Origin of the sequence: Burkholderia metallica (genome assembly GCF_001718555.1) — a bacterium.
Lineage (GTDB): Bacteria > Pseudomonadota > Gammaproteobacteria > Burkholderiales > Burkholderiaceae > Burkholderia > Burkholderia metallica.
In genome coordinates this window covers 284,921-397,367 of the sequence record NZ_CP013401.1, presented here as the reverse complement: position 1 = coordinate 397,367, position 112,447 = coordinate 284,921, and the positions used below count along the sequence as shown (strand labels likewise).

Here is a 112,447-nt window from a genome sequence, read left to right as displayed (position 1 = left end):
ACGGCGGTCGCGCTGCCCGGGTCCGACCGAACAAGCCCGGCCGCACCACGCACCGTCCAGCGCGCCAACGTCAGCTGGCGGCTTCGCCGTTCTCGGCGTCGCCTTCCTCGGCCGGCTTCTTGGGTACGAAGAACCGCGCGGCCAACAGCCCGATCTCGAACAGCACGACCAGCGGCAGCGCGAGCATCAGTTGCGAGAACACGTCCGGCGGCGTGACGACCGCCGCGACGACGAACGCGCCGACGATCACGTACGGCCGCATCTCCTTCAGCTTCTTCAGCGACAGCACCCCCATCCGGACGAGCAGCACGACGACGATCGGCACCTCGAACGTGACCCCGAACGCGATGAACATCCCGAGCACGAAGCTCAGGTAGTTGTCGATGTCGGTCGTCATCTCGGCCCCGAGCGGCGCGTTGTAGTGCGCCATCACGCGGAAGATCGTCGGAAACACGAGGAAGTACGCGAACGCCATCCCGCACAGGAACAGGAAGTAGCTGCTGCCGACGAGCGGCGCGACGAGCTTCTTCTCGTGCTGGTACAGCCCCGGCGCGACGAATGCCCAGATCTGGTACAGCACGATCGGCAGCGCGATCACGAGCGCGACGAGCATCGTGACCTTCATCGGCACGAAGAACGAGCCGGTGACGTCGGTGACGATCATCTTGCCGTCCTTCGGCAGATTCTCCATCAGCGGCCGCGCGAGCAGCCGGAAGATGTCGGGCGCCCAGTAGACGAGCCCGAGGAACACGACGATCACGGCCGCCCCCGCGCGAATGATGCGATCGCGAAGCTCGACGAGATGGGAAATGAAGGTTTCTTCCGGGGCGTCGCCCGGGGTCTGCTGGGGGTCGCTCACACCGGCCCTCGGTAGGATTGACGAGCGAGCATGCGCTCGACTCAGAAGAAGCGCGTCGGCCGGCGCAGGCTGGCCGGCTGGTGGCGCGCGACACGCGCGGCGCCCGACTGCACGTGCGTCCGGCGGGTGGTCGCACGCTTGTACCAGACAGGCGCAGCCGCCTGCTTGACGCGCCAGTTGCGACGCTTCGGCGCGAGCGCGGCCGGACTGCCGCGCCACGACGGCGCCGCGGACTCGCCGGAACCGTACGAACCGGCGTCGCCCGCCGCTTCGTTGAGACCGCCGACCGCGGAATGCCACGTGTCGTTCAGTTCCTTCTCGTGCTCGCGCAGGTTGTCGTGAATCGTCGTTTCGACGTTGCGCGCAGCCGTCTCGAAATCGGTCTTCATCGTCCGCAGCGCGTCGAGTTCGATTTCGCGCGAGACCTCGGCCTTCACGTCGTTGATGTACCGCTGCGCGCGGCCGAACAGCGCGCCTGCCGTACGCGCAACGCGCGGCAGGCGCTCCGGGCCGAGCACCACGAGCGCGACGACGCCGATCAGCGCCATCTTCGAAAGACCGAGATCCAGCATCGCGAATGCCTGTCAGCGTGCCGGCGTTACGCCTTGTTCGAGTCGGAACGCGTCGTTTCCTTCGCGTTGACGTCGACCGTGCCCGTGCGCGGCAGCTGCTGCGCGTCGGCCGGCGTTTCGCCTTCCTTCATGCCGTCCTTGAAACCCTTCACGGCGCTACCGAGATCGTTGCCGATGTTGCGCAGCTTCTTCGTACCGAAAACCAGCGCGACGATCAGCAGCACGATCAGCCAGTGCCAAATGCTCAATCCACCCATGATGAAACCTCTCCTCAACCACGCCGCTGCGCGGCGCAAATCGCCGGCAACGCGCCGGCTTCGACTATCGATGCGGGGAAACGCCCCGCGCCGTCAACCCATCCGCTGCCAGGGGCGCGGACCGGCCAGGATATGCGCGTGCAGGTGGTAGACCTCCTGCCCGCCGCCCGGGCCCGTATTGATCACCGTACGGAAACCGGTTTCGCCGCCGGTATACGCGACCCCGAGCTGCTCGGCGAGACGCGACACGAGCAGCATCAGCCGGCCGAGCATCGGCGCATCGCCCTCGCTCGCCGCCGACAGCGTCGGCAGATGCTGACGCGGAATCACGAGCACGTGCGTCTCGGCCGCCGGGCGGATGTCGCGGAACGCGACGAATTCGTCGTCCTCGTGCACCTTCGTGCTCGGGATCTCGCCTGCCGCGATCTTGCAGAACAGGCAATTCGGATCGTGACTCATGTTGCTCCTGCAGACGCCCGAACGCGACCGGTCAAAACCAGGCCTGCGGATCGAGCGGCTTGTTGTCGTTCAGGTACAGCCAACCCTTGATGATACGGTACAGCGTCCAGATCCATGTGACAAACATCACTGCAAATCCGACCACCACGAACATCAGCGCGAACCCGATCACGTACGCGATCAGCGCGCGCCAGAACGTGCGGATCTGCCACTCGAAGTGGGCGGCATACGGCGTGCCCGCCACATCGTCGCGCTTCACGTAGTTGATGATGATCGCGATGATGCCCGTGACGCCGCCCGTGAGCCAATGAAACGCGTAGAGGCCGTAGAGCACGTGCGTCAGCGTGCGCAGGCCGGCCAGACGTTCGGCATCCGCACCGCCCGGCACCAACGGCGGCGGAAACTCGCTTCGCGTATCGGTCATGATGCTACCCCCGTTAGATGACAATTCTTACAGCTTACCGCACTGTGGCCATCTCGCGACGAGGGCCTGTCACCCGCCGTTTTCCTCGCGCTCGCGACGCTTGCGCAGCGCCTTCTCCTCGATACCCGACAATCCTTCGCGGCGCTCGAGCTCGGCGATCACGTCGGCCGGGCTCAGGTCGAAGTGCGACAGCATCACGAGGCAGTGGAACCACAGGTCGGCCACCTCGCCGACGAGCGCGGCAGGCGCGCCGCCCTGACGCACGTCCTTCGCGGCCAGCACGACTTCCGTCGCCTCTTCGCCGATCTTCTTCAGCACCGCGTCGTCGCCCTTGTGGAACAGGCGCGATACGTACGATTGGTCGGGATCGCCGCCCTTGCGGCTATCGATCACGGCCGCGAGGCGCAGCAGCGTGTCTTCGGTCGATTGCGTCATTTGTAGATGTGTTCGGGGTCTTTCAGCACCGGTTCGACCGTGACCCAGTCGCCGCTCTCCACGGTGCCTTCGAATTTCTGGAAGAAGCACGAATGCCGGCCGGTGTGGCATGCGATGCCCGACACCTGCTCGACCTTCAACAGCACGACATCCTCGTCGCAATCGAGCCGCACCTCGTGCACGTGCTGCACGTGGCCCGACTCCTCGCCCTTGAACCACAGGCGCTTGCGCGAGCGCGAATAGTAGACCGCGCGCTGCGTCTCGATCGTCTTCGCCAGCGCCTCGCGGTTCATCCACGCGAACATCAGCACGTCGTTCGTCGACGCTTCCTGCGCGATCACCGGCACTAGGCCGTTGTCGTCCCAGCGGACCTTGTCGAGCCACGCGGGCAATGCATTCGTTTCCGTATTCATCACAGCCTCACCGGGATGCCCTGGTCGGCCATGAAGCGCTTCGCCTCGCCGACCGTGTGCTCGCCGTAGTGGAAGATACTCGCGGCCAGCACCGCATCGGCGCGACCGTCCTTGATGCCGTCGGCCAGGTGCTGCAGCGAGCCGACACCGCCCGACGCGATCACCGGCACCGGCACCGCGTCCGACACGCCGCGCGTGAGCGCGAGGTCGAAGCCCGACTTGGTGCCGTCGCGGTCCATGCTCGTGAGCAGGATCTCGCCCGCGCCGAGCTCGGCCATCTTGCGCGCCCATTCGATCGCGTCGAGGCCCGTGTTCTTGCGGCCGCCGTGCGTGAAGACTTCCCAGCGCGGCGCTTCGCCGTCGGCCGACACGCGCTTCGCGTCGATCGCGACGACGATGCATTGCGAACCGTACTTGTCGGCCGCATCGCGCACGAGCTGCGGATTCGCGACCGCCGACGAATTCATGCTGACCTTGTCCGCGCCCGCGTTCAGCAGGCGCCGCACGTCGGCGACGGCACGCACGCCGCCGCCGACGGTCAGCGGAATGAACACCTGCGACGCGACGGCTTCGATGATCGGCAGGATCAGGTCGCGCTGGTCGGAGGTCGCGGTGATGTCGAGGAACGTCAGTTCGTCAGCGCCCTGGTCGTCGTAGCGGCGGGCGATCTCGACGGGGTCGCCGGCGTCGCGCAGCTCGACGAAGTTGACGCCCTTGACGACACGCCCGGCAGTCACGTCCAGGCAGGGGATGATGCGTTTAGCTAGAGCCATGATGTTGCGCCAAATGCCGCGCTGGGACGGCCGGTTGCGGAAACCTCGCGCGAGGCTTCCGGTCGGGGCCGCCTGCGGGCAGCCCCGGCGAGCGGGACAACCGCGCTTACGCGTTGTCGAGTTCGCCGTTCAGTTCGTCCGCGCGCTTTTGCGCGGCCGCGAAATCGAGATCGCCGGAGTAGATCGCACGGCCGCAGATCACGCCTTCGACACCGTGCTCTTCCACTTCGCACAGCTGCTCGATGTCCGTGAGGTTCGACAGGCCGCCGCTGGCGATCACCGGGATGCCGACCGCCTGCGCGAGCTTCACGGTCGCCTCGATGTTGATGCCCTGCAGCATCCCGTCGCGGCCGATGTCCGTGTAGACGATCGACTCGACGCCGTAGTCTTCGAACTTTTTCGCGAGATCGACCACTTCGTGGCCGGTCAGCTTGCTCCAGCCGTCGGTCGCGACCTTGCCGTCCTTCGCGTCCAGCCCGACGATGATGCTGCCGGAGAACGCGGTGCACGCATCCTGCAGGAAGCCCGGATTCTTCACGGCCGCGGTGCCGATGATCACGTAGGACAGACCGGCGTCGAGATACTTCTCGATCGTCTCGAGGCTGCGGATGCCGCCGCCGAGCTGGACGGGAATTTCGTCGCCGACTTCATCGAGGATCGCTTCGATCGCCTCGAGATTCTTCGGCTTGCCGGCGAATGCGCCGTTCAGGTCGACGAGATGGAGCCGCCGGGCGCCGAGATCGACCCACTTGCGGGCCATCGCCGCCGGGTCCTCGGAGAAAATCGTGGCCTGGTCCATATCGCCCTGTTTGAGGCGCACACACTGACCGTCTTTGAGGTCGATGGCCGGAATCAGCAACATAGCAATCGGGTGTCGTCGTGGAAGAAGAAAAGAATCCGGCGCGTACCGGCCAATCCGGTACCGCGCCGTCTCGCTAGTTTAGTACAACTCTTTCGGCGCTTAGGCGTGCAAGCCCCGTGCGACGGGCCTTTCCGGCTCGCCGACTGTGGCACGCACGCGACGTTCACGGTTTCCAGTGTACGAAGTTGCGATACAGACGCAACCCGACCTCCGCACTTTTCTCGGGGTGGAATTGGGTCGCGAAGAGGTTGTCCCGCGCGACCGCGGACGTAAACGGCGCGCCGTACGCCGTTTCGCCGACCGTATGCGCCGGGTTGTCCGGGCTCACGTAATAGCTGTGCACGAAGTAGAAATACGCGTCGTCGGGCACGCCGTCCCACAGCGGGTGCGGCTGCGACTGGCGCACGCGGTTCCAGCCCATCTGCGGCACCTTGAAGCGCGAGCCGTCGTCCTGCAGGCGGCCGTCGAGTTCGAAGCGCACGACCTTGCCGGGCAACAGGCCGAGGCCCTTCGTGTCGCCTTCCGCGCTCCAGTCGAACAGCATCTGCTCGCCGACGCACACGCCGAGCAGCGGCTTCGTGCGCGACGCCTCGATCACGGCCTCCTGCAAACCCGATTCGCCGAGCGAGCGCATGCAGTCGGGCATCGCGCCCTGGCCGGGCAGCACGACACGGTCGGCCGCGCGGATCGCGGCCGGCGTGTCGACGATCGCCACGTCGGCGGCCGGTTCGGCCTTCTTGAGCGCCTGCGCGACCGAGCGCAGGTTGCCCATCCCATAATCCACAATCGCAATCGAAGTTTTCATCTCAGTGCAGGCAGTAGCGCCCTCAATCCGTTGACGATGAATTCCACCGCCAGCGCCGACAGCATCAGACCCATCAGCCGCGTGGCGATGTTGATGCCCGTGCGGCCGATCCAGTTCGCGATCGGCTCGGCGAGCCGCATCGCGACGAAACACAGAAAAGCCAGGGCCGCGCCGATCGCGACCAGCCCGGCTCGCTCATACCAGTGACGCGAGTTCGCCGCATAGATGATCACCGTGCTGATCGAGCCGGGGCCCGTGAGCAGCGGAATCGCCAGCGGCACGACCGCGATGTTGTCCTTCAGCTCGGCTTCGTGGCGCTCCTCCGGCGTCGATCGCGTGTTGCCGATCTGCGCATTCAGCATGTTGATCGCCATCAGCAGCATGATGATCCCGCCGCCCACTTCGAGCGACCCGACCGAAATGCCGAAGAAATCGATGATCTGCTGCCCGAGCAGCGTCGTCACCGTGATCACGCAGAACACCGACACCGACGCGATCCGGACCGTGCGCCGCCGCTCGGCCTCCGTCTGCTGCGCCGTCAGGCTCAGGAAGAACGGCACCGCGCCGACCGGGTTGATCAGCGCCAGCAGCGAAATGAACGATTTGAGCAGATCCATCGCAAGCCGGCGCCGCGCGCCGAAGCCGTGAGGTTGTCCTTGACGCTTCGTCCGGTCAGTTCAGGTTCAGAGGCTGCCCTTCGTCGACGGGATCTGCCCCGCCGCACGCTCGTCCAGCTCCACCGCCGCGCGCAGCGCGCGGCCGAAGGCCTTGAAGACGGTCTCGAGCTGATGGTGCGCGTTGATCCCGCGCAGGTTGTCGATGTGCAGCGTGACGCCCGCGTGGTTCACGAAACCGCGGAAGAATTCGATCGACAGGTCGACATCGAACGTGCCGATCCGCGCACGCGTGAACGGCACGTGGAATTCGAGGCCCGGCCGGCCCGAGAAATCGATCACGACGCGCGACAGCGCTTCGTCGAGCGGCACGTACGAATGGCCGTAGCGGCGGATGCCCTTGCGATCGCCGATCGCCTTCGCGACGGCCTGACCGAGCGTGATGCCGACATCCTCGACCGTGTGGTGATCGTCGATGTGCGTATCGCCATGCGCTTCAACCTCGAGATCGACCAGACCGTGTCGCGCGATCTGGTCGAGCATATGGTCGAGGAACGGCACGCCGGTGGCCAGCTTCTGCTGGCCCGTGCCGTCGAGATTGAGCTTCACACGGATCTGCGTTTCGCTGGTATTGCGAACGACTTCCGCCACACGCATGGCAATTCCTTGACTGAGTCGATGTAAATGGGGATTGATCGTTTCGCGCTGCGGCGCCCAGAGGCTCAACCGGGCAGCGCGAGTTTCAAAGCGGCCAGCAGGCGCGCGTTTTCGTCGGGAGAACCGACGGTCAGCCGCACGCATTCAGCCAGCAACGGATGCATTTTACTCACGTTTTTGACCAAAACCCGTTCGGTGAGCAGCGCGTCGAACACGGCGGCCGCGTCCGGCACGCGCACCAGCAGGAAATTGCCGGCGCTCGGGAACACCGTCGCGCCCGGCAGCGCGGCCACTTCCTGCGCGAGATACGCACGCTGCGCACGCAGGTCGGCCGCCTGCGCGTCGAGCACGTCGAGGTGGTCGAGCAGGAAATCGGTGGTCGCCTGGGTCAGCACGTTGATGTTGTACGGCGGGCGCACCTTGTCGAATTCGGTCAGCCACACGGGCGAACCGACGAGGTAGCCGAGGCGGATGCCCGCGAGGCCGAGCTTCGACACCGTGCGCATCACGACGACGTTGTCGAACTCGGCGGCACGCGGCACCCACGAGCGCACGGCGAACGGCTGGTACGCCTCGTCGATCACGACGAGGCTTTGCCGCGCGGCCGCGACGATGCGTTCGATGTCGGCATCGTCGTACAGCGTGCCGGTCGGGTTGTTCGGGTACGCGAGATAGACGATCGCCGGCTGGTGCTCGGCGATCGCCGCGAGCATCGCGTCGACGTCGAGCGTCAGGTCGGCCTTCAGCGGCACGCCGACGAATTCGAGCTGCGCGAGCTTCGCGGACAGCTCGTACATCACGAAGCCCGGCACCGGCGCGAGCACCTTCGCGCCCGGCTTCGCGCAGGCCACCGACATCATGCTGATGATTTCGTCCGAGCCGTTGCCGAGCAGCACGTCGCAGGCAGCCGGCACGCCCATCGCGTGGCGCAGCTTGTCGAGCAGCGCGGCCGGGCGCGGCGCCGGGTAGCGGTTCAGCGCGACCTGCGCGAGCCGCTCGCCGAGCGCCGCGGCGAGCGGCTCGGGCAGCGAGTACGGGTTCTCCATCGCGTCGAGCTTCACGAACCCGCTCGCGTCCGGCACCGGATAGCTCGTCATCGCGAGCACGTCGCGGCGGATGATGTCTTGTGGCGTCGTCATGGTCTCAAGCCGGCGTGCGTCGCGCCGGCGTCAAATGATCGGCAACGCGGCGGCGGCCGCCCTGCCCAGGTGTCTCCAGCCCCGGCCTTCGGGGTACGGGCCGGGCCGGCGCGTCAGCGCCCGCTCCGGCCCCCGCGCAGCGCGCGGTCAGCTCTTCATCCGGAACTCGGCGCTCTTCGCGTGCGCCTGCAGCCCTTCGCCGTACGCGAGCTCGGACGCGATCTCGCCGAGCGTCTGCGCGCCTTCGGCGCTGACTTCGATCAGGCTCGAGCGCTTGATGAAGTCGTACACGCCGAGCGGCGACGAGAAGCGCGCGGTGCGCGACGTCGGCAGCACGTGGTTCGGGCCCGCGCAATAGTCGCCGAGGCTCTCGCTCGTGTAGCGGCCGAGGAAGATCGCGCCCGCATGGCGGATCTGCTGGCCCCATTGCTGCGGCTCCAGCGCCGAGATTTCGAGGTGCTCCGGCGCGATATCGTTCGCGATCCGGCACGCTTCGGCCATGTCGCGCACCTTGATTAGCGCGCCGCGGCCTTCGAGCGACGCGCGAATCACGTCCCGACGCGGCATCGACGGCAGCAGCTCGTCGATCGCCTTCTCGACGCGGTCGAGGAACGCCCCGTCCGGGCACAGCAGGATCGACTGCGCGAGCTCGTCGTGCTCGGCCTGCGAGAACAGGTCCATCGCGACCCAGTTCGGATCGGTCGTGCCGTCGCACAGCACGAGGATTTCCGACGGCCCGGCGATCATGTCGATGCCGACCGTGCCGAACACGCGGCGCTTCGCCGACGCGACGTACGCGTTGCCCGGGCCGCAGATCTTGTCGACGGCCGGCACCGTCGCCGTGCCGTACGCGAGCGCGCCGACCGCCTGCGCGCCGCCGATCGTGAACACGCGATCGACGCCGCCGAGCAGCGCCGCGGCGAGCACGAGGTCGTTCTTCACGCCGTCCGGCGTCGGCACGACCATCACGATCTCGCCGACGCCCGCGACGCGCGCGGGAATCGCGTTCATCAGCACCGACGACGGATACGCGGCCTTGCCGCCCGGCACGTACAGGCCGACGCGGTCGAGCGGCGTGACCTTCTGGCCGAGCACCGTGCCGTCGCTTTCCGTGTACTGCCAGCTGTGCGTGCCGCACTCGATCTTCTGCTTCTCGTGGTACGCGCGCACCCGCGCCGCGGCCGCTTCCAGCGCGGCGCGCGCCTTCGGTGCGAGACCGTCGAGCGCCGTCTGCAGCGCGTCCTGCGGCAGCTCCAGCGCGGCGACGCTGGTCGCGTTCAGCCGGTCGAAGCGGTTCGTGTACTCGAGCACCGCGGCATCGCCGCGCGACTTCACGTCGGCGAGGATCTGCGCGACCGACTGCTCGATCGCCGCGTCTTCGCTCGCCTCGAATGCGAGCAGCGCGCGCAGCTCGGCGCCGAAGCCTTCGCTCGTCGAATCGAGTTTGCGGATGGTGATGGACATGGGAGTTCCGTTACGGTGATGCGCTCAACCGCCATTCTGCGACGCGCGTTCGAACGCGTCGAGAATCGGCTTGAGCGCCGTGCGCTTCAACTTCAGCGCAGCCTGGTTCACGACGAGGCGCGACGAGATCGCCATGATCTCCTCGACCTCGACCAGATTGTTCGCCTTCAGCGTGCCGCCCGAGCTGACGAGGTCGACGATCGCGTCGGCCAGCCCGACCAGCGGCGCGAGCTCCATCGAGCCGTACAGCTTGATCAGGTCGACGTGCACGCCCTTCGCGGCAAAGTGTTCGCGCGCCGTTTCGACGTACTTGGTCGCGACGCGCAGCCGCGCGCCCTGGCGCACGGCGTTCGCATAGTCGAAACCGGCCGACACGGCCACCGACATCCGGCAGCGCGCAATGTTCAGATCGATCGGCTGGTACAGGCCCGAGCCGCCGTGCTCGACCAGCACGTCCTTGCCGGCCACGCCGAAATCGGCCGCGCCGTATTCGACGTAGGTCGGCACGTCGCTCGCGCGCACGATGATCACGCGCAGGTCGGGGTTCGTCGTCGGCAGGATCAGCTTGCGCGACGTTTCCGGATCCTCGGTAACCTGCACGCCGGCCGCGGCCAGCAGCGGCAGGGTTTCCTCGAAAATCCGGCCCTTCGACAGGGCGAGGGTCAGCGGCGCGGTCATGCTTGGCTCCCGGAAAGGCGGCGCACGTTCGCGCCGACGGCGGTCAGTTTGGTTTCCATGCGGTCGTAGCCGCGGTCCAGATGATAGATGCGGTCGACGAGCGTTTCGCCGTCGGCGCGCAGCCCCGCGATCACGAGGCTCGCCGACGCACGCAGGTCGGTCGCCATCACGGTCGCGCCGGACAGCTTCTCGACGCCCGTCACGAGCGCGGTGTTGCCGTCGATCGTGATGTTCGCGCCGAGCCGGTTCAGCTCCTGCACGTGCATGAAGCGGTTCTCGAAAATGGTTTCGACGACCTGCGCGGTGCCGGTCGCGACCGTATTGAGGGCCATGAATTGCGCCTGCATGTCGGTCGGGAACGCCGGGTATTCCGACGTGCGGATCGTCACGGCCGACGGGCGGCGGTCCATCTTTACGCGCAGCCAGCTGTCGCCTTCCTCGATCGACACGCCGGCTTCGCGCAGCTTGTCGATCACCGCGTCGAGGATGTGCGGGCGCACGCCCGTCAGCCTCACGTCGCCGCCGGCCGCCGCGACCGCGCACAGGAACGTGCCGGCCTCGATGCGGTCGGGGATCACCGAATGGCGCGCGCCGTGCAGCCGCTCGACGCCCTGGATCACGAGGCGATCGGTGCCGATGCCGTCGATTTTCGCGCCCATCGCGACCAGCAAGTGTGCGAGATCGCTCACTTCCGGCTCGCGCGCGGCGTTTTCGATCACCGTCTCGCCATCGGCGAGCGTCGCGGCCATCAGCAGGTTTTCCGTCCCCGTCACCGTGATCATGTCGGTCACGATGCGCGCGCCCTTCAGGCGCTTCGCGCGGGCTTCGATGAAGCCGTGCTCGATGCTGATCTCGGCGCCCATCGCCTGCAGGCCCTTGATGTGCTGGTCGACCGGGCGCGCGCCGATCGCGCAGCCTCCCGGCAGCGACACCTTCGCCTCGCCGAAGCGCGCAAGCAGCGGCCCGAGCACGAGGATCGATGCGCGCATCGTCTTCACGAGCTCGTAAGGCGCGACGAGGTTGTCGACGCGCGACGCGTCGAGCTGCACGCGGGCGCCGTCGGTCTCGCTCTTCACACCCATCTGGTTCAGCACCTTCAGCGTGGTACGCACGTCCTTCAGGTTCGGCACGTTGTCGAGATCGACCGGATCGGCGGTGAGCAGCCCTGCGCACAGGATCGGCAGTGCGGCGTTCTTCGCGCCCGACACGACGATCTCGCCCGACAGACGGCGGCCGCCTTCGATCACGAGCTTGTCCATTCCCTGCCCCTGCGCTTCCCCGTTGACGGCCGGGTGTGCCGTGGCGACGCTCTGGACGGCGTCGCGCTCGTTGACGGTGACTTGCACTCAGTGATTTCCGGTTATGCGTTCTGCCATTCGGCGGGCGTCAGCGTCTTCATGCTGAGCGCGTGAATTTCCTGTTTCATGCGATCGCCGAGCGCCGCGTAGACGAGCTGGTGCCGCTGGATCGGGCGCTTGCCTTCGAAGGCCGCCGACACGATCGTCGCGAAGAAATGCTGGCCGTCGCCTTCGACTTCCAGATGGGTGCAGACGAGACCGCCGGCGATGTATTGCTTGACCTGTTCGGGAGTCGGCAACATGGTGTAAGGCTCCTGTCGGCGCGCGCCGCCCGGATGGCGGCCGCTGCCGTCGATATCAATGACGCAGTTTGTAGCCGGTTGCGAGCAGCCGCATCGCAATCAGTGCGAGCAGCACGAAGAAACCGGTGACGATCGCGAGGCTCGCGAACGGGTTGATGTCGGACGCGCCGAAGAACCCGAAACGGAAGCCGTCGATCATGTAGAAAAACGGATTGAGACGCGAGATCTCGCGCCACACGGGCGGCAGCGAGTGCGTCGAGTAGAACACGCCGGACAGGAACGTCAGCGGCATGATCAGGAAGTTCTGGAACGCGGCGAGCTGGTCGAACTTCTCGGCCCAGATGCCGGCGATCAGGCCGAGCGTGCCGAGAATCGCCGAGCCGAGCAGCGCGAACGCAATGATGAACAGCGGCGCCGCGAAATGCATCGGGATAAACCAGATCGTCACGACGAACACGCCCGCGCCGACCACGAGGCCGCGCACCACGGACGCGAGCACGTACGCGCCGAAGATGTCGCGGTACGACAGCGGCGGCAGCAGCACGAACACGAGGTTGCCGGTGATCTTCGACTGGATCAGCGACGACGAGCTGTTCGCGAACGCATTCTGCAGCACGCTCATCATCACGAGGCCCGGCACGAGAAAGCTCACGTACTCGACGCCCGGATAGACCTCGACGCGGCCCGACAGCGCGTGGCCGAAGATCGTCAAGTACAGCAGCGCCGTCACGATCGGCGCGCACACCGTCTGGAACGACACTTTCCAGAAACGCAGCAGTTCCTTGTAGAACAGTGTTTGAAACCCGCTCATGCCAGACCCTCGATCACCTCGGCCCCGTTCATCACCTGGACGAACACGTCTTCGAGATCCGCCTTGCGGACCTCGATCTCGTCGAATGCGCAGCCCGCCGCGCGGCATTGCGCGAGGATGCGCTCGACATCGTCGTAGCTCGTGAGACGCAGCAGGTGCTCGCCCGGCGCGCGGGCGGCCGGATCGGACTCCAGCCCGCGCAGCTCGGCCGGCAGCGCGCCGGCCGCGAAGCGCAGGTACAGCTGCAGCCCCGCGAAGCGGCGCAGCAGCGCGTCGGTGCGATCGAGCGCGACCACTTCGCCGCGACGCAGCATCGCGATACGGTCGCACAGCGACTCGGCTTCCTCGAGGTAGTGGGTGGTCAGCACGATCGTGTGGCCTTCGCGGTTCAGGCGCGAAATGAATTTCCACAGCGTCTGGCGCAGTTCGACGTCGACGCCGGCGGTCGGTTCGTCGAGCACGATCACGGGCGGGCGGTGCACGAGCGCCTGCGCGACCAGCACGCGGCGCTTCATCCCGCCCGACAGCGCACGCATGTTCGCGTCGGCCTTCTCGGTGAGGTCGAGGTTGGCCATCACTTCGTCGATCCAGTCGTCGTTGCGGCGCAGGCCGAAGTAGCCGGACTGGAGCCGCAGCGTCTCGCGGACGGTGAAGAACGGGTCGAACACGAGTTCCTGCGGCACGACGCCGAGTGCGCGGCGCGCGCCGCGGAAGTCCTTGACGACGTCGTGACCGCGCACCGAGATACTGCCTTCGTCGGCCCGGGCGAGCCCGGCGAGGATACTGATGAGTGTGGTCTTGCCTGCGCCGTTGGGGCCGAGCAGACCGAAAAACTCGCCTTCCTCGACCGACAGGCTGACGCCTTTGAGCGCCTGAAGCGACTTGTAGCGCTTCTTGACGTGACGGATTTCTATGGCTGACATGACTGTGCGCGACGCCAGGGCCGCGACGCCTATTCTGTGCTTGCTGCGAAAGAAAATGGGGGCCGGACGCCGATTGGCTGCCCCGCAAAACGCTTGATTATAGGGCAAACCGGCTGGTGGAGCCGGCGCCGGAGGCGCGCGGCCTGAAGCTTGCGCGCGCCGGGCGGCGCGGCAGGCTTCGGTCGGACAGGGTCAATGTCGCCCGGTGCCTTCGATGAGCGCGTCGACGCCGTAGGCGCGCGCGAGGCTGGCGAGCTTCGGGGGGAGATTGAGAATGTCGAGGGTCGCGCCGCGGGCTTTGGCGGCACGTTGCCATGCGAGCAGTACGGCGAGCGCGGACGAGTCGAATTGCGTCAACGCCGCGCAGTCGACGGAGGTCGCCCCCGCGTCGATGCGCGCAAGACCGCCCGCGAGCGCGGACTTCGCGCTCGCGACGGTCAGCGACGAGCCGGCTTCGAAGCCGCTCACGACGCTTGCTTGCCGGCGGCAAGTTGCTGGTTGCGCTGCGTGAGGAACTGGATCAGGCCGTCCACGCCGCTTTGCTGGATCTTCTCGTTGAACTGCTGCTGGTACGTCTGGATCAGCCACGCGCCGAGCACGTTCAGGTCATACACCTTCCAGCCGTTCGCCGTCTTGTACAGGCGATAGTCGATCTGCACCGGCTGGCCGTTGTTCATCGCGACCGTCTTGACCACGACATCGGTATCGGCCGGATCGGCGCGGAACGGCGGGTACTGGATCTGCTGGTCCGGCTTCAGCTGCGCGAGCGCGCCCGAATACGTGCGGATCAGCAGCAGCTTGAACTGCTCCTGAACCTGCTGCTGCTGCTCGGCCGTCGCGGTGCGCCAGTTGCGGCCCATCGCGAGCTGCGTGGTGCGGCGGAAATCCGTGTACGGCAGGATGTCCTTGTTGACGATCGTGATGATGCGGTTGGTGTCGCCCTGCTTGATCGTCTGCTGCTTGACCTCGTCGAGCACCTGCTGCGTCGCGGTCTTGATCAGTGCCTGCGGATTCGACTGGTCGACTTGCGCGTAAGCGGCGCCGCCGAACGAGAACAGCGCGGCGAAAACGGGGATCAGGAACAGTTTTTTCATCATAGTGACCTGCATGAATGAGTCGATGCGAAGGTTGGAGCAGGTAGCTTACGCGCAAGTTCGCGCACGCTACCGACTGAATCGTTTCCGGCTGTAACGAATGTAAGCTCGTCAGTGCAGCCGGATGCTCGGGAAGCGGAACCCGCCCGGCGACGGCGGCGCCACCTGCATCGCCGGCACGTTCGTCTCGCTGGCCGGGTTCGGCGATTCGGCCGTGCCCGACGCCGGCGCAGCCACTGCCGCGCCCGACGCGCCTGCCGGCGCCGTCGCGCCGCCCACCGCGGCACCGGCCGCACCGGCTGCCGCCGGTGCCGCGCCGTCTTCCGGCAGGTCGTACTTCGGCAGTGCGTCGTTGCTCGACGTCGCGACCGCCTCGCCGCGCGCGTTGCTGATCAGCATCTGGCGACGCTGCAGGTACGCGTTGCGCACGAACGAATACTTGTCGAGCGCCGCGGCATCCAGCACGTCGCCCGCGCCGAGCAGGTTCGCACGCGTGTTGACGAGGTTCACGCCGAACAGGCCCCAGCTCAGGCCGTCCGGCTTCACGTAGGTGAGCGGGTTGCCGACGTAGTCGACGCCCAGGCCGGCCGTGTCACGCAGCGTGCTCGGGCCGAGCAGCGGCAGCACGAGATACGGGCCCGACGGCACGCCGTAGCGGCCCATCGTGATCCCGAAGTCAGCCGTGTGCTTCGGCAGCTTCGCGACCGTCGCGACGTCGAACAGGCCGCCGACGCCGAACACCGTGTTGATCACGACCCGCATGATGTCGCCGACGCCGTCCGCGATCCGCAGTTGCACGATGTTGTTCGCCGCGATGTAGACGTCGCCGATGTTCGAGAAGAAGTTCGTCACGCTGTCGCGCACCGGCTGCGGCACCACGTACTGGTAGCCCTTCGCGACCGGCTTCAGCGCGTACGTGTCGACCGTGTCGTTGAACTTGTACATCGTCCGGTTGAAGCCTTCGAGCGGATCGCCCTTGGTCGGCGTCTGCACGGTCGCGCAGCCGCTCAACGCGGCGACTGCCGCTACCGCCAGCGCGGCGTGCCTGATGCGGATCGTGTGCATGGTCATTACCCTCTTGTTTTCTCTCGTGTGGTTATTGGGCCGCCGAACCGGACACCGCGGACGCCGGCACCGCGACCGGTGCGGGCGCGGCAGGTGCTGCCGATGCCCCGGCTGCCGGCTTCGCACCACCCGCATCGGCGGCCTTGCTGTACAGGAACTGGCCGATCAGGTTCTCGAGCACGATCGCCGACTGCGTCATCGTGATCGTATCGCCCGCCTTCAGCATTTCGGTGTCGCCGCCCGGATCGAGGCCGATATATTGCTCGCCGAGCAGGCCGGACGTGAGGATCTTCGCCGACGAATCCTTCGGGAACTGATACTGGCCGTCCACGTCGATCGTCACCAGCGCCTGGTACGTATTCGTGTCGAAGCCGATCGACTTCACGCGGCCGACCACGACGCCCGCGCTCTTCACGGCCGCGCGCGGCTTCAGCCCGCCGATATTGTCGAATTTCATCTTCACCGAATAGGTCGGCTGAAACGACAGCGAGCTCATGTTGCCGACCTTCAGCGCCAGGAACAGCACCGCAAGGAAGCCCACCACCACGAACAGGCCGACCCAGAAGTCGAGAGCAGTCTTTTTCATCGTCATTCCAAAATATGGCTTAGCTGAACATCAGCGCGGTCAGCAGGAAATCGAGGCCGAGTACGGCGAGCGACGCGAACACGACCGTCTTGGTGGTCGCGCGCGACACGCCTTCGGGCGTGGGCTTCGCTTCATACCCCTGATACAGCGCAATGAAGGTCACGGCGAACCCGAACACGATGCTCTTCAGCACGCCGTTGCCGACGTCGGCCCAGACCTGCACGCCGCCCTGCATCTGCGACCAGAACGCACCCGGATCGACGCCGATCAGCACGACGCCGACGAAGTAGCCGCCGAGCACGCCGACCGCATTGAAGATCGCGGCGAGCAGCGGCATCGCGATGATGCCCGCCCACATGCGCGGGGCGATCACGTTCTTGATCGGGTCCACCGCCATCATTTCGAGCGCGGTGAGTTGCTCGCCGGCTTTCATCAGGCCGATCTCGGCCGTGAGCGACGTGCCCGCGCGGCCCGCGAACAGCAGCGCGGTGACGACCGGCCCGAGTTCGCGCACGAGCGACAGCGCGACCAGCAGCCCGAGCGCCTGCTCGGAACCATAGCGGTTCAGCGTGTAATACCCCTGCAGGCCGAGCACGAAGCCGACGAACAGCCCCGACACGGCAATGATCACGAACGAATAGTTGCCGAGGAAGTGGATCTGCTTCGTGACGAGCCGCGGCCGGCGCAGCAGCGGGAAGAATTCCAGCACGAGGCGCACGAACAGCCGCGTGCCGTAGCCCGCGCGCTCGAGGCCGCCGATGACGTAACGTCCGATCGCGCTGATCATGCGCGCCCTCCGCCGAGCCCGAAATCCGCTGCGAGCGGCGGACTCGTGTAATGAAATTTGAACGGGCCGTCCGGCGCGCCGTCGATGAACTGCCGCACGCTCGGATCGGTCGATGCGCGCAGCTCGTCGGGCGTGCCCTGGGCGAGCACGCCGCCGTTGGCCAGAAAGTACACGTAGTCGGCGATCGCGAACGATTCCGGCACGTCGTGCGTGACGAGGATCGACGTTGCGCCGAGCGCCTGGTTCAGCGTGCGGATCAGGTTCGCGGTGATGCCGAGCGAGATCGGATCGAGGCCCGCGAACGGCTCGTCGTACATGATGAGCTGCGGATCGAGCGCGATCGCGCGCGCGAGCGCGATGCGGCGCGCCATCCCGCCCGACACCTCGGACGGCATCAGGTCGCGCGCGCCGCGCAGCCCGACCGCGTTGAGCTTCATCAGCACGAGGTCGCGGATCAGGTCTTCGGGCAGGTCGGTATGCTCGCGCAGCGCGAACGCGACGTTCTCGAACACCGACATGTCGGTGAACAGCGCGCCGAACTGGAACAGCATGCCCATCTTGCGGCGCAGCGCGTACAGGCCGTCGCGCGTTTGCGCGCCGACATCGGCGCCGTCGAACAGCACCTGGCCGCGGCGCGCGCGCACGAGCCCGCCGATCAGGCGCAGCACGGTCGTCTTGCCGCAACCCGACCCGCCCATGACCGCGACCACCTGCCCGCGCCCGAAGCGCAGGTTCAGGTTGGACAGGACGAGGCGGTCGCCGTAGCCAAAGTCGACGTCGCGAAGTTCCAGCAGTGTCTCGGTAGGAGTGGGGCTCACGGAGCTGACAGTCCTTTTACGCAGAACGCCGAATTATAGGGCCTGCATTGGAATGATGTCGTGACGCCGTTCCGGCCCCTGCAGTCAATGATTGTCAAATTGTCCGGAAAAGCATTGCTGCATCGCAGCAATCGCCGCCCGATAATCGCTCGCGCCCGTGACCGCACTGACCACCGCGACACTGCCGACGCCCGTCGCCAGCACGGCCGGCAGCGCGTCGAGCCCCACCCCGCCGATCGCGACGAGCGGCGCCCGGGTGCCCGCGAGGCGCGCATAGCGCGCGATCCGCGCGAGACCCTGCGGCGGCGCGGCGACGGCCTTGGTCGCGGTCGCGTACACGGGGCCGAGCGCGAGATAGCTGGGGCGCTCGTGCAGCGCCCGCAATATTTCGTAATAACCATGGCTCGAAAGTCCGAGACGCAGGCCTGCGCGCGCGATCACGGCCAGATCGGCCGTTTCGAGATCTTCCTGGCCCAGATGTACGCCGTACGCCCCCTCTTCCACGGCGATCTGCCAGTGATCGTTGATGAACACGCGCGCATCCGGAAAACGGCGCCCGGCCGCGACCGCGCGCGCAATTTCCCGCCGCAACGCGTCCGGCGTCGCGCCTTTCACCCGCAACTGCACGGTCCGCACGCCGCAATCGAGCACACGTTCGACCCAGTCGGCGTCCGGCACGACCGGATACAGGCCGAGTTGCGCGGGGCACGGCGCGAACGCGGGTTCGGGCGCGGCCGGCAGCCCGGCCACGCGCGGGAACCGGGCGGCGTCGACCGGCCACGCATCGGCGGCGCGCGTTTCGTCGCCGTCGCGCCAGGCCAGCGCCAGCACCAGCGCGTCGACTGGCGCGAAGCCGCAATCGAGGAACGCGGCGAGCGCGGCGATCCAGTCGTCCGCGAGCGGATGCGCGGCGTCGAGCGCATAGCGCGCGCCCGCCGCGTGCAGCACCGCACCCTGCTCGTCGAATTCGATCGCGACCGCGTCCGGCGCCGCCGGCCGCGATGCGGCCGACGCGCGCGCCTGCGCGGTGCGGTCGCCGGTTGAGACGATCAGCACGTCGCCGTCGGCTGGCGCGTCGGGCACCGCGACGCAGAGCCGCCACGGCGCCGCGTCGCCCGGCCAGTCGCCGAGCCGCGCGCGAATCCGCTCGGCCGCCTCGGCCAGTTCGTCGGCCGGCGGCCAGAATGCATCGGCGAAACGCGCGCTCATGCGCCGCCCCCGTCCTGGTGCCAGAACGGCATCCCGACGACCGGCGTGCTGGCGTGCGCGGTTTCGCGCGCGTCCATCGGCCCGGCCAGATACGCGGCGCGGCCGGCCTCGACGCCCTGCGCGAACGCGCGCGCCATGATCTCGGGGTGCGTCGCCTGCGACACGGCGGTGTTCAGCAGCACGCCGTCGAAGCCCCATTCCATCACCTGGCACGCGTGCGACGGCACGCCGAGCCCCGCGTCGACGATCAGCGGCACGTCGGGCAACCGTTCGCGCAGCACGCGCAGGCCGTACGGGTTCACGACACCCTTGCCCGTGCCGATCGGCGCGCCCCACGGCATCAGCGCCTCGCAGCCGACGTCGAGCAGGCGCCGGCCGATCACCAGATCCTCGGTGCAGTACGGCAGCACCTTGAAGCCGTCCCTGACCAGTTGCGCGGCGGCTTCGATCAGGCCGACCGGGTCGGGCTGCAGCGTGTAGTCGTCGCCGATCAGTTCGAGCTTGATCCAGTCGGTGCCGAACACCTCGCGCGCCATGTGCGCGGTCGTCACGGCTTCGGCGACGGTCTGGCAGCCGGCCGTGTTCGGCAGCAGCGGCACCGCGTGGCGCTTGAGCAGATCGAAGAAGCCGGCTTCGGCCGTGCCGCCGCCCGTCATCTGGCGGCGCAGCGCGACCGTCACCATCCCGGGACGCGACGCGTCGATCGAATCGGACAGCGACTGCAGCGACGGATAGCGCGACGTGCCGAGCAGCACGCGGCTTGCGAAGGTTTCGCCGTACAGCGTCAGCGCGTCGGCGGAAGTGAGGGACGTCATGTCGTTTTCCTGAAAGAGCGGGGACGAACCGGCGGCGCGCTCAGCCGCCCGCGACCGGGTGCACGACGTCGAGCTTGTCGCCCGTCGCAAGTGCGCGCGCCGCGTGCTGCGTGCGCGCGACGAAGTTGCCGTTCAGCGCGACCGCGTACGGGGGACGCGCGCCGTACGCGGCGAGCGCGTCGGCCACCGTTGCGCCGTCGGGCAACGTCAGGGTCTGTTGGTTGATCTGGATATCCATGAGGCTTCGTCGAATTCGTCGGCGGCGCGCGTCAGGCCGGCTGGCGCGCGTCGTTGCGGTGATGAAGGAGCGTCGGCCAGCGCGCGTCGTCGCGCCACGCGGCGAACGCGTCGGCATCGCCGAACCCGCCGCCGAGCGCGGCTTCGGCGGCCGCGACCGCCGCCTGCGCGACTTCCGGCGCGATCATGAAGCCGTGCCGGTACAGGCCGTTGACGGCGAGCGTCGACGCGCCGTCCCAGATCACCGCCGGACGGTGATCGGGCAGCGTCGGCCGGCACTGCGCATTGAGTTCGAGGATGCGCGCCTCGCCGAACGCCGGATGCACGGAGAACGCCGCGCTCAGCAGTTCGAGCGCGGAGCGCACGCTGACGGGCGACAGGTCCTCGCCCTCTACCTCGGTCGCGCCGATCACATAGAGATCGTCCTGCTTCGGTGCGATGTACAGCGGATAGCGCGGATGCAGCAGCCGCACGGGCCGGGTGAGCCCGATGCCGGGCGCATGCACGCGCGCGACTTCGCCGCGGATGCCGCGCAACGCGGGCAGCGCGGATTTCGCGCCGAGCCCGCGGCAATCGATCGTGAAATGCGCGTCGGGCAGGTTCGCGTCGTCGATCGCGACGTGCCAGTGCAGCGCGACGCCGCGCTCGACGAGGCCCGCCGCGAGCGCGCGCAGCGCCTGGCGATTGTCGAGCTGGCCTTCGTTCGGCAGCAGCAGCCCGCGTGCGAAGCGGCCCGCGAGCACCGGCTCGGCCGCATCGACCTGCGCACCGGCGAGCGTGACGAAGCCGCCGTCGAGCAGGTCGGCCGGCGCGTTCGCGCGCACGCGCCGCTCGAACAGCGGCGCCTCCGCGCGATCCGCGTGATGCCAGACGACGAGCGTGCCGTGACGCTGGAAGAAGACGGGTTCGGGCAGTTCCGCGAGCCACTGCGGCCAGCGCGCGAGCGACGCGGCGCCGAGCTCGGTGATCAGCAGCTCCGCGCTGGCCGCTTCCGCGAGCGGCGCGAGCATCGCGGCCGCGATCCACGCGGCCGACTGCTCGCCGTCCGGGCCGCCGCGTTCGTACAGCGCGACACGGTGCCCGTCGCCGGCGAGCCGCCACGCGATCAGGCGGCCGACGAGGCCGCCGCCGAGCACCGCGAAATCGGGTCGGGAATTCCGCGCGTTCATCGCGCGACCTCCGCGCCGGCGCGCGCGACGAACGCCGACGCGCACGCAAGCGCGCCGCCCCGTGCGAACGCACGCGACATCGGGCCGGGAATCATGCAAAAGACTGAAGATTGTGCGGTCATCATTCCTTCCGTAACGCGCAATGCGCGTACCCAAAAGGACGAAACCGGCAGCAAAGGCCGGCCGGGCGGGCAAGGCGCTGACCATGTGGGATGGCAGCCAGCGCGGCCCGGCGGGATCAGAAACTTCCCTCGCCGGTATTACCCGGATCGGGTGCGAAGGGTCTTTCTCAGCCTCATCGCGCTGCCCGGAACATCCGCCGGCCGCGCCACGAAGCACCCCTGTTTCGTCGTCGGCCATTAGACCATAAAAGCGGAAAGCGCCGCAAACTGTCCCCCTTGCGGCAAATTCGCGTCGCGTCGCGCCGCTCTGGCACAATGCCCGCAGGCCGGCCGCCCCGAGCGGCCGGTTGCCGCGTCACCGCCGGCCTTAAGTGCCGTTTAAGACGCGCGGGCGACCATCGTGCGCCCGCCGTCAGTCGGCGCCGCGTCCCGGCATGCCTTATCGCGGCGCGCGCCCGGCTTCTCCCGGCCCGCGCGCCGGCTACTCATCAGGAAGCACATGACCCAATCGATCGATCCCGTCCGCTCCGTCTCCGACGCGCCGCAGGACGAGCGCCCGGTATCCGCATGGAGCCTCATCAAGCCCTACTGGGTATCGTCCGAATGGAAAATCGCGTGGGGCCTGCTGGTCACGATCATCGCGATCAACCTCTGCGTGGTCTGGATCAACGTCCGGCTGAACAAGTGGAACGCGCAGTTCTACAACGCGCTGCAGTCGAAGGACGTCCACGACTTCCCGAACCTGCTGATGCAGTTCTCCGCGCTCGCATTCGCGTTCATCATCCTCGCCGTGTACGGCCGCTACCTGCGGCAGATGCTCGGCTTCCGCTGGCGCCAGTGGCTCACCGACCGCTTTCTCGGCCAGTGGCTCGGCGATCGCGCGTTCTACCGGATCGAACGCGACCGTCTCGCGGACAACCCCGACCAGCGGATCACCGACGACCTCCAGTCGTTCGCGACCACGACGCTCGCGCTGTCGCTCGACCTGCTGTCGACGGTCGTCACGCTCGTGTCGTTCATCACGATCCTGTGGTCGCTCGCCGGCGCGCTGACATTCACGCTCGGCGCGACGCCGATCTCGATTCCCGGCTACATGGTGTGGGCGGCCGCGCTGTACGCGGTGGTCGGCTCGCTGATCATCCAGAAGGTCGGCCATCCGCTCGTGTCGATCAACTATCAGCAGCAGCGCGTCGAGGCCGACTTCCGCTTCGGGCTGATCCGCGTGCGTGAAAACGCCGAGCAGATCGCGTTCTACGACGGCGAGAAGACCGAGACCGACAACGCGCAGAGCCTCTTCATGCGCATCCGCGACAACTGGTGGCGCGTGATGAAGTACACGAAGCGGCTCACGTTCGTGCTGAGCTTCTACGGGCAGATCGCGATCATCTTCCCGCTCGTCGTCGCCGCGCCGCGCTATTTCGCGGGCGCGTTCTCGTTCGGCGTGCTGATGCAGATCTCGTCCGCGTTCGGCACGGTCAGCGATTCGTTCTCGTGGTTCATCAACAGTTACTCGACCCTCGTCGAGTGGCGCGCCACCGTCAACCGTCTGCGCGAATTCAAGCGCGTGATGGGCACGTCGCACCTGAAGGAAAGCCTGTCGCCCGCCACCGAGCACGGCGGCATCAACCTGCACTACGTCGACGCGGCAAAGCTGTCGACGTCGGCGCTGAAGCTCGCGCTGCCGAACGGCAACGCGCTCGCGAACATCGGCAATGTGACGATCGAGCCCGGCTCGCGCTGGCTCGTGATCGGCAAGTCGGGTTCCGGCAAGAGCACGTTCATGCGCGCGCTCGCGGGCCTGTGGCCGTTCGGCGACGGCGCGATCGACGCTCCGGTCGGCGCGAGGATGATGTTCGTGCCGCAATCCAGCTATCTGCCGATCGGCACGCTGAAGGCCGCGCTCACCTACCCCGCGAAGGCCGACGCGTTCAGCGACGAAGCCTGTCGCGACGCGCTGCGCGCGTGCCGCCTGGAAGATTACGTCGAACGCCTCGACGAGACCGCGCACTGGACGCGCGTGCTGTCGCCGGGCGAACAGCAACGCCTCGCCGGTGCGCGCGTGCTGCTGCACAAGCCGGACTTCCTGTTCCTCGACGAAGCGACCAGCGCGCTCGACGCCGACAACGAAGCACGCCTCTATCACCTGTTCGCCGAACGGCTGCCGAAGGCCGCGATCGTCAGCATCGCGCACCGCGAGTCGCTGGCCGCGTTCCACGTCGGCACGATCAACGTCGAGCGCGTGAACGACAGCGACAAGGTCGCGGCGTGAGCGTACGCGCCGCGCCCCTCGCACGGATCGCGCTGATCACCGGCGCCGGTTCGGGGATCGGCGCGGCGCTCGCGCGGCGGCTCGCGGCGCCCGGCATCGCGCTGGCACTGCACGCACGCGGCGCAAACGACGCGGCGCGCGCCCGGCTCGCCGACGTCGCCCGTGCCTGCACGGCGGCCGGCGCCGAGTGCATCACGCTCACCGGCGATCTCGGCGAGCCGGGCGTCGCCGCGTCGCTCGTCGATGCGGCGGCCGCGCACTTCGGCGGGCTCGACCAGCTCGTCGCCAATGCGGGCTTCGCCGCGCGCCAATCCTTTTCCGATCTTTCCGCCGATGCGCTCGCGTGCGCGTTCGCGGCGATGCCCGGCGCATTCTCCGCGCTCGCGGGGCGCGCGCGGCCGCTGCTCGAAGCGTCGGCCGCGCCGCGGATCGTCGCGGTCAGCTCGTTCGTCGCGCACCGCTACCGCGCCGACACGCCGTTCGCGGCCACCGCCGCCGCGAAGGCCGCGCTCGAGTCGCTCGTGCGCACCGCCGCCGCCGAATTCGCCGCGCGCGGGATCACCGTCAACGCGGTCGCGCCGGGCTTCACGCGCAAGGACCACGGGCCGAGCGCCGGCAATGCCGACGCGTGGGCGCAGGCCGAACAGGCGACGCCGCTCGGCCGGATCGCCGAACCCGACGACGTCGCCGCATTGATCGCGTTCCTGCTGTCGGATGCGGCTCGGCAGATCACCGGGCAGGTCATTCATGTCGACGGCGGCCTGACGCTCTGACGCCCTGACGTGAAGGCGCGCCCGCCGGGCAAGCGTAAAGATCGTCGCCGGCACCTGCCCGGCACGCGAGCGATCGACCATCGCGCCTTCCCCGAACGAACGTCCACCGCCCTCCCGATCCGTCTCGCCGCCGCACGCCCACCTGCACATGCCTTTTTGGCGCTCCGCATCCCGCCCGTAAAATAACCGCCAGACGGCAGCGCGAAACGAGAGACGAGACAACAGGGGGCGGCAAGCATGCAGGCATTCCAGTGGTTCAACGAACTGTCGACGCGCGAGCGCAGGACGCTGTACGCCGGATTCGGCGGCTACGCGGTCGATGCGTTCGACTTCATGATCTACTCGTTCCTGATTCCGACGCTGATCGCCACGTGGGGCATGACGAAGAGCGAGGCCGGAATGATCGCGACGAGTTCGCTGATCTCGTCGGCGCTCGGCGGCTGGGTCGCCGGCATCCTCGCCGATCGCTACGGCCGCGTCCGCGTGCTGCAGTGGACCATCGCGACGTTCGCGCTGTTCACGTGCCTGTCCGGTTTCACGCATTCGTTCTGGCAGCTGCTCGCGACGCGCACGCTGCAGGGCTTCGGCTTCGGCGGCGAATGGTCGGTCGTGACGATCATGATGGCCGAGACGATCCGCTCGCCCGAGCATCGCGCGAAAGCGGTCGGCACCGTGCAGAGCAGCTGGTCGTTCGGCTGGGGCGCGGCCGCGATCCTCTACTGGGCGTTCTTCGCGCTGCTGCCCGAGCAGCTCGCATGGCGCGCGTGCTTCTGGATCGGCATCGTGCCCGCGCTGTGGATCCTGTACATCCGCCGCAACGTCAGCGATCCGGACATCTACACGGCCACCCGCCGCGCGCGCGACGAAGGCCGCGTGTCGGGCCACTTCCTCGAGATCTTCTCGCCGCCGCACCTGCGCGCAACGCTGTTCGGCAGCGCGCTGTGCACCGGCATGCTCGGCGGCTACTACGCGATCACGACGTGGCTGCCCACCTACCTGAAGACCGTGCGCCATCTGTCGGTGTTCAACACGAGCGGCTATCTCGTCGTGCTGATCGTCGGCTCGTTCGTCGGCTACGTGGTCGGCGCGATCCTGTCCGACCGGCTCGGGCGCCGCGCGTCGTTCATCCTGTTCGCGATCGGCTCGTTCTCGCTCGGCATGGCGTACACGATGCTGCCGATCACCGACACCGCGATGCTGCTGCTCGGCTTCCCGCTCGGCATCGTCGTGCAGGGCATCTTCGCGGGCGTCGGCGCGTATCTGTCCGAGCTGTATCCGGGCGCGATCCGCGGCTCGGGCCAGGGCTTCTGCTACAACCTCGGGCGCGGGCTCGGCTCGTTCTTCCCGATCCTCGTCGGCTCGCTGTCGCAGTCGATGTCGCTCGTGAAGGCGATCGGCCTCGTCGCGGGCGGCGGCTACCTGCTCGTGATCGTCGCCGCGCTCGTGCTGCCGGAAACGCGCGGCAAGTCGCTCGCCGACGATCCGGCCGTCGCATCCTGAGCCACCGCTTCGTTCCGGAAACCGCATGCACGTGATCGTTCTCGGCGCCGGCGTGATCGGCGTCACCACCGCCTGGCACCTGCGCGAAGCAGGCTGCAACGTCACCGTGATCGAGCGCGAGGCCGACGTCGCGCAGGCGACGAGCCTCGGCAACGCGGGCGTGATCGCGCCCGGCTACGTGACGCCGTGGGCCGCGCCCGGGATGCCCGGCAAGATCCTCAAGTACCTGTTCGAGCCCGCGTCACCGTTGATCTTCCGGCCGACGCTAGACCCCGCGCAGTGGCGCTGGATCGCGCACTGGCTGCGCGAATGCGAATTCGGGCGGTTCCGCGTGAACAAGCAGCGGATGCAGCGTATCGCGTATTACAGCCGCGCGTGCCTGCACGCGTTTCGCGACCGCCACCCGTTCGATTACGGCGCGAGCCGCGGCTACCTGCAACTGCTGCGCGGCGCGTTCGACGTCGAGATGGTGCAGCCGGCGCTGAAGGTGCTGCGCGATGCCGGTATCGCGTTTCGCGAACTCGATGCGGCCGGCTGCACGGCGATCGAGCCGGGTCTGCGCTGGGCGCGGCAGGCGCCGGTCGGCGGCATCTACCTGCCCGACGACGAAGCCGGCGACTGCGCCCGCTTCACGCGCGAACTGCGGGCGCTGTGCGAAGCGAACGGCGTGACGTTCCGCTTTCGCACCGACGTGCAGGCGCTCGACGTCGAAACCGGCCGAGTGCGCGGCGTGCGGATCGTCGGCAACGGTGACGGCGACGAGGCCGGCGATCCGCGCGACCGGGCCGGCACGCATCCGCGCGCGTCGCGCACCGGCGGCAATCGTCGCGACTCGCAGCTCGCGGCCGACGCGATCGTCGTCGCGCTCGGCGTCGACAGCGCCGGCCTGCTGCGGCCGTACGGCATCGACGTGCCGCTGTATCCGGTGAAAGGCTACTCGGCGACGCTCGCGGTCGTTGACGATGAAAAGGCGCCGCGCGCCGCGCTGATGGACGAATCGCTGAAGACGGCGATCACGCGCTTCGGCCCGACGCTGCGCGTCGCGGGCACCGCGGAGCTCGGCAACCGGCACGCGGCATTGCGGCAGCAGGCGCTCGATACGCTGATGAAGGTGCTCGACGACTGGTTCCCGCACGCGGCCGATCGCGCGTCGGCACGCTTCTGGGTCGGCCGCCGGCCGATGACGCCCGACGGGCCGCCGCTGCTCGGCGCAAGCGGGATCGACGGGCTCTGGCTCAACGTCGGCCACGGCTCGACGGGTTGGGCGATGTCGATGGGTTCGGGAAAGGTGGTTGCGGATCTCGTTACCGGACGCGAGCCGGAGATCGACCTGTCGGGCCTCACGCTCGCGCGCTACGGCCGGTAGGCCGGACGCCGGGCGACACCGTCTGCGCGATGTGCTGTCGTGCTACGTGCAGCGCCCGGCCATTGCATCGCGAGCGCCGCTCACCGCACCGCTCAGCCGTCCGCCCATGCGATCGGCGCCGATACGATCGGCCGATGCGACGCGCCCTCGCGCGACAGCCGGCTTTCGAACAGCGTCAGCGCTTCGATGCGCAGCACGACCGGCCGCCCGGGCGCGCCACCGTGCGCGGGCTGTCCGACCGCGTCGCGCGGCAGCCGCGCGAGCGTCACGTGCGGCCGGAACGGCCGCCGGTCGACCGGCACGCCGAGCTCGCCCAGCAGCGCCGCCAGCCCCGAATTCAACGCGACGCAGGCGGGATCGGCCTCGAGTTCCGCGACGATCAGCCTCGCGCGCGGCAGGCTCGGCCACCACGCGATCCGCTCGACCGGCAGCAGCGGCAGCGCATGCGCGGCTGCGAGCGCGGGCAGGCGCGCGGCCAGCGCGTCGCACCGTTCCCGTTCGATCGCGCCGATGAACGCGAGCGTCATGTGCAGGTGCGCGGGCAGCGTGCGCCGCGCACCGCGGGTGACCGGCAACGCGTGCAGTGCGTCGCGCGACGCCGCATCGGGCACCAGCGCGACGAACGCACGGAGCCGGTCGCCGTTCATGACCCGCTCACCGCGGCGCGCGGCGCGCTCGCCGCGTCGGCCGAAGCGGGACGCTGCGGCAGCGGGCCGTGCTCGCCCCACACGTCGGCCGGCAGCACGCGCGCAAGCTCCGGGATCGTGTTGCGCGTGAACACCGGATCGGCGATGCCTGCCGCGCGCTGGCGGCGATAGTCGGCCCACGCGGCGTGCGCATACTTGCCGAGCGCGAGGATCGCGATCAGGTTGATGATCGCCATCAGCCCCATGCTCGTATCGGCCATCGCCCACACGAGCGGCAGTTGCCCGACGCTGCCGAACATCACCATCCCGAGCACCGCGACGCGGAACAGCGGCAGCACGCCGCGCCGCTTCGTGATGAATTCGACGTTGCCTTCCGCATACGCGTAGTTGCCGATCACCGACGAGAACGCGAGGAAGAAGATCGCGACGGCCATGTAGATGCCGCCCCAGTCGCCGACGTGGCTCGAGATCGCGCGCTGCGTGAGCGCGGCACCCTCCATGCCGGTGCCGAGTTCGTACTGGCCCGACAGCAGGATGACGAATGCGGTCGCGCTGCAGATCACGATCGTGTCGACGAACACGCCGAGCATCTGGATCAGCCCCTGCGTGACGGGATGCCGCGTGCTCGCGGTTGCGGCCGCGTTCGGCGCACTGCCCATCCCTGCTTCGTTCGAGAACAGCCCGCGCTTCACGCCGATCGCGATCGCCTGGCTGACCGCATAGCCCGTCAGGCCGCCCGCCGCCTGCTCGAGGCCGAACGCGCTCTTCACGATCAGTGCGATCACGCCCGGCACCAGTGCGATGTGCGTGGCGACCGCGTAGACCGCGAGCGCGAGGTAGCCGATCGCCATCAGCGGCACGATCACCTGCGCGACCGTCGCGATGCGGCGAATGCCGCCGAAGATGATCGGCGCGCTCAGCAGCACGAGACCGAGGCCGACCGTCTCGCGGCTCCAGCCGAACGACGTATGGAACGCGTCGGCGATCGCGTTGGCCTGCACCGCGTTGAACACGAAGCCGAACGCGAGGATCAGCGACAGTGAGAACAGCACGCCGAAGCCGCGCGAACGCAGGCCGGTCTGGATGTAGTACGCGGGGCCGCCGCGATAGCTGCCGTCCGGGTGCGACACCTTGAAGATCTGCGCGAGCGTCGCCTCGACGAATGCGGACGACATCCCGACGAGCGCCGTCATCCACATCCAGAAGATCGCGCCCGGCCCGCCGACCGTCAGCGCGACCGCGACACCGGCGATGTTGCCAGTGCCGACGCGGCTCGCGAGCCCGGTCGCGAACGCCTGGAACGACGAGATGCTGCCCGGTTCGCCCTTGCTGCCGACCAGTTTCATGCTGAGGAACAGCGCCTTCAACTGGATCATCCGGAACCGCAACGTGAACCACGCACCGGCGCCGAGCAGCAGCGCGATCAGCACGTAGTTCCACAACACGCCATTGATGGCGTCGATCAGCCCATGCACGAATGCTTCCATCCAGAGTCCTTGTAAATAGGGTCGGTCATATGCGGCAGCCGCGGACGCGGCCTGAGAGGCGACATGATATGACAGTTCTCAAGAATTATTACAAAATGAAAGGATTCGGCATCATGACAAATCAAGGGACCGATCTCTCCTGATCAGATGCGTCAACACGCCCCCGTCACCTTGGACACTCTCCCGTGACTGTTTGACACATTGCTCAGTCAACAGGACACGCAGAGGAAAGTGTTTCCGCATTTCGACTTTTCTCGGCCCTTACCCGGACGATACACAGCGGTAGCCGATCGGTCGACCAACCACGCGTCCTCAGCATCCCCACATCCCTAGCCGGCGCCCGGCTAATTCCGAGACAAGGAAGCGCGGTCGCATGCTCTCGGGAATCTCTTTTGATTTCGCTTCGTAGAAGTGTTCCGGACGACTCCTCCACGAATACGTGCCGGACAAACTCCTTGCAGGCAGCAAAAAAAAATATAACCGTCTCATTCTCAGGCATGCGAATCAACCATCGAAATCAACACTGCACGGGATATGAAATGACGAAGCATAACTCTTTGAAACAGACAAGCCACGCCTCTGAAGAAAAGCAACAGCCTTTGACGCGACGACGTCTTCTGGTCGCGTCAACCGTGCTCCCGTTTGGCACGCTGCTGAAGCACGCGACGGCCATGGCTCAGAACAACGTCCTCCCGCCCATCGAGATCACAGCACCGAGGCCGCCCGACTTTAATTTTGGCGATTTCGGTATCAAGGTAAACGAAATTCCCGGCGCCAACCCCGGCGCCGGAATGCCGGCACCTTCAATTTGCTTCAATCAGTACTGCACATCGAATTTCATGTTGCTTTTTGCGAACACGGGCAACATGATCCGCGCCACCGAGATGTTTCTCAAACATCTCCAAGTCTTCGGGGGCAACGACACAAAATTCTGGCGCAATCAATTAATGCTGGTGGGCGGCTTCACTCCTTGGCTGGCCATCGGTGGCTACAAATATTTGCCTGGCGCCAATCAATACGGATTCAATTTTGAACCTGGAACATATGCCAACATCACTGCGCTATTTGGCATCTATATCGGACAATCAAGCGGCATCCCGCCAACGAGCACATTCGCGTCGTACGGCAATCCGCTGATGTTCGTCGAAGCACTCAATCATTGGATACACGGAGACGGAACTCAACGAACCGTTCATATTGAATCACTCAACTTGAAGATGAGCATCCTCGATTTCTCGGAAATATCGAGAGCCATCGAAAATCCCGGGTATGGCCCCGGCATCTACTCGTTCGACACCGGTTTCAGCACCAACATCTTCAATCACGGGACAAAGGATCTCTGGAGTGCCGCAGTCTTTGGGCGAGTATCCGGCAGGGTACGTGGCACGCTTGAAATGCTGGAGGACGATACATATCGATTCGTCGGTTACTACTCACTCAATCCCGACAAGTTCGATGCAGATCCTTCAAACCGACCATTTCTGCAGGAGGCTGCGACGACGTTCCTATCCAAGCTCGGAGCCACCCTGGGACATAAGGACTATCAAATCAACTTTTTCGGTGAAAAAAGTCTCACGTTCTCTGGCCAACGACCTGTCAAGAATGCAGGCACACGCCCCCCGCAGGCAGTCCATAGGCCGTCGTTCGGTGGACTGATGCGACCGACTCGCTAGCAGGCCCCCGGGCGGCTCCGAAAATTCGACTGCCCGGGTCAACCGTCATTTTTTTCATGCCCACGTTGAGCACCTCATGATTTCCAGAGTCATACGCGGAATCCTACGGCTAGTTCTCTGGTTGGTTATCGCAGCGATCGGCACCTATGCGCTACTGTTCGTCGTCGTCGCGACTTCCCGATATGAGCGGACCGAAGGCAGTTGCCCTGACATGTCTCTCGATACGCTACGAAACAAGGTCCTGTTACGTCTCGAGGAACAAGGAATACCGCTGGACAGCATCCGGTTCGACGGAGCGCCGCAGTATCACGCATGGAAACTGGGCATGTGGGAATTCCCCCTGCTCATTGTCGAAACCAGATACATCGCGATGATCGACTGCAACGAACAGCTTTCAAGCTATTGGCAAGTCAAAGATCAGCCGGTCGACAAAACCGGACAAGCTCAGGATCGCCGATAACTTCAGAAATAAAAAAACCGGGCGCCCTTTCGGACGCCCGGTTCTCATCGAAACCCGCTCGCGCTATTCAGCTCAGCGCGGCAGTTCCGAATGCCCCATCAGGTACGCATCGACCGAGCGCGCGCACTGGCGGCCTTCGCGGATCGCCCACACCACGAGCGACTGGCCGCGACGCATGTCGCCCGCCGCGAACACCTTGTCTACCGACGTATAGTACGAGCGATCGCCTTCGGTCGCCGCGCGCGCATTGCCACGTGCGTCCTTCGCCACGCCGAACGCGTCGAGCACGGGCGCCGCCGGCTGCGTGAAGCCCATCGCGAGCAGCACGAGGTCGGCCTTCATCTCGAACTCGGAACCCGGCACTTCCTGCATCTTGCCGTCCTTCCACTCGACGCGCACCGCGATCAGCTTTTCGACCTTGCCGTTCTTGCCTTCGAGGCGCTTCGTCGCGACCGCCCAGTCACGCTCGCAACCTTCCTCGTGCGACGACGACGTGCGCAGCTTGATCGGCCAGTACGGCCACACGAGCGGCTTGTTTTCCTCTTCCGGCGGCTGCGGCAGCAGCTCGAACTGCGTGACCTGCTTCGCGCCGTGACGATTCGACGTGCCGACGCAGTCCGAACCGGTGTCGCCGCCGCCGATCACGATCACGTGCTTGCCCTTCGCGAGCAGCTGGTCGGCGAGCTTGTCGCCCGCGTTCACGCGGTTCTGCTGCGGCAGGAAGTCCATCGCGAAATGGACACCCGCGAGTTCGCGGCCCGGCACCGGCAGGTCGCGCGGCGTTTCCGACCCGCCCGCGATCACGACCGCGTCGAATTCTTCCTTCAGCGTGTCCGGCGAGATGGTTTCCTTCGCGAGACTGCCGATCGACTCGGGCAGCGGATCCTTGCCGATGAACACGCTGGTGCGGAACGTCACGCCTTCCGCTTCCATCTGGCGCATGCGGCGGTCGATCAGCCACTTCTCGAGCTTGAAGTCGGGGATCCCGTAGCGCAGCAGGCCGCCGACGCGATCGTTCTTCTCGAACACCGTCACGTCGTGGCCCGCACGCGCGAGCTGCTGCGCGGCGGCGAGGCCCGCGGGGCCCGAACCGACGACCGCGACCTTCTTGCCCGTCTTGTGCTCGGCCGGCAGCGGCTTCACCCAGCCTTCCGCCCAGGCCTTGTCGATGATCGCGTGCTCGATCGACTTGATGCCGACCGGGTCGTCGTTGATCCCGAGCGTGCACGCCGCTTCGCACGGCGCCGGGCAGATGCGGCCCGTGAATTCCGGGAAGTTGTTGGTCGAATGCAGGACTTCGATCGCCTGCTGCCAGTCCTGGCGGTAAACGAGATCGTTGAAGTCCGGAATGATGTTGTTGACCGGGCAGCCGTTGTTGCAGAACGGGATGCCGCAATCCATGCAGCGCGCGCCCTGGACCTTCGCGTCCGCGTCGGTCAGTGCCGCGACGAATTCCTTGTAGTGCTTCACGCGCGTGAGCGGTGCTTCGTACGCCTCGTGGCGGCGTTCGAACTCCAGAAAACCGGTTGCCTTGCCCATAAGGTGCTCTTCTGTTCGGTGTATCGGGTGGGGGAGCCGCGCGCGGCCATCAGGCGCGCGCGGCATTCGCTGTGTCGTTCGTCGCTCAGGCGGCCAGTTCTTCCTTCGCCGCCTTCTTCGCACCGATCTCGCCCAGCGCGCGCTTGTATTCGTGCGGGAACACCTTCACGAACTGGCGGCGCGCCGCGTCCCAGTTTTCCAGCAGCGACTTCGCGCGCGGCGAACCCGTGAACTGGAAATGACGCTCGACGAGCCCCTTGAGCAGCGCTTCGTCCGTCGTGCCCGCGTGCCAGAGAGCGCGGTCGACCGTACGCTCCTGCTCGGCCTGCTGCAGCACCGGCTCGAGCGCGACCATCGACTTGTTGCACTTCGCCGCGAACGTGCCTTCCGGATCGTAGATGTAGGCGAGACCGCCCGACATGCCGGCCGCGAAGTTGCGCCCCGTCTCGCCGAGCACGACGACCGTGCCGCCCGTCATGTATTCGCAACCGTGGTCGCCCGTGCCTTCGACGACCGCCGTCGCGCCCGAGTTGCGCACGCAGAAGCGCTCGCCCGCGACGCCGCGGAAGAATGCTTCGCCTTCGATCGCGCCGTACATCACCGTGTTGCCGCAGATGATGTTTTCCTCGGACTTGCCGCGGAAGTCGTTGGTCGGACGGATGATGATCCGGCCGCCCGACAGGCCCTTGCCGACGTAGTCGTTGCCGTCGCCGACGAGGTCGAGCGTCACGCCCTTCGCGAGGAACGCGCCGAAGCTCTGGCCGGCCGTGCCCTTCAGCTGGATGTGCACCGCGTCGTCGGCCAGGCCGTCGTGGCCGTGCTTCTTCGCGATCACGCCCGACAGCATCGCGCCGACCGTACGGTTCACGTTGCGCACCGGCTGGATGAACGACACATGCTCGCCGTTCTCGATCGCGGCCTTCGCCTTCTCGATCAGCACGTGGTCGAGCGCGCGCTCGAGGCCGTGATCCTGCACGTCGACGTGACGGCGCGCGACGTCTTCGCACTCTTCCGGCTGGTAGAACACGCGCGAGAAGTCGAGGCCCTTCGCCTTCCAGTGCTCGATGCCCTTGCGGGTGTCGAGCAGGTCGGCGCGGCCGATCAGGTCGTCGAACTTCGCGATGCCGAGCTGCGCCATGATTTCGCGCACTTCCTCGGCGACGAAGAAGAAGTAGTTCACGACGTGCTCGGGCTGGCCCTTGAACTTCGCACGCAGCACCGGATCCTGCGTCGCGACGCCGACCGGGCACGTGTTCAGGTGGCACTTGCGCATCATGATGCAGCCTTCGACGACGAGCGGCGCCGTCGCGAAGCCGAATTCGTCCGCGCCGAGCAGCGCGCCGATCACGACGTCGCGGCCCGTCTTCATCTGGCCGTCGGCCTGCACGCGGATGCGCCCGCGCAGGCGGTTCAGCACCAGCGTCTGCTGCGTTTCGGCGAGGCCCAGCTCCCACGGCGTGCCGGCGTGCTTGACCGACGACAGCGGCGATGCGCCCGTGCCGCCGTCATGGCCGGCGATCACGACGTGATCGGCCTTCGCCTTCGCGACACCGGCCGCGACGGTACCGACACCCACTTCCGACACGAGCTTCACGGAGATGCTCGAGCTCGGGTTCACGTTCTTCAGGTCGTGGATCAGCTGTGCCAGATCCTCGATCGAGTAGATGTCGTGGTGCGGCGGCGGCGAGATCAGGCCGACGCCCGGCACCGAGTAACGCAGCTTGCCGATGTATTCGGACACCTTGTGGCCCGGCAGCTGGCCGCCTTCGCCCGGCTTCGCGCCCTGCGCCATCTTGATCTGGATCTGGTCGGCCGACGCGAGGTACTCGGCGGTGACGCCGAAGCGGCCCGATGCGACCTGCTTGATCTTCGAGCGCAGCGAATCGCCGTCCTTCAGCGGAATGTCGCTGACGATCTCGTCGCCGATCACCGACTTCAGCGTCTCGCCCGACTTGATCGGAATGCCGCGCAGTTCGTTGCGATAGCGCTTTTCGTCCTCGCCGCCTTCGCCGGTGTTCGACTTGCCGCCGATCCGGTTCATCGCGATCGCAAGCGTCGCGTGCGCTTCGGTGCTGATCGAACCGAGCGACATCGCGCCCGTCGCGAAGCGCTTGACGATGTCCTTCGCCGGCTCGACGTCGTCGATCGGGATCGCCTTGGTCGGCTCGACCTTGAACTCGAACAGGCCACGGAACGTCATGTGCCGCTTGGTCTGGTCGTTGATCAGGTGCGCGTATTCCTTGTACGTCTGGTACGAGTTGCTGCGCGTCGCATGCTGGAGCTTCGCGATCGAATCCGGCGTCCACATGTGGTCTTCGCCGCGCACGCGGTACGCGTACTCGCCGCCCGCGTCGAGCATGTCGCGCAGGACCGGGCTGTCGCCGAACGCGTCGCGGTGCAGGCGGATCGCCTCTTCCGCGACTTCGAACAGCCCGATGCCGCCGACCTTCGACGCCGTGCCCTTGAAGTACTTCTCGACGAGGTCGCTCGACAGGCCGAGCGCTTCGAAGATCTGCGCGCCCGTGTACGACATGTAGGTCGAGATGCCCATCTTCGACATCACTTTCTGCAGGCCCTTGCCGACCGCCTTCGTGAAGTTGTAGACGGCCTTCTCCGGCGACAGGTCGCCCGGCAGCCCTTCGGCCATCTTCGCGAGCGTTTCCATCGCGAGATACGGGTGCACGGCTTCCGCGCCGTAGCCCGCGAGCAGCGCGAAGTGGTGCGTTTCGCGCGCGGAGCCCGTCTCGACGACGAGGCCCGTGCTCGTGCGCAGCCCTTGCTGGACGAGGTGCGTGTGGATCGCCGACGTGGCGAGCAGCGCCGGAATCGCGACGTGCTCGGCGTCCGTCTTGCGGTCCGACACGATCAGCATGTTGTAGCCCGACTTCACCGCGTCGACGGCTTCCGCGCACAGCGACGCGAGGCGCGCCTCGATGCCTTCCTTGCCCCACGCGACCGGGTAGCAGATGTTCAGTTCGTACGCGCTGAACTTGCCGCCCGTGTACTGGTCGATCGCGCGGATCTTCGCGATGTCCTTGAAGTCGAGCACCGGCTGCGACACTTCGAGACGCATCGGCGGGTTGATGTTGTTCGTGTCGAGCAGGTTCGGCTTCGGGCCGATGAACGACACGAGCGACATGACCATGTTCTCGCGGATCGGGTCGATCGGCGGGTTCGTGACCTGCGCGAACAGCTGCTTGAAGTAGTGATAGAGCGTCTTGTTCTTGTTCGACATCACCGCGAGCGGCGAGTCGTTGCCCATCGAGCCGACCGCTTCCTCGCCCTGCTGCGCCATCGGCGCCATCAGGAACTTCAGGTCTTCCTGCGTATAGCCGAACGCCTGCTGGCGGTCGAGCAGCGCGGCGCCCTGCGTACGGCCGGCCGCGACGTCCTCGGCCTTCGGCTCGATCTCGTCGAGCTTGATGCGCACGGCGTCGATCCAGCTCTTGTACGGCTTCGCGTTCGCGAGGTTGTCCTTCAGTTCCTTGTCGTCGATGATGCGGCCGTGTTCCATGTCGATCAGGAACATCTTGCCCGGCTGCAGGCGCCACTTCTTGACGATCTTCGATTCGGGAATCGGCAGCGTGCCGGCTTCCGACGCCATGATGACGAGGTCGTCGTCGGTCACGATGTAGCGCGCCGGACGCAGGCCGTTACGGTCGAGCGTCGCGCCGATCTGGCGGCCGTCGGTGAAGGCGATCGCGGCCGGGCCGTCCCACGGCTCCATCATCGCGGCGTGGTATTCGTAGAACGCGCGGCGGTTCTCGTCCATCAGCGTGTGCTGTTCCCACGCTTCCGGGATCATCATCATCACGGCGTGCACGAGCGGGTAGCCGGCCATCACCAGCAGTTCGAGACAGTTGTCGAACGACGCGGTATCGGACTGGCCCGGATAGATCAGCGGCCACAGCTTCGGAAGGTCGTCGGCCAGCACGTGCGACGCAATCGCGCCGGTACGCGCGTTCAGCCAGTTCACGTTGCCCTTCACGGTGTTGATCTCGCCGTTGTGCGCGATCATCCGGTACGGGTGAGCCAGCTCCCACGCCGGGAACGTGTTGGTCGAGAAGCGCTGGTGCACGAGCGCGAGCGCCGACACGACGCGCGGGTCCTGCAGGTCGCGGTAGTACACGCCGACCTGGCCCGCGAGCAGCAGCCCCTTGTAGACGATCGTGCGCGCCGACATCGACGGCACGAAGTATTCCTTGCCGTGCTTGAGCTTCAGCGCCTGGATGCGGTGGCTCGCGGTCTTGCGGATCACGTACAGCTTCCGCTCGAGCGCGTCGGTCACCATGATGTCCTTGCCGCGGCCGATGAAGATCTGGCGGATCAGCGGCTCGCTCGCCTTCACGGTCGGCGAAATCGGCATCGTATGGTCGACCGGCACGTCGCGCCAGCCGAGCACGACCTGACCTTCAGCCCGCACCGTCCGCTCGAGCTCCTGCTCGCACGCGAGACGCGATGCGTTTTCCTTCGGCAGGAAGATCATCCCAACCCCGTATTCGCCGGCCGGCGGCAGCGTCACGCCCTGCTTCGACATTTCCTCGCGATAGAACGCGTCCGGAATCTGGATCAGGATGCCCGCGCCGTCGCCCATCAGCGGATCGGCGCCGACCGCGCCGCGGTGATCGAGGTTCTCGAGGATCTTCAGACCCTGCTGAATGATCTCGTGGCTCTTCTTGCCCTTGATGTGAGCGACGAAGCCGACGCCGCAGGCGTCGTGTTCGTTTTGCGGGTCGTACAGACCTTGTGCGGCGGGCACCGCGGCGAGCGGCTGCTGGTGGTCGTTCATGGGGACACCGTCGTAAAGGGGGCCTGGAGGCCGTTGAACCATTTTCTTGTTGCCGTCGATCCCGCTCCCGACAGGAGACGGCACGGCCGACAGTGGATGGGCATGCTTCGCCCGGGCCACCGGAATTCGGAATATACGCGACGAATCAAAGGAATAGCAACAAAAACCGCTTGATCGAACCCCAATTAAATCAATGCCTTGATCTGGTGCCGTTTTATTGGGGTCGTATCGATTTGGTGCAAAAAAGAAGCGGCGCCCGCTGCGCCGCTTCCTGATTCGCCTTTCCGTGTTACTGCTGGGCCGGCGGTGTATTTTCACGCACCTTTCTGGGGCGTCCGCGCGGCAGCGGCGATACGCGCCGGTTCGCGGTACGCGCCGCCCACTCGCGGTAATTCTCGCCGCCGAGCACCCAGCCCTTCAGCGTCGCCTGTTGCAACTGGTCGGCCTGCCGCTCGTCGAGCGGCTGCTCGCACAGCTCCTTGTACGCACGCTGGCGGTCGAACGGCGTATTGCCGAGCGCCCAGTAGAGCGGATGGTCGGTGATCAGGCTGTCGACGGTGAGCCCGACGTGGTGCCGGTAGCTCGACCAGCGATAGGCCTCGGGCGTCGCGACGAGCTGCGCGCGCACCGGACTCATCTCGACCACGCGGCTCGCGAGCAGGAAATAGCGCTCGCCTTCGATCACGGTCGCGCGATAGCGGCCTTCCCACAGGGTGCCGCGCCGCGAATAGCGCCGGTTGAAATGGGCGACGTAGCGGCGGCCGACGGCCTGCATCGCTTTCGGCAGGCTCGCCTCGTCGCTCGGCGTCACGAGGAGTTGCACCTGGCGCGGCAGCAGCACGTAGGCGTGCACCGACAGGTGATGATCGCGCGCGGCGGCCTTCAGGCAATCGATGAAGAGTTCGTAGTCCTGGTCGTCGACGAACGCGGGTTGCTGATCCAGGCCGCGCAGTATCACGTGCTGCGGCTGGTCGGGAACGTAGAGTCGTGCTAACCGTGCCATGCTGAATGTCCGTTTGAACGCGTTAGGAAATACCCGGAGGTCCGAAAATGCGCACCTGCATAGAATGCCTGTCCCCGCGGGGCGTGAAAGCGTACGGTCGTACGAAACCTAGGGAGAAAACTCTAACTTACGAGCTTGTTTGGTTTTAAACGCTGTCGTCATAATGAGCACGCCTTTGATCGGAGGAGACACAATGAAACGAAAACTGGCCATTACGGGGGCCGCAGCGCTCGCATTTGCTTTCGCGGGCGGTACGGCACATGCACAATCCGCAGGTGATTTCTACGTCAGCACCGGCTGGCTCCACCTGGCCCCGCAAGACAAGAGCGACCCGCTCTACGTGTACGGCGTCGGCGGTACGCCCATCAATCAGTCCATTCCCAATACCGGCGCGGGGATCACCGATGCCGACACGCTCGGCCTCGCAACCGGATACTTCATTACCGACCACCTCTCCACCGAGCTCGTCATGGGGATACCGCCGAAGTTCGACATTACCGGCAAGGGTCAGTTCGACAAGTTCGGCGTGCTCGGCCGCGCGTATCAGTGGAGCCCTGCCGTCCTGCTTCGCTACCACTTCAACGACGCCAACGCGAAGTTCCGTCCGTATGTCGGCATCGGCGCGACGTATGTGTGGTTCACCGGCGCGAAGATCACGAACAGCAGCTTCGAGAACGGCGTGCTCGGCGGCCCGACCAGCGCGACGACCAGCAACCAGTGGGCGCCCGTCTTCAACGCCGGCTTCACGTACAACTTCACGAAACACTGGTTCGCCGGCCTGTCGCTTTCGTACATCCCGGTCAGCGTGACCGCGACCTTCACGACGGCCCGCCGCACGCCGGTCGGTACGCTCACGGAAACGTCGAAGGCCCACATCTCGCTGAACCCGATCGTGACGTACCTGAACGTCGGCTACCGCTTCTAAGCGTAGTCGAATATTTGGGGAATGGTTAATCCTGCTGCAATTTGTAGCGGAATTTTCGTGACGTAACGTCTCCACGATCCAAAACGCCCCGGCGGAAATCCCGTCGGGGCGTTGCTTTTTCGCGTCAGGACCGTTCGGATGCCGGCTTTGCCGGCCGCCGTGGCAATCGTCAGACGATGTCGATGTCGTCCAGCGCGGCGGGCCCGATCAGGTCGATCCGGTCCGTGCAGACCGCGTCGACGCCCCAGCGCGCGAGTTCGCGCGCCCGTTCGAGGTCGTTCACCGTGTAAACCAGGATGCGCAGCCCCGCCGCCTTGATCGCGCGCACCAGCGGTTCGTCGAGCCGTTTGTGGTCTGCATGCAACGAAACGCAGTCGAGCGCACCGACCACCTGCGCATGCCAGTCGTCCGGCACGGCCTCATAGAGCATCCCGCGCGGCAGCGCCGGCGCCGTCGCGCGCGCCGCTTGCATCGCATCGAACGAGAACGACGACAGCAACGGCGCAATGGCCGCATCGCGCCAGTACGCGGCCGCATCGGCCGCCACGCGCCGCCCGGTCTCGTGCTCGCGCCCCGGACACGGCTTGATCTCGACGTTCGCGGCCAGCCCGTGCGCGATGCAGCGCGCCGCCGCCGCGTCGAGCGTCGGCATCCGCTCGCCCGCGAAGCGCGCATCGCGCCACGCGCCCGCGTCGAGCGCGGCCAGCGCCGCATAACGCATGCCCGCCGCCGCACCCGTGCCGTTCGACGTGCGGTCGACCGTGTCGTCGTGCAGCAGGAACGTCACGTCGTCGGCCGACAGCTTCGCGTCGAACTCGACCATCCGGTGGCCGCGCCGCGCGGCCTCGTCGAGCCCGGCAAGCGTGTTCTCCGGCGCGAGCGTGCCGCCGCCGCGATGGGCGACGACGCGCGGATAGGGCCAGTCGGTGCGAAGGGTCATCGTCGGTCTCTCGGCGGATGCAACAGGTCAGCCGGCGCGCTTGCCGGTCTCGGGATCGAAGAAATGCAGCCGGTGCGCGGGCAGCGCGGCCGCCAGCGGCGTGCCCCGCGCGGGTCGGTCCGCATGCGGCAGGCGCACCGCGACGTCGTGATTGCCCCAGCGGCCGTGCGCGAGGTTGTCCGCGCCGAGCAGCTCGCACGAATCGACCGGCAGCGCGGCCTGCGCGACGCCCGGCTGCGGCGTCATGTGCTCGGGCCGCACGCCAAGCACCCAGTCGCGCCCGGTGGCGATCTCGGTGCCGATGCCGGGCGCGCCGGCCACCGGCAGCGCGGGGCCGCCGCCCGCGACCGTGAAGGTCGCGCCGTCTTCCGACAGCCGGCCGTGCATCAGGTTCATCGCGGGCGAGCCGATGAAGCCCGCGACAAACACCGTCGCCGGCTTCTCGTACACGTCGACCGGCGCGCCGATCTGCTCCGCGTAGCCGCGGTTCATCACGATCACGCGCTGCGCGAGCGTCATCGCCTCGATCTGGTCGTGCGTCACGTAGACGCTCGTCGTCGCGAGCCGCGCATGCAGCCGCTGGATCTCGAGCCGCATCTGCACGCGCAGCTTCGCGTCGAGGTTCGACAACGGCTCGTCGAACAGGAACACCGCCGGCTCGCGCACGATCGCGCGCCCCATCGCGACGCGCTGCCGCTGGCCGCCCGACAGCTCGCGCGGCCGCCGCGCGAGCAGCGGCTCGAGTTCGAGGATCTTCGCGGCTGCGGCGACCCGCGAATCGATCGTCGCGCGGTCGATCCCGCGGATCTTCAGCCCGTAGCCCATGTTCTGCGCGACCGTCATGTGCGGGTACAGCGCATAGTTCTGGAACACCATCGCGATGTCGCGGTCCTTCGGCTCCAGCGCGTTGACCACGCGATCGCCGATCGCGATCTCGCCGTCGGTCACGGTCTCGAGCCCCGCGATCATCCGCAGCAACGTCGACTTGCCGCAGCCCGACGGCCCGACCAGCACGACGAATTCGCCGTCGGCGATCTCCACGTCGATGCCGTGCAGCACGTGCTGCTTGCCGTCGTAGGATTTCCTGACGCCCTTCAAGCTCAGCGCAGCCATTCTTGGTCTTTCTCCCGGTTGCCGTCCGTCATTCATTTCTCGGAATCGACGAGGCCGCGCACGAACCAGCGCTGCATCGCCAGCACGACGACGAGCGGCGGGATCATGCCCAGCAGCGTCGCCGCCATCACGTATTGCCATTCGGTCGCGGCGTCGCCGCTCGCGATCATCGTCTTGATGCCCACCACCGCCGTCGACAGCGACGCTTCCGTCGTGATCAGGATCGGCCACAGATACTGGTTCCAGCCGTAGATGAACGTGATCACGAACAGCGCCGCGATGCTCGTCTTCGACAGCGGCAGCACGACGTCCCAGAAGAACCGCAGCGGCCCAGCGCCGTCGATGCGCGCGGCATCCATCAGCTCGTCGGGCAGCGTCATGAAGAACTGGCGGAACAGGAACGTCGCGGTTGCCGACGCGATCAGCGGCAGCGTGAGCCCCGCGTAGGTGTTCGTCAGATGCAGCGTCGACACGACCTGCACGGTCGGGAAGATCCGCACCTCGACCGGCAGCATCAGCGTGATGAAGATCAGCCAGAACGCCGTGTTGCGGAACGGGAAGCGGAAATAGACGATCGCGTAGGCGGACAGGATCGACACGGCGATCTTGCCCACCGCGATCCCGAGCGCCATCACGAAGCTGTTCACGAGCAGGCGGCCGAACGGCGCGGTCGTGCCGCCGCTGCCGTGCCCCCAGATGTACGCGACGTTCTCGAACAGGTGCGTGCTCGGCACGAGCGACAGCGGCACCGTGAACACTTCCTGCGCGTTCATCGTCGCCGCGCAGAACGCGACGTAGACGGGAAACACGATCAGCACGACGCCCGCGACCAGCACCGCGTGGCAGAACAGGTCGAAGCCCTTGCGATTTTCGATCATGCGTATTGCACCCTGCGTTCGACGAAGCGGAACTGGATCACCGTGAGCCCGACGACGATGATCATCAGCACGACCGATTGCGCGCCCGAGCTGCCGATGTCGAGCCCCTGAAAGCCCTCCGCGAAGATCTTGTAGATCAGCGTCTTCGTGCTCTGCGCCGGGCCGCCGCCGGTGGCCGCGTCGATCACCGGGAACGTGTCGAAGAATGCGTAGACGAGGTTCACGACCAGCAGGAAGAAGCTGGTGGGCGACAGCAGCGGCAGCACGATGTTGAAGAAGCGCCGCACGGGCCCCGCACCGTCGATCGCGGCCGCCTCGATCAGCGAGCGCGGGATCGCCTGCAGGCCCGCGTAGAAGAACAGGAAGTTGTAGCTCACCTGCTTCCACACCGACGCGAGCACGACCAGGAACATCGCCTGGCCGCCGTTCAGCGCGTGGTTCCACACGATGCCGTTCTTCGCGAGCGCATACGTGATCAGGCCGATGCTCGGGTTGAACAGGAACGCCCACAGCACGGCGGCGATCGTCGGGGCGACCGCGTACGGCCAGATCAGCAGCGTGCGGTACACGCGCGCGCCGCGGATCACGCGGTCCGCGCACGCGGCGAGCAGCAGCGACACGACGAGCCCGCTTACGGTGACGAGCGAACTGAACACGAGCGTCGTGCGAAACGAATCGAGATACAGCGGATCGGCGAACAGGTGCGTGAAGTTCGCGAGGCCGACGAATTCGCTCGACGTGCCGAACGCATCCTGCGTCTGCGTCGACTGCCACAGCGCGACGCCGGCCGGCCACAGGAAGAACACGGCGGTGATCGCGAGCTGCGGCGCGATCAGCAGGTACGGCAACAGGCTCGTACCGAAACGGGAACGGGATTGCATCGCGGATATCCGGTCAGGCGCAACGGAAAGGGGCCGCGCCGCCGGCCCGCGCGTGCATCCGTACCGGATGCGACGCGGCCGGCGGCGCGAAGCGATGCGGGCTCAGCCGCCCGACTTCTCGAAGCGGCGCAGCAGCTCGTCGCCGCGCGACGCAGCGGAATCGAGCGCGTCCTTCGGCGACTTCTTCTGCGCCCAGACCTGCTCGAACTCCTCGTCGACCACCGTGCGGATCTGCGGCATGTTGCCCAGGCGCAGCCCCTTCGTGTACGGCAGCGGCGGCTTGTTCAGCATCTGCTTGATCGCGGTTTCGGCGCTCGGGTTCTTCGCGTAGAAGCCCTGCTGGCGCGTCAGGTCGTACGCGGCCGTCGTGACCGGCAGGTAGCCTGTGTCCTGGTGCCACTTCGCGGCGACGGCAGGCGACGCCAGATACGCGAGGAATTTCGCGACGCCCTTGTAGGTCGCCGGATCCTTGCCGGCCAGCACCCACAGGCTCGCGCCGCCGATGATCGCGTTCTGCGGCGCGCCCTTCACGTTCGCGTCGTACGGCATCATGCCGGTGCCGTAGCTGAACTTCGCGAACTTCTGCACGTTCGCGAGCGCGCCCGACGACGTCGTCATGATCCCGCAGTCACCGCTGTAGAACTTCGCCGACGCTTCGTCCTTGCGGCCCGCGTACGTGAACGTGCCGTCCTTCGCCATCTGCTGCAGGAACGAGACGTGTGCGATCTGCTGCGGCTTGTTGAATTCGAGCACCGCGTCGGACCCGTCGAAGCCGTTGTTGCGGCTCGCGAACGGCAGCCCGTGCCAGGCGCTGTAGTTTTCGAGTTGGATCCAGCCCTGCCAGCCGGTCGTGAAGCCGCACGCCATCCCCGACTTGCGCAGCTTCTCCGCATCGGCCTTCACGTCGGCCCACGTCTTCGGCGGCTGGTTCGGATCGAGGCCGGCCTTCTTGAACGCGTCCTTGTTGTAGTACAGCACCGGCGTCGAGCTGTTGAACGGCATCGACACGAGATGGCCCGTCTTCGCGTCGCTGTAGTAACTCGCGATGGTCGGCACGAACCCCTTTTCGTCGAGCGGCACGCCGGCCTGCTTGAACACGTCGTAGACGGGCACGACGGCCTTCTTCGCCTGCATCATCGTCGCGGTGCCGACTTCATAGACCTGGAGGATCGCCGGCGCGTTGCCGCTGCGATAGGCCGCGATGCCGGCCGCGAGCGCCTGGTCGTAGGTGCCCTTGAACACCGGCACGATCTTGTAGTCGCTCTGCGACGCATTGAACTGGTCGGCGATCGCGTTGACCCGCTCGCCGAGCGCGGCCTCCATCGCGTGCCAGAACTGGATTTCCGTCGCGGCGAGCGCCACGTGCTGCACCCCGAACATCAGCGCGCCGCCCAGCGCGATCGAACGAACCAGTGTCCCCGCAGGCTTATTCTTCATCGACCTCTCCTATGAAAACGTTACCAACAGCGTGTGCAACATTCCCGTCGCCATTGAACCGGCGAAGTCTAGTGATCGTTTGTGACAGTCAGTTGTCGTTGATGACGAACAGGCGCTGATACTCCTTCAGCGCGAAGCGGTCGGTCATGCCGGCGATATAGTGTGCGACGAGACGCGGCTGATGCGCGGCATCGTCGGACTGGTACGGCGGCGGCAGCAGCCGCGGATCGTCGATGAACGCATCGAACAGCCCGGTGACGACGCGCTGGGCCTTGCTCGCCATGCGCATCACCTTGTAATGGCGGTAGAGGTTCTTGAAGAGGAACCGCTTGAGGGCGGCCGCCTGCGCGGCCACCGTTTCGCTGTGCGACACGAGCGGCGGCGCGGCGCGCACGTCGTCGAGCGACGCGGGGGCGACGCGCGCGAGATTGCGCGTCGTCTCGTCGATCAGGTCGACGATCAGCGTGTTGATGATGCGGCGCACCGTTTCGTGCACGAGCCGGCGGCCTTCGAGATGCGGGAATTCGGCGAGCGCCGCCTCGTAATGGCGCTGCCACAGCTCGACTTCGGCGAGCTGTTCGATCGTGATCAGGCCGGAGCGCAGGCCGTCGTCGACGTCGTGGTTGTTGTACGCGATTTCGTCGGCGATGTTCGCGAGCTGCGCTTCGAGCGACGGCTGGCGGCCCTGCAGGAAGCGCTCGCCGAGCGCGCCGAGCTTGCGCGCATTCTCGCGCGAGCAGTGCTTCAGGATGCCTTCGCGCGTCTCGAAGCACAGGTTCAGCCCGTTGAACGCGCCGTAATGCTCCTCGAGCTCGTCGACGACCGCGAGGCTCTGCAGGTTGTGCTCGAAGCCGCCGTGCTCGCGCATGCACGCATTCAGCGCGTCCTGCCCGGCATGGCCGAACGGCGTATGGCCGAGATCGTGCGCGAGCGAGATCGCCTCGACGAGATCCTCGTTCAGCCGCAGGTTGCGCGCGACCGAACGCGCGATCTGCGCGACTTCGAGGCTGTGCGTGAGGCGCGTGCGGAACAGGTCGCCTTCGTGATTGACGAAGACCTGCGTCTTGTATTCGAGCCGCCGAAACGCGGTCGAATGGACGATGCGGTCGCGGTCGCGCTGGAATTCGGTGCGTGCCGCCGGCGGCGTTTCCGGATGGCGACGGCCGCGCGACTGCGACGCGTGGGCGGCATACGGAGCGAGATGGGCTTCCAGCGCCGCCAGCGTCGGCGGCTCGGCCACCGGCGCAGCGGATGCGCGGCCGGCTTCGGGCAATGTGCTGCTGGATGTCTCGCTCACGTCTCCTCCATGTCTGGGGCGCCGGGGCGTCCGGGCCGCCGTTAGCGGGTCGTCTGTGCCAGTGTAGCGAACACGGCTTCGTCCGGCGCCTGCGTGATCACCGTATCGCCGAATCGCTTCAGCAGGATGAACTTGATCGCGCCGGCCTCGGCCTTCTTGTCGACGCGCATCAGGTCCATGTAGCGTGCGTCGCCGAGCGCGGGCGCGCGGGTCGGCAGGTGCGCGGCCGCAATCACCGCGTCGAGGCGCCGCCGCGACGCTTCGTCGAACAGGCCGAGCCGCACCGACAGGTCGCCGGCCATCACCATCCCGCAGCCGACTGCCTCGCCGTGCAGCCACTCGCCGTAGCCGAGCCCCGCCTCGATCGCGTGGCCGAACGTGTGGCCGAAGTTCAGGATCGCGCGCAGGCCGCCTTCGCGTTCGTCGGCCGCCACCACGCTCGCCTTGATCTCGCACGAGCGCTTCACCGCGTGCGCGAGCGCGGCCGGTTCGCGGCGGTTCAGCGCGTCGACGTTCGCCTCGATCCAGTCGAAGAATTCCGCATCGGCGATCGCGCCGGTCTTGATGATCTCGGCCACGCCGGCCGCCAGCTCGCGATCGGGCAGCGTGGTCAGCGCGCCGATGTCCGCGATCACGGCCTGCGGCTGGTAGAACGCGCCGATCATGTTCTTGCCGAGCGGATGGTTGATGCCCGTCTTGCCGCCGACCGACGAATCGACCTGCGACAGCAGCGTCGTCGGCACCTGGATGAACGGCACGCCGCGCATGTAGCACGCGGCGGCAAAGCCCGTCATGTCGCCGACCACGCCGCCGCCGAGCGCGACGAGCGTCGTCTTGCGATCCGCGTGATCGGTCAGCAGGCCGTCGAAGATCAGGTTCAGCGTTTCCCAGTTCTTGTACGCCTCGCCGTCGGGCAGCACGACCGTCGACACGCGCTTGCCGAGCGGCGCGAGCGCCGCGCGCAGCACGTCGCCGTAGAGCGGATCGACCGTCGTGTTCGTGACGATCGTGACGGACGAGCCCTTGATGTGAGGCGCGAACAGCTCGGTGCGCCCGATCAGGCCGGCACCAATGTGAATCGGATAGGCGCGCTCGCCCAGGTCGACGTTGACAGTAATCATGCTTGTAGCGGCTTGGCGATGACGCCTGCCAGTTCGAGTTGCATCAGCACCATGTTGACGAGACCGTTGACCGACGGACGGCCGGTCTCGATGACGAAATCCGCGCATTCGCGGTACAGCGGGTCGCGCACTTCGTACAGCGCTTCGAGACGCCCCTTCGGGTCGTCGGTCTGCAACAGGGGGCGGTTCTTGTCCTTGCGCGTGCGCAGCCACAGATCGTGCGGATTGGCGCGCAGGTAGACGACGACGCCGTTGCTTTTCAGGCAGTCGCGATTTTCCGGGCGCAGCACCGCGCCGCCGCCCGTCGCGAGCACGATGTTCTCGCGCTGCGTGAGATCGGCAATCACCTGGGTTTCGCGATCGCGAAATCCGGCCTCGCCCTCCAGTTCGAAGATCACCGGAATGCGCGCGCCCGTGCGGGCCTCGATTTCGTGGTCGGAGTCGAAGAACGTCCTGTCGAGACGACGCGCGACCGCACGGCCCACGGTGGTCTTACCCGCTCCCATAAGGCCGACGAAAAATACGTTTGCATGTGGGTCCCGCGCTTGCAACGGCTTCCTCTGCTTCAATCTTGCTGGTGTGTGGCGCAGCTTACTGGCAAAGCGGCTGCCTTGTCGAGCCTGCGCCGGCGGCTTCCGGCCCCGTTTTATCGGCATCCGTGCCGCCCGTGCCGCGTGCATCGCAGCGCGCATCGACGACGGTCGGCGTGATGAAGACGACCAGTTCGCTGCGGTGGTCGCGCTGCGCACGATGCCGGAAAAGCGCGCCCAGAATCGGTATTTTGCCCAAGAGCGGCACGCGCGTCACATCGTTCCGGTTCAGTTGTTCATAGATCCCGCCGATCGCGACCGTCCCGCCATTCTCGACCTCGACGCGCGTCTGCACGTGCTTCGTATGAATCGCCGGGCCGGCCGCCGTCGGCTCGCCGATGCTGTCCTTCGTCACGTCCAGGTCCAGCACCACGCGCCCGTCCGGCGTGATCTGCGGCTCGACCTCGAGCTTGAGCGTCGCGCGGCGGAACTGCACGCCGCTCACGCCGTTGCCGACCTTCGCCTGGTACGGCAGCTCCGAACCCTGTTCGACGATGGCCTTGACGCGATCGGCGGTCACCACGCGCGGGCTCGAAACGATCTGGCCCCGCCCCTGCGCCTCGAGCGCGCTCAGTTCGACGTCGAGCACGCGGCTGAGCGGCGCGGCGAACAGCGTAAAACCGGCGGTCGCCGCTTCGAAGCCGCCGAGCGGCCGCGCAGCAAGGTCGAGCGCGTTGTGCGCGCCGGCGGTGAACGCGGCGCCCTCGCCCGACGGCGGCCGCTGCTGCGCCCGCAGCGCGACGCGGGCGCCGAGATTGCGTGAAAACCCCTGCTCGCCCTCGACGATGCGGGCCTCGATCCGGACCTGCCGCGACGGCCGGTCGATCGCATCGATCAGGCTCGCGATCTGGTCGACGCGCGGCGCGAGATCGGTGACGAACAGCAGGTTCGTGCGCGGATCGGCCGCCGCCGCACCGCGCTTCGACAGCAGGCGCTGGCCGGTCGCGCCGGCCAGCAGGCGTTGCACCTCCTGCGCGCGCGGATAATGCAGCGCGAACGTCCGGCTCGCCAGCGGCTCCAGATCGGCGGCTCGCGCGTGCATTTCGAAGCGCTCGCGTTCGCGCGCAGCCAGCTCGGTCGCCGGCGTGACCCAGATCACGTCGCCCCGCCGGGACATCGCGAGCCCGTGCGTGTCGAGCAGCGTGTCGAAGGCATCGCGCCAGCGCACATTATTCAGACGTAACGTGACCGTGCCGCGCACCTGCTCGCCGACGACGATATTGAGCCCGGTGAACCGCGCGAACGCGTCGAACGCGGCCGCGAGCCCCGCGCCCTGCAGATTCAGCGAGATCCGCCGCGCATCGTCCGCGTCGCCCGGGTGCCGGGCAGCGGCGTCGCCCATCCGGGCCGGCGGCGCCAACGGGATCGGCGGCCCTTCCAGCCCGGGTGCGGTGGCGGCCGCAGGCTGAAGCGCCGCGCGAGCCGCCTCATCGAACGGCGGCGGGCCCGCGTCCGACCCTCCGGCGTTGTCCGCCCCGTCCCGCGCGCCTTCGGGGATCGGCAGGCCCGGCACCGACATATCCATCGATGCAGCGGCAGGCCAGACGGCCGGCAGCGGCGGCAGCGGCGGCAGCGGCGGCAGCGACGCGTTTGCACCGGGCGCCGTCAGCGCCGTGAACACCGTCAATCCCGCCCAGACAGCAAGCGCCCGACATCCGTGCTTCGTCATGGCCGCCCCCCGTCGTCCAGCGTGACCCGATACACGCCGTCCGCCGTCGCGAGCGTCACGGCGACGGGATCGACCCGCACCACCCGCGCGGCCCCGAGGCTTTCGCCGGGCGCCACGGCCGTGAACGCGCCGCCGCCCTCACCGTCACCGAACAGCGCGAGCCCGGCGCGCCCGTCGCGAATCGTGCCGGCCAGGCGCGCGGCCGGCCCCTGCGCGTCGGACGAGCCGGCGTCACCGAACGGATCGGCGCCGGGCGCATCGGCCAGCACCAGCGCCGATCCGCCGGTGGACGTTGCCGCCGGCAACGCCGGAAACACGTCGACGGACATTTCCACGCGCGCGGCCTCGTTGCTCCGTTCGACGCGCAAGGCGGTCGGCACCGCGAGCACCGGGAAGTGAGCCAGTCCGCCGACCATCCGCAGCAACGCGCGAAATCCGCCAGCCGCGACGATGCGCACCGTGCGCCGGCCGTCCGGCATCGCACCGTCGGCGCGCAGCGGTTCGATCGATACGCGGTGCAGCCCGCTCGACGCGGCGCGATCCGCCAGCTCCAGCATCAACGCAGCCCATTCCGGCGCGTGCGGCAAGCGATCGCCGTGCGCGGCCGCCGGATGCACGTCGCGCTGCCGCGAAGCGGCCGCCAGCACACGATGCGCGTCGGCCTCACGCCCCTGCGCCGCGACGAGCAGCACGCGGCTGTGCGCGAGCCCGCTCCAGTCGGCCGCATTGGCCAGATGAATGCCGCCCGCCAGCACGGCCGTGAAAGCGACCACGCAGCTCGCGCCATGCGCGAGCGCCGGCGACACGCGTCGCATGCCGCGCCGCCGGCCGGTGCTTCGCAGTGCGAGTCGATGTGCAAGCGCCGTCATGCGCCATCTCCGGACGTTTTCCGGGACGGCACCCCATCGTGCCAGCGCATTTGAACCGAGAACCGCAACGGCATCCCGCCCGGGACGACCGGCGCCTCCGACGCGGATTTCAACGTGTCGATATCGATCCGCCAGCCACGCTGCTCGCGCGCGATCCCCGCGAGCCATCGCGCGGCCGCCCGGTAGCTCGCTGCGCGCACATCGAGCACGGCGCCGGCTGACGTCGTGCGCAGCGCGTCGAGCCGGACGGTGCCGTCGCGCACCTGCGCCAGTGCGGCCAGCAGCCCCGCGACGTACCGGGATGGCGCGGCAAGCGCGGCCGCCCGCGCGTCGCGCTGCGCGGCGGCCGCCGCGGCACTGGCGGCGCGCGTCGCGGCCCCCACCTGCGGCTGCAACTGCAGCAGTCGCGCCTCCACGTTTGCACGCTCGGCATCCACCCGCCACCGCGCGCCGGCGGCGGCGCCCGTCCACAGGCCCGCGCACAGCATGCCGGCCACTATCGCCGTACCGCACTGCACGGCCCGACGACGTCGCAACGCCTGCGCCCGCCGCTCGCGATGCGGCAGCAGGTTGAAGCCGGCCGGCTCCGCGCGGCAGGCCGTCATTCCCACACCCCGCGCAATGCCAGCCCGAACGCGACCGCCATTGCCGGGTCGCCCGGCAGCCCGGCCGGGCACGGCTGCCCGCTCCAGCTCGTGCAGTCGAACGGCACCGCGACCGCGCCGAGCACATCGCCGATCTCGGCCACGGACGTATCGAAGCGGGCGATACATCGCGCGCTCCCGGCCACGAGTATGCAACTCACGGCCCCGAGCGCGCGCCGGCGCAATGCGTCGGAAAACGCCCCCGGCATCGCGCCCGGCAGCGTCAGCACCGGCGCGGCCAACGGACCGTCGATGCGCCAGCCCTGCACGCCCGCGTCATGGAACCAGAACGCCGCGTACGCGCCCGCATGCACATCGACTTCGAATTGCGCGGCATAGCGCAACGCGCGCAGCGCCGCGGCCGACTCGCCGTCGACCACCGTCAGATCGACACCCGCCTGCGCGGCCACGTCGATCCGCCGTTCGAGCAGCGCAAGCGGTGCCACGGCGACCTCGACCTCGTCCGCCACCGCGCCGCCGTCCTGCCGCCAGTCGAACGCGAGACTGTCCGGCGCCAGCCCCGAGATGCGTTCGGCCGCCTGCCGCGCGGCGTCTTCGACATCGTCCCGCCCCGCCAGGTCGAGCGTCGCGATGCGCATCTCGTCGTCGTGCAACGCCATCACGCCGCATGTGTCGCACCGCACGCCGGCCGCCGACAGCCTCGACACGGCGGCGGCCAGTGCACGTGCGACCGCCGCCCAGCGCGCATCCTCCGGCCCGTCCGCCAACCCGACCGGCTCCCGATCGAGCCCCTCGACGCACACCTGAGCGCTCCGGCCGCGCCGGCTCAGCACGACCACCCTCACCTCGTCCGCGCCGACGTCGATTCCCGTCGACCGGTGCCCGCCCTGCGCAAACCGCCCTGCCCATCGTCCCGTCATTCCAACCTCCCGAAATCGTCGCGGACCACGCCGCGTTTCCGAGACCTGATTCTGCAAAGCGGCGCGGGAGACCGACAGTCGGCCGAATGGCCAGCAACCGCTCGCGACGGCCGCGCGCGGGCTATGCTGCAAGCATGCCGGCCGCACCTTCGCGGCGGGTAGCCGCCCGCGTCAGGACCGGTCTTACCGGGCAGCTATAATCGCGGGACTGTTTTCCGGTATGCCTATGCAATCCACGACTCCTACGTCCCCGCCTCCTGCCCCGGAGCCGAAGAAGCGGCCCTGGTGGCAAAAAGCCCTGCTCGGATTCGCCACGATGTGTGTGGCGCTCGTCGTGGCCGGCGGCCTCGTACTCGGTTACGCACTCGTCGTCGCGTGGCCGAACATGCCGTCGCTCGACGCGCTGACCGACTATCGGCCGAAGGTGCCGCTGCGCATCTATACGTCCGATCACGTGCTGATCGGCGAATTCGGCGAAGAGCGCCGCGACGTCGTCCATTTCAAGGACGTGCCCGACTCGCTGAAGAAGGCGATCCTCGCGATCGAGGACGCACGCTTCTACGATCACGGCGGGGTCGACCTCACCGGCATCGTCCGCGCCGGCTTCGTCGCGCTGACGAACGGCCATGCGTCGCAGGGCGCGAGCACGATCACGATGCAGGTCGCGCGCAACTTCTTCCTGTCGAGCGAGAAGACCTACACGCGCAAGATCTACGAGATGCTGCTCGCGTACCGGATCGAGCGTGCGCTGACGAAGGATCAGATTCTCGAGGTCTACATGAATCAGATCTATCTCGGCCAGCGCGCGTACGGCTTCGCGAGCGCCGCGCGGGTCTACTTCGGGAAGGACCTGAAGGACATCTCGCTTGCCGAGGCCGCGATGCTCGCCGGGCTGCCGAAGGCGCCGTCCGCGTACAACCCGGTCGTGAACCCGAAGCGCGCGAAGGTGCGCCAGGAGTACATCCTGCAACGGATGCTCGAGCTGAACTTCATCACGCGCGAACAGTACGACGAGGCCGTCGCCCAGCCGCTCGTCGTCAAGGGGCCGGGCCGCGATTTCAGCGTACACGCCGAGTACGTCGCGGAAATGGTCCGACAAATGATGTACGCGCAGTACCGTGAGGAAACCTACACACGCGGCTTCAACGTCGTCACGACGATCGACTCCGCGGACCAGCAGGTCGCGTACACCGCGCTGCGCAAGGGCATCATGGATTACGAACGCCGGCACGGCTACCGGGGGCCGGAAGGCTTCATCGAGCTGCCGGCCGGCGCCGACGATCGCGAACAGGCGATCGACGATGCGCTGCTCGAACACCCCGACAACGGCGAACTGATCGCTGCAGTCGTCACGGCAGCCAGTCCGCGCCAGATCACGGTTGCGTTCATCGACGGCAGCAGCGCGACGATCGAAGGCGACAACCTGCGCTTCGCGTCGGGCGCGCTGTCGGCCAATGCGCAGCCGAATCGACGCATCCGCCCGGGCGCGATCGTCCGCGTCGTGAAGAACGACGCAGGCAAATGGTCGATCACGCAGTTGCCGCAGGTCGAGGGGGCGTTCCTGTCGATCGTCCCGCAGGACGGTGCGATCCGCTCGCTCGTCGGCGGCTTCGACTACAACAAGAACAAGTTCAACCACGTCACGCAGGCGTGGCGGCAGCCGGGTTCGTCGTTCAAGCCGTTCATCTACTCAGCGTCGCTCGACAAGGGCCTCGGGCCGGCAACCGTGATCAACGACGGTCCGCTGTATTTCAGCGCGGCCGAAACGGGCGGCCAGCCGTGGGAGCCGAAGAACTACGGCGGCGGCTTCGAAGGCCCGATGTCGATGCGCACCGCGCTGCAGCGCTCGCGCAACCTCGTGTCGATCCGGATCCTGAACCATATCGGCACGAAGTACGCACAGCAGTACATCACGCGCTTCGGCTTCGACGCCGAACGCCATCCGGCCTACCTGCCGATGGCGCTCGGCGCGGGCCAGGTCACGCCGCTGCAAATGGCAGGCGCGTACTCGGTATTCGCGAACGGCGGCTACCGCGTCAATCCGTACCTGATCGCCGAAGTCACCGATCCGAACGGCGCGATCGTCACGCGCGCGCAGCCGCTCATCGCCGAGCAGAATGCGCCGCGCGCGATCGACGCACGCAACGCGTACGTGATGAACAGCCTGCTGCAAAGCGTCGCGCAGCGCGGCACGGGCGCACGCACCAACGTGCTGAAGCGCACCGATCTCGCGGGCAAGACCGGTACGACGAACGACTCGCACGACGCGTGGTTCGCCGGCTACCAGCACACGCTCGCCGCGATCGCGTGGATCGGCTACGACAATCCGCGCAGCCTCGGCGATCGCGAAACGGGCGGCGGCCTGTCGCTGCCCGTGTGGATCGACTACATGAGCGCCGCGCTGAAGGGCGTGCCCGAATTCAAGCCGACGGCGCCGGACGGCGTCGAAACGCTCGGCGGCGAGCTGTACTTCACCGAGTTCACACCCGGTCACGGTTTCGTGTCGACGGTCGGCGTGCCGCAGGCGCCGGCCGCGCAGAACGTCGACGCAACCGTGCCGCATGTCGACGAGCAGGAAAAGCAGGACATCATGAACCTGTTCGCGCACTGACCACTGGTCCGGACATGAAAAAAGCGCCCCGCGAGGCGCTTTTTCTTTGGCACGACGCGTCGCGGCGCGGCCCCGGCTTCAGCCCGAAACGTTACGGCGCGCTGAACGTGATCGGCAGGCCGGCCTGCTGCGTCGCGTACTCCGTGAGCGCCGAGAAAAACTCGGTGCCCGTGCGCGTATCGCGCCACGCGCCGTCGATGAAACGGTAGTGGAAACCGCCCGCTTTCGCGGCGATCCACACTTCCTTCATCGGCGGCTGCAGGTTGACGATAATCTTCGAGCCGTTCTCGAACGTCAGCGTCAGGACGCTGCCGTTGCGCTCCAGATCGATGTCGTGATCGCCGTCGTTGGCGTCGTCGACGGTACGCTCGACGGCCGCCAGCACGGCCTCGGCACGGGTCAGGTATTCGGTATCGGACATGCTAAACTCTATCGATTCAATTGTTCAGGGACGATCATGCGAGTCGTTTTCCGGATGAGCGCGATTGTAGCGGCTTTGGCGATTCTTGCCGGCTGCGGTCAAAGCGGCGCGCTCTATCTGCCCACCGTGCCTCCGATGCCCAAGCCACTCCAGCAGCAGGACACGCCGCCGTCGGACGTGACACCGACCGATGAAAACGCGTCGTCCGACAGTGTGCCCGGTTCGTCCGGCACACCGCTCACGCTGTCGCCGGAATTGTCGAGCGGGGCATCGAGCCCGGCCGTCGCGAAGTAACGACATGACGAAATAACGGCGCGCCGCCGCCAGCACGGCTCGCGAAACGAGGCGATGACTCCCCGGTCATCGCCTTTTGTTTTTCCAGCCTGCGCCGTCATGCGCGCACGCGCCGCCATCCCCACGCAAGCAGCCGCCAGCCGAGCAGCGCGGCGACGATCGCCGCATACAGCTTCGGCTGCGCGAGATTGTGCTTGCCGGCCCGCATCCACCAGAAGTGCAGCACGCCGAACAGCGCGATCGCGTAGATCGCGCTGTGCAGCGTCGCCCAGTGCCGGCCGAGCCGGCGCACCATCGCGCGCGGCGACGTGGCCGCGAGCGGGATCAGCAGCACGAACGCGGCGAAACCGACCGTGATGAACGGGCGCTTGCCGACGTCCTTCAGGATCGCGACGACGTCGAACCACTTGTCGAACCAGAGGTAGGTCGTGAAGTGCAGCGTCGCGTAGAAGAACGCGAACAGCCCGATCATCCGCCGAAAACGCAGCAGCGCGGCGAACCCCGTCATGCGCCGAAGCGGCGTGACGGCGAGCGTGACGCAGAGCAGAACGAGCGTCCAGAGGCCCGTCGAGCGCGTGATGAACTCGATCGGATTCGCGCCGAGCCGGTCGGTCAGCCCGAACAGCACGAGACGCGCGAGCGGATAAAGGCCAGCCGCAAACACCAGACCCTTGGCCGGCGCGAGCCAGCGCGGCGCGGCCGGCCGGCGCGCCCCGGCCCGCGCAGCGGGCTCGGCGCCGGCTACTCGCGGCGGTGTCAGCGTCGAAGGAGGCATGTCGTTTCTCACCGGCGCGCTCAGAAATTCTTCTTCAGGTCCATGCCCTGATACATCGACGCGACGAGATCGCCGTAGCCGTTGAACATCAGCGTCTTGCGCTTCGGCGTGAAGAAGCCGTCCTCGCCGATGCGCCGCTCGGTCGCCTGGCTCCAGCGCGGATGATCGACGTTCGGGTTCACGTTCGAATAAAAGCCGTACTCGTTCGACGCGTACGTGTTCCAGCTCGTCTTCGGCTGCTTGTCGACAAAGCGGATCTTCACGAGCGATTTCGCGCTCTTGAAGCCGTACTTCCACGGCACGACGATGCGCACCGGCGCGCCGTTCTGGTTCGGCAGCACCTGCCCGTAGACGCCCATCGTCAGCAGCGTCAGCGGGTTCATCGCCTCGTCCATCCGCAGCCCTTCCGAGTACGGCCAGTCGAGCACCGGCGTCGACAGGCCGGGCATCTGCGACGGATCGGCGAGCGTGACGAACTGCACGTATTTCGCGTTGCCGGTCGGCTGCACGCGCTTGATCAGCTCGGACAACGGCACGCCGATCCACGGGATCACCATCGACCATCCCTCGACGCAGCGCAGCCGGTATACGCGCTCTTCGAGCGGCGCGAGCTTGAGCAGCTCGTCGAGATCGAACACCTTCGGATGCAGCACCTCGCCCTCGACGCTCACGCGCCACGGACGCGGCCGCAACGTGCCGGCGTTCTGCGCGGGGTCGCTCTTGTCGGTGCCGAATTCGTAGAAGTTGTTGTAGGACGTAATGTCCTTGAACGGCGTCACCTTGTCGGCCGCGACGAACTGCGGGTTCGTCTTGGCCGCCAGCTTCGCGGCCCGCGCATCGGGCGACGCATAAGCGGCCCATGCTGCGCCGCTGCCGCCGAGCAGCCCGCCCGCCGCCGCAAGGCCGGCCGCCTGCAATACGCGCCGCCGGTTCTCGAAGACGGCGCGCGGCGTAATCTCGCCCGGCGCAATATCCGCGCCGGTCAGGACGTTCCGCAAAGGGCGTTTGATCCACATCGTGTTGCTCCTCGTGCCTGCGCGGCGCGCAGCTTCATGAGCGTTCGACCCGACCCGTCTTGCGCCGTTCGACGCCCGGACCGCTCGCCCGTTACAAAAGAAAACCGCCGGGCACGCAGTGCGCCGGCGGTCTCATAGTCGGACGAGCAGCGGAAATCTTACAGCTTGCCGTAGCTGTGCAGCCCGGACAGGAACATGTTGACGCCGAGGAACGCGAAGGTCGTCACGAGCAGGCCGGTGAGCGCCCACCATGCGGCCACCGTGCCGCGCAGGCCTTTCATCAGGCGCATGTGCAGCCATGCCGCGTAGTTGAGCCACACGATCAGCGCCCAGGTTTCCTTCGGGTCCCAGCTCCAGTAGCCGCCCCACGCTTCGGCGGCCCACAGTGCGCCGAGGATCGTCGCGATCGTGAAGAACGCGAAACCAACCGCGATCGACTTGTACATCACGTCGTCGAGCACTTCGAGCGTCGGCAGGCGATCGGCGAGGACCCCGCGCTCCTTCATCAGATACGCGACCGACACCATCGCCGACAGCGCGAAGCTGCCGTAGCCGATGAAGTTGGCCGGCACGTGGATCTTCATCCACCAGCTCTGCAGCGCCGGCACGAGCGGCTGGATCTGCTGCGCATCGCGCGCGACCGAATACCACATCAGGAAGCCCACCGCCGCGCTGATCACCAGCAGCACGAACGCGCCGAGCGAACGCGTGCCGTAGTGGCCCTCGTAATACAGATAGAGCAGCGCGGTGATCAGGCTGAACAGCACGAACACTTCATACAGGTTCGACACGGGGATGTGGCCGACGTCCGCGCCGATCAGGTAGGACTCGTACCAGCGCACCATCAGGCCGGTGAAGCCCATCAGCACGGCGACCCACGTGAGCTTCTGCCCGATCGCGGAACCCGACTCCGAGCGCGCGAGCAGCCCGATCCAGTAGAAGATCGTCGCGAGCACGAACAGCGCGCTCATCCACAGGATCGCCGACTGGCTCGACAGGAAATACTTGAGGAAGAACGCGGAATCGGCGCGCGCAAGATCGCCCTGGTAGATCTGAATCGACAGCAGCGCCAGCACGGCGATCGACGCCATCATCAGCCGCGCGGGCTTCCAGCGCCAGCCGAGCGCGATGAGCGCCGGCACGGTGCCGATCATCACCGCCTTGTCGTAGTAATCCATGTGCGCGTTGTAGTGCACGAGCGCATAGCCCGCGCCCGCCACGAGCGCCAGTGCGAACAGCCAGTCGAGCAGCGACAGGCGCGCGAGGAACGGACGGTCGTCGAACAGCGGCGCCGTGGCCGGAGCCTGGGCCGACGCCCGCTGGGAAGAGGAAACGTGTGTGAGATCCATGATGTTACCGGGTGGAATTCTCGGAATCGGAACCGCCGCCGGCAGGCGTACGGGCCGTCGATGCCGCACCGGCCGGCGCGGCGTCGCGAGGTGCGGCACGCAGGGCGGCACCGGCCGCGTCGCGCGTCTGCACGAATTCTTTCTCGAAATCGAAGGTCTTGCGGGCCGTGGACATTGCCATCACCACATCGACGCCCGAACCGGCGTCCTTCAGCCAGAACCAGAGGCGCCGCTCGCGCACGTAGAACATCGAGAAGATGCCGGCGACCAGCAGCAGGCTGCCAAGATACACCAGATTCTTGCCGGGTGCGCGCGTCAACTGAAATACCGAAGCTTGCACCTGCTTGAATGAGTCAAGCTGCAAATAGACCGGCGATCCATACAAAAAGCTGTCGGATAGCGCGTTGATCGCGTTCTGCACGAAGCGGATCGTGTCGGTGCCCTGCTGCGCGGCCGGCTCGCCCGCACGCTCGCGCGCGATCTGCCAGACCTCCCACATCGAGCCTTCGAGCATCCGCAGCAGCAGGCTCGCAGCCTTCTCCTGCTCGGCCTTCGGCACTGAACGGTCGATGAACGTCGCGACGGCCTGGAAGCCGCCGATCGGCTGGCCGTCCGCGCCGCGGCCGACGCTGTCGTCGCTTGCAGCAAAAAGGGTCAGCACCTTCGATGCGCTGTCCTGGAGGCGGCTGCGCAGCGATGCGTCGGTGCCCGGCAGCGAACGCTGCGCAAAGCGCGCGGCGGCTTCGGCGCGCACGGACGGATCCTCGAGCGCGGCGCGCAGACGCATCCATTCGCCGATCGAATCCTGGCTGTCGGCCGGAATCCGCATGTAGCGGAACGGGTCGTTCGGGCTCGCGCGTACGCCGGCGAGGAACACGCGCTCGCCGTTCATGTCGACGGGCAGCATGTAGTTGTTGAATTCGCGCGCCTGGCCGTCCTTGCCGCGGATCTTGTACTGCACGGACGGGCCGATGTTGTGGAGCTGCGTCGGCTTCGACGTCTTCGCGCCGGAGCCGAGCCGCTCGTCGAACACTTCCTTCAGCGAGCTCGTCGTGGCGACACCGCGCACGTCCGGCTTGCCGTTCGCGTCGGCCATGTTCTCGACGTTGATCGCGCGGAAATCGGAGAACTCGATCGTGTCGCCGTCGGCGCCCGGCATCTGCAGCGGCGCCGAACTGCCGATCGTGCCCTTCACGGGGAAGGTCTTCGCGTTGCCGCCCGTCATCGGGTAAGCCGTCATCTGCATTTGCGAGCCGCCATCCTGGAAGCTCGACTGGTAGATCGACACGCCCTTGTACGTGAACGGCTTGTTGACCTCGACACGCGCCGGAATCTTCTGGCCGGTCTCGCGATCGATCACGACGATGTCGCTCGCGAACAGCTTCGGCATGCCCGTCGTGTAGTAGTCGACGATGAACTTGTTGAGCTGGATCGAGAACGGCAGATCCTGGATCAGCGAGCCGCTCGGCTGGTTCAGGATCGCGGTCGACACGAACTGCCCCTCGGGCACCCACGCATAGCCGCGGAACGTCGGGTTCGACGCGGACAGGCGATGGTCGGGCGCGATCTCGCTGATCGTCGCGCTCGTGTTGACCGGGCTCTTGCCGAACATCCACATCTGGAATTTGATCGGCAGGTTGCTGTCGAGCAGGCCGCCGATACAGATCACGACGATCGCGAGGTGTGCGGAGATGTAGCCCCACCGGGTCATCGCGCCGCGCTTCGCGGAAATCAGCGTCGCACCGTCGTTTTCACGCACGACGTGCTTGTAGCCGGCCTTGGTGACGAACGTGGCGAGCGTCGCCGCGACCGTCGCGCGCGTACCGGCAGCCGTGTACTCGGCCTTGTGGTGGAACGCGCGCAGGCTGCCTTCGCGAACCTTGTCCTTCCAGCTCTTCGCGTCGGCGAGCATCTTCGGCGCGTTGCGGATCACGCACAGCGAGATCGACACGACGAGGAAGATCAGGATCAGCATGAACCACCATGCGCTGTACACGTTGTACAGGCCGAGCGAGCGGAAGATGTCCGCCCAGAACGGCCCGAACTGGTTCACGTAGTTCGGATACGGATCGTCCTGGGTCAGCACCGTGCCGATGATGCTCGCGATCGACAGCACGACCAGCAACGCAATCGCGAAGCGCATCGAGCTCAGCAGCTCGACCGCGCGCTTCGACGCACCCTGACCCGACTTCGACTGCAACCCCGACGTGGTAACGCTCATTCAAACTCCGACTTAGGGGGAAACCGCCCCCGACACTTACTTGGTTCGCCTGGGGGCGCAGCCCCCCTCTCCGGCAAGCCCTTCCATCCTGGCCTGGCCCGGCGAGTGCCGACAAAAAAGAAGGGCGAGGCAACCGCGACGATGCGGCGCCCCACCCTTTTCTTGTTCTGACTCCGGCCGCCCTTCGGGCGCCCGGTCATGCCATTCGCGGCCGACCGCTCAACGCAGGCCCGCGATGTAATCCGCGACGGCCTTGATCTCGTTGTCCGACAGCCGCGTCGCGATCTGATGCATCGCCTCGTTGTTGTTGCGCGCACCGGCACCCTGCTGGAACGCGGTCAACTGCGCGACCGTGTAATCGGCCCATTGCCCGGACAGCCGCGGATACTGGACCGGAATCCCCTGCCCCGTCGGCCCGTGACAGCTCGCGCAGGCGGGAACGCCCTTCTCCGCGATGCCGCCGCGATAGATCTTCTGGCCGATCGGCACGGTGGCCGCATCGCGCGCGGTACCGAGCTTCGTCGTCTGCGACCCGTAGTACGCGGCGACGTTGCGCATGTCGTCCGCGCTCAACGCGCTCGCGAATCCGACCATCACCGCGTTGTTACGCACCGGCCCCTTCGCGCCCGGCTGCGTCTTGAAGTCGTTCAACTGCTTGACCAGATATTCGGGATGCTGGCCGGCGAGCTTCGGGAAACTGCCCGACGCGCTATTGCCGTCGGCGCCGTGACACGACGCACATACTTGCCCGGCAATTGCCTTGCCGCGGTCGAGATCCGGCTTGGCCGCATCTGCCGCGTTTGCCTCCGCTACGAAACCTACGAACCCTGCTGCAACCTGAAGCACCATCAGAGACTTGCACAGTCGATTCATTCGCACACCCTGTTTCGTCTTGTGGGAATTTGAGGTTCTGCAAAAAACGACGGCGTTCAGTCTACCGCAGAAGCCACATAAAAGCGCGAGGCAGGCGCCCGGTGGCCTTCGGTAAAACCGCCGTATTGTACAATATCGTGTTGAAAGCTCCCGCGCCTATCGGGGCTACCCCGCCTCCACCAAGCGGCTTGCGCCGCCCGTCCTTCCGGTTCCCATGGCCTTTCTGCTCCATCAAGCCCGCTTCTACACGACCGTCAACCATCTGCGCGACCTGCCGCCGACGGTCCAGCCGGAAATCGCGTTCGCGGGCCGCTCGAATGCCGGCAAGTCGACGGCGATCAACGTGCTGTGCAACCAGAAGCGGCTCGCCTTCGCGTCGAAGACGCCCGGCCGCACGCAGCATATCAACTACTTCTCCGTCGGCCCGGCCGCCGAGCCCGTCGCGAATCTCGTCGACCTGCCCGGCTACGGCTACGCGGAGGTGCCCGGCGCCGCCAAGGCGCACTGGGAAATGCTGCTGTCGTCCTATCTCGCGACGCGCTCGCAGTTGTGCGGCCTGATCCTGATGATGGATTCGCGCCGTCCGCTGACCGATCTCGATCGCCGGATGATCGAGTGGTTCGTGCCGACCGGCAAGCCGATCCACACGTTGCTGACGAAGTGCGACAAATTGACGCGGCAGGAAAGCATCAATGCGCTGCGCACCACGCAAAAGGGGCTCGATGCCTATCGTGACCAGGGCGTGCAGGGCAAGCTGACGGTCCAGCTGTTCTCCGCGCTGAAGCGCACGGGGCTCGACGAAGCGCACGAGCTGATCGAGAGCTGGGTGCGGCCGTCCGTCGCCGACGAAAAAAGCGAGCCTGTAGCACAATGAGCGGGCAACGCGCGGCCGAGATCGGCGGCGCGCACCTGACGGCGTCTGCGATTTCGGCCGGCTCATAAAAAAACCCGCCGTTGAACGGCGGGTCAAACAGCCTAATCGAAAAACGACAGGCACCCGCTCAGGGAGGAGAAGCGGGGAGCTGCACGCGACGCGTGCCGCTCGATCGCTATCATATACCAACGATCTCGAAAATGACCTAAGGGTTCCGCAAGGCCCTTACTGCCCTGATTTCCATTCAATCGCCATGAGCTTTCATCCGCTTCATCGTCCGCGCCGGATGCGCCGCGACGACTTCTCCCGGCGCCTGATGCGCGAAAACCGCCTGACCACGGACGACCTGATCTATCCGGTGTTCGTCGTCGATGGCACCAACGAACGCCAGAGCGTCCCGTCGATGCCCGGTGTCGAGCGCGTGTCGGTCGATCTGCTGATGCACGTCGCCGAGCAATGCGTCGAACTCGGCGTGCCCGTGCTGTCGCTGTTCCCGGCCATCGAGCCGTCGCTGAAGACGCCCGACGGCCGCGAAGCGGCCAATCCGGACGGCCTGATCCCGCGCGCGGTGCGCGAGCTGAAAAAGCGCTTCCCCGAACTCGGCGTACTGACCGACGTAGCACTCGATCCGTACACGAGCCACGGCCAGGACGGCGTGCTCGACGAGAACGGCTACGTGATCAACGACGACACGATCGAGATCCTGATCGATCAGGCGCGTGCGCAGGCGGAAGCCGGCGTCGACATCGTCGCACCGTCGGACATGATGGACGGCCGCATCGGCGCGATCCGCGAAATGCTGGAAAGCGACGGCCATATCCACACGCGGATCATGGCGTACTCGGCCAAGTTCGCATCGGCGTTCTACGGTCCGTTCCGCGATGCGGTCGGCTCGGCGTCGAATCTGGGCAAGGGCAACAAGATGACCTACCAGATGGATCCGGCGAACAGCGACGAAGCGCTGCGCGAGGTGCGTCTCGACATCGACGAAGGCGCCGACATGGTGATGGTCAAGCCCGGCATGCCGTACCTCGACATCGTGCGCCGCGTGAAGGACGAGTTCCGCTTCCCGACCTACGTGTACCAGGTGAGCGGCGAATACGCGATGCTGAAGGCAGCGGCGATGAACGGCTGGCTCGACCATGACAAGGTCGTGCTCGAATCGCTGCTCGCGTTCAAGCGCGCAGGCGCCGATGGCGTGCTCACGTACTTCGCGCTCGATGCCGCACGTCTGCTGAAGGCGCAGCGCTGAGCCGCACGACTGCCGGCATCAAGCGAAACGGCGGGACACTTCGGTGTCCCGCCGTTTTTTTTCATGAAGTCGACGCGGAAGCGGCCGACGTGCGCACGCGAATCCGCGTTAAACCGTCGGTACCGCCGCACGATCGAGACTACGCAGGAACGTCTCGGCCGCCTGATAGCCGACCACCCGGCCGATCTCGTTGCCGTTGCGATCGAAGAAGATGATCCCCGGCGGCCCGAACAGGTTGAAACGCTTCAGCAGCGCCTGATCGTCCGCGTTGTTCGCCGTGACGTCCGCACGCACGAGGTGAAGCTGCGCGAGCCGCTTCTGCACACGCGCGTCGGTGAACGTCAAATGCTCCATCTCCTTGCAACTCACGCACCAGTCTGCGTAGAAATCGAGCATCACGGGCCGTCCCGACGTCTTCAGCAACGCGTCGAGTTCGCCGCTGGAACGCACCGGTGCGAACGCGGCCTCTCCCTGCGCGGAAGGCGCACCGACGGCCGATGCACCGCCCGACGCAACCGTGCGTGCCGCGAGGATGGCCAGCGGCTTGACGGGGTCGTTGGAGCCGGCGGCAAGACCGACGAGCAGCGTCGCCGCCCAGATCGCGAGCGCGGCGCCGAGGCCGCGGCCGAGGCGGCGCCAGATCGACGCGGCACCTGCATGCGGCGTAAACAGGCCGAGCGCCGCGGCCGCGACGAGCAGCCACAGCGCGGCGAGCACCATCTTCACGCCGCCCGCGAGCACCGGCCACACGATCCATAGCGCGGCAGCGAGCAGCACGATCCCGAAGAACACCTTCACGCCGTCCATCCATGCGCCGGCCCGCGGCAGGACCGTGCCCGCGCCGACGCCGACGACGAGCAGCGGCACGCCGAGCCCGAGACCCATCGCGAACAGCGCGGCACCGCCGAGCAGCGCATTGCCGGTGTGCGCGATGAACGCGAGCACCGCAAACAGCGGCGCCGTCATGCACGCTCCGACGACCAGCGCCGACAGCGCGCCCATCGCGGCGACCGCGACGAAGTGGCCGCCCTGGCGCGCGCTCGACGCGTCGGCCGCGCCGTTCTGCCAGCGCGCGGGCAGCGCGATGTCCTTGCCCGAGATCAGCGAAATCGCGAACGCGGTGAGCAGCACGCCGAATGCGCCGAGCACCCACGGGTTCTGCAGCCACGCGCCGAGGCTCTGGCCAACCAGCGCGGCCGCGATGCCCAGCACCGTATAGACGAGCGCCATGCCGACCACGTACGTGAGCGACAGCGCAAAGCCGCGCGCATGCGTCGCGCGCGTGCCCTGGCCGATGATGATCGCCGACACGATGGGAATCATCGGATACGAACACGGCAAGAGACTCAGCACGACGCCGGCGACGAAATACAGCGCGACGATCGTGAAGAAGCCGTGCCCCTCCAGCAGCGACTGCGCGAAATCGGCGCTCGTCACCTTGTCGAACCAGCTGCCCGAAGCCGCGGCGCCATCGGCCGGCGCGGCCGCGCCCAGGGCCGCGCCGTCGACCTTCACGACGTGCTCGGCAGGCGGATAGCAGATGCCTTCGTCGGCGCACCCCTGCGACGTGACCGCGAGCTCGAACGGCCCCGCCGCCTGCTTGACCGGCACGTGGATCACGACCTCGTCGCGATAGGTCTCGACTTCCTTCTGGAACGTCTGGTCGAACTTCACGTGACCGGCGGGAAATTGCGGATCGCCGAGCGTCGCCTGGCCGCTCTTCACTGCGAACGCGAACCGCTCGCGGTACAGGTAGTAGCCGTTGGCGACCTTGAAGCGGACATCCACCTGCCCCGGCGCTTCGTTCGCGCTGAACTTGAACGCGACCGACGGATCGAGGAAATCGTCCGCCGCGCGCGCGGCCGACAGGCTGCCCAGCACGACCATGAACGACAACAGGACTGCGAGGAACCGCAGCGCACGCACGCGCACGGAAAGCACCATACCGTTAAACATGAAATAGACGTTGAGTTTCGCTGGTCACCCACTGGCCGTACGCGGCCGAGGCCGTCGCCTGCCACGAGACGATTTCGGGCGTCTCGTACGGATGATGCGCGAGAATAAATCGCTCCAGTTCGAGCGCCCGCACAGGGCTCGTCTTGAACAGCAACTGGATCTCGTCGGCCGTTTCGACCTTGCCCTGCCAGTGATAGCGCGACTTGATCGCGCCGAGCTCCGACACGCACGCGGCGAACCGCGCATCGAGCGCGCCGTCGGCCAGTGCCTGGGCCGTCGCCGCATCGGGCACCGTCGTCAGCATCAGCACCACTATCATCCGCGCCCTCCTGGCTGGTGTATCGACTCCTGCCGACACGGATTGCCTACCTGGGATCACGCCGGCTGCCCGTATCGTAGCGCAGCCCGCGCAACGCTGCCGGCGTCGTCCTGCGACAATCGATCGCAGCCGGCGCAGGACAAACAAAAAGGGCCAAGCATTTGCTCGGCCCTTTTCAGATCCTGCTACGTACGGGAAGCTTACTCAGCTTCTTGCACGTTTTCCGTTTCGTCGACTTCCGGACGATCGAGCAGCTCGACCAGTGCCATCGGTGCGTTGTCGCCGACGCGGAAGCCGAACTTCAGCACGCGCAGGTAGCCGCCCGGACGGTTCGCGAAACGCGGACCGAGCACGTCGAACAGCTTCGCCACCGAGTCACGATCGCGCAGGCGGTTGAACGCCAGGCGACGGTTTGCCAGCGACGGCTTCTTGCCGAGCGTGATCAGCGGCTCGACAACTTTACGGAGTTCCTTCGCCTTCGGCAGCGTCGTCTTGATGACTTCGTGCTCGATCAGCGAGTTGGACATGTTACGGAGCATAGCCAGACGGTGGCTGCTCGTGCGGTTCAGTTTCCGCAGACCATGACGATGGCGCATTTCAGTTTCCTTGATTCAAAGTTTTGATCCAGCTCTTCTATCGCACCTCGAACGGTGCACGGGCCGGTAACGAAAAAAAAGCAAGATGCGGATTTTAAAGGAAAATCCGCATCTTTGCCAACTACAGCTACAGCAGTGCTACAAGCAGGCTTACTTGTCGAGACCAGCCGGCGGCCAGTTCTCGAGCTTCATGCCCAGCGTGAGACCGCGCGAAGCGAGCACTTCCTTGATCTCGTTGAGCGACTTGCGACCGAGGTTCGGCGTCTTCAGCAGCTCGTTTTCCGTGCGCTGGATCAGGTCGCCGATGTAGTAGATGTTCTCGGCCTTCAGGCAGTTCGCCGAACGAACCGTCAGCTCGAGATCGTCCACCGGACGCAGCAGGATCGGATCGATCTGCGGTGCACGCGACGGCGCTTCGGCTGCCGTTTCCGTGCCTTCCAGCGCCGCGAACACGGACAACTGGTCGACCAGGATGCGGGCCGATTGACGGATCGCTTCTTCCGGCGTGATCACGCCGCTCGTTTCGATGTTCATCACGAGCTTGTCGAGGTCGGTACGCTGCTCGACACGCGCGCTTTCAACAGCGTAGCTCACGCGGCGAACCGGCGAGAACGATGCGTCGAGCACGATGCGGCCGATGATCTTGGCCGTGTCTTCGCCGTAGCGACGGACGTTGCCGGGCACATAGCCGCGACCCTTCTCGATCTTGATCTGAACGTCGAGCTTGCCGCCCTTCGACAGATGCGCAATCACGTGATTCGGGTTGATGACTTCGCAGTCGTGGGCCAGCTCGATGTCGCCGGCCGTGACAACACCTTCACCTTCCTTGCGCAGCGTAACCGTCACTTCGTCACGGTTATGCAGCTTGAACACCACGCCCTTCAGGTTCAGCAGCAGGTTGACGACGTCTTCCTGCACGCCATCCAGCGTCGAGTACTCGTGCACCACGCCCGCGATCGTCACTTCGGTCGGCGCGTAGCCAACCATCGACGACAGCAGCACGCGGCGAAGCGCATTGCCCAAGGTGTGGCCGTAACCGCGTTCGAACGGTTCCATGACCACCCTCGCGTGGTTCTCGCCCAGCGATTCCACGGCGATGATCTTGGGTTTCAGCAAACTGGTTTGCATGGGCTTTCCTTTTCAATACCCTCGGCTCGTTACACCGATAAGGCTGACCGGTAACAACCAGAAAATAAACAGCCGAGGCCCCTCCTTGCATGACGCAATCGGGATACCTCGGCCGTCAATCGGATTAACGCGAATACAATTCGACGATCAGGCTTTCGTTGATGTCGCCTGCGATTTCAGCGCGTTCCGGCATTTGCTTGAACGTGCCTTCGAACTTCTTCGCATCGACTGCAACCCAGCTCGGCATGCCGCCTTGCTCAGCCAGCGACAGCGCTTCGACGATACGCGCCTGCTTCTTCGCCTTTTCGCGGATCGCGACGACGTCACCTGCCTTCACTTGTTGCGACGGGACGTTCGCGACGACGCCGTTCACGGTGATCGACTTGTGGCTCACCAGCTGACGCGCTTCAGCGCGGGTCGAGCCGAAGCCCATGCGATACACGACGTTGTCGAGGCGCGACTCGAGCAGTTGCAGCAGGTTTTCACCCGTGTTGCCCTTGCGGCGGTCGGCTTCAGCGAAGTAGCGGCGGAACTGACGCTCCAGCACGCCGTAGATACGCTTGACCTTCTGCTTTTCGCGCAGCTGCGTACCGTAGTCGGACGTACGTGCGCCCGAGGTACGGCCGTGCTGACCCGGCTTGCTGTCGAGCTTGCACTTGTCGGCGAGCGAGCGGCGTGCGCTCTTCAGGAACAGGTCGGTGCCTTCACGGCGGGACAGCTTGGCTTTGGGGCCGATATAACGTGCCACTTTGCATTCCTTTATCAATCAGTCACGCGGATCGAAATCCGCGCTAGTCCGCTCCCTTTGGGGCGAACGGTGGGCTTAGTCAATCAAAAAAGCAACGCCCGTCGACGCTACGCGGCGACAGGCAATGCGCCAGCACGAACGTGCCAGCACATCTTTAGATACGACGGCGCTTCGGCGGACGGCAGCCGTTGTGCGGAATCGGGGTGACGTCCGAAATCGCGGTGATCTTGATGCCGAGGCCGTGCAGTGCGCGCACTGCCGACTCGCGACCCGGGCCCGGGCCCTTGATCCGCACTTCCAGATTCTTCACGCCGTATTCCATCGCGACGCGGCCAGCCGACTCGGCTGCGACCTGAGCAGCGAACGGCGTCGATTTGCGCGAGCCCTTGAAGCCCTGACCGCCCGACGTCGCCCATGCCAGAGCGTTGCCTTGGCGATCGGTGATCGTGATGATCGTGTTGTTGAACGACGCGTGAACGTGAACCACGCCTTCAGCGACGTTCTTCTTAACCTTCTTGCGAACGCGTTGCGCCGCGGTGTTCGAAGCCTTAGCCATTACGTTTTCCTGTAACTGTCAGTTCCGCTTACTTCTTCAGCGCTTGCGCTGCACGACGCGGACCCTTACGGGTACGTGCGTTCGTACGCGTACGCTGACCGCGCATCGGCAGGCCCTTGCGATGACGGACACCGCGGTAGCAACCGAGGTCCATCAGGCGCTTGATGTTCATCGTCACTTCACGGCGCAGATCGCCTTCGACGACAAACTTGCCCACTTCTTCACGCAGCTTTTCCAGGTCTGCGTCGGTCAAATCCTTGACCTTCTTCGAAAAATCGACGCCAGCTGCCACGCAGATGCTGCGCGAACGGGTGCGGCCGACACCGAAGATCGCCGTCAGGCCAATTTCGGTGTGCTGGTGATTCGGGATGTTAACCCCTGCGATACGAGCCATTGTTTTTCCTCAAACAAAAAGCGCAAACAAACGCGCGGTCAGCCTTGGCGCTGCTTGTGGCGCGGATCCGAGCTGCAGATCACGCGAACGACGCCTTTGCGCTTGATGATCTTGCAATTGCGGCAAATGCGCTTAACCGATGCCATCACTTTCATGATAATACCCTTTTTTCAAATCACTTCGCCCGGAACACGATCCGCGCACGAGACAGATCGTAAGGCGTCAATTCAACCGTCACCTTGTCGCCCGGCAGGATGCGGATGTAGTGCATCCGCATCTTTCCGGAAATATGCCCCAACACGACATGGCCGTTTTCCAGCTTCACGCGGAAGGTCGCATTCGGGAGGTTTTCAATCACCTCACCCTGCATCTGGATTACATCGTCTTTGGCCATAGTCCTTTCAACGCATCGGGATGTTGCCGCCCTTGAAGTTAGCCTTCTTGAGCAGCGACTCATACTGTTGCGACATAACGTACGACTGCACCTGCGCCATGAAGTCCATCGTGACGACGACAATGATCAGCAGCGACGTTCCACCAAAATAAAACGGCACGTTCCAGCGCAGCACCAGAAACTCCGGCAGCAGACACACGAAGACGATGTAGATCGCACCGGCCAGCGTCAGACGCGTGAGGATGCGGTCGATATATCGTGCGGTCTGATCGCCCGGACGGATGCCCGGAACAAACGCGCCGCTCTTCTTCAGGTTGTCCGCGGTTTCCCTGCTGTTGAACACCAGTGCGGTGTAGAAGAAGCAGAAAAACACGATTGCCAGCGTGTACAGCAGCACATAGACCGGCTGGCCCGGCTTAAGCGCTTCCGCTACGTTATGCAACGTATTGGAAATCCAGCTTCCCGTCGGCTGACCGGTACTGAACCAGCCGAGAATCGTTGCCGGGAACAGAATGATCGACGATGCGAAGATCGGCGGAATCACACCCGACATGTTCAGCTTCAGCGGCAGATGCGACGACTGCCCACCGTAGATCTTGTTGCCGACCTGGCGTTTCGCGTAGTTCACGAGGATCTTGCGCTGACCGCGTTCGATGAACACGACCAGGTAAGTCACCGCGGCAATCAGAACGACGATGATGATCGCCGAAATGATGCTCATCGAACCCGTACGCACCAGTTCGAACAACCCACCGACGGCGTTCGGGAACCCTGCTGCGATCCCGCCGAAGATGATGATCGAGATACCGTTGCCCAGACCACGCTCGGTAATCTGCTCGCCGAGCCACATCAGGAACATCGTGCCCGTCACCAGCGTCACGACCGTCGTCAGACGGAACAGCATGCCGGGATCGGTGACGAGGCCCGGCTGGTTTTCCAGCGCGGCCGCGATACCGAACGCCTGGAAGGTCGCGAGCACCACGGTGAAATACCGCGTGTACTGCGTGATCTTCCGTTGCCCAGCCTGCCCTTCCTTCTTCAGCGCCTCGAGCTGCGGCGAGACGATCGCCAGCAACTGCATGATGATCGACGCCGAGATGTACGGCATGATCCCCAGCGCAAAGATCGTGAAGCGGGAAAGCGCGCCACCCGAGAACATGTTGAACATGCCCAGGATGCCGCCCGCCTGGCTCTGGAACAGCTTAGCCAGTTGATCCGGATCGATGCCCGGCACGGGAATGTGCGCGCCGATGCGATAGACGATCAGCGCCAGGAGCAGGAACATCGCTCGCCGGCGCAGATCGCCGAATTTCGCCGTGCTTCGACCGGGTTTTGCAAGACTCGGGCTGTTAGCCAAGTACCTTCTCCGATGAATGCAAGTGACGACGCGCTACGCGTGTCACTCGGCGAACGAACCGCCAGCCGCTTCGATCGCAGCGCGCGCACCCTTGGTGGCACCGAGACCCTTCACGACGATCTTGCGCTTCAGTTCGCCCGTCGCGATGATCTTTGCGCTCTTCGTCAGCTCGCCGACCAGGCCGGCTTGCTTCAGTGCGAGCAGATCGATCTCGTCGACCGGCAGCTTCTCGAGGTCGCTCAGGCGCACTTCACCGACGAATTCCTTCGTCAGCGACGTGAAGCCGCGCTTCGGCAGACGACGTTGCAGCGGCATCTGACCGCCTTCGAAACCGACTTTGTGGAAGCCGCCCGAACGCGATTTCTGACCCTTGTGACCACGGCCAGCCGTCTTGCCGAGGCCCGAACCGATGCCACGGCCGACGCGACGCTTGGCGTGCTTGGCGCCAGCGGCCGGCTTCAGGTTATTCAATTCCATATCAACTCCTTGATCCGTAGGGCCGCTTACGCGATGACCTTAACGAGGTACGAGACCTTGTTGATCATGCCGCGGACCGCCGGCGTGTCCTGAAGCTCGCTGACCGAGTTGAGTCGGCGCAGGCCCAGGCCACGCACGGTCGCGCGGTGCGATTCGCGGGTCCCGATCAGGCTCTTAACGAGCTGAACCTTGACAGTTTTTTCAGACATGGTGACCACCCGGGCTTAGCCCAAAATTTCTTCGACGGACTTGCCGCGCTTCGCCGCGATGTCTGCCGGGGTGGACTGCTTGCGCAGACCGTCCAGCGTGGCGCGAACGAGGTTGTACGGGTTCGTCGAACCGTGGCTCTTCGCCACAACGTTCTGAACGCCCATCACGTCGAACACTGCGCGCATCGGGCCGCCGGCGATCACGCCCGTACCTGCCTTCGCCGGAGCGAGGAGGACAGCCGACGCGCCATGCTTGCCGTGCACTTCGTGTTGCAGCGTGCCGTTCTTGAGCGGCACCTTGAACATGTTGCGGCGAGCTTGTTCCATTGCCTTCTGGACAGCGACCGGCACTTCCTTCGCCTTGCCCTTGCCCATACCGATGCGGCCATCGCCGTCGCCAACCACGGTCAGTGCGGCGAAGCCGAGAATACGGCCACCCTTCACGACCTTGGTCACGCGGTTGACCGAAATCATCTTTTCGCGAAGGCCGTCGTCGCGCTCGTCAGCCTGAACTTTCGCTTGCATCTTTGCCATGACGAATTCCTTCCTTAGAACTTGAGCCCAGCTTCGCGAGCTGCCTCAGCCAGCGCCTTGACGCGGCCGTGGTAGCGGAAGCCCGAGCGATCGAAGGCGACGGATTCGATGCCGGCGGCCTTGGCCTTCTCGGCAATACGCTTGCCGATCAGCGTCGCAGCATTAACGTTGCCACCCTTGCCCGACTTGTCGGCGAGCTCGGCGCGCACTTCAGCTTCGAGCGTCGACGCGCTGGCGAGCACCTTGGTGCCGCACGGCGAGAACACTTGAGCGTAGATGTGCGTGTTCGTGCGATGCACGGCGAGACGCGCGACCTGCAGCTCAGCGATCTTGATACGCGTCTGGCGAGCGCGGCGCAGGCGAGATTGAGTCTTATCCATGATTGCGCACCCTTACTTCTTCTTCGTTTCTTTGAGGATCACAACCTCGTCGGAATAGCGCACGCCCTTGCCCTTGTAGGGCTCCGGCGGACGGTAACCGCGAACTTCCGCAGCTACTTGACCGACTTGTTGCTTGTTGATCCCCTTGATCACGATTTCGGTTTGCGTCGGGGTTTCTGCCTTGACGCCTTCCGGCATCTGGTGCACCACCGGGTGCGAGAAACCCAGCGACAGGTTCAGCTTGTCGCCTTGCGCTTGCGCACGATAACCGACGCCAACCAGCGTCAGCTTGCGCTCGAAACCCTTGGTCACGCCGTGCACGGCATTCGCGATGATCGCGCGCATCGTGCCCGACAGTGCATTTGCTTCGCGGCTTTCGTCCACCGGCGACAGGTTCAGCGTGCCGTCGTTGTTCGCCACGTTCACGAGCGGATTGACCGCTTGCGTGATGGTGCCCAGCGGACCCTTGACGGTAATCGTACCGTCGGCCAGCTTGACTTCCGCGCCTTGCAGCGCGATCGGGCTCTTACCTACTCGAGACATGTTTCTCTCTCCTCGGCTTTAAGCGACGTAGCAGATGACTTCGCCGCCGACGCCGGTAGCGCGCGCCTTGCGGTCGGTCATCACGCCCTTCGGCGTCGACACGATTGCCACACCGAGGCCGTTCATGACCTGCGGAATGTCGTTACGGCCACGGTACACGCGCAGACCAGGCTTCGACACGCGCTCGAGGCGTTCGATGACCGGGCGGCCCGCGTAGTACTTCAGCGCGATATTCAGTTCGGACTTCGCACCTTCCGCCTTGACGGCGAAATCGTCGATGTAACCTTCGTCCTTCAGGACTTGCGCGATTGCAACCTTGACCTTCGACGAGGGCATCGCAACCGATACCTTCTCGACCATCTGCGCGTTGCGGATGCGAGTCAGCATATCGGCGATAGGATCACTCATGCTCATTTACGTTTCTCCTATTACCAGCTCGCCTTGGTCAGGCCAGGAATCTCGCCACGGAATGCGATTTCACGAATCTTGTTACGCGCGAGGCCGAATTTGCGGAACGTGCCACGCGGACGGCCCGTGATCGCGCAGCGGTTACGCTGGCGGGTCGGGTTTGCGTTGCGGGGCAGTTGCTGCAGCTCCAGGCGTGCTTCGTAGCGCTCTTCTTCCGACTTGCTTTGGTCTTCGACGATCGCCTTCAGCGCTTCGCGCTTTGCTGCGAACTTCGCGACCAGGCGGGCGCGCTTCTTTTCACGTTCGATCAGTGCCAGTTTAGCCACGGTAACCTCAGTTTCTGAACGGGAACTTGAAGCTGGCGAGCAGAGCCTTTGCTTCGTCGTCGGTCTTCGCAGTGGTCGTGATGCTGATGTTCAGCCCACGCAGTGCGTCGATCTTGTCGTAGTCGATTTCGGGGAAAATGATCTGCTCTTTCACACCGATGTTGTAGTTGCCACGGCCATCGAAAGCACGACCCGACACGCCGCGGAAGTCACGCACGCGGGGCAGGGCAACCGTCACGAAACGGTCGAGGAATTCGTACATCGCCTGGCCACGCAGCGTCACCATCGCGCCGATCGGGTAACCCTGGCGGATCTTGAAGCCTGCGATTGCCTTGCGAGCCTTCGTGACGACCGGCTTCTGGCCGGCGATCTTCGTGAGGTCGCCAACGGCGTTCTCGATGATCTTCTTGTCAGCGATCGCTTCGCCAAGACCCATGTTCAGCGTGATCTTGGTGATGCGCGGCACTTCCATGACCGACTTGTAACCGAACTTCTCGATCAGGCCGGGCACAACCTTTTCTTTGTAAAACTCTTGAAAACGAGCCATTTTTTACTCCGCTGCGTCAGGCGCTCAGTACGGCACCGGTCGTTTTCAGGAAGCGAACCTTCTTGCCTTCCTCGACCTTGATGCCAACACGCGACGCCTTGCCATTCGCGTCGACCAGTGCGACGTTCGAAATATGCAGGGGCATCGTCTTCGCTTCCACGCCGCCCGTCGTACCCTTCATCGGGTTCGGCTTCACATGCTTCTTGACGAGGTTGATACCTTCAACCGTCACATGTTCTGCACCGACAGCCAGCACGACGCCGCGCTTGCCCTTGTCTTTGCCAGTGACGACGATGACTTCGTCACCTTTGCGAATCTTGTTCATCGCGACTCCTTACAGCACTTCCGGCGCCAGCGAAACGATCTTCATGAATCGTTCGCTACGCAGCTCACGCGTAACCGGCCCGAAGATACGGGTGCCGATCGGCTCGAGCTTGTTATTCAAAAGCACAGCGGCGTTGCCGTCGAACTTGATCAGCGAGCCGTCTTGACGGCGCACGCCCTTGGCGGTGCGGACCACCACGGCGTTGTAAATTTCGCCTTTCTTCACGCGCCCGCGCGGCGTTGCCTCTTTGACGCTCACCTTGATGATGTCGCCAATGCCGGCATAACGACGCTTCGAGCCGCCGAGCACCTTGATGCACAGGACTTCACGTGCACCCGTGTTGTCGGCTACTTCGAGCCGAGATTCGGTCTGGATCATGGTTTGTCTTTCCCAACTTAATCCGGATGCACCACCATGATGCATTCGGTCAGTCTTGGTCCCGTCAGCCAATCGGCTGCTTGGGTTGGAACAGCAGCGACGGCAAACGAAACCCGCCATCGCAATTCGGTGAATCTTTCGGACAGGCAGGCGCCAGTCCGCTTCCCCCACCAACTTCGCCCGCGACGGGGCTCCCATAAAGAGGGAAGACCGGGATTATAACAAATAATCCCGGTCACGCAAGCAAAAACTTTGCGATTTCAAGCACTTCGTGGGGAAGTGCCTGTTACTGCCTACTGCACTGCCGCTTAGATGACGCGAGCGGCTTCGACGAGGCGCGACACCGTCCAGGCCTTCGTCTTCGAAACAGGACGCGTTTCCTGGATTTCGACGAGATCGCCTTCGTTGTAGGTGTTCGCTTCATCGTGCGCGTGGTACTTCTTCGAGCGCACGACATACTTGCCGTAGATCGGATGCTTGACGCGGTGCTCGATCAGCACGGTGACGGTCTTGTCCATCTTGTTGCTGACGACCCGACCGACCAGCGTCCGCTTCAGCGAGGTTTTCACGCTATCGTTCATTTCTGGTTCGCCTTCTGAGTCATGACGGTCCGCACACGTGCGATGTCGCGACGAACCTTCTTCAGCTGGCTCGTGTTCGTGAGCTGCTGGGTCGCGAGTTGCATGCGCAGGCCGAATTGCGCCTTCAGCAGGTCCGCCAGCTCCTTGTTGAGCGCGGCCTGGTCTTTCTGGAGAAGTTCGGAAGCCTTCATGTTTTCTCCTTAGGCGCCGAGCTGGCGCACGATGAATGCCGTCTTCAGCGGCAGCTTGGCTGCAGCCAGACGGAACGCTTCGCGTGCCAGTTCTTCGGTTACGCCGTCCATTTCATAGAGCATCTTGCCCGGCTGAATCTCGGCGACGTAGTACTCCGGGTTACCCTTACCGTTACCCATACGCACTTCCGCCGGCTTCTGCGAAATCGGCTTGTCCGGGAAGATCCGGATCCAGATGCGGCCGCCACGCTTGATGTGACGCGTCATTGCACGACGCGCCGCTTCAATCTGACGTGCGGTCAGGCGACCGCGACCGATAGCCTTCAGGCCGAATTCACCGAACGACACTGCGTTGCCGCGCGTCGCCTTGCCGGTGTTACGACCCTTCTGCTCTTTACGATACTTTCTGCGTTTCGGTTGCAGCATCGTTATTCTCCAGTCTTGCCGTCTTCGGGCTTGCCGGCGCCGCGGCGCGGTGCGCCACGACGAGCACCCGGAGCGCCGCCTTCGCCGTCACGGCGCGGACGACGGTCGCCCGGACGCGCATTGCGACGCGGACGCTTGTCTTCGGCTACTTCTTCCACCATCGGTGCGTCGTTGCGGCCGAGCGTATCGCCCTTGTAGACCCACACCTTGACGCCGATGATCCCGTAAGTCGTCTTCGCTTCCGAGGTCGCGTAGTCGATATCAGCACGCAGCGTGTGAAGGGGCACGCGACCTTCGCGATACCACTCCGTACGAGCGATTTCGATACCGTTCAGACGGCCTGCGCTCATGATCTTGATGCCCTGGGCACCCAGACGCATCGCGTTCTGCATCGCACGCTTCATCGCGCGACGGAACATGATCCGGCGCTCGAGCTGTTGCGTGATCGAGTCAGCGATCAGCTGAGCATCGGTTTCCGGCTTGCGGATTTCTTCGATGTTGACGTGAACCGGAACGCCCATGCGGCGTTGCAGTTCCGTCTTCAGCTGCTCGATATCCTCGCCCTTCTTGCCGATGACCACACCCGGACGCGAGCTGTAAATCGTGATGCGCGCGTTCTTGGCCGGACGCTCGATGACGACCCGACCGACCGAAGCGTTCTTCAGCTTCTTCTTCAGGTACTCACGAACACCGATGTCTTCCTGCAGCATCGCCGCGAAATTGTTGTTGTTCGCGTACCAACGCGAAGCCCAATTGCGGCTGACAGCCAGGCGGAAGCCAGTCGGATGAATTTTCTGTCCCATCGTATGGCTCCTTAATTCCCGACCGTCACAGTGATGTGACAGGATTGCTTCTCGATGCGGTTACCGCGGCCCTTGGCGCGCGCGGTGAAACGCTTGAGCGATGCAGCCTTGTCGACGTAGATGCTCTTGATCTTGAGCTCGTCGATATCGGCGCCTTCGTTGTGCTCCGCATTCGCGATTGCCGACAGCACAACCTTCTTCACGATGCCAGCCGCCTTCTTCGGCGAGAACGTCAGAACGTTCAGCGCCTTGTCGACCGGCAAACCGCGGATCTGGTCAGCCACAAGGCGCGTTTTTTGCGCCGAGATGCGGGCACCGCGATGAATTGCTTTCACTTCCATCTTGATTGCCCCTTATTTCTTGGCCTTCTTGTCGGCTGCGTGACCCTTGAACGTACGGGTCAGTGCGAACTCGCCAAGCTTGTGGCCGACCATGTTTTCCGAGATGTACACCGGAACGTGTTGACGGCCGTTGTGAACAGCGATCGTCAGGCCGATGAAATCCGGCAGAATCGTCGAGCGACGCGACCAGGTCTTGATCGGCTTTTTGTCGCGCGAAGCTGCAGCCGCCTCAACTTTCTTCAGCAAATGGGCGTCGCAGAACGGACCTTTTTTTACAGAACGTGCCATTGCCTACTCCTTAACGCTTGTGACGGCGCTGGACGATCATCGTCGTCGTGCGCTTGTTGCTACGGGTGCGATAACCCTTAGCCGGCGTACCCCACGGGCTGACCGGATCGCGACCTGCAGCCGTCTTGCCCTCACCACCACCGTGCGGGTGATCGACCGGGTTCATCGCAACGCCACGCACCGTCGGGCGGATACCGCGCCAGCGGTTCGCGCCAGCCTTGCCGATCTGGCGCAGGCTATGCTCTTCGTTGCCGACTTCACCGATCGTTGCACGGCACTCGATGTGCACGCGGCGGATTTCGCCCGAACGCAGACGAACCTGCGCGTAGACGCCTTCACGTGCGAGCAGCATGGCCGACGTACCTGCCGAACGCGCCATTTGCGCGCCCTTGCCCGGCAGCATCTCGATGCAGTGGATCGTCGTACCGACCGGAATGTTGCGGATCGGCAGCGTGTTGCCTGCGCGGATCGGCGCTTCCGAACCCGACATCAGCTGTTGGCCGACCGTCAGGCCCTTCGGGGCGATGATGTAGCGACGCTCGCCGTCTGCGTAGAGCACCAGCGCGATGTTCGCGCTACGGTTCGGGTCGTACTCGAGACGCTCGACCTTTGCCGGGATGCCATCCTTCGTGCGACGGAAATCGACGATACGATAGTGCTGCTTGTGACCACCACCCTTGTGACGCGTGGTGATACGACCGTTGTTGTTACGGCCGGCGGTCGAGCTCTGCGAGTCGAGCAGTGCCGCGAACGGCTTGCCCTGGTGCAGATTCTTGTTGACCACCTTGACCATCGCGCGGCGACCCGGCGATGTCGGCTTAACTTTAACGATTGCCATGATTACTTGGCCTCCGCTTCAAAGTTGATTTCCTGGCCGGGCTTCAGGCAGACGTACGCCTTCTTCACGTCCTTGCGGCGGCCCATCGAACGGCCAAAGCGCTTCTGCTTGCCCTTCTGAACCAGCACGTTGACGGAATCAACTTCAACCTTGAACAGCAGCTCGACAGCCGCCTTCACTTCCTGCTTCGTGGCATCCGGTGCGACTTCGAACACGACTTGCTCGTTCTTGTCGGCAACCAGCGTCGCCTTTTCCGAGATCACCGGTGCGAGCAGGACCTGCATCAAACGATGATCGTTCTTGCGAATCTCGCTCATGACAGCAACTCCTCGATCTGGGCGACCGCAGCCTTCGTGACCAGCACTTTCTTGAAGTAGATCAGCGACAGCGGGTCAGCGTAGCGCGGCTCGACAATCGCCACGTGCGGCAGGTTGCGCGATGCCAGGTACAGGTTCTCGTCGACCGTATCCGTGATGATCAGGACGGAGTCGAGACCCATGGTCTTGAATTTTTCGGCCAGCAGCTTGGTCTTCGGCGCTTCGAGAACGATGTCCTCGACGACCGACAGACGGCCTTCACGGGCCAGCTGCGAGAAGATCGAGCAGAGACCTGCGCGATGCATCTTCTTGTTGACCTTGTGCGAGAAGTTTTCTTCCGGCGAATTCGGGAAGATACGACCACCGCCACGCCACAACGGGCTCGACGACATACCGGCACGAGCGCGGCCCGTACCCTTCTGGCGCCACGGCTTCTTCGTCGTGTGCTTGACTTGCTCGCGGTCCTTCTGTGCGCGGTTACCCTGGCGAGCATTCGCCTGGTAAGCGACGACGACCTGGTGGATCAGCGCTTCGTTGTAGTCACGACCGAACACGACGTCCGATGCGTTGACCACTGCACCTTCCTGACCATTTTCGTTCAGGAGCTTGAGTTCCATTATTTCGCCCCCTTGGTCTTGACGGCCGGCGTCACGAAGACCTTGCCGCCCTTCGCGCCCGGAATCGCACCCTTCACGAGCAGCAGCTTGCGCTCTGCGTCGATACGGGCGATTTCGAGGTTCTGCACCGTCACCGTCACGTCACCCATGTGACCCGTCATGCGTTTACCCGGGAAAACACGACCCGGATCCTGCGCCATACCGATCGAGCCCGGCACGTTGTGCGAGCGCGAGTTACCGTGCGTGGCACGGCCGGAGGAGAAGTTGTAACGCTTGATCGTACCGGCGTAGCCCTTACCGATCGACACGCCTTGCACGTCGACCTTCTGGCCCACTTCGAAAAGATCGGCACCGACCACGGCGCCATTCGACAGCTCGGCTGCCTTGGCCGCGTCAATGCGGAATTCCTTGAGGATTTCACCGGCTTCGACACCGGCTTTGGCGAGATGACCTGCCAGCGGCTTCGTCACGCGCGAGGCACGACGGGAGCCGAATGCAACCTGCACGGCCGTGTAGCCGTCGGTTTCAACAGTCTTGATCTGCGTCACGCGGTTGTCCGACACGTCCAGCACGGTGACGGGAATCGAATCCCCTTCAGCCGTGAAGATACGGGTCATGCCAACCTTGCGACCTACGAGTCCAAGGCTCATCATTTTCTCCATTCCCGACTGCGATTGGTCGGGGCTGATTTACAAAATGCCAGGCACGCAAGGCCCAACTTTTTTACGCGAATACGCGAAAAGCCAAGCAGTATAGCCCGACTTCTCGATTTTCGCAAGCAATCAAAGACTTAGCGCCGCCCGGCAAGCCGATCGGCGCTGGAAGCCTTACTGCAGCTTGATTTCCACGTCGACGCCAGCCGGCAGATCGAGCTTCATCAGCGCGTCGACGGTCTTGTCCGTCGGGTCGACGATGTCCATCAGGCGCTGGTGGGTACGGATTTCGAGCTGATCGCGCGACGTCTTGTTGACGTGCGGCGAACGCAGGATGTCAAAACGCTGAATGCGCGTCGGCAGCGGCACCGGGCCACGGACGATTGCGCCAGTCCGCTTCGCGGTATCGACGATTTCGGCAGCCGATTGATCGATCAGACGATAGTCGAAAGCCTTCAGGCGAATGCGGATTTTCTGTTGCTGCATGACGATTCCTTGAAAAGAGCGAGGCGATGTTGCATCGCCGGACACTAAAAGAACGCGAAACATGACACCTGCGGGGCGCGAAGCATCAGGTTCCGAACGGCACTTCCACTGCTAAGCCCGCGATTCTACACGAAAAATCGCGGCGGTGGCGTGCGTTTTTCGATGCGGCGATCCGGACGTCACAAAGAAAAACCGGGTGCCAGAACAAACTGGACACCCGGTTTCGACGGTGCAACCGCGCACCGCGGGAATCGCGGACCCCGTCGGGATCCGCGGATCGCCGATATTACTCGATGATCTTGGCGACGACGCCGGCGCCGACCGTACGGCCGCCTTCGCGGATTGCGAAGCGCAGACCTTCTTCCATCGCGATCGGAGCGATCAGCTTCACCGTGATCGACACGTTGTCGCCCGGCATCACCATTTCCTTGTCCTTCGGCAGCTCGATCGAGCCCGTCACGTCCGTCGTACGGAAGTAGAACTGCGGACGGTAGTTGTTGAAGAACGGCGTGTGACGGCCGCCTTCGTCCTTGCTCAGCACGTACACTTCAGCCGTGAAGTGCGTGTGCGGCGTGATCGAACCCGGCTTCGCCAGAACCTGGCCACGCTCCACGTCTTCACGCTTCGTGCCGCGCAGCAGGATACCGACGTTGTCGCCTGCCTGACCTTGGTCCAGCAGCTTGCGGAACATTTCAACGCCCGTGCAGGTCGTCTTCACCGTCGGCTTGATACCGACGATTTCGATTTCCTCGCCGACCTTCACGATACCGCGCTCGACACGACCCGTCACCACCGTACCACGGCCCGAGATCGAGAACACGTCTTCCACCGGCATCAGGAACGCACCATCAACCGCGCGCTCCGGCGTCGGGATGTACGTGTCCAGCGCGTCTGCCAGGCTCATGATCGCCACTTCGCCCAGCTCGCCCGTGTCGCCTTCCAGCGCCAGCTTGGCCGAACCCTTCACGATCGGCGTGTCGTCGCCCGGGAAGTCGTACTTCGACAGGAGTTCGCGAACTTCCATCTCGACCAGCTCGAGCAGTTCCGCGTCGTCCACCATGTCGCACTTGTTCAGGAACACGATGATGTACGGAACGCCAACCTGACGCGCCAGCAGGATGTGCTCACGCGTTTGCGGCATCGGGCCGTCTGCTGCCGAGCAAACCAGGATCGCGCCGTCCATCTGCGCCGCGCCCGTGATCATGTTCTTCACATAGTCAGCGTGGCCCGGGCAGTCGACGTGTGCGTAGTGGCGGTTAGCCGTTTCGTACTCGACGTGTGCCGTGTTGATCGTGATGCCGCGCGCCTTTTCTTCCGGTGCCGCGTCGATCTGGTCGTACGCCTTCGCTTCGCCGCCGAACTTCTTCGTCAGAACCGTCGTGATCGCTGCCGTCAGCGTCGTCTTGCCGTGGTCAACGTGACCAATCGTACCAACGTTCACGTGCGGCTTGGTCCGCTCAAATTTACCTTTTGCCATGATTCTCTTCTTTCAAAAAATAATCGATTGGTAGCTTCAGATTTACTTCGACTTCGCGCTGATGATCGCTTCAGCAACGTTGCGCGGAGCTTCAGCGTAGTGCTTGAACTCCATCGTGTACGTTGCACGACCTTGCGTCAGCGAACGCAGCGACGTCGAGTAACCGAACATTTCCGACAGCGGGACTTCGGCGCGAACGATCTTGCCGCCGCCAACCATGTCTTCCATGCCCTGGACGATACCGCGACGGCCCGACAGGTCGCCCATCACGTTGCCCATGTAGTCTTCCGGCGTCTCGACTTCGACAGCCATCATCGGCTCGAGGACGACCGGGTTCGCCTTGCGCATCGCTTCCTTGAACGCCATCGAACCGGCCATGCGGAACGCGTTTTCGTTCGAGTCAACGTCGTGGTACGAACCGAACGTCAGGTGAACCTTCACGTCGACGACCGGGAAGCCAGCCAGCACGCCCGACTTCAGCGTGTCCTGGATACCCTTGTCGACCGCCGGGATGTATTCACGCGGAATCACACCACCCTTGATCTCGTCGAAGAACTCGTAGCCCTTGCCTTGTTCGTTCGGCTCGAGCGTGATGACCGCGTGACCGTACTGGCCGCGACCACCCGACTGCTTGACGAACTTGCCGTCGACGTCCTTCGCCGTCGAACGAATCGTTTCGCGGTACGCAACCTGCGGCTTGCCGACGGTTGCTTCCACACCGAATTCACGCTTCATCCGGTCGACCAGAATTTCGAGGTGGAGCTCGCCCATGCCCGAAATGATGGTCTGGCCCGACTCTTCGTCGGTCTGCACGCGGAACGACGGATCTTCCTGAGCCAGACGGTTCAGTGCGAGACCCATCTTTTCCTGGTCAGCCTTGGTCTTCGGCTCGACAGCCTGCGAAATCACCGGCTCCGGGAACACCATGCGCTCGAGCACGATCGGGTTTGCCGGATCGCACAGCGTGTCGCCGGTGGTCGCTTCCTTCAGGCCGACCGCAGCGGCGATGTCGCCCGCGCGGACTTCCTTGATTTCTTCACGCTGGTTCGCGTGCATCTGCAGAATACGGCCGAGGCGTTCCTTCTTGCCCTTGGTCGAGTTCAGCAGCGTGTCGCCCGAGTTGACGACGCCCGAGTAAACGCGGAAGAAGATCAGCTGGCCGACGAACGGGTCGGTCATGATCTTGAACGCGAGCGACGAGAACTTCTCGTCGTCCGACGCCTTGCGCTCCGCTTCTTCGCCGTTTTCGAGCTCGCCCTTGACCGGCGGGATGTCGACCGGCGACGGCAGGAAGTCGATCACGGCGTCGAGCATACGCTGCACGCCCTTGTTCTTGAACGCGGTACCGCACAGCATCGGCTGGATTTCGCACGCGATCGTACGGTCGCGCAGCGCCTTGACGATGTCGGCTTCCGGCAGATCGCCTTCTTCCAGGTACTTGTTCATCAGGTCTTCGCTGGCTTCAGCAGCCACTTCGACCATCTTCTCGCGCCATTCCTTGCAGGTCTCTGCGAGCTCGGCCGGGATGTCGACGTAGTCGAACTTCGTGCCTTGCGACGCTTCGTCCCAAATGATCGCCTTCATCTTGATCAGGTCGACCACGCCCTTGAAGTTTTCTTCCGAGCCGATCGGCACCACGACCGGAACCGGGTTCGCCTTCAGGCGCAGACGGAGCTGGTCGTAGACCTTGAAGAAGTTCGCGCCGGTACGGTCCATCTTGTTGACGAACGCGAGACGCGGCACCTTGTACTTGTTCGCCTGGCGCCACACCGTTTCCGACTGCGGCTGCACGCCGCCCACTGCGCAGTACACCATGCATGCGCCGTCGAGCACGCGCATCGAACGTTCCACTTCGATCGTGAAGTCGACGTGGCCCGGGGTGTCGATGATGTTGATGCGGTGTTCCGGATAGTTGCCGCCCATGCCCTTCCAGAAGGCCGTGGTGGCAGCGGACGTGATCGTGATGCCACGCTCTTGTTCCTGCTCCATCCAGTCCATCGTGGCTGCGCCATCGTGGACTTCACCGATCTTGTGGTTCACACCGGTGTAAAACAGAATGCGCTCGGTCGTCGTCGTCTTGCCGGCGTCGATGTGAGCGCTAATACCGATATTGCGGTAGCGCTCGATAGGAGTCTTGCGAGCCACTTTGATCCTCTACTGGGATGACACGATGCAGCGTTGCTGCATCGTGCTTCAACACAAACGGGCGAGGCGCCTGAAAAGCGCACCCGCCCGGAATTTATTTCCGCTAAAGCCCAGCCAGGCGCTTAGAAACGGAAATGCGAGAACGCGCGGTTGGCTTCCGCCATGCGGTGAACTTCGTCGCGCTTCTTCATCGCGCCGCCACGGCCTTCGGCCGCTTCGGAGAGTTCACCTGCCAGGCGCAGAGCCATCGACTTCTCGCTACGCTTCTTCGCAGCCTCACGCAGCCAGCGCATCGCCAATGCCATACGACGCGACGGGCGCACTTCGACCGGAACTTGATAGTTGGCACCACCAACGCGGCGGCTCTTCACTTCGACCACCGGCTTGACGTTGTTGAGCGCAACCGTGAACACTTCCAGCGGGTCCTTGCCACCCTTGGTCTGGATCTGTTCGAATGCGCCATAAACGATGCGTTCTGCGACCGACTTCTTGCCGGACAGCATCAGCATGTTCATGAACTTGGCTACATCAACGTTGCCGAACTTCGGATCCGGCAACACTTCCCGCTTGGGGACTTCGCGACGACGCGGCATGATTCTTCCTTTACTTGTTCAGTTGGAGCTGATTCCAGCTCCGCGGCCACCAACAAACCCGATCACATCTTCACGACTAACCAGCTTGGCCGGGTGACCACTTACTCGACAGCACCGGCAATCCGGCACTCCCGCCTCGACCGCCCTGCGGCGATCCCTGATCAAAAACTGCTTACTTGGCAGCCTTTGCACGCTTCGCGCCGTACTTCGAGCGCGCTTGCTTACGGTCCTTGACGCCCTGGGTATCCAGCGAGCCGCGAACCATGTGGTAACGCACACCCGGCAAGTCCTTCACACGGCCGCCGCGGATCAGCACAACCGAGTGTTCCTGCAGGTTGTGGCCTTCACCGCCGATGTACGAAATCACTTCGAAGCCGTTCGTCAGACGAACCTTGGCGACCTTACGGAGTGCCGAGTTCGGCTTCTTCGGCGTCGTCGTGTACACACGGGTGCACACGCCGCGACGCTGGGGGCAGTCCTGCAGGGCCGGGCTCTTGCTCTTCGTCGTTTCCGACTGACGGCCTTTGCGAACCAGTTGGTTGATGGTTGGCATTGTTTATTCCTGAAATTGAACAAAATCTGCGCATCGATTTCGGGCAAAGCGAGAATCGGCGCACAGTTGACTTCCGAACCGGCGAATTGGACGCGAACCTTCGAACGCGACTCGGCCCGCCGGATACCGGAACCCAACATCATATTCCGGAAATACCAACGAAGTCAACGGCTTGCGTGATTCGCCGCCGGGGCCGCGCGGTTCCTCGGAAGGGTCGGAGCATCCGTGTCACGCCGATTCGATGACGTCGATGATCTCGTCGCCGAAGCGCTCGAGCTTGCGCACGCCCATGCCGGGGATGTGGCGCAGGTCCTCGATCGTCTCCGGCGCGTTGCGCGCGATTTCGGCGAGTGTCGCATCGTGGAAGATCACGTAGGCCGGCACGCCGTCCGTCTTCGCGGTTTCCGCACGCCACGCGCGCAGCGCATCCCATCGTGCGCGCTCGCGCGTGCCCATGCCGGCCGTCGGATCGACGCGCGTGCCGCTGCGGCTCGACGATTGCCGCGTGCGCTGCGGCTTCACGTAGCGGCGCAGCGTGACCTTCTCCTCGTTCTTCAGCACGGGCTTCGCGGCTTCGGTCAGCATGAGCGCGCCGAAGCCGCCGTGATCGACCGCCAGGTAGCCGTATGCGACGAGCTGCCGGAAAATCGCGCGCCACTCGGGCTCGGACAGCGACGCGCCGATCCCGAACGTCGTGAGCTTGTCGTGGCCGCGCTGCAACACCTTCTCGGTGCGCCCGCCGCGCAGGATCTCGATCAGGTGGCTCGAGCCGAAGTTGAACCCGCTCGCACGCTGCGCGCGGAACACGCACGACAGCGCCATCTGCGCCTCGCGCGTCGCGTCCCACGAATCGGGCGGCTCGAGGCACGTGTCGCAGTTGCCGCACGGCTGGCTCGCCTCGCCGAAGTAGTTCAGCAGCCGCACACGGCGGCACGAGATCGTCTCGCACAGCCCGAGCAGCGCGTCGAGCTTCGACGTCTGCACGCGCTTGTGCGCGTCGTCGGCATCGGACTCGTCGATCATCTTGCGCTGCTGGACGACGTCGCCGAGCCCGTACGCCATCCACGCGTTCGCGGGCATCCCGTCGCGGCCGGCGCGGCCCGTTTCCTGGTAATAGCCTTCGACGCTCTTCGGCAGATCCAGGTGCGCGACGAAACGCACGTCCGGCTTGTCGATGCCCATGCCGAACGCGATCGTCGCGCACATCACGATGCCCTCCTCGCGCTGGAACATCTCCTGATGCTTCTGCCGCACCTCGAACTCCATCCCCGCGTGATACGGCAGCGCGCGCACGCCCTGCGCCTTCAGCCACTCGGCCGTTTCCTCGACCTTGCGGCGCGACAGGCAGTAGACGACGCCCGCGTCCGTCGTGCCGTCGGGATTCGTGTGCTCGGCGCGGATGAAATCGAGCAGCTGCGAACGCGCGTTGTCCTTCTCGACGATCCGGTATCGGATGTTCGGGCGGTCGAAGCTCGACACGAACACGCGTGCATCGTCGAGCGCGAGGCGGTGGATGATCTCGTCGCGCGTGATCGCGTCTGCCGTGGCGGTCAGCGCGATGCGCGGCACCGACGGGAACCGTTCGTGCAGCACCGACAGCTGGATGTATTCCGGACGGAAATCGTGCCCCCATTGCGACACGCAGTGCGCTTCGTCGATCGCGAACAGGCCGATCTTCGCGCGCTCGAGCAGATCGAGGAAGCGCCCCGTCATCAGCCGTTCCGGCGCGACGTACAGCAGGTCGATTTCGCCTTCGCGCAGCGCACGCTCGGTGGCCGCGGCTTCGGCACCCGACAGCGTCGAATTCAGGTATGCCGCGCGCACGCCCACTTCGCTCAGTGCGGCGACCTGGTCCTGCATCAGCGCGATCAGCGGCGACACGACGATACCGGCACCCTGCCCGGCCTCGCGGCGCAGCAGTGCGGGAATCTGATAGCACAGCGACTTGCCGCCGCCGGTCGGCATCAGCACGAGGCAATCGCCGCCGCCGGCGACGTGCTCGACGATCTCACCCTGCTGGCCGCGAAAGGCGGGATAACCAAATACTTCGTCGAGGATTTCGAGGGCGCGGGACATGAATGAGGGCAGGCGGCTAGACAGTGACCGCAATTTTAACAACCCGCTCGCGCGACGCGCGGCGAATCGTACGGTTTTGGCCGATCGGCCAGGGTTCGTTCGCGTGGATGACGGGCCCCATCGGTACTGCGCAGGCGCGTCGTGCACGTGAACGACAGATGAAAAAAAACCGCCCGGCAAAACCGGGCGGCTTCGGTGACAGCTATGACAGCAAGGCAACGCGGCTCGCGCCGCCCGCACTTACTCGGCCGTCGGGTGTTGCTGCGGCTCTTCTGCCGGCGCGCTCGGCGTGCCGAAGTCGAATGCCTCTTCCGCTGCGATCTGGTCGAAACGCTCGCGATCCGACGATTCCTTCGCCTTGCGTGCCTTGTGGAACGCGAGACCCGTACCGGCCGGAATCAGACGGCCGACGATCACGTTTTCCTTCAGACCGCGCAGATCGTCGCGCTTGCCCATGATCGCCGCTTCGGTCAGCACGCGGGTCGTTTCCTGGAACGATGCCGCGGAGATGAACGAGTCGGTCGACAGCGATGCCTTCGTGATACCGAGCAGCACGTTATCGTACGAAGCCGGGCGCTTGCCCTCGGCGATCATGCGATCGTTCTCGTCCAGCATGTCGGAACGCTCGACCTGTTCGCCCGGGATGAAGCGCGTATCGCCGTTGTCGGTGATCTGCACACGACGCAGCATCTGGCGAACGATCACCTCGATGTGCTTGTCGTTGATCTTCACGCCCTGCAGACGATACACGTCCTGCACTTCGTCGACGATGTAGCGCGACAGCGCCTCGATACCCTGCAGACGCAGGATGTCGTGCGGATCGGCCGGACCGTCCACGATCATTTCGCCCTTGTTGACGACCTGGGCATCGTGAACCAGAACCTGCTTTTCCTTCGCGATCAGGAACTCGTGCTGATTGCCCTCGAGGTCCGTGATGACGAGACGCTGCTTGCCCTTCGTGTCCTTACCGAACGACGTCGTACCGGTGACTTCCGCGAGAATGCCGGCATCCTTCGGCGAACGCGCTTCGAACAGTTCCGCCACCCGCGGCAGACCGCCGGTAATGTCACGCGTCTTCTGCGCTTCCGTCGGGATACGTGCGAGCACTTCACCGACCTGCACCTGCTGGCCATCCTTCACGGTGATCAGTGCGCCGACCTGGAAGCCGATCTGCACTGCGTGCTCCGTGCCCGGAATCTTCACCTCCTCGCCGTTCGCGTCGAGCAGCTTGACCTGCGGACGCACGCTCTTCGAAGCCTGCGAGCCACGACGCTTCACGTCGATCACGACCAGCGTCGACAGGCCGGTCACGTCGTCGATCTGCTTCGCGACGGTCACGCCTTCCTCGACGTTCTCGAACTTCACCGTACCACCGTACTCGGTGATGATCGGACGCGTCAGCGGATCCCACGTGGCGAGCTGCGTGCCTGCCTTGATCGTCGCGCCGTCGAGCTGCAGCAACGTCGCGCCGTACGGCACTTTGTGACGCTCGCGCTCGCGACCGAAATCGTCGGTGATCATCGCTTCGCCCGAACGGGAAATGACGATCTGCTCGCCCTTCGCGTTCGTGACGTAGCGCATCGTCGCCGTGAAGCGGACGATACCGTTGCTCTTCGCTTCGACCGACGAAGCCACTGCCGCACGCGATGCCGCACCACCGATGTGGAACGTACGCATCGTCAGCTGCGTGCCCGGTTCACCGATCGACTGCGCAGCGATCACGCCGACTGCTTCGCCGACGTTCACGAGCGAGCCGCGGCCGAGGTCGCGGCCGTAGCAGGCCGCGCACAGACCGTAACGCGTTTCGCAGGTCAGCGGCGTGCGCACGCGCACTTCGTCGATGCCGAGGCGTTCGATTTCCTCGACCGCCGTTTCGTCGAGCAGCGTGCCCGATTCGTACACCGTTTCCTGCGTTTCCGGGTTCACGACGTCCGCGACCGCAACGCGGCCGAGGATACGGTCACGCAGCGCTTCGACGACTTCACCGCCTTCGACGAGTGCCTTCATCGCCACGCCGTTCGACGTGCCGCAATCGTCTTCCACCACGACCAGATCCTGCGTGACGTCAACGAGACGACGCGTCAGGTAACCCGAGTTCGCGGTCTTCAGTGCCGTATCAGCCAGACCCTTACGCGCACCGTGGGTCGAGATGAAGTACTGCAACACGTTCAGACCTTCGCGGAAGTTCGCGGTAATCGGCGTCTCGATAATCGAGCCGTCCGGCTTCGCCATCAGGCCACGCATACCGGCCAGCTGACGAATCTGAACCGCCGAACCCCGGGCGCCCGAGTCGGCCATCATGTAGATCGAGTTGAACGATTCCTGGCGCGTCTCGTTGCCGTCGCGGTCCGTCACCGGCTCCGTCGACAGCTGCTCCATCATCGCCTTGCCGACCGCTTCCGACGTTGCCGACCAGATGTCGACCACGTTGTTGTAGCGTTCCTGCGCGGTGACGAGACCCGACATGTACTGGCGGTCGTACTCCTTCACCTTCTTCGCGGCGTCGCCGACGATCGTTTCCTTCTGCGGCGGCACGAGCATGTCGTCCACGCAGATCGAAATACCGGCGCGCGTCGCGAGACGGAAACCCGACTGCATCAGCTGGTCGGCGAACACCACCGTCGCGCGCAGACCGCACTTGCGGAACGCCGTGTTGATCAGGCGCGAGATTTCCTTCTTCTTCAGCGGCTTGTTCAGCACCGAGAACGGCAGCCCGTGCGGCAGGATCTCCGACAGGATCGCGCGGCCGACGGTCGTCGCGTACAGCGTGATCTTCGGCACGAACGGCGGTGCGCCTTCCGACGTGTCCTCGTTGTGGACCATTTCGGTGATCCGCACGTTGACGCGCGAGGCCAGCTCGACTTCCTTGTTCTCGTACGCGCGGATCACTTCCGACACGCCCGTGAACGACAGGCCTTCGCCCTTGGCGTTGACCGCTTCGCGGGTCGCGTAGTACAGACCCAGCACGATATCCTGCGACGGCACGATCGACGGATCGCCGTTGGCCGGGAACAGCACGTTGTTCGACGCCAGCATCAGCGTGCGCGCTTCCATCTGCGCTTCGAGCGACAGCGGCACGTGAACGGCCATCTGGTCACCGTCGAAGTCGGCGTTGAACGCCGCGCAGACGAGCGGGTGCAGCTGAATCGCCTTGCCTTCGATCAGCACCGGCTCGAACGCCTGGATACCGAGACGGTGCAGCGTCGGCGCACGGTTCAGCATCACCGGGTGCTCGCGGATCACCTCTTCGAGGATGTCCCACACCACCGGCGTCTGGTTCTCGACTTCCTTCTTCGCAGCCTTGATGGTCGTCGCGACGCCCATCACTTCCAGCTTGTTGAAGATGAACGGCTTGAACAGTTCGAGCGCCATCAGCTTCGGCAGACCGCACTGGTGCAGCTTCAGCGTCGGGCCGACCACGATGACCGAACGGCCCGAGTAGTCGACGCGCTTGCCCAGCAGGTTCTGACGGAAACGACCGCCCTTACCCTTGATCATGTCGGCGAGCGACTTCAGCGGACGCTTGTTCGCGCCCGTCATCGCCTTGCCGCGACGACCGTTGTCGAGCAGCGAGTCGACGGCTTCCTGCAGCATCCGCTTTTCGTTGCGGACGATGATTTCAGGCGCCTTCAGCTCGAGCAGACGCTTCAACCGGTTGTTACGGTTGATCACGCGGCGATACAGGTCGTTCAGGTCCGACGTCGCGAAACGGCCGCCGTCCAGCGGCACGAGCGGACGCAACTCCGGCGGCAGCACCGGCAGCACTTCGAGGATCATCCACTCGGGCTTGATGCCCGAACGCTGGAATGCCTCGAGGACCTTCAGGCGCTTCGCGTACTTCTTGATCTTCGCTTCCGAGCCGGTGTTCTTCAGCTCGGTGCGCAGCGTCTCGACCTGCTCGTCGATGTTGATCGCGCGCAGCAGTTCACGCACGCCTTCTGCGCCCATTTCGGCACGGAACTCGTCGCCGTATTCCTCGACCTTGTTGTAGTAATCCTCTTCGGTCATGATCTGCCGCGCCTTCAGCGGCGTCATGCCCGGTTCGATCACCACGTAGGCTTCGAAGTACAGCACGCGTTCGATGTCGCGCAGCGTCATGTCGAGCACCATGCCCAGACGCGACGGCAGCGACTTCAGGAACCAGATGTGCGCGACCGGCGAGGCCAGTTCGATGTGGCCCATCCGTTCGCGACGCACCTTCGCCAGCGTCACTTCGACGCCGCACTTCTCGCAGATCACGCCGCGGTGCTTCAGACGCTTGTACTTGCCGCACAGGCACTCGTAGTCCTTGATCGGCCCGAAGATCTTCGCGCAGAAGAGACCATCGCGTTCCGGCTTGAACGTACGGTAGTTGATGGTCTCCGGCTTCTTCACTTCACCGAACGACCACGAACGGATCTTGTCGGGCGAAGCCAGACCGATCTTGATCGCGTCGAAAACTTCTTCCTGTTGGACTTGCTTGAATAGATCGAGCAGAGCTTTCATTGCCTTCTCTCCGTAGTCCGATTAATTGCGGTCGAGATCGATATCGATACCGAGCGAGCGGATTTCCTTCACGAGCACGTTGAAGGATTCCGGCATGCCTGCATCGATAACGTGATCGCCCTTGACGAGGTTTTCGTACACCTTCGTCCGGCCGGTCACGTCGTCCGACTTCACCGTCAGCATTTCCTGCAGCACGTAGGACGCGCCGTAAGCTTCGAGTGCCCACACTTCCATTTCACCGAAACGCTGGCCACCGAACTGCGCCTTACCACCCAGCGGCTGCTGCGTGACGAGCGAGTACGGGCCGGTCGAACGCGCGTGCATCTTGTCGTCGACCAAGTGGTGCAGCTTCAGGTAGTGCATGTAGCCGAGCGTCACGCGACGTTCGAACATTTCACCCGTGCGGCCGTCGTACAGACGGACCTGGTTCTTCGACGGGTTCATGCCGAGCTGTTCGGCGATGTCGTCCGGGAACGCGAGGTCGAGCATCTTGCCCATTTCTTCCTCGGTCGCACCGTCGAACACCGGCGTCGCGAACGGCACGCCTTCGCGCAGGTTCTTCGCGAGTTCGAGGATCTCTTCGTCGGTGAAGCTTTCCAGATCTTCCTTGCGGCCCGAGTCGTTGTAGATCTTCGTCAGGAACACGCGCAGTTCCTCGATCTTCGCCTGACGCTGCAGCATTTCGCCGATACGCCAGCCGAGGCCCTTCGCGGCCCAGCCGAGGTGCACTTCCAGAACCTGACCCACGTTCATCCGCGACGGGACGCCCAGCGGGTTCAGCACGACGTCTGCCGGACGGCCATCGGCCATGTACGGCATGTCTTCGATCGGGACGATCTTCGACACGACACCCTTGTTACCGTGACGGCCCGCCATCTTGTCGCCAGGCTGCAGGCGACGCTTGACCGCGAGGTACACCTTGACCATCTTCAACACGCCCGGCGGCAGTTCGTCGCCTTGCGTGAGCTTCTTGCGCTTCTCTTCGAACGCGAGGTCGAACTGGTGACGCTTTTCTTCGATCGAGTTCTTGATCGCTTCGAGCTGCGCCGCTGCTTCGTCGTCCGCGAGGCGGATGTCGAACCAGTGGTAGTGGTCGAGGTCTTCCAGGTAAGCCTGGTCGATCTTCGTGCCCTTCGCGAGCTTCTTCGGACCGCCGTTCGCGACCTTGCCCACCAGCATGCGTGCGAGACGCTGGAACGCGTCGCCTTCCACGATGCGCAGCTGGTCGTTCAGGTCGAGACGGTAGCGCTTCAGTTCGTCGTCGATGATCTGTTGCGCGCGCTTGTCGCGCTGGATGCCTTCACGCGTGAACACCTGGACGTCGATCACGGTGCCGCTCATGCCCGACGGCACGCGCAGCGACGTGTCCTTCACGTCCGAAGCCTTCTCGCCGAAGATCGCACGCAGCAGCTTCTCTTCCGGCGTCAGCTGGGTCTCGCCCTTCGGCGTGACCTTGCCGACCAGCACGTCGCCCGCTTCGACTTCAGCACCGATGTACACGATGCCCGATTCGTCGAGACGGCCGAGCTGGACTTCCGCCAGGTTCGAGATGTCGCGCGTGATTTCTTCCGGCCCGAGCTTCGTGTCGCGTGCAACGACGTTCAGCTCTTCGATGTGGATCGACGTGTAGCGATCGTCGGCCACGACCTTCTCCGAGATCAGGATCGAATCCTCGAAGTTGTAGCCGTTCCACGGCATGAACGCGATCAGCATGTTCTGGCCGAGCGCGAGCTCGCCCAGGTCCGTCGACGCGCCGTCGGCCAGCACGTCGCCGCGCGAGACCTTGTCGCCCATCTTCACGATCGGACGCTGGTTGATGTTCGTGTTCTGGTTCGAACGCGTGTACTTGATCAGGTTGTAGATGTCGACACCGACTTCACCCGCGACCGCTTCGTCGTCGTTCACGCGAATCACGATACGGCCTGCATCGACGTAGTCGACGACGCCGCCGCGGAACGCCTGAACCGTCGTACCCGAGTCGACCGCGCAGGTGCGCTCGATGCCCGTACCGACGACCGGCTTTTCCGGACGCAGACACGGCACGGCCTGACGCTGCATGTTCGAACCCATCAGTGCACGGTTCGCGTCATCGTGCTCGAGGAACGGAATCAGCGATGCTGCCACCGACACGATCTGCGACGGCGCGACGTCCATGTACTGGATACGGTCCGGCGTGACCATCATCGTTTCGCCGGCTTCGCGCGACGACACGAGTTCGTCGATCAGCTGGCCGTTCTCGTCGATCGCGGCGTTCGCCTGAGCGATCATGTAGCGGCCTTCCTCGATCGCCGACAGGTAGTCGATCTGGTCGGTCACCTTGCCGTCCACGACCTTGCGGTACGGCGTCTCGAGGAAGCCGTACTCGTTCAGGTGCGCGTACAGTGCGAGCGAGTTGATCAGGCCGATGTTCGGACCTTCCGGCGTTTCGATCGGGCACACGCGGCCATAGTGGGTCGGGTGCACGTCACGCACTTCGAAGCCTGCGCGCTCACGCGTCAGACCGCCCGGGCCCAGTGCGGAAACACGGCGCTTGTGCGTGATTTCCGACAGCGGGTTGGTCTGGTCCATGAACTGCGACAGCTGCGACGAACCGAAGAACTCGCGGATCGCCGACGAAATCGGCTTCGAGTTGATCAGGTCGTGCGGCATCAGGTTTTCGCTTTCGGCCTGGCCGAGGCGTTCCTTGACCGCGCGCTCGACACGCACGAGACCTGCGCGGAACTGGTTTTCCGCCAGTTCGCCGACGCAACGCACGCGACGGTTGCCGAGGTGGTCGATGTCGTCCACTTCGCCCTTGCCGTTGCGCAGCTCGACGAGGATCTTGATCGTCGCGAGGATGTCGTCGTCCTGCAGCGTCATCGGGCCGGTGATCTCGTCACGGCTGACGCGGCGGTTGAACTTCATGCGGCCGACCTTCGACAGGTCGTACGCTTCTTCGCTGTAGAACAGACGGTTGAACAGTGCCTCGACCGCTTCTTCGGTCGGCGGCTCGCCCGGACGCATCATGCGATAGATCGCGATGCGCGCGGCCGTCTTGTCGGTCGTTTCGTCGACACGCAGCGTCGACGAGATGTACGGGCCCTGGTCCAGGTCGTTCGTGTAGAGCGTCTGGATGTCCTTGATACCCGCTTCGCGCAGCTTCTCGAGCACGCTTTCCGTGACTTCGTCGTTCGCGCTCGCGATCACTTCGCCGGTGTCGCCGTCGACGACGTTCTTCGCCAGCACGCGGCCGAGCAGATAGTCTTCCGGCACCGAGATGAACTTGGTCTTCGCGGCTTCGAGGTCGCGAATGTGCTTCGCGTTGATCCGCTTGTCCTTCTGGACGATGACCTTGCCATCACGATCCGTGATGTCGAAACGCGCGACTTCACCACGCAGGCGCTCGGGCACGAACTCGAGTTGCGCGCCTTCGTCCATCAGCGTGAAGTTGTCGAACACGAAGAAGTTCGCGAGGATCTGTTCCGGCGTCAGGCCGATGGCCTTCAGCAGAATCGTGACCGGCATCTTGCGACGACGGTCGACGCGGAAGTACAGGATGTCCTTCGGATCGAATTCGAAGTCGAGCCACGAGCCGCGGTACGGAATGATCCGTGCCGAGAACAGCAGCTTGCCCGAGCTGTGCGTCTTGCCCTTGTCGTGTTCGAAGAACACGCCCGGCGAACGGTGCAGCTGCGAGACGATGACACGCTCGGTGCCGTTGATGACGAACGAGCCCGTCGGTGTCATGAGCGGAATTTCGCCCATGTACACTTCCTGCTCCTTCACTTCCTTGACGACCGGCTTGTTCGGCGATTCCTTGTCGAGAATGACGAGGCGGACCTTCGCGCGCAGCGCGGAGCAGTACGTCAGGCCGCGCTGCTGGCATTCCTTGATGTTGAATGCCGGCGCGGACAACGCATAGCTCACGAACTCGAGACGTGCGAAACCGTTGTGCGAAACAATGGGAAATACCGATGTGAACGCGGCCTGCAAACCTTCAGGCTTGCGTTGCGTGGCCGGCACATCGGCTTGCAGAAACGTGCTGAATGATTCAAGCTGGGTAGCCAGCAAGAAAGGAACCTGGTGAACGATGGGGCGCTTCGCGAAACTCTTGCGAATGCGCTTCTTCTCGGTGAAGGAATATTGCATACGATCTCCGAATCACGGCGGGTGCTATCGAGGCGGAATACCTGGACGTTTCAAACCCGAGTGTTCACCGACTGAGACCCGATGGCCGTCCGACGGCTTGAACGAGCCGAGAAGCTTGGTGGTTGGCCGCTACCAACCGCTGGCTGACGGCAGCGGATGCCTGTGTTGCCCGCTACCCGACCAAACTTGCCTTCTGCAGTCGCTTCAGAAGACAAAGAGAACCGCCATTCGTGACCAACGGCAACGATCAGGCGGTTTTCTTTGGCTTCTGGGGCCAATTATTCGGGCTCCCGAATGAGTGCCAGAATAACGTCCCCACAAAGCACAAAAAGGCCGGCGGTGAAAATACCGCCAGCCTTCGCACAGCGCGCCGAAACTTACTTGACTTCGACCTTCGCGCCAGCTTCTTCCAGCTTCTTCTTGGCTTCTTCAGCAGCAGCCTTGTCGACGCCTTCCTTGACAGCCTTCGGTGCGCCGTCAACGACGTCCTTCGCTTCCTTCAGGCCCAGGCCCGTCAGTTCGCGAACTGCCTTGATGACTGCAACCTTGTTGCTGCCTGCTTCAGCCAGAACGACCGTGAATTCGGTCTTCTCTTCTGCTGCAGCAGCTGCGCCGCCGCCTGCCGGGCCAGCGACTGCCACTGCAGCTGCCGACACGCCAAACTTCTCTTCGAATGCCTTGACCAGTTCGTTCAGTTCCAGAACGGTCATCCCTTCGACTGCTGCCAGGATGTCTTCTTTTGCGATTGCCATTTGAAATACTCCTAAATTGAATTCGGATACAGCCAGCGATCAATGACGCTGATGCACGCTCGATTACGCAGCTTCCGCTTGCTTCTTCTCGGCCAGCGCGGCCAGAGCGCGCGCGAAGCCCGAAACAGGCGATTGCATAACGAACAGCAGCTTCGAGAGCAGTTCTTCGCGGCTCGGGATGCTTGCCAGCGCTTGCACGCCAGCCTTGTCCATCACCTTGCCATCGAACGAACCAGCCTTGATGACCAACTTGTCATTGCTCTTGCTGAAGTCGTTGACGACCTTAGCAGCAGCAATTGCATCTTCCGAGATGCCGTAGATCAACGGGCCAGTCATCTGCTCTGCCAGCGGAGCGAACGGCGTACCTTCAACAGCGCGACGCGCCAGCGTGTTCTTCAACACGCGCAGGTAAACCTGTTGCTCACGCGCTTTCGCGCGCAGCTTGGTCAGATCGCCAACCGCAATTCCACGATACTCAGCCAGCACAACGGTCTGGGCCTTCGCGACTTGCGCGGAAACCTCAGCGACGACGGCTTGCTTGTCTTCTCTATTAAGCGGCACGGTTAGCCTCCAGAAACGATACGTTCGGCACGAAACCTCACGTACCTCGTTCAACAACGGCGTCCGACCTCGTTAGGAGTATTTCCACCTCACGCCGGGAATCGCTTCACGGCCTGCGGCTTCACCACTGCAAAACTTTTTCGGGTTCGCCATCTGCGTTGGCTTGAATTAAGGGACACCCGACTGCTGCGCCCCACCAACGGTCTTTGATAACCGGTTGCCCGCCCTGCTGCACGAACAACCGCCCAAAGCCCATGTAGGCCGCTTCGCGAACGAAGCGGCCCGAATATTTACTGTGCTGCCAGCGTAGCCTGGTCGACACGCACGCCGACGCCCATCGTGCTCGACAGTGCGATCTTGCGCAGGTAGACGCCCTTGCTCGTTGCCGGCTTGGCCTTCTGCAGCGCTTCGATCAGCGCCGACAGGTTCGAACGCAGCGCGGTCGGCTCGAACGATGCACGCCCGATGGTCGCGTGGATGATACCGGCCTTGTCGACACGGAATTGCACCTGACCAGCCTTCGCGTTCTTGACGGCGGTTGCGACGTCCGGCGTGACCGTACCGACCTTCGGGTTCGGCATCAGGCCGCGCGGGCCGAGGATCTGACCGAGCGTACCGACGATACGCATCGTGTCCGGCGAAGCGATCACGATGTCGAAGTCCATCTGGCCAGCCTTGATCTGCTCTGCCAGGTCTTCCATACCGACGATTTCCGCGCCTGCTGCACGCGCTTGTTCAGCCTTCTCGCCTTGCGCGAACACGGCAACGCGAACCGACTTGCCCGTTCCTGCCGGCAGAACGACCGAACCACGAACGACCTGGTCCGACTTCTTCGCATCGATGCCGAGCTGGACTGCGACGTCGATCGACTCGTCGAACTTCGCGCTCGCGCATTCCTTCACGAGGCTCAGTGCGTCTTCGATCGCGTACAGCTTCTGACGATCGACCTTGGCGGCAAATGCCTGACGGCGCTTGGAGATCTTAGCCATTTACACGCCCTCCACAGTGATGCCCATCGAGCGTGCGCTACCAGCGATGGTGCGAACGGCTGCGTCCAGATCAGCTGCCGTAAGGTCCGGCATCTTGGTCTTCGCGATTTCTTCGGCTTGAGCGCGCGTGATCGAACCGACCTTGTCGGTGTGCGGCTTGCTCGAGCCCTTGTCCACCTTCGCCGCCTTCTTGATCAGGACGGTCGCCGGCGGCGTCTTCATCACGAACGTGAAGCTCTTGTCAGCGAATGCCGTGATGACCACCGGCACCGGCAGACCCGGCTCCATGCCTTGAGTCTGCGCGTTGAACGCCTTGCAGAACTCCATGATGTTCAGGCCGCGCTGGCCCAGTGCCGGACCGACCGGCGGCGACGGGTTGGCTTTACCTGCAGGGATCTGCAGCTTGATAAAGCCGATAATCTTCTTTGCCATTTGTGAACCTCATTGGAACGCCGGAGACGGCGTTCGGTGAGTAATAACGCGCGTTCGCCGCTGGCTACTGACGCTCCTCAACGGCCATGACGCGGGCCGTAAGCGCGAAGGTGGGCAGCCGAGGCTGCCCACCGAATCGGGATCAAACTTTTTCGACCTGACCGAACTCGAGTTCGACCGGAGTGGATCGGCCGAAGATGGTGACCGACACACGCACGCGCGATTTTTCGTAGTTGACCTCTTCGACGGTGCCGTTGAAGTCCGTGAACGGGCCTTCCTTGACACGCACCATCTCGCCAACTTCGAACAGGGTCTTCGGGCGCGGCTTTTCGACGCCTTCCTGCATCTGCGACATGATCTTCTCGACTTCCTTCGGAGAAATCGGGGTCGGGCGGTTACGCGCACCACCGACGAAACCGGTGACCTTCGCAGTGTTCTTCACGAGGTGCCACGTTTCGTCCGTCATTTCCATTTCCACCAGCACGTAGCCGGGGAAGAAACGACGCTCGGTCACAGCCTTGTGGCCACCTTTGACTTCGACCACTTCTTCGGTCGGAACCAGGATCTGACCGAATTTGTCCTGCATGCCGGCACGTTCGATGCGCTCTTGAAGCGCGCGTTGCACGCTCTTCTCCATACCGGAGTAGGCGTGCACGACGTACCATCGCTTTCCGCTCGGGGATGCCGGAGTATCGCTCATATCATTTCCAACCCAGAATCGCCGAGAAAATCACCCATTCGATCGATTTGTCACTCAACCAGAGGAAAATCGCCATCACGAGCACGAAACCGAACACGACGAGTGTGGTTTGCGTTGCTTCCTTGCGGGTGGGCCAAACGACCTTCCGGACTTCCTTGTACGAATCCTTGGCAAAGGCGATGAGGCTCTTGCCAGGTGCGGACATCAGCCCGACGGCCACGCCGGCGATGATACCTACCGCCAACGCGGCACCGCGGACATACCACTGCTGATTGGCCAGCCAGAAGAAGCCCACGAATCCGGCCAAGACCAACAATACGCCCAGGGCCAGCATCAGCTTATCGCCGGAGGTATTTACAGTTTCGACGGATGGATTCGCCATAACACCTTAAAACAAATGCCACGTAGGACACGTGGCTATTTTTTGGCAGGGGCAGAGGGAATCGAACCCCCAACCTTCGGTTTTGGAGACCGACGCTCTGCCAGTTGAGCTATACCCCTAAACCATGTTGGGGCCGGCTGTTGCCAGCCCCAAAACTGTCGATCAACGAATAACTGGCTTACTCGATGATCTTGGCGACGACGCCGGCGCCGACCGTACGGCCGCCTTCGCGGATTGCGAAGCGCAGACCTTCTTCCATCGCGATCGGAGCGATCAGCTTCACCGTGATCGACACGTTGTCGCCCGGCATCACCATTTCCTTGTCCTTCGGCAGCTCGATCGAGCCCGTCACGTCCGTCGTACGGAAGTAGAACTGCGGACGGTAGTTGTTGAAGAACGGCGTGTGACGGCCGCCTTCGTCCTTGCTCAGCACGTACACTTCAGCCGTGAAGTGCGTGTGCGGCGTGATCGAACCCGGCTTCGCCAGAACCTGGCCACGCTCCACGTCTTCACGCTTCGTGCCGCGCAGCAGGATACCGACGTTGTCGCCTGCCTGACCTTGGTCCAGCAGCTTGCGGAACATTTCAACGCCCGTGCAGGTCGTCTTCACCGTCGGCTTGATACCGACGATTTCGATTTCCTCGCCGACCTTCACGATACCGCGCTCGACACGACCCGTCACCACCGTACCACGGCCCGAGATCGAGAACACGTCTTCCACCGGCATCAGGAACGCACCATCAACCGCGCGCTCCGGCGTCGGGATGTACGTGTCCAGCGCGTCTGCCAGGCTCATGATCGCCACTTCGCCCAGCTCGCCCGTGTCGCCTTCCAGCGCCAGCTTGGCCGAACCCTTCACGATCGGCGTGTCGTCGCCCGGGAAGTCGTACTTCGACAGGAGTTCGCGAACTTCCATCTCGACCAGCTCGAGCAGTTCCGCGTCGTCCACCATGTCGCACTTGTTCAGGAACACGATGATGTACGGAACGCCAACCTGACGCGCCAGCAGGATGTGCTCACGCGTTTGCGGCATCGGGCCGTCTGCTGCCGAGCAAACCAGGATCGCGCCGTCCATCTGCGCCGCGCCCGTGATCATGTTCTTCACATAGTCAGCGTGGCCCGGGCAGTCGACGTGTGCGTAGTGGCGGTTAGCCGTTTCGTACTCGACGTGTGCCGTGTTGATCGTGATGCCGCGCGCCTTTTCTTCCGGTGCCGCGTCGATCTGGTCGTACGCCTTCGCTTCGCCGCCGAACTTCTTCGTCAGAACCGTCGTGATCGCTGCCGTCAGCGTCGTCTTGCCGTGGTCAACGTGACCAATCGTACCAACGTTCACGTGCGGCTTGGTCCGCTCAAATTTACCCTTGGCCATTTTCCACTCCCAAAAGGAATTTCACAGGTTGCGCCGCGCGCAAACAAGACACTGACTTTTTACTGCTGGTGCCCATGGGCAGGATCGAACTGCCGACCTCTCCCTTACCAAGGGAGTGCTCTACCACTGAGCCACATGGGCGCTTTACGCTTCAACTTCGCGGTCTGGAGCGGGTGAAGGGAATCGAACCCTCGTCGTAAGCTTGGAAGGCTTCTGCTCTACCATTGAGCTACACCCGCACGGGCCACAAACGATTCCTTACCACTCACTGCGCCGGTAATCTTGGTGGAGGAGGTTGGATTCGAACCAACGTAGGCGTAAGCCAACAGATTTACAGTCTGCCCCCTTTAGCCACTCGGGCACCCCTCCGTAGAGAACTGACGATTATGGGGGTGCATCACACATCTGTCAAGCAAATCCGGAAGATTATTTTCACTCTCTTCCGACGCCTCGCTCGACCACCGATCTCCCGCGCTTGCCCGGCTAAGGCCAGCATGGTTGCTACCGATCGGTGCCACATCTTCGTCAGACTTCGCCCTCAACGTCGATCTGCATCCACGCTGAAAACGAAAGACCGCCATCATACGACCTCTTGAGCGCCCTGCCAAGCGGGTAGATGCAAAATTTCCGCAAATTTCGTGCCGGGCAGATTCGTTGATCGGTTTTCGGTAGTTTTCGGCGCCATTCCGGGTGCCCGGAGCCGCTTGATTCGCCCCGCCGGCGGGATGGGTGCGAGATTGGGCCTGTGAGCGTTTGCGGCAGCTCTCTCGGGCCTTTGGGCCCCAAGGCATTTAACGAGAAAGCACGGTGTGGCGCCGGTCTTTGCAGACCTCAACGGAAGGCGCGGTTCTATGGGGGTCTCTCGAACCTTAGCCGGGTCGGGCTCTCCCGTGCCCGCGGTAGCCCTCTGATGGCCATCGTGGCATCAACCGCCCGGGCACCCGTATCGCCGGATGCCTGGCTTCGCTCGAACACGGTCGTCAGGGTTTCGCCAACAGGTCCCGGCTAGCATGTGCCGAGGACGCCTGGCGGTGACCTCAGCGCTCGGCGTCGCGACATTCACCGCACGAGATCCGTGCCAAGCGCTCGTGCAAGCCGGAGCGCAGCGTCCGACCTTCAACGTCCAGCGCTCGCTATCCGGCGCGGCGCGTGTGATTCGAGATCCATCCACCAGCTTTCGATCGGCGATTGCGCTGCGCCAGACGATCGGAGGACTGGACTCTACGGGCTACGAGACGAAGCCCCTGCTCGACAAAAGGAACGCCGCAGTATTTCCGATGCCATCAGACCAACGAGCTCAACGTGACGCGATTCGTGCCAAGCGCAGCGCGCTCCCATGCAGCAAGCGCTCTCGCTTCCTCACGGTCATCGATTTCAGGGAGGAAGCGGTGGGTTGAGCCCGAAAAATCCGGATGGCCACACGAAGCAATCTGAACGCAGGCCGCCTCGCAATCTCGATCGGCCGCCACGGTTCAGCGCTTGCGATTGGGCCGCGCCAAACGCGGGATAGGCCCGGCTCATGGCCCAGGTCATGTTGACTGCGCGTGTCGTGACCGAGACTGCGGCGCGAAAGAGCTGTTTTGATCTTTGGCCGAGAATGAGCGCGATACGTCGACGAACGGAACACGTTAGCCGGCAATCGGCCGTTGGCGAACTCCCTTTCGGTTCGCGACCGGCGATATTCAAATCTGCGATGAGGGGTGGATGAGCCACTGTTCGGCCCAGTTGCGCTCGCGGCGAGCAGCAGATAGGGAGAGTTTGCGTGGCGGGTCTCGGTCGGCGTCGCTCGTTGGCGCGGGGCTAGCTCGCCCGGTCTTCGCGACTTTCGCGTCAGTCGATGCGAGCGACCAGAATCGATACGTCGTTTCCGGCTTGAGCTGCGACCAGGCTATTCGTCCCGATCGCGCATGCATTTCCGCCGCTGAAATGCAAAAACCCCCGCCTGTTCGGGCGGGGGTTTCTGGCTTAGGGAGCCTGACGATTACCTACTTTCACACGGGAATCCGCACTATCATCGGCGTAGAGTCGTTTCACGGTCCTGTTCGGGATGGGAAGGGGTGGGACCGACTCGCTATGGTCATCAGGCAAAGAGGGTTGTTCTGCTGGCGTGGCCAACAGAACCAATCTGGGAAGAAGCAGTAATTGAGGTTGTGTGTATCACACACGAGAATCCAACATGTCGCTTTGGATCGCGGCCAGTGCTTGCGCACGGCGCCGATCCATAAGGCAGACTTGTTATAGGATCAAGCCTTACGGGCAATTAGTATCAGTTAGCTGAACGCATTACTGCGCTTACACACCTGACCTATCAACGTCCTGGTCTCGAACGACCCTTCAAGGAGGTCTAGCCTCCAGGGATATCTCATCTTAAGGCGAGTTTCCCGCTTAGATGCTTTCAGCGGTTATCTCTTCCGAACATAGCTACCCGGCGATGCCACTGGCGTGACAACCGGTACACCAGAGGTTCGTCCACTCCGGTCCTCTCGTACTAGGAGCAGCCCCCTTCAAATATCCAACGCCCACGGCAGATAGGGACCAAACTGTCTCACGACGTTTTAAACCCAGCTCACGTACCTCTTTAAATGGCGAACAGCCATACCCTTGGGACCGGCTACAGCCCCAGGATGAGATGAGCCGACATCGAGGTGCCAAACACCGCCGTCGATATGAACTCTTGGGCGGTATCAGCCTGTTATCCCCAGAGTACCTTTTATCCGTTGAGCGATGGCCCTTCCATACAGAACCACCGGATCACTATGACCTGCTTTCGCACCTGCTCGACTTGTCGGTCTCGCAGTTAAGCACGCTTATGCCATTGCACTATCAGCACGATTTCCGACCGTACCTAGCGTACCTTCGTACTCCTCCGTTACGCTTTGGGAGGAGACCGCCCCAGTCAAACTGCCTACCATGCACTGTCCCCGACCCGGATCACGGGCCAAGGTTAGAACCTCAAACAAACCAGGGTGGTATTTCAAGGACGGCTCCACCGAAACTAGCGTTCCGGTTTCATAGCCTCCCACCTATCCTACACAGATCGGTTCAAAGTCCAATGCAAAGCTACAGTAAAGGTTCATGGGGTCTTTCCGTCTAGCCGCGGGTAGATTGCATCATCACAAACACTTCAACTTCGCTGAGTCTCGGGAGGAGACAGTGTGGCCATCGTTACGCCATTCGTGCAGGTCGGAACTTACCCGACAAGGAATTTCGCTACCTTAGGACCGTTATAGTTACGGCCGCCGTTTACCGGGACTTCAATCAAGAGCTTGCACCCCATCATTTAATCTTCCGGCACCGGGCAGGCGTCACACCCTATACGTCCACTTTCGTGTTTGCAGAGTGCTGTGTTTTTATTAAACAGTCGCAGCCACCAGTTTATTGCAACCCCTTCACCCTCCTGGCGCAGGCCAGTCAAGCTACAAGGGCGTACCTTATCCCGAAGTTACGGTACCAATTTGCCGAGTTCCTTCTCCCGAGTTCTCTCAAGCGCCTTAGAATACTCATCTCGCCCACCTGTGTCGGTTTGCGGTACGGTCATCGTTAGACTGAAGCTTAGAGGCTTTTCTTGGAACCACTTCCAATTGCTTCGCTCCCGAAGGAGCTCGCGCCACACCCTTGAATTACGCACCCGGATTTGCCTAAGTGCCTTCTCCAATGCAGCGACCGGGACTTCCAACACCCGGACAACCTTCCGCGATCCGTCCCCCCATCGCATCTAACAATGGTGCAGGAATATTGACCTGCTTCCCATCAGCTACGCATTTCTGCCTCGCCTTAGGGGCCGACTCACCCTACGCCGATGAACGTTGCGTAGGAAACCTTGGGCTTACGGCGAGGGGGCCTTTCACCCCCTTTATCGCTACTCATGTCAGCATTCGCACTTCCGATACCTCCAGCACCCTTTACAAGGCACCTTCGCAGGCTTACGGAACGCTCTCCTACCATGCGAGCAAAGCTCGCATCCGCAGCTTCGGTATATAGCTTAGCCCCGTTACATCTTCCGCGCAGGACGACTCGATCAGTGAGCTATTACGCTTTCTTTAAAGGGTGGCTGCTTCTAAGCCAACCTCCTGACTGTTTTAGCCTTCCCACTTCGTTTCCCACTTAGCTATATTTGGGGACCTTAGCTGGCGGTCTGGGTTGTTTCCCTCTTGACACCGGACGTTAGCACCCGATGTCTGTCTCCCGTGATTGCACTCTTCGGTATTCGGAGTTTGCTATGGCGGGGTAATCTGCAATAGACCCCCCAACCATGACAGTGCTCTACCCCCGAAGGTGAGACACGAGGCACTACCTAAATAGTTTTCGGAGAGAACCAGCTATTTCCAGGTTTGTTTAGCCTTTCACCCCTATCCACAGCTCATCCCCTAACTTTTCAACGTTAGTGGGTTCGGACCTCCAGTACGTGTTACCGCACCTTCATCCTGGCCATGGATAGATCACCTGGTTTCGGGTCTACGCCCAGCAACTGAACGCCCTATTCGGACTCGCTTTCGCTACGCCTGCCCTATACGGTTAAGCTTGCTACTGAACGTAAGTCGCTGACCCATTATACAAAAGGTACGCCGTCACCCCTTACGAGGCTCCGACTGTTTGTATGCATGCGGTTTCAGGATCTATTTCACTCCCCTCCCGGGGTTCTTTTCGCCTTTCCCTCACGGTACTGGTTCACTATCGGTCGATCACGAGTATTTAGCCTTGGAGGATGGTCCCCCCATCTTCAGACAGGATTTCACGTGTCCCGCCCTACTTGTCGCACACCTAGTTCTTTCATACTGTTTTCGCCTACAGGGCTATCACCTGCTATGGCCGCACTTTCCAGAGCGTTCGGCTAACAATACAAATAAAGAGTGCAAGGCTCATCCCATTTCGCTCGCCACTACTTTGGGAATCTCGGTTGATTTCTTTTCCTGCGGTTACTTAGATGTTTCAGTTCACCGCGTTCGCTTCGCATGGCCTATGTATTCAGCCATGGATACTCCAAAAGGAGTGGGTTTCCCCATTCGGACATCTACGGATCAAAGCTCGTTTGCCAGCTCCCCGTAGCTTTTCGCAGGCTACCGCGTCCTTCATCGCCTGTGATCGCCAAGGCATCCACCACATGCACTTGTTCGCTTGACCCTATAACGAGTCTGTCTCTCGACAGCCGCTACAGGTTGAGTTCTCGCGTTGTGCCGTATTCCAAATTGAGTCAAACATAGAGTTCGAATCATCTTGAGATACATCGATACAATCACAACCCGGATAGTTTCCACGTCCATCTCAAGACGCTTCCGCTATCCAAATTACTTACTTCTTCCAGATTGTTAAAGAACGACAGCCGATATCTGTTGATATCACTCTGACTGGCTCAATCGCCAATGACAAATGCTCGTCTCACACGTCACTTTCGTGTGATCCAAACGCTTCCCATTGAAGATTGGTGGAGGCAGACGGGATCGAACCGACGACCCCCTGCTTGCAAAGCAGGTGCTCTCCCAGCTGAGCTATGCCCCCATGTACAGAGAACTTCAGGGTACTACCGCCAGACAATGGTGGGTCTGGTTGGATTCGAACCAACGACCCCCGCCTTATCAAGACGGTGCTCTAACCGACTGAGCTACAGACCCCTGAGTCTGTCTTTAAATTTACAGCCGATAAGCGTGAGCGCTCAACTTTGCGAGAAGCTCTGGAAAGGAGGTGATCCAGCCGCACCTTCCGATACGGCTACCTTGTTACGACTTCACCCCAGTCATGAATCCTACCGTGGTGACCGTCCTCCTTGCGGTTAGACTAGCCACTTCTGGTAAAACCCACTCCCATGGTGTGACGGGCGGTGTGTACAAGACCCGGGAACGTATTCACCGCGGCATGCTGATCCGCGATTACTAGCGATTCCAGCTTCATGCACTCGAGTTGCAGAGTGCAATCCGGACTACGATCGGTTTTCTGGGATTAGCTCCCCCTCGCGGGTTGGCAACCCTCTGTTCCGACCATTGTATGACGTGTGAAGCCCTACCCATAAGGGCCATGAGGACTTGACGTCATCCCCACCTTCCTCCGGTTTGTCACCGGCAGTCTCCTTAGAGTGCTCTTGCGTAGCAACTAAGGACAAGGGTTGCGCTCGTTGCGGGACTTAACCCAACATCTCACGACACGAGCTGACGACAGCCATGCAGCACCTGTGCGCCGGTTCTCTTTCGAGCACTCCCGCCTCTCAGCAGGATTCCGACCATGTCAAGGGTAGGTAAGGTTTTTCGCGTTGCATCGAATTAATCCACATCATCCACCGCTTGTGCGGGTCCCCGTCAATTCCTTTGAGTTTTAATCTTGCGACCGTACTCCCCAGGCGGTCAACTTCACGCGTTAGCTACGTTACTAAGGAAATGAATCCCCAACAACTAGTTGACATCGTTTAGGGCGTGGACTACCAGGGTATCTAATCCTGTTTGCTCCCCACGCTTTCGTGCATGAGCGTCAGTATTGGCCCAGGGGGCTGCCTTCGCCATCGGTATTCCTCCACATCTCTACGCATTTCACTGCTACACGTGGAATTCTACCCCCCTCTGCCATACTCTAGCCTGCCAGTCACCAATGCAGTTCCCAGGTTGAGCCCGGGGATTTCACATCGGTCTTAGCAAACCGCCTGCGCACGCTTTACGCCCAGTAATTCCGATTAACGCTCGCACCCTACGTATTACCGCGGCTGCTGGCACGTAGTTAGCCGGTGCTTATTCTTCCGGTACCGTCATCCCCCGGCTGTATTAGAGCCAAGGATTTCTTTCCGGACAAAAGTGCTTTACAACCCGAAGGCCTTCTTCACACACGCGGCATTGCTGGATCAGGCTTTCGCCCATTGTCCAAAATTCCCCACTGCTGCCTCCCGTAGGAGTCTGGGCCGTGTCTCAGTCCCAGTGTGGCTGGTCGTCCTCTCAGACCAGCTACTGATCGTCGCCTTGGTAGGCCTTTACCCCACCAACTAGCTAATCAGCCATCGGCCAACCCTATAGCGCGAGGCCCGAAGGTCCCCCGCTTTCATCCGTAGATCGTATGCGGTATTAATCCGGCTTTCGCCGGGCTATCCCCCACTACAGGACATGTTCCGATGTATTACTCACCCGTTCGCCACTCGCCACCAGGTGCAAGCACCCGTGCTGCCGTTCGACTTGCATGTGTAAGGCATGCCGCCAGCGTTCAATCTGAGCCAGGATCAAACTCTTCAGTTTAAACCTGTTACTGTTTTCGGTTCTTTCGAACCGGTCGCTCACTCAAAGCTGACAGGAATATGAATCACTTCATAAACCTGACTTACTTTAGTGTGAGACTCTTGATACTTTCGCTATCTGATCCGAAGATCAGCTCGCTTTCATCAAGCGCCCACACTTATCGGCTGTTAATTTTTAAAGAGCATTTCTGCGAGAAACCTGAAGTTTCCCGGCAGCGCTGCGTTTTCAGCAGCAGAGAAGCGAGATTATGAACCGTGTTTCGCAGCGCGTCAACAACTTTTTACATCAGATCGTTGCGACTGCGGGGCTCAACTTCCAGGCCAGCCGTGCGCTCCAGACTCCAGCGCTCCGCCCACCCTGCTTCCCTCTTCCGCGCCGCGTTTCCGTTAGCGCGAAAGAGGCGTGATTCTAAGCACCGGCCACCTTCCACGCAAGCTCTTTGTGAAAATAATTTGAAAAAGCCCCCGTGCGCTCGCGCGCACGGGGGCTTCGGGCTCGACGGGGCATGTGACGCCGCTGAACTCTACGTAGCCGACAACACGTCCGTCTATATATAGACGCGCATCACTTGCCGCCGGCCGCTGCCTGCAACTGCTCGACCGGCACCGCATCGGCCATCGCCGTGTAGCCCGCATCGCTCGGATGGATGCCGTCCCCGCTATCGTATCGACGCTGCAGCACGCTCGGGCGCGCCGGATCGCGCAGTACCGCATCGAAGTCGACCACGCCGTCGAACCCGCTACCGCTCCGGATCCACCGGTTCACCTCGAGCCGGATCGCCTCGCGCCCCGCCGGCAGCCCGGCCGGCGTCAGCGTCGCGCCGAAGATCTTCACCCCTTGACGGTGCGCCGCGTCGATCAGCCTGCGATAGCCGTCGATCAGCGACTCAGCCGTGACCTGCGTATGCGGGTGGTCGCAATCGAGCCCCGCGCGCGGCGGCATCGCCGCGAAGTTGATGTCGTTGATCCCGATCAGCACGATCGCCGCCTTCACGCCCGCGCGCGACAGCGCATCGCGTTCGAAGCGCGATGCCAGCGACGTGCCGTAGCACGCCGAATCGCTGAGCAGCCGGTTCCCGCTGATACCGAGGTTTGCGACGCCGATCGACTCCACGCCGGAGACCGTCAGCCGGCGCGCCAGTGCGTCCGGCCAGCGGCGGTTCCGGTTCACGCTCGAGCGCAGCCCGTCGGTGATCGAATCGCCGATCGCGGCGACGCTGGCGCGCGCGGAACCAGCCTCGACCGCGAGCTCGGTCACCCACGCATATTGCGTGAAACGGGTGCGGAACGCGGCAGCACCCGGGTCGCTCACGTGGTCGCCCGGCGACGACACATAGTTGAACTGGTTCGACACGCGGTGCCAGACCGTCATCCGCTGGTTCGCCCCCATTTGAAGCGTGACCGCATACGGCCGCCCGGCCGCCACGTCGATCGCCACCGGATCGCTTTCGACCTCCTGGCCCGGAGCAAGCGTCACCGACGTCTTGCCGGCGAACCGGATCGGCACCGCCGCGCCGCCGAGCGCCGCACCGTCTCCGGCGCGCGCCAGGCTTGCCGCCTCGACGACCAGCGGTGCGCGGCCGTAGGCATTACTGACGCGGATCCGCGCGGCACGCCCCGACACGGTCGGATAAACGATCTGGCGCACAGCCCGGCCGGCCACGTCGGGCGCGCGATAGAGCGGCGGCGGTGCGGCAAGGTCGGGAATCGGTTGCAATGCCGTCGCCCACGCGGCAACCCATCCGGCCGGCGCAGCCGAGGCCGACGCCGCAAGCGGCGAGACAAAGACGGCCGCACCCAGCACGGCCGCGGCGATACTGCTTCGAAATGACATCGGCAAAATCCTCGTCGGAAAGGGGCATTGTGCCGCAGAAGACGCGACCCCCACGCGCCGGACCCGCATCACGCCAACCCGATCGCGCCCCGAGGTCCCTCGTTTACCCGAATCCCAGCGCAAATCCGCAAGAAATTTATTAACCGACCGGTCGGTTGGTTTATACTTCGCACACATTCAACCGGACGAGAGTCTCGCCATGTACACGCAATCCCTCGACATCCCCGGCAACGTCGCGCCGCTCGACGCCGCAGCCGAGTCACCCGAGCAGGCGCGGTTCGATGCGGTCATGGCCGTCGACGGCAAGATCGAACCGCAGGACTGGATGCCCGAAGCCTATCGCAAGACGCTGATTCGCCAGATCTCGCAGCACGCGCACTCGGAAGTCGTCGGCATGCTGCCCGAAGGCAACTGGATCTCGCGCGCGCCGAGCCTGAAGCGCAAGGCGATCCTGCTCGCGAAGGTCCAGGACGAAGCCGGCCACGGCCTCTATCTTTATAGCGCTGCCGAAACGCTCGGCGTCTCGCGCGATTCGCTGATCGACGCGTTGCACGCCGGCAAGGCGAAATACTCGAGCATCTTCAACTACCCGACGCCGACCTGGGCCGACGTCGGTGTGATCGGCTGGCTCGTCGACGGCGCCGCGATCATGAACCAGATCCCGCTGTGCCGCTGCACGTACGGCCCGTACGCGCGCGCGATGATCCGCGTGTGCAAGGAAGAATCGTTCCACCAGCGCCAGGGTTTCGACGCGCTGCTGTCGATGATGAAGGGCAGCGACGCGCAACGCGCGATGGTCCAGCAGGCCGTGAACCGCTGGTGGTGGCCGGTGCTGATGATGTTCGGCCCGAGCGACGCCGATTCGGTCCACAGCAGCCAGTCCGCGAAATGGGGCATCAAGCGGATCTCGAACGACGACCTGCGGCAGAAATTCGTCGACGCGACGGTCGACCAGGCGAAGGTGCTCGGCGTGACGCTGCCCGACCCAGACCTGAAGTGGAACGAGGCGCGCGGCCATCACGACTACGGCACGATCGACTGGGACGAATTCTGGCGCGTGGTCAACGGCGACGGCCCGTGCAACAAGGAACGCCTCGCGACCCGCGTGAAAGCGCACGAAGACGGCGCCTGGGTGCGCGAAGCCGCGCTCGCCCACGAAGCCAAGCGGCGTGCGCGCGCCGAACAGCACGCCGCCTGAGCGGCGGCACACCATCGAATTCAGGATTCAGGAGAAAGTGATGAACAAGGAATGGCCGATCTGGGAAGTGTTCGTGCGCAGCAAGCAGGGGCTCGACCACAAACATTGCGGCAGCCTGCACGCCGCCGACGCGACGATGGCGCTGCGCATGGCGCGCGACGTCTACACGCGCCGCCAGGAAGGCGTGAGCATCTGGGTGGTGCCGTCGTCGGCGATCACCGCGTCGGATCCGAACGAGAAGGCCGAGCTGTTCGAGCCGGCGGGCGACAAGATCTACCGTCACCCGACCTTCTACACGCTGCCCGACGAAGTCAACCACATGTAATGCGCGCACCATGACGATCACGCCCGAACACCTCTCCTACGTGC

At 64.2% G+C, this 112,447-nt stretch carries 113 protein-coding genes, 6 tRNA genes, 3 rRNA genes and 1 riboswitch (1 of these 123 only partly in view); of the genes, 15 read left to right on the top strand and 107 right to left on the bottom strand.

Going from position 1 to position 112,447, the window contains the following annotated elements:
• Positions 1-70: 70 nt before the first annotated feature.
• The 29 genes from tatC to WJ16_RS01685 all read right to left on the bottom strand — a co-directional run bounded on the left by tatC (position 71) and on the right by WJ16_RS01685 (position 21,525).
• The gene (gene tatC / locus WJ16_RS01825; RefSeq protein ID WP_069255586.1) at positions 71-859 is read right to left on the bottom strand and encodes a twin-arginine translocase subunit TatC; all 789 of its coding nucleotides are present in this window, start codon (positions 857-859) and stop codon (positions 71-73) included.
• A gap of 41 nt (positions 860-900) precedes the next feature.
• The gene (gene tatB / locus WJ16_RS01820) at positions 901-1,431 is read right to left on the bottom strand and encodes a Sec-independent protein translocase protein TatB (RefSeq protein ID WP_069255585.1); all 531 of its coding nucleotides are present in this window, start codon (positions 1,429-1,431) and stop codon (positions 901-903) included.
• A 26-nt stretch (positions 1,432-1,457) separates the two neighbouring features.
• The gene (gene tatA, locus WJ16_RS01815) at positions 1,458-1,688 is read right to left on the bottom strand and encodes a Sec-independent protein translocase subunit TatA (RefSeq protein WP_006751795.1); all 231 of its coding nucleotides are present in this window, start codon (positions 1,686-1,688) and stop codon (positions 1,458-1,460) included.
• A gap of 93 nt (positions 1,689-1,781) precedes the next feature.
• The gene (locus WJ16_RS01810) at positions 1,782-2,147 is read right to left on the bottom strand and encodes a histidine triad nucleotide-binding protein (RefSeq protein WP_048251402.1); all 366 of its coding nucleotides are present in this window, start codon (positions 2,145-2,147) and stop codon (positions 1,782-1,784) included.
• Between the two features lie 31 nt (positions 2,148-2,178).
• Positions 2,179-2,571 (bottom strand): DUF4870 family protein, encoded by a 393-nt coding sequence (locus WJ16_RS01805; RefSeq protein ID WP_069255584.1) that lies wholly within the window; start codon positions 2,569-2,571, stop codon positions 2,179-2,181.
• A 69-nt stretch (positions 2,572-2,640) separates the two neighbouring features.
• Positions 2,641-3,006, bottom strand: a complete 366-nt coding sequence (locus WJ16_RS01800) for a phosphoribosyl-ATP diphosphatase (RefSeq protein WP_059499734.1) — start codon at positions 3,004-3,006, stop codon at positions 2,641-2,643.
• Positions 3,003-3,419 carry a phosphoribosyl-AMP cyclohydrolase gene (gene hisI, locus WJ16_RS01795; protein ID WP_069255583.1) on the bottom strand — a complete coding sequence of 139 codons (417 nt, stop codon included), beginning with the start codon at positions 3,417-3,419 and terminating at the stop codon, positions 3,003-3,005. The genes WJ16_RS01800 and hisI overlap by 4 nt, the downstream gene beginning before the upstream one ends.
• Entirely contained in the window at positions 3,419-4,192 is a 774-nt protein-coding gene (hisF, locus tag WJ16_RS01790; RefSeq protein ID WP_069255582.1) for an imidazole glycerol phosphate synthase subunit HisF, read from the bottom strand. Before hisF ends, hisI begins: the two co-directional genes overlap by 1 nt.
• 106 nt (positions 4,193-4,298) lie before the next feature.
• Positions 4,299-5,054, bottom strand: a complete 756-nt coding sequence (gene hisA / locus WJ16_RS01785; protein ID WP_069255581.1) for a 1-(5-phosphoribosyl)-5-[(5-phosphoribosylamino)methylideneamino]imidazole-4-carboxamide isomerase — start codon at positions 5,052-5,054, stop codon at positions 4,299-4,301.
• A gap of 163 nt (positions 5,055-5,217) precedes the next feature.
• A complete protein-coding gene (gene hisH, locus WJ16_RS01780) occupies positions 5,218-5,859 on the bottom strand; it encodes an imidazole glycerol phosphate synthase subunit HisH (protein WP_069255580.1) in 642 nt (213 codons plus the stop codon).
• Positions 5,856-6,476 (bottom strand): YchE family NAAT transporter, encoded by a 621-nt coding sequence (locus WJ16_RS01775; protein ID WP_069255579.1) that lies wholly within the window; start codon positions 6,474-6,476, stop codon positions 5,856-5,858. The genes hisH and WJ16_RS01775 overlap by 4 nt, the downstream gene beginning before the upstream one ends.
• 66 nt (positions 6,477-6,542) lie before the next feature.
• Positions 6,543-7,130, bottom strand: coding sequence for an imidazoleglycerol-phosphate dehydratase HisB (gene hisB / locus WJ16_RS01770; protein ID WP_011350728.1), 588 nt, complete (start codon positions 7,128-7,130; stop codon positions 6,543-6,545).
• A 65-nt stretch (positions 7,131-7,195) separates the two neighbouring features.
• Positions 7,196-8,269, bottom strand: a complete 1,074-nt coding sequence (gene hisC / locus WJ16_RS01765; protein ID WP_069255578.1) for a histidinol-phosphate transaminase — start codon at positions 8,267-8,269, stop codon at positions 7,196-7,198.
• Between the two features lie 147 nt (positions 8,270-8,416).
• Complete coding sequence (gene hisD / locus WJ16_RS01760) at positions 8,417-9,733, bottom strand: histidinol dehydrogenase (RefSeq protein WP_069255577.1); 1,317 nt, start codon at positions 9,731-9,733, stop codon at positions 8,417-8,419.
• Between the two features lie 24 nt (positions 9,734-9,757).
• Positions 9,758-10,411, bottom strand: a complete 654-nt coding sequence (gene hisG / locus WJ16_RS01755) for an ATP phosphoribosyltransferase (RefSeq protein ID WP_069255576.1) — start codon at positions 10,409-10,411, stop codon at positions 9,758-9,760.
• On the bottom strand, positions 10,408-11,757 hold the full coding sequence (murA, locus tag WJ16_RS01750; RefSeq protein ID WP_069255575.1) for a UDP-N-acetylglucosamine 1-carboxyvinyltransferase: 1,350 nt from the start codon (positions 11,755-11,757) through the stop codon (positions 10,408-10,410). Before murA ends, hisG begins: the two co-directional genes overlap by 4 nt.
• Positions 11,758-11,771: 14 nt before the next feature.
• Complete coding sequence (locus tag WJ16_RS01745; RefSeq protein ID WP_069255574.1) at positions 11,772-12,011, bottom strand: BolA family protein; 240 nt, start codon at positions 12,009-12,011, stop codon at positions 11,772-11,774.
• A 55-nt stretch (positions 12,012-12,066) separates the two neighbouring features.
• Positions 12,067-12,822 (bottom strand): ABC transporter permease, encoded by a 756-nt coding sequence (locus WJ16_RS01740; RefSeq protein WP_069255573.1) that lies wholly within the window; start codon positions 12,820-12,822, stop codon positions 12,067-12,069.
• A complete protein-coding gene (locus WJ16_RS01735) occupies positions 12,819-13,745 on the bottom strand; it encodes an ABC transporter ATP-binding protein (protein ID WP_069255572.1) in 927 nt (308 codons plus the stop codon). The genes WJ16_RS01740 and WJ16_RS01735 overlap by 4 nt, the downstream gene beginning before the upstream one ends.
• Before the next feature lie 192 nt (positions 13,746-13,937).
• Complete coding sequence (locus WJ16_RS01730; protein WP_069255571.1) at positions 13,938-14,213, bottom strand: STAS domain-containing protein; 276 nt, start codon at positions 14,211-14,213, stop codon at positions 13,938-13,940.
• Complete coding sequence (locus WJ16_RS01725) at positions 14,210-14,839, bottom strand: MlaC/ttg2D family ABC transporter substrate-binding protein (protein ID WP_069257924.1); 630 nt, start codon at positions 14,837-14,839, stop codon at positions 14,210-14,212. The genes WJ16_RS01730 and WJ16_RS01725 overlap by 4 nt, the downstream gene beginning before the upstream one ends.
• 111 nt (positions 14,840-14,950) lie before the next feature.
• Positions 14,951-15,904, bottom strand: coding sequence for an MlaA family lipoprotein (locus tag WJ16_RS01720; RefSeq protein ID WP_069257923.1), 954 nt, complete (start codon positions 15,902-15,904; stop codon positions 14,951-14,953).
• Between the two features lie 31 nt (positions 15,905-15,935).
• A complete protein-coding gene (gene mlaD / locus WJ16_RS01715) occupies positions 15,936-16,496 on the bottom strand; it encodes an outer membrane lipid asymmetry maintenance protein MlaD (RefSeq protein WP_069255570.1) in 561 nt (186 codons plus the stop codon).
• 13 nt (positions 16,497-16,509) lie between these two features.
• A complete protein-coding gene (gene mlaE, locus WJ16_RS01710; protein WP_006477137.1) occupies positions 16,510-17,277 on the bottom strand; it encodes a lipid asymmetry maintenance ABC transporter permease subunit MlaE in 768 nt (255 codons plus the stop codon).
• Positions 17,274-18,095: an ABC transporter ATP-binding protein gene (locus WJ16_RS01705; RefSeq protein WP_006477138.1), complete on the bottom strand. Its 822-nt coding sequence runs from the start codon at positions 18,093-18,095 to the stop codon at positions 17,274-17,276. Before WJ16_RS01705 ends, mlaE begins: the two co-directional genes overlap by 4 nt.
• Before the next feature lie 84 nt (positions 18,096-18,179).
• Entirely contained in the window at positions 18,180-19,304 is a 1,125-nt protein-coding gene (gene thiE, locus WJ16_RS01700) for a thiamine phosphate synthase (RefSeq protein WP_069255569.1), read from the bottom strand.
• Positions 19,301-20,119 carry a thiazole synthase gene (locus WJ16_RS01695; RefSeq protein ID WP_069255568.1) on the bottom strand — a complete coding sequence of 273 codons (819 nt, stop codon included), beginning with the start codon at positions 20,117-20,119 and terminating at the stop codon, positions 19,301-19,303. Before WJ16_RS01695 ends, thiE begins: the two co-directional genes overlap by 4 nt.
• A 40-nt stretch (positions 20,120-20,159) precedes the next feature.
• On the bottom strand, positions 20,160-20,357 hold the full coding sequence (thiS, locus tag WJ16_RS01690; RefSeq protein WP_014898319.1) for a sulfur carrier protein ThiS: 198 nt from the start codon (positions 20,355-20,357) through the stop codon (positions 20,160-20,162).
• Positions 20,358-20,388: 31 nt separating this feature from the next.
• Complete coding sequence (locus tag WJ16_RS01685) at positions 20,389-21,525, bottom strand: FAD-dependent oxidoreductase (RefSeq protein WP_069255567.1); 1,137 nt, start codon at positions 21,523-21,525, stop codon at positions 20,389-20,391.
• A gap of 229 nt (positions 21,526-21,754) precedes the next feature.
• Positions 21,755-21,878, bottom strand: a riboswitch (TPP riboswitch).
• Between the two features lie 268 nt (positions 21,879-22,146).
• Here WJ16_RS01685 and WJ16_RS01680 point away from each other — a divergent pair.
• From WJ16_RS01680 to WJ16_RS01665, 4 genes are all read left to right on the top strand, one after another.
• The gene (locus WJ16_RS01680; RefSeq protein WP_069255566.1) at positions 22,147-23,916 is read left to right on the top strand and encodes an ABC transporter ATP-binding protein/permease; all 1,770 of its coding nucleotides are present in this window, start codon (positions 22,147-22,149) and stop codon (positions 23,914-23,916) included.
• A complete protein-coding gene (locus tag WJ16_RS01675) occupies positions 23,913-24,689 on the top strand; it encodes an SDR family NAD(P)-dependent oxidoreductase (protein ID WP_069255565.1) in 777 nt (258 codons plus the stop codon). Before WJ16_RS01680 ends, WJ16_RS01675 begins: the two co-directional genes overlap by 4 nt.
• A 237-nt stretch (positions 24,690-24,926) precedes the next feature.
• Positions 24,927-26,189 carry an MFS transporter gene (locus WJ16_RS01670; RefSeq protein ID WP_069255564.1) on the top strand — a complete coding sequence of 421 codons (1,263 nt, stop codon included), beginning with the start codon at positions 24,927-24,929 and terminating at the stop codon, positions 26,187-26,189.
• A 25-nt stretch (positions 26,190-26,214) separates the two neighbouring features.
• Entirely contained in the window at positions 26,215-27,555 is a 1,341-nt protein-coding gene (locus WJ16_RS01665; RefSeq protein WP_069255563.1) for a D-amino acid dehydrogenase, read from the top strand.
• Between the two features lie 92 nt (positions 27,556-27,647).
• Here WJ16_RS01665 and thpR read toward each other — a convergent pair whose 3' ends face one another.
• Together thpR and WJ16_RS01655 are read right to left on the bottom strand one after the other, a co-directional pair.
• The gene (gene thpR, locus WJ16_RS01660; protein WP_069255562.1) at positions 27,648-28,202 is read right to left on the bottom strand and encodes an RNA 2',3'-cyclic phosphodiesterase; all 555 of its coding nucleotides are present in this window, start codon (positions 28,200-28,202) and stop codon (positions 27,648-27,650) included.
• The gene (locus tag WJ16_RS01655; protein WP_069255561.1) at positions 28,199-29,689 is read right to left on the bottom strand and encodes an alanine/glycine:cation symporter family protein; all 1,491 of its coding nucleotides are present in this window, start codon (positions 29,687-29,689) and stop codon (positions 28,199-28,201) included. Before WJ16_RS01655 ends, thpR begins: the two co-directional genes overlap by 4 nt.
• A 539-nt stretch (positions 29,690-30,228) precedes the next feature.
• Between WJ16_RS01655 and WJ16_RS32680 the strand changes: the two genes are divergently transcribed.
• Complete coding sequence (locus WJ16_RS32680; protein ID WP_076605852.1) at positions 30,229-31,362, top strand: lipid II-degrading bacteriocin; 1,134 nt, start codon at positions 30,229-30,231, stop codon at positions 31,360-31,362.
• 76 nt (positions 31,363-31,438) lie between these two features.
• Positions 31,439-31,822, top strand: coding sequence for a hypothetical protein (locus WJ16_RS01650; protein ID WP_069255560.1), 384 nt, complete (start codon positions 31,439-31,441; stop codon positions 31,820-31,822).
• A 72-nt stretch (positions 31,823-31,894) separates the two neighbouring features.
• On the opposite strand, the gene WJ16_RS01645 is transcribed toward WJ16_RS01650, so the two are convergent.
• The 3 genes from WJ16_RS01645 to WJ16_RS01635 form a co-directional block, all read right to left on the bottom strand.
• Positions 31,895-33,361 (bottom strand): glutamate synthase subunit beta, encoded by a 1,467-nt coding sequence (locus WJ16_RS01645; protein ID WP_069255559.1) that lies wholly within the window; start codon positions 33,359-33,361, stop codon positions 31,895-31,897.
• A gap of 85 nt (positions 33,362-33,446) precedes the next feature.
• The gene (locus tag WJ16_RS01640; RefSeq protein WP_069255558.1) at positions 33,447-38,150 is read right to left on the bottom strand and encodes a glutamate synthase-related protein; all 4,704 of its coding nucleotides are present in this window, start codon (positions 38,148-38,150) and stop codon (positions 33,447-33,449) included.
• Positions 38,151-38,439: 289 nt separating this feature from the next.
• Entirely contained in the window at positions 38,440-39,153 is a 714-nt protein-coding gene (locus tag WJ16_RS01635; protein WP_069255557.1) for a transposase, read from the bottom strand.
• Between the two features lie 193 nt (positions 39,154-39,346).
• Between WJ16_RS01635 and WJ16_RS01630 the strand changes: the two genes are divergently transcribed.
• The gene (locus WJ16_RS01630; protein WP_069255556.1) at positions 39,347-40,078 is read left to right on the top strand and encodes an OmpW/AlkL family protein; all 732 of its coding nucleotides are present in this window, start codon (positions 39,347-39,349) and stop codon (positions 40,076-40,078) included.
• A 169-nt stretch (positions 40,079-40,247) separates the two neighbouring features.
• Here WJ16_RS01630 and ugpQ read toward each other — a convergent pair whose 3' ends face one another.
• From ugpQ to WJ16_RS01570, 12 genes are all read right to left on the bottom strand, one after another.
• On the bottom strand, positions 40,248-41,018 hold the full coding sequence (gene ugpQ, locus WJ16_RS01625; protein ID WP_069255555.1) for a glycerophosphodiester phosphodiesterase: 771 nt from the start codon (positions 41,016-41,018) through the stop codon (positions 40,248-40,250).
• A 27-nt stretch (positions 41,019-41,045) separates the two neighbouring features.
• On the bottom strand, positions 41,046-42,131 hold the full coding sequence (locus WJ16_RS01620) for a sn-glycerol-3-phosphate import ATP-binding protein UgpC (RefSeq protein WP_069255554.1): 1,086 nt from the start codon (positions 42,129-42,131) through the stop codon (positions 41,046-41,048).
• 32 nt (positions 42,132-42,163) lie between these two features.
• The gene (ugpE, locus tag WJ16_RS01615) at positions 42,164-43,009 is read right to left on the bottom strand and encodes a sn-glycerol-3-phosphate ABC transporter permease UgpE (RefSeq protein ID WP_069255553.1); all 846 of its coding nucleotides are present in this window, start codon (positions 43,007-43,009) and stop codon (positions 42,164-42,166) included.
• The gene (gene ugpA, locus WJ16_RS01610) at positions 43,006-43,890 is read right to left on the bottom strand and encodes a sn-glycerol-3-phosphate ABC transporter permease UgpA (RefSeq protein ID WP_069255552.1); all 885 of its coding nucleotides are present in this window, start codon (positions 43,888-43,890) and stop codon (positions 43,006-43,008) included. Before ugpA ends, ugpE begins: the two co-directional genes overlap by 4 nt.
• Before the next feature lie 102 nt (positions 43,891-43,992).
• Positions 43,993-45,327 (bottom strand): sn-glycerol-3-phosphate ABC transporter substrate-binding protein UgpB, encoded by a 1,335-nt coding sequence (ugpB, locus tag WJ16_RS01605; protein ID WP_069255551.1) that lies wholly within the window; start codon positions 45,325-45,327, stop codon positions 43,993-43,995.
• Between the two features lie 88 nt (positions 45,328-45,415).
• Positions 45,416-46,624 (bottom strand): deoxyguanosinetriphosphate triphosphohydrolase, encoded by a 1,209-nt coding sequence (locus tag WJ16_RS01600; RefSeq protein ID WP_069255550.1) that lies wholly within the window; start codon positions 46,622-46,624, stop codon positions 45,416-45,418.
• Positions 46,625-46,665: 41 nt separating this feature from the next.
• Positions 46,666-47,745 carry a 3-dehydroquinate synthase gene (aroB, locus tag WJ16_RS01595; RefSeq protein WP_069255549.1) on the bottom strand — a complete coding sequence of 360 codons (1,080 nt, stop codon included), beginning with the start codon at positions 47,743-47,745 and terminating at the stop codon, positions 46,666-46,668.
• On the bottom strand, positions 47,742-48,296 hold the full coding sequence (gene aroK / locus WJ16_RS01590) for a shikimate kinase AroK (RefSeq protein WP_069257922.1): 555 nt from the start codon (positions 48,294-48,296) through the stop codon (positions 47,742-47,744). The genes aroB and aroK overlap by 4 nt, the downstream gene beginning before the upstream one ends.
• A gap of 40 nt (positions 48,297-48,336) precedes the next feature.
• Complete coding sequence (locus tag WJ16_RS01585; RefSeq protein WP_069255548.1) at positions 48,337-50,004, bottom strand: type IV pilus secretin PilQ; 1,668 nt, start codon at positions 50,002-50,004, stop codon at positions 48,337-48,339.
• The gene (locus WJ16_RS01580; RefSeq protein WP_069255547.1) at positions 50,001-50,873 is read right to left on the bottom strand and encodes a pilus assembly protein; all 873 of its coding nucleotides are present in this window, start codon (positions 50,871-50,873) and stop codon (positions 50,001-50,003) included. Before WJ16_RS01580 ends, WJ16_RS01585 begins: the two co-directional genes overlap by 4 nt.
• Positions 50,870-51,478 (bottom strand): fimbrial protein, encoded by a 609-nt coding sequence (locus WJ16_RS01575; protein ID WP_069255546.1) that lies wholly within the window; start codon positions 51,476-51,478, stop codon positions 50,870-50,872. Before WJ16_RS01575 ends, WJ16_RS01580 begins: the two co-directional genes overlap by 4 nt.
• Positions 51,475-52,398, bottom strand: a complete 924-nt coding sequence (locus WJ16_RS01570) for a type IV pilus biogenesis protein PilM (RefSeq protein WP_069255545.1) — start codon at positions 52,396-52,398, stop codon at positions 51,475-51,477. The genes WJ16_RS01575 and WJ16_RS01570 overlap by 4 nt, the downstream gene beginning before the upstream one ends.
• Before the next feature lie 226 nt (positions 52,399-52,624).
• Here WJ16_RS01570 and WJ16_RS01565 point away from each other — a divergent pair, with 226 nt between their 5' ends.
• The gene (locus WJ16_RS01565) at positions 52,625-55,009 is read left to right on the top strand and encodes a penicillin-binding protein 1A (RefSeq protein WP_157126705.1); all 2,385 of its coding nucleotides are present in this window, start codon (positions 52,625-52,627) and stop codon (positions 55,007-55,009) included.
• Between the two features lie 91 nt (positions 55,010-55,100).
• On the opposite strand, the gene cyaY is transcribed toward WJ16_RS01565, so the two are convergent.
• Positions 55,101-55,430 carry an iron donor protein CyaY gene (cyaY, locus tag WJ16_RS01560; RefSeq protein ID WP_069255543.1) on the bottom strand — a complete coding sequence of 110 codons (330 nt, stop codon included), beginning with the start codon at positions 55,428-55,430 and terminating at the stop codon, positions 55,101-55,103.
• A gap of 36 nt (positions 55,431-55,466) precedes the next feature.
• Here cyaY and lptM point away from each other — a divergent pair, with 36 nt between their 5' ends.
• Positions 55,467-55,724, top strand: a complete 258-nt coding sequence (lptM, locus tag WJ16_RS01555; protein WP_069255542.1) for an LPS translocon maturation chaperone LptM — start codon at positions 55,467-55,469, stop codon at positions 55,722-55,724.
• A gap of 97 nt (positions 55,725-55,821) precedes the next feature.
• On the opposite strand, the gene msrQ is transcribed toward lptM, so the two are convergent.
• The 5 genes from msrQ to WJ16_RS01530 all read right to left on the bottom strand — a co-directional run bounded on the left by msrQ (position 55,822) and on the right by WJ16_RS01530 (position 61,958).
• Complete coding sequence (gene msrQ / locus WJ16_RS01550; protein ID WP_069255541.1) at positions 55,822-56,499, bottom strand: protein-methionine-sulfoxide reductase heme-binding subunit MsrQ; 678 nt, start codon at positions 56,497-56,499, stop codon at positions 55,822-55,824.
• Between the two features lie 20 nt (positions 56,500-56,519).
• On the bottom strand, positions 56,520-57,515 hold the full coding sequence (gene msrP / locus WJ16_RS01545; RefSeq protein WP_069255540.1) for a protein-methionine-sulfoxide reductase catalytic subunit MsrP: 996 nt from the start codon (positions 57,513-57,515) through the stop codon (positions 56,520-56,522).
• Between the two features lie 158 nt (positions 57,516-57,673).
• Positions 57,674-58,864, bottom strand: coding sequence for a c-type cytochrome biogenesis protein CcsB (gene ccsB / locus WJ16_RS01540; RefSeq protein ID WP_069255539.1), 1,191 nt, complete (start codon positions 58,862-58,864; stop codon positions 57,674-57,676).
• Positions 58,865-58,868: 4 nt separating this feature from the next.
• The gene (locus WJ16_RS01535; RefSeq protein ID WP_069255538.1) at positions 58,869-61,085 is read right to left on the bottom strand and encodes a cytochrome c biogenesis protein ResB; all 2,217 of its coding nucleotides are present in this window, start codon (positions 61,083-61,085) and stop codon (positions 58,869-58,871) included.
• A 219-nt stretch (positions 61,086-61,304) separates the two neighbouring features.
• Positions 61,305-61,958 (bottom strand): c-type cytochrome, encoded by a 654-nt coding sequence (locus WJ16_RS01530; protein WP_069255537.1) that lies wholly within the window; start codon positions 61,956-61,958, stop codon positions 61,305-61,307.
• 214 nt (positions 61,959-62,172) lie between these two features.
• Here WJ16_RS01530 and yihA point away from each other — a divergent pair, with 214 nt between their 5' ends.
• Entirely contained in the window at positions 62,173-62,832 is a 660-nt protein-coding gene (yihA, locus tag WJ16_RS01525) for a ribosome biogenesis GTP-binding protein YihA/YsxC (RefSeq protein WP_069255536.1), read from the top strand.
• A gap of 253 nt (positions 62,833-63,085) precedes the next feature.
• Entirely contained in the window at positions 63,086-64,084 is a 999-nt protein-coding gene (gene hemB, locus WJ16_RS01520) for a porphobilinogen synthase (RefSeq protein WP_069255535.1), read from the top strand.
• Between the two features lie 108 nt (positions 64,085-64,192).
• On the opposite strand, the gene dsbD is transcribed toward hemB, so the two are convergent.
• The 49 genes from dsbD to WJ16_RS01275 form a co-directional block, all read right to left on the bottom strand.
• Positions 64,193-66,040 carry a protein-disulfide reductase DsbD gene (dsbD, locus tag WJ16_RS01515; RefSeq protein ID WP_069255534.1) on the bottom strand — a complete coding sequence of 616 codons (1,848 nt, stop codon included), beginning with the start codon at positions 66,038-66,040 and terminating at the stop codon, positions 64,193-64,195.
• Positions 66,033-66,359, bottom strand: coding sequence for a divalent-cation tolerance protein CutA (cutA, locus tag WJ16_RS01510; RefSeq protein WP_069255533.1), 327 nt, complete (start codon positions 66,357-66,359; stop codon positions 66,033-66,035). Before cutA ends, dsbD begins: the two co-directional genes overlap by 8 nt.
• Before the next feature lie 200 nt (positions 66,360-66,559).
• Positions 66,560-66,955: a 50S ribosomal protein L17 gene (rplQ, locus tag WJ16_RS01505; protein ID WP_006477175.1), complete on the bottom strand. Its 396-nt coding sequence runs from the start codon at positions 66,953-66,955 to the stop codon at positions 66,560-66,562.
• Positions 66,956-67,105: 150 nt separating this feature from the next.
• Positions 67,106-68,083 (bottom strand): DNA-directed RNA polymerase subunit alpha, encoded by a 978-nt coding sequence (locus WJ16_RS01500; RefSeq protein ID WP_006477176.1) that lies wholly within the window; start codon positions 68,081-68,083, stop codon positions 67,106-67,108.
• 124 nt (positions 68,084-68,207) lie between these two features.
• A complete protein-coding gene (rpsD, locus tag WJ16_RS01495; RefSeq protein WP_006477177.1) occupies positions 68,208-68,831 on the bottom strand; it encodes a 30S ribosomal protein S4 in 624 nt (207 codons plus the stop codon).
• Positions 68,832-68,985: 154 nt separating this feature from the next.
• Positions 68,986-69,387, bottom strand: a complete 402-nt coding sequence (gene rpsK / locus WJ16_RS01490; RefSeq protein WP_004197937.1) for a 30S ribosomal protein S11 — start codon at positions 69,385-69,387, stop codon at positions 68,986-68,988.
• 28 nt (positions 69,388-69,415) lie between these two features.
• Complete coding sequence (gene rpsM / locus WJ16_RS01485) at positions 69,416-69,781, bottom strand: 30S ribosomal protein S13 (RefSeq protein WP_006477178.1); 366 nt, start codon at positions 69,779-69,781, stop codon at positions 69,416-69,418.
• Between the two features lie 38 nt (positions 69,782-69,819).
• On the bottom strand, positions 69,820-69,936 hold the full coding sequence (gene rpmJ, locus WJ16_RS01480; RefSeq protein ID WP_004199844.1) for a 50S ribosomal protein L36: 117 nt from the start codon (positions 69,934-69,936) through the stop codon (positions 69,820-69,822).
• Positions 69,937-69,956: 20 nt separating this feature from the next.
• On the bottom strand, positions 69,957-70,175 hold the full coding sequence (gene infA, locus WJ16_RS01475; protein ID WP_004521905.1) for a translation initiation factor IF-1: 219 nt from the start codon (positions 70,173-70,175) through the stop codon (positions 69,957-69,959).
• Positions 70,176-70,182: 7 nt separating this feature from the next.
• Positions 70,183-71,532: a preprotein translocase subunit SecY gene (secY, locus tag WJ16_RS01470; protein WP_006482915.1), complete on the bottom strand. Its 1,350-nt coding sequence runs from the start codon at positions 71,530-71,532 to the stop codon at positions 70,183-70,185.
• 42 nt (positions 71,533-71,574) lie between these two features.
• Positions 71,575-72,009, bottom strand: coding sequence for a 50S ribosomal protein L15 (gene rplO, locus WJ16_RS01465; protein ID WP_006477180.1), 435 nt, complete (start codon positions 72,007-72,009; stop codon positions 71,575-71,577).
• A gap of 26 nt (positions 72,010-72,035) precedes the next feature.
• Positions 72,036-72,218 (bottom strand): 50S ribosomal protein L30, encoded by a 183-nt coding sequence (gene rpmD / locus WJ16_RS01460; RefSeq protein ID WP_006400644.1) that lies wholly within the window; start codon positions 72,216-72,218, stop codon positions 72,036-72,038.
• 15 nt (positions 72,219-72,233) lie between these two features.
• Positions 72,234-72,752 (bottom strand): 30S ribosomal protein S5, encoded by a 519-nt coding sequence (rpsE, locus tag WJ16_RS01455; RefSeq protein ID WP_006482895.1) that lies wholly within the window; start codon positions 72,750-72,752, stop codon positions 72,234-72,236.
• 14 nt (positions 72,753-72,766) lie between these two features.
• The gene (gene rplR, locus WJ16_RS01450; protein WP_006477183.1) at positions 72,767-73,132 is read right to left on the bottom strand and encodes a 50S ribosomal protein L18; all 366 of its coding nucleotides are present in this window, start codon (positions 73,130-73,132) and stop codon (positions 72,767-72,769) included.
• 12 nt (positions 73,133-73,144) lie between these two features.
• Complete coding sequence (gene rplF, locus WJ16_RS01445) at positions 73,145-73,675, bottom strand: 50S ribosomal protein L6 (RefSeq protein ID WP_069255532.1); 531 nt, start codon at positions 73,673-73,675, stop codon at positions 73,145-73,147.
• A gap of 18 nt (positions 73,676-73,693) precedes the next feature.
• A complete protein-coding gene (gene rpsH, locus WJ16_RS01440; protein ID WP_006477185.1) occupies positions 73,694-74,089 on the bottom strand; it encodes a 30S ribosomal protein S8 in 396 nt (131 codons plus the stop codon).
• A 14-nt stretch (positions 74,090-74,103) separates the two neighbouring features.
• Positions 74,104-74,409, bottom strand: coding sequence for a 30S ribosomal protein S14 (gene rpsN, locus WJ16_RS01435; protein WP_006482884.1), 306 nt, complete (start codon positions 74,407-74,409; stop codon positions 74,104-74,106).
• Positions 74,410-74,416: 7 nt separating this feature from the next.
• Complete coding sequence (gene rplE, locus WJ16_RS01430; RefSeq protein WP_006477186.1) at positions 74,417-74,956, bottom strand: 50S ribosomal protein L5; 540 nt, start codon at positions 74,954-74,956, stop codon at positions 74,417-74,419.
• Between the two features lie 16 nt (positions 74,957-74,972).
• On the bottom strand, positions 74,973-75,281 hold the full coding sequence (gene rplX / locus WJ16_RS01425; RefSeq protein ID WP_006477187.1) for a 50S ribosomal protein L24: 309 nt from the start codon (positions 75,279-75,281) through the stop codon (positions 74,973-74,975).
• A 9-nt stretch (positions 75,282-75,290) separates the two neighbouring features.
• The gene (rplN, locus tag WJ16_RS01420; RefSeq protein WP_006482918.1) at positions 75,291-75,659 is read right to left on the bottom strand and encodes a 50S ribosomal protein L14; all 369 of its coding nucleotides are present in this window, start codon (positions 75,657-75,659) and stop codon (positions 75,291-75,293) included.
• 308 nt (positions 75,660-75,967) lie between these two features.
• Positions 75,968-76,240, bottom strand: a complete 273-nt coding sequence (gene rpsQ / locus WJ16_RS01415; protein WP_006477189.1) for a 30S ribosomal protein S17 — start codon at positions 76,238-76,240, stop codon at positions 75,968-75,970.
• Entirely contained in the window at positions 76,237-76,431 is a 195-nt protein-coding gene (gene rpmC, locus WJ16_RS01410; RefSeq protein WP_006400652.1) for a 50S ribosomal protein L29, read from the bottom strand. The genes rpsQ and rpmC overlap by 4 nt, the downstream gene beginning before the upstream one ends.
• 9 nt (positions 76,432-76,440) lie before the next feature.
• Positions 76,441-76,857: a 50S ribosomal protein L16 gene (gene rplP, locus WJ16_RS01405; RefSeq protein ID WP_006482873.1), complete on the bottom strand. Its 417-nt coding sequence runs from the start codon at positions 76,855-76,857 to the stop codon at positions 76,441-76,443.
• A 2-nt stretch (positions 76,858-76,859) separates the two neighbouring features.
• The gene (rpsC, locus tag WJ16_RS01400) at positions 76,860-77,660 is read right to left on the bottom strand and encodes a 30S ribosomal protein S3 (protein WP_069255531.1); all 801 of its coding nucleotides are present in this window, start codon (positions 77,658-77,660) and stop codon (positions 76,860-76,862) included.
• Between the two features lie 11 nt (positions 77,661-77,671).
• On the bottom strand, positions 77,672-78,001 hold the full coding sequence (rplV, locus tag WJ16_RS01395; protein WP_004199272.1) for a 50S ribosomal protein L22: 330 nt from the start codon (positions 77,999-78,001) through the stop codon (positions 77,672-77,674).
• Positions 78,002-78,013: 12 nt separating this feature from the next.
• Positions 78,014-78,289, bottom strand: coding sequence for a 30S ribosomal protein S19 (gene rpsS, locus WJ16_RS01390; RefSeq protein ID WP_004199273.1), 276 nt, complete (start codon positions 78,287-78,289; stop codon positions 78,014-78,016).
• Between the two features lie 10 nt (positions 78,290-78,299).
• Positions 78,300-79,127 (bottom strand): 50S ribosomal protein L2, encoded by an 828-nt coding sequence (gene rplB / locus WJ16_RS01385; RefSeq protein WP_006482900.1) that lies wholly within the window; start codon positions 79,125-79,127, stop codon positions 78,300-78,302.
• A 2-nt stretch (positions 79,128-79,129) separates the two neighbouring features.
• Entirely contained in the window at positions 79,130-79,444 is a 315-nt protein-coding gene (gene rplW, locus WJ16_RS01380) for a 50S ribosomal protein L23 (RefSeq protein ID WP_004199275.1), read from the bottom strand.
• A complete protein-coding gene (gene rplD, locus WJ16_RS01375; protein WP_069255530.1) occupies positions 79,441-80,061 on the bottom strand; it encodes a 50S ribosomal protein L4 in 621 nt (206 codons plus the stop codon). Before rplD ends, rplW begins: the two co-directional genes overlap by 4 nt.
• Positions 80,061-80,711: a 50S ribosomal protein L3 gene (gene rplC, locus WJ16_RS01370; protein ID WP_006482922.1), complete on the bottom strand. Its 651-nt coding sequence runs from the start codon at positions 80,709-80,711 to the stop codon at positions 80,061-80,063. The genes rplD and rplC overlap by 1 nt, the downstream gene beginning before the upstream one ends.
• A gap of 177 nt (positions 80,712-80,888) precedes the next feature.
• Complete coding sequence (gene rpsJ / locus WJ16_RS01365; protein ID WP_004199280.1) at positions 80,889-81,200, bottom strand: 30S ribosomal protein S10; 312 nt, start codon at positions 81,198-81,200, stop codon at positions 80,889-80,891.
• 286 nt (positions 81,201-81,486) lie between these two features.
• Complete coding sequence (gene tuf / locus WJ16_RS01360) at positions 81,487-82,677, bottom strand: elongation factor Tu (RefSeq protein ID WP_011350666.1); 1,191 nt, start codon at positions 82,675-82,677, stop codon at positions 81,487-81,489.
• A 42-nt stretch (positions 82,678-82,719) separates the two neighbouring features.
• A complete protein-coding gene (gene fusA / locus WJ16_RS01355; RefSeq protein WP_059535572.1) occupies positions 82,720-84,822 on the bottom strand; it encodes an elongation factor G in 2,103 nt (700 codons plus the stop codon).
• A gap of 122 nt (positions 84,823-84,944) precedes the next feature.
• Positions 84,945-85,415: a 30S ribosomal protein S7 gene (rpsG, locus tag WJ16_RS01350; protein WP_006477195.1), complete on the bottom strand. Its 471-nt coding sequence runs from the start codon at positions 85,413-85,415 to the stop codon at positions 84,945-84,947.
• 172 nt (positions 85,416-85,587) lie between these two features.
• A complete protein-coding gene (rpsL, locus tag WJ16_RS01345) occupies positions 85,588-85,968 on the bottom strand; it encodes a 30S ribosomal protein S12 (protein WP_006400662.1) in 381 nt (126 codons plus the stop codon).
• A gap of 228 nt (positions 85,969-86,196) precedes the next feature.
• Positions 86,197-88,044 (bottom strand): DNA helicase RecQ, encoded by a 1,848-nt coding sequence (gene recQ / locus WJ16_RS01340; RefSeq protein ID WP_069255529.1) that lies wholly within the window; start codon positions 88,042-88,044, stop codon positions 86,197-86,199.
• A gap of 240 nt (positions 88,045-88,284) precedes the next feature.
• Positions 88,285-92,529 carry a DNA-directed RNA polymerase subunit beta' gene (rpoC, locus tag WJ16_RS01335; protein WP_069255528.1) on the bottom strand — a complete coding sequence of 1,415 codons (4,245 nt, stop codon included), beginning with the start codon at positions 92,527-92,529 and terminating at the stop codon, positions 88,285-88,287.
• Between the two features lie 21 nt (positions 92,530-92,550).
• On the bottom strand, positions 92,551-96,657 hold the full coding sequence (gene rpoB, locus WJ16_RS01330) for a DNA-directed RNA polymerase subunit beta (protein ID WP_069255527.1): 4,107 nt from the start codon (positions 96,655-96,657) through the stop codon (positions 92,551-92,553).
• Positions 96,658-97,034: 377 nt separating this feature from the next.
• On the bottom strand, positions 97,035-97,409 hold the full coding sequence (rplL, locus tag WJ16_RS01325; protein ID WP_021161757.1) for a 50S ribosomal protein L7/L12: 375 nt from the start codon (positions 97,407-97,409) through the stop codon (positions 97,035-97,037).
• 63 nt (positions 97,410-97,472) lie between these two features.
• Positions 97,473-97,970 carry a 50S ribosomal protein L10 gene (rplJ, locus tag WJ16_RS01320; RefSeq protein ID WP_021161756.1) on the bottom strand — a complete coding sequence of 166 codons (498 nt, stop codon included), beginning with the start codon at positions 97,968-97,970 and terminating at the stop codon, positions 97,473-97,475.
• A 290-nt stretch (positions 97,971-98,260) separates the two neighbouring features.
• Entirely contained in the window at positions 98,261-98,959 is a 699-nt protein-coding gene (gene rplA, locus WJ16_RS01315) for a 50S ribosomal protein L1 (protein ID WP_006482906.1), read from the bottom strand.
• Positions 98,960-99,391, bottom strand: a complete 432-nt coding sequence (rplK, locus tag WJ16_RS01310) for a 50S ribosomal protein L11 (protein WP_006477201.1) — start codon at positions 99,389-99,391, stop codon at positions 98,960-98,962.
• Between the two features lie 142 nt (positions 99,392-99,533).
• Positions 99,534-100,091 carry a transcription termination/antitermination protein NusG gene (gene nusG, locus WJ16_RS01305; protein WP_006400672.1) on the bottom strand — a complete coding sequence of 186 codons (558 nt, stop codon included), beginning with the start codon at positions 100,089-100,091 and terminating at the stop codon, positions 99,534-99,536.
• A gap of 1 nt (position 100,092) precedes the next feature.
• The gene (gene secE / locus WJ16_RS01300; RefSeq protein WP_006482892.1) at positions 100,093-100,473 is read right to left on the bottom strand and encodes a preprotein translocase subunit SecE; all 381 of its coding nucleotides are present in this window, start codon (positions 100,471-100,473) and stop codon (positions 100,093-100,095) included.
• A gap of 43 nt (positions 100,474-100,516) precedes the next feature.
• A tRNA-Trp gene (locus WJ16_RS01295) sits at positions 100,517-100,592 on the bottom strand.
• Positions 100,593-100,651: 59 nt separating this feature from the next.
• On the bottom strand, positions 100,652-101,842 hold the full coding sequence (gene tuf / locus WJ16_RS01290; protein WP_011350666.1) for an elongation factor Tu: 1,191 nt from the start codon (positions 101,840-101,842) through the stop codon (positions 100,652-100,654).
• Positions 101,843-101,908: 66 nt separating this feature from the next.
• Positions 101,909-101,983, bottom strand: a tRNA-Thr gene (locus WJ16_RS01285).
• A 24-nt stretch (positions 101,984-102,007) separates the two neighbouring features.
• Positions 102,008-102,081, bottom strand: a tRNA-Gly gene (locus tag WJ16_RS01280).
• A 44-nt stretch (positions 102,082-102,125) separates the two neighbouring features.
• Positions 102,126-102,211: transfer RNA gene (locus WJ16_RS01275), tRNA-Tyr, on the bottom strand.
• 662 nt (positions 102,212-102,873) lie between these two features.
• On the opposite strand from WJ16_RS01275, the gene WJ16_RS34585 reads away from it, so the two are divergent.
• Positions 102,874-103,239: a hypothetical protein gene (locus tag WJ16_RS34585; RefSeq protein WP_157126704.1), complete on the top strand. Its 366-nt coding sequence runs from the start codon at positions 102,874-102,876 to the stop codon at positions 103,237-103,239.
• 575 nt (positions 103,240-103,814) lie between these two features.
• On the opposite strand, the gene rrf is transcribed toward WJ16_RS34585, so the two are convergent.
• The 6 genes from rrf to WJ16_RS01245 all read right to left on the bottom strand — a co-directional run bounded on the left by rrf (position 103,815) and on the right by WJ16_RS01245 (position 110,880).
• Positions 103,815-103,927 (bottom strand): 5S ribosomal RNA (gene rrf / locus WJ16_RS01270).
• Between the two features lie 154 nt (positions 103,928-104,081).
• Positions 104,082-106,963, bottom strand: a 23S ribosomal RNA gene (locus WJ16_RS01265).
• A gap of 299 nt (positions 106,964-107,262) precedes the next feature.
• Positions 107,263-107,338, bottom strand: a tRNA-Ala gene (locus tag WJ16_RS01260).
• 36 nt (positions 107,339-107,374) lie between these two features.
• Positions 107,375-107,451 (bottom strand) — tRNA-Ile (locus WJ16_RS01255).
• 63 nt (positions 107,452-107,514) lie between these two features.
• A 16S ribosomal RNA gene (locus tag WJ16_RS01250) occupies positions 107,515-109,047 on the bottom strand.
• The 16S, 23S and 5S rRNA genes sit together here with 2 tRNA genes alongside, the layout of an rRNA operon.
• 564 nt (positions 109,048-109,611) lie before the next feature.
• Positions 109,612-110,880 (bottom strand): SGNH/GDSL hydrolase family protein, encoded by a 1,269-nt coding sequence (locus tag WJ16_RS01245; protein WP_069255526.1) that lies wholly within the window; start codon positions 110,878-110,880, stop codon positions 109,612-109,614.
• Between the two features lie 199 nt (positions 110,881-111,079).
• Here WJ16_RS01245 and paaA point away from each other — a divergent pair, with 199 nt between their 5' ends.
• The 3 genes in view from paaA to paaC are tightly spaced (at most 40 nt apart) and all read left to right on the top strand, a layout consistent with a single transcriptional unit that may run on beyond the window.
• Positions 111,080-112,078, top strand: coding sequence for a 1,2-phenylacetyl-CoA epoxidase subunit PaaA (paaA, locus tag WJ16_RS01240; protein ID WP_069255525.1), 999 nt, complete (start codon positions 111,080-111,082; stop codon positions 112,076-112,078).
• A 40-nt stretch (positions 112,079-112,118) separates the two neighbouring features.
• Positions 112,119-112,403 (top strand): 1,2-phenylacetyl-CoA epoxidase subunit PaaB, encoded by a 285-nt coding sequence (gene paaB / locus WJ16_RS01235; RefSeq protein WP_034188015.1) that lies wholly within the window; start codon positions 112,119-112,121, stop codon positions 112,401-112,403.
• A gap of 10 nt (positions 112,404-112,413) precedes the next feature.
• On the top strand, positions 112,414-112,447 hold the 5' end (the start) of the coding sequence (gene paaC / locus WJ16_RS01230; RefSeq protein WP_069255524.1) for a 1,2-phenylacetyl-CoA epoxidase subunit PaaC. Its footprint extends 770 nt past the window's final position; 34 of the gene's 804 nt are visible here — the first part of the coding sequence; the start codon lies at positions 112,414-112,416; its stop codon lies off the right edge, out of view.

What these genes read in the sequence shown, in the direction of transcription:
- rpsH (WP_006477185.1), bottom strand. Translation starts at nt 74,089, where the DNA reads ATGAGCATGAGTGATCCTATCGCCGATATGCTGACTCGCATCCGCAAC.
- cutA (WP_069255533.1), bottom strand. Translation starts at nt 66,359, where the DNA reads ATGATAGTGGTGCTGATGCTGACGACGGTGCCCGATGCGGCGACGGCC.
- WJ16_RS01575 (WP_069255546.1), bottom strand. Translation starts at nt 51,478, where the DNA reads ATGACGGCCTGCCGCGCGGAGCCGGCCGGCTTCAACCTGCTGCCGCAT.
- WJ16_RS01720 (WP_069257923.1), bottom strand. Translation starts at nt 15,904, where the DNA reads ATGCACACGATCCGCATCAGGCACGCCGCGCTGGCGGTAGCGGCAGTC.
- tuf (WP_011350666.1), bottom strand. Translation starts at nt 82,677, where the DNA reads ATGGCAAAAGGTAAATTTGAGCGGACCAAGCCGCACGTGAACGTTGGT.
- hisI (WP_069255583.1), bottom strand. Translation starts at nt 3,419, where the DNA reads ATGAATACGGAAACGAATGCATTGCCCGCGTGGCTCGACAAGGTCCGC.
- WJ16_RS01685 (WP_069255567.1), bottom strand. Translation starts at nt 21,525, where the DNA reads ATGAACGCGCGGAATTCCCGACCCGATTTCGCGGTGCTCGGCGGCGGC.
- WJ16_RS01735 (WP_069255572.1), bottom strand. Translation starts at nt 13,745, where the DNA reads ATGTCAGCCATAGAAATCCGTCACGTCAAGAAGCGCTACAAGTCGCTT.
- WJ16_RS01725 (WP_069257924.1), bottom strand. Translation starts at nt 14,839, where the DNA reads ATGAAAAAACTGTTCCTGATCCCCGTTTTCGCCGCGCTGTTCTCGTTC.
- thiE (WP_069255569.1), bottom strand. Translation starts at nt 19,304, where the DNA reads ATGAGCGCGCGTTTCGCCGATGCATTCTGGCCGCCGGCCGACGAACTG.
- rpmJ (WP_004199844.1), bottom strand. Translation starts at nt 69,936, where the DNA reads ATGAAAGTGATGGCATCGGTTAAGCGCATTTGCCGCAATTGCAAGATC.
- rplW (WP_004199275.1), bottom strand. Translation starts at nt 79,444, where the DNA reads ATGAGCGAGATTCGCAAGAACGATCATCGTTTGATGCAGGTCCTGCTC.
- WJ16_RS01810 (WP_048251402.1), bottom strand. Translation starts at nt 2,147, where the DNA reads ATGAGTCACGATCCGAATTGCCTGTTCTGCAAGATCGCGGCAGGCGAG.
- rpsE (WP_006482895.1), bottom strand. Translation starts at nt 72,752, where the DNA reads ATGGCAAAGATGCAAGCGAAAGTTCAGGCTGACGAGCGCGACGACGGC.
- thpR (WP_069255562.1), bottom strand. Translation starts at nt 28,202, where the DNA reads ATGAACGGCGACCGGCTCCGTGCGTTCGTCGCGCTGGTGCCCGATGCG.
- WJ16_RS01635 (WP_069255557.1), bottom strand. Translation starts at nt 39,153, where the DNA reads ATGGCACGGTTAGCACGACTCTACGTTCCCGACCAGCCGCAGCACGTG.
- rplV (WP_004199272.1), bottom strand. Translation starts at nt 78,001, where the DNA reads ATGGAAGTGAAAGCAATTCATCGCGGTGCCCGCATCTCGGCGCAAAAA.
- rplX (WP_006477187.1), bottom strand. Translation starts at nt 75,281, where the DNA reads ATGAACAAGATTCGCAAAGGTGACGAAGTCATCGTCGTCACTGGCAAA.
- WJ16_RS01650 (WP_069255560.1), top strand. Translation starts at nt 31,439, where the DNA reads ATGATTTCCAGAGTCATACGCGGAATCCTACGGCTAGTTCTCTGGTTG.
- rplR (WP_006477183.1), bottom strand. Translation starts at nt 73,132, where the DNA reads ATGGATAAGACTCAATCTCGCCTGCGCCGCGCTCGCCAGACGCGTATC.
- hisD (WP_069255577.1), bottom strand. Translation starts at nt 9,733, where the DNA reads ATGTCCATCACCATCCGCAAACTCGATTCGACGAGCGAAGGCTTCGGC.
- rpsL (WP_006400662.1), bottom strand. Translation starts at nt 85,968, where the DNA reads ATGCCAACCATCAACCAACTGGTTCGCAAAGGCCGTCAGTCGGAAACG.
- dsbD (WP_069255534.1), bottom strand. Translation starts at nt 66,040, where the DNA reads ATGTTTAACGGTATGGTGCTTTCCGTGCGCGTGCGTGCGCTGCGGTTC.
- infA (WP_004521905.1), bottom strand. Translation starts at nt 70,175, where the DNA reads ATGGCCAAAGACGATGTAATCCAGATGCAGGGTGAGGTGATTGAAAAC.
- mlaE (WP_006477137.1), bottom strand. Translation starts at nt 17,277, where the DNA reads ATGATCAGCGCGATCGGACGTTACGTCATCGGCGGCCTCGAGCGCGCG.
- ugpE (WP_069255553.1), bottom strand. Translation starts at nt 43,009, where the DNA reads ATGATCGAAAATCGCAAGGGCTTCGACCTGTTCTGCCACGCGGTGCTG.
- ugpB (WP_069255551.1), bottom strand. Translation starts at nt 45,327, where the DNA reads ATGAAGAATAAGCCTGCGGGGACACTGGTTCGTTCGATCGCGCTGGGC.
- tatA (WP_006751795.1), bottom strand. Translation starts at nt 1,688, where the DNA reads ATGGGTGGATTGAGCATTTGGCACTGGCTGATCGTGCTGCTGATCGTC.
- WJ16_RS01580 (WP_069255547.1), bottom strand. Translation starts at nt 50,873, where the DNA reads ATGACGGCGCTTGCACATCGACTCGCACTGCGAAGCACCGGCCGGCGG.
- WJ16_RS01530 (WP_069255537.1), bottom strand. Translation starts at nt 61,958, where the DNA reads ATGAATCGACTGTGCAAGTCTCTGATGGTGCTTCAGGTTGCAGCAGGG.
- hemB (WP_069255535.1), top strand. Translation starts at nt 63,086, where the DNA reads ATGAGCTTTCATCCGCTTCATCGTCCGCGCCGGATGCGCCGCGACGAC.
- lptM (WP_069255542.1), top strand. Translation starts at nt 55,467, where the DNA reads ATGCGAGTCGTTTTCCGGATGAGCGCGATTGTAGCGGCTTTGGCGATT.
- rplQ (WP_006477175.1), bottom strand. Translation starts at nt 66,955, where the DNA reads ATGCGCCATCGTCATGGTCTGCGGAAACTGAACCGCACGAGCAGCCAC.
- hisG (WP_069255576.1), bottom strand. Translation starts at nt 10,411, where the DNA reads ATGACCGCGCCGCTGACCCTCGCCCTGTCGAAGGGCCGGATTTTCGAG.
- WJ16_RS32680 (WP_076605852.1), top strand. Translation starts at nt 30,229, where the DNA reads ATGACGAAGCATAACTCTTTGAAACAGACAAGCCACGCCTCTGAAGAA.
- rpsS (WP_004199273.1), bottom strand. Translation starts at nt 78,289, where the DNA reads ATGGCACGTTCTGTAAAAAAAGGTCCGTTCTGCGACGCCCATTTGCTG.
- WJ16_RS01805 (WP_069255584.1), bottom strand. Translation starts at nt 2,571, where the DNA reads ATGACCGATACGCGAAGCGAGTTTCCGCCGCCGTTGGTGCCGGGCGGT.
- WJ16_RS01800 (WP_059499734.1), bottom strand. Translation starts at nt 3,006, where the DNA reads ATGACGCAATCGACCGAAGACACGCTGCTGCGCCTCGCGGCCGTGATC.
- rplB (WP_006482900.1), bottom strand. Translation starts at nt 79,127, where the DNA reads ATGGCAATCGTTAAAGTTAAGCCGACATCGCCGGGTCGCCGCGCGATG.
- WJ16_RS01630 (WP_069255556.1), top strand. Translation starts at nt 39,347, where the DNA reads ATGAAACGAAAACTGGCCATTACGGGGGCCGCAGCGCTCGCATTTGCT.
- msrQ (WP_069255541.1), bottom strand. Translation starts at nt 56,499, where the DNA reads ATGCCTCCTTCGACGCTGACACCGCCGCGAGTAGCCGGCGCCGAGCCC.
- WJ16_RS01670 (WP_069255564.1), top strand. Translation starts at nt 24,927, where the DNA reads ATGCAGGCATTCCAGTGGTTCAACGAACTGTCGACGCGCGAGCGCAGG.
- rplF (WP_069255532.1), bottom strand. Translation starts at nt 73,675, where the DNA reads ATGTCTCGAGTAGGTAAGAGCCCGATCGCGCTGCAAGGCGCGGAAGTC.
- nusG (WP_006400672.1), bottom strand. Translation starts at nt 100,091, where the DNA reads ATGAGCGATACTCCGGCATCCCCGAGCGGAAAGCGATGGTACGTCGTG.
- hisA (WP_069255581.1), bottom strand. Translation starts at nt 5,054, where the DNA reads ATGTTGCTGATTCCGGCCATCGACCTCAAAGACGGTCAGTGTGTGCGC.
- hisF (WP_069255582.1), bottom strand. Translation starts at nt 4,192, where the DNA reads ATGGCTCTAGCTAAACGCATCATCCCCTGCCTGGACGTGACTGCCGGG.
- rplO (WP_006477180.1), bottom strand. Translation starts at nt 72,009, where the DNA reads ATGGAATTGAATAACCTGAAGCCGGCCGCTGGCGCCAAGCACGCCAAG.
- mlaD (WP_069255570.1), bottom strand. Translation starts at nt 16,496, where the DNA reads ATGACGATGAAAAAGACTGCTCTCGACTTCTGGGTCGGCCTGTTCGTG.
- WJ16_RS01655 (WP_069255561.1), bottom strand. Translation starts at nt 29,689, where the DNA reads ATGGAAGCATTCGTGCATGGGCTGATCGACGCCATCAATGGCGTGTTG.
- WJ16_RS01665 (WP_069255563.1), top strand. Translation starts at nt 26,215, where the DNA reads ATGCACGTGATCGTTCTCGGCGCCGGCGTGATCGGCGTCACCACCGCC.
- WJ16_RS01745 (WP_069255574.1), bottom strand. Translation starts at nt 12,011, where the DNA reads ATGTTGCCGACTCCCGAACAGGTCAAGCAATACATCGCCGGCGGTCTC.
- WJ16_RS01740 (WP_069255573.1), bottom strand. Translation starts at nt 12,822, where the DNA reads ATGAGCGGGTTTCAAACACTGTTCTACAAGGAACTGCTGCGTTTCTGG.
- WJ16_RS01570 (WP_069255545.1), bottom strand. Translation starts at nt 52,398, where the DNA reads ATGACGGGACGATGGGCAGGGCGGTTTGCGCAGGGCGGGCACCGGTCG.
- rplA (WP_006482906.1), bottom strand. Translation starts at nt 98,959, where the DNA reads ATGGCTAAGATCTCCAAGCGCCGTCAGGCATTTGCCGCCAAGGTCGAT.
- rpoC (WP_069255528.1), bottom strand. Translation starts at nt 92,529, where the DNA reads ATGAAAGCTCTGCTCGATCTATTCAAGCAAGTCCAACAGGAAGAAGTT.
- paaB (WP_034188015.1), top strand. Translation starts at nt 112,119, where the DNA reads ATGAACAAGGAATGGCCGATCTGGGAAGTGTTCGTGCGCAGCAAGCAG.
- hisB (WP_011350728.1), bottom strand. Translation starts at nt 7,130, where the DNA reads ATGCGTGTGGCGGAAGTCGTTCGCAATACCAGCGAAACGCAGATCCGT.
- rplL (WP_021161757.1), bottom strand. Translation starts at nt 97,409, where the DNA reads ATGGCAATCGCAAAAGAAGACATCCTGGCAGCAGTCGAAGGGATGACC.
- rpsG (WP_006477195.1), bottom strand. Translation starts at nt 85,415, where the DNA reads ATGCCGCGTCGTCGCGAAGTCCCCAAGCGGGAAGTGTTGCCGGATCCG.
- WJ16_RS01585 (WP_069255548.1), bottom strand. Translation starts at nt 50,004, where the DNA reads ATGACGAAGCACGGATGTCGGGCGCTTGCTGTCTGGGCGGGATTGACG.
- rpsM (WP_006477178.1), bottom strand. Translation starts at nt 69,781, where the DNA reads ATGGCTCGTATCGCAGGGGTTAACATCCCGAATCACCAGCACACCGAA.
- secE (WP_006482892.1), bottom strand. Translation starts at nt 100,473, where the DNA reads ATGGCGAATCCATCCGTCGAAACTGTAAATACCTCCGGCGATAAGCTG.
- WJ16_RS01680 (WP_069255566.1), top strand. Translation starts at nt 22,147, where the DNA reads ATGACCCAATCGATCGATCCCGTCCGCTCCGTCTCCGACGCGCCGCAG.
- yihA (WP_069255536.1), top strand. Translation starts at nt 62,173, where the DNA reads ATGGCCTTTCTGCTCCATCAAGCCCGCTTCTACACGACCGTCAACCAT.
- rplK (WP_006477201.1), bottom strand. Translation starts at nt 99,391, where the DNA reads ATGGCAAAGAAGATTATCGGCTTTATCAAGCTGCAGATCCCTGCAGGT.
- WJ16_RS01775 (WP_069255579.1), bottom strand. Translation starts at nt 6,476, where the DNA reads ATGGATCTGCTCAAATCGTTCATTTCGCTGCTGGCGCTGATCAACCCG.
- rpmC (WP_006400652.1), bottom strand. Translation starts at nt 76,431, where the DNA reads ATGAAGGCTTCCGAACTTCTCCAGAAAGACCAGGCCGCGCTCAACAAG.
- WJ16_RS01640 (WP_069255558.1), bottom strand. Translation starts at nt 38,150, where the DNA reads ATGAACGACCACCAGCAGCCGCTCGCCGCGGTGCCCGCCGCACAAGGT.
- ugpQ (WP_069255555.1), bottom strand. Translation starts at nt 41,018, where the DNA reads ATGACCCTTCGCACCGACTGGCCCTATCCGCGCGTCGTCGCCCATCGC.
- WJ16_RS01245 (WP_069255526.1), bottom strand. Translation starts at nt 110,880, where the DNA reads ATGTCATTTCGAAGCAGTATCGCCGCGGCCGTGCTGGGTGCGGCCGTC.
- msrP (WP_069255540.1), bottom strand. Translation starts at nt 57,515, where the DNA reads ATGTGGATCAAACGCCCTTTGCGGAACGTCCTGACCGGCGCGGATATT.
- WJ16_RS01565 (WP_157126705.1), top strand. Translation starts at nt 52,625, where the DNA reads ATGCAATCCACGACTCCTACGTCCCCGCCTCCTGCCCCGGAGCCGAAG.
- aroB (WP_069255549.1), bottom strand. Translation starts at nt 47,745, where the DNA reads ATGATTACTGTCAACGTCGACCTGGGCGAGCGCGCCTATCCGATTCAC.
- tuf (WP_011350666.1), bottom strand. Translation starts at nt 101,842, where the DNA reads ATGGCCAAGGGTAAATTTGAGCGGACCAAGCCGCACGTGAACGTTGGT.
- rpsJ (WP_004199280.1), bottom strand. Translation starts at nt 81,200, where the DNA reads ATGCAGCAACAGAAAATCCGCATTCGCCTGAAGGCTTTCGACTATCGT.
- rpsC (WP_069255531.1), bottom strand. Translation starts at nt 77,660, where the DNA reads ATGGGACAGAAAATTCATCCGACTGGCTTCCGCCTGGCTGTCAGCCGC.
- cyaY (WP_069255543.1), bottom strand. Translation starts at nt 55,430, where the DNA reads ATGTCCGATACCGAATACCTGACCCGTGCCGAGGCCGTGCTGGCGGCC.
- rplP (WP_006482873.1), bottom strand. Translation starts at nt 76,857, where the DNA reads ATGCTGCAACCGAAACGCAGAAAGTATCGTAAAGAGCAGAAGGGTCGT.
- rplD (WP_069255530.1), bottom strand. Translation starts at nt 80,061, where the DNA reads ATGGAACTCAAGCTCCTGAACGAAAATGGTCAGGAAGGTGCAGTGGTC.
- rplE (WP_006477186.1), bottom strand. Translation starts at nt 74,956, where the DNA reads ATGGCTCGTTTTCAAGAGTTTTACAAAGAAAAGGTTGTGCCCGGCCTG.
- WJ16_RS01535 (WP_069255538.1), bottom strand. Translation starts at nt 61,085, where the DNA reads ATGAGCGTTACCACGTCGGGGTTGCAGTCGAAGTCGGGTCAGGGTGCG.
- thiS (WP_014898319.1), bottom strand. Translation starts at nt 20,357, where the DNA reads ATGGATATCCAGATCAACCAACAGACCCTGACGTTGCCCGACGGCGCA.
- rplN (WP_006482918.1), bottom strand. Translation starts at nt 75,659, where the DNA reads ATGATCCAGACCGAATCTCGGCTCGAAGTAGCCGACAACACGGGTGCA.
- rplC (WP_006482922.1), bottom strand. Translation starts at nt 80,711, where the DNA reads ATGAGCCTTGGACTCGTAGGTCGCAAGGTTGGCATGACCCGTATCTTC.
- rpsK (WP_004197937.1), bottom strand. Translation starts at nt 69,387, where the DNA reads ATGGCTAAGGCTTCGAACACCGCGGCGCAACGCGTTCGCAAGAAGGTT.
- ugpA (WP_069255552.1), bottom strand. Translation starts at nt 43,890, where the DNA reads ATGCAATCCCGTTCCCGTTTCGGTACGAGCCTGTTGCCGTACCTGCTG.
- recQ (WP_069255529.1), bottom strand. Translation starts at nt 88,044, where the DNA reads ATGTCCCGCGCCCTCGAAATCCTCGACGAAGTATTTGGTTATCCCGCC.
- WJ16_RS01645 (WP_069255559.1), bottom strand. Translation starts at nt 33,361, where the DNA reads ATGGGCAAGGCAACCGGTTTTCTGGAGTTCGAACGCCGCCACGAGGCG.
- ccsB (WP_069255539.1), bottom strand. Translation starts at nt 58,864, where the DNA reads ATGGATCTCACACACGTTTCCTCTTCCCAGCGGGCGTCGGCCCAGGCT.
- rpmD (WP_006400644.1), bottom strand. Translation starts at nt 72,218, where the DNA reads ATGTCTGAAAAAACTGTCAAGGTTCAGCTCGTTAAGAGCCTGATCGGG.
- tatB (WP_069255585.1), bottom strand. Translation starts at nt 1,431, where the DNA reads ATGCTGGATCTCGGTCTTTCGAAGATGGCGCTGATCGGCGTCGTCGCG.
- hisC (WP_069255578.1), bottom strand. Translation starts at nt 8,269, where the DNA reads ATGACGACGCCACAAGACATCATCCGCCGCGACGTGCTCGCGATGACG.
- rpoB (WP_069255527.1), bottom strand. Translation starts at nt 96,657, where the DNA reads ATGCAATATTCCTTCACCGAGAAGAAGCGCATTCGCAAGAGTTTCGCG.
- WJ16_RS01695 (WP_069255568.1), bottom strand. Translation starts at nt 20,119, where the DNA reads ATGACGTCCCTCACTTCCGCCGACGCGCTGACGCTGTACGGCGAAACC.
- hisH (WP_069255580.1), bottom strand. Translation starts at nt 5,859, where the DNA reads ATGAAAACTTCGATTGCGATTGTGGATTATGGGATGGGCAACCTGCGC.
- WJ16_RS01500 (WP_006477176.1), bottom strand. Translation starts at nt 68,083, where the DNA reads ATGCAAACCAGTTTGCTGAAACCCAAGATCATCGCCGTGGAATCGCTG.
- WJ16_RS01620 (WP_069255554.1), bottom strand. Translation starts at nt 42,131, where the DNA reads ATGGCTGCGCTGAGCTTGAAGGGCGTCAGGAAATCCTACGACGGCAAG.
- paaA (WP_069255525.1), top strand. Translation starts at nt 111,080, where the DNA reads ATGTACACGCAATCCCTCGACATCCCCGGCAACGTCGCGCCGCTCGAC.
- rpsQ (WP_006477189.1), bottom strand. Translation starts at nt 76,240, where the DNA reads ATGAACGATAGCGTGAAAACCTCGCTGAAGCGGACGCTGGTCGGTCGG.